Here is a 115,343-nt window from a genome sequence, read left to right on the forward strand (position 1 = left end):
AAACGGTCAACGATAAAGATATTTTTATGAATTTAGCATTGTCCTAAAAAGGGTAAGGCTTCACCTCTTCCGTAATTTCTTTCATTTTTTGTCATTTTAAATGTGCTACAATGGTAGATATAACAAACGTTGTTGTCCCAAAGGGCAACTATGTTTTGTTATATAATGTTACAAGCTTTTTTTAATTGTTCCAATCACCAATTAAAATTTTTGAATATTCGAAATTGGTTGTAATCAAGTTTGGTGTTTCAAATTCAGCTAAGGACGGATTATATTTTAATAAGAAAACATTATTAAAATTATCAATTGTCAATAAATCTGGATATTGATCTCCTGTGAAATCTCCAATGTAATAATCTTTGTATAAACTCCCATCGAAAACTTTAACAGGGTTTGATTTTCCATTAATTGTTTGACCATAAAAAGTGGTTCCATTGAATTTGTTGATAAAAATATCACCACTTAGATTTATCATAAGCAAATCGCTAATATTATCATTTGTCCAATCCGCTACAAAAAACGTAGAATACAATTCATTTATTCCGTTTGCAACAACTGGAAAGCTTTCATCATTAATTGTTTGACCATAAAAAGTACTCCCATTAAATTTAAGTGCACGCAATTCCCCTTGAGTATTTCTAACTATCAAATCAGATGTTCCATTTCCTGTCCAATTACCAACTAAATAATCTGTATAAGAGGTTTCCGAAAAACCGTGAGCGACAATTGGAAAGCTTTCACCATTAATAGTTTGACCATAAAAAGTACTCCCGTTAAATTTAAGTGCACGCAATTCCCCTTGAGTATTTCTAACTATCAAATCAGATGTTCCATTTCCTGTCCAATTACCAACTAAATAATCTGTATAAGAGGTTTCCGAAAAACCGTGAGCGACAATTGGAAAGCTTTCACCATTAATAGTTTGACCATAAAAAGTACTCCCGTTAAATTTAAGTGCACGCAATTCCCCTTGAGTATTTCTAACTATCAAATCAGATGTTCCATTTCCTGTCCAATTACCAACTAAATAGTCAGAATAAATAGCCAGATAAAAACCATTTCCAACAAGAATCCCATCACCTTTTAAGTCATCTAGAGTAGGATAATTAATTAAGTCTCCATTTTCTCTAATAACTATTAAGTTTTTGATTACCCTAGCAGATGGTTCATTATTTGCCGTATTTGCTTCTACAATAATATTTTTGAATTGATTATTAGAACAATTTGTAATTATTAATGAATTATCTCCAGATGATTGTTTCAGGTTATCAAATCCATTACCATTTGGAAAAATATTATTTCTAACATATGAGCACTCTCTTGGAATTCCCCTTATAGAAATGATTTTGTTATTGTTTGAGGTGAAGTTTCTATTATTATAAAAGACATTGTCTTCAATTATAAATGTCCCGGTAGATCCACCTTGTCCACCGTTCCCTGTACCGTGAGCATCAAAATGATGAGTTGTTTTTAAATTATCCAGTGATATATTTTGATCAATATATTGTTTGATAATAGGATCATTGTCATATTCAGCCAAAACAATATTACCTCTTGCTTCATAATGTGAATTAGATGTTATATTTGAAGAAGCAATGGCGTGTCTATTAAATAAAAAACGGTTATTTATAATTTCAACATTTCCACCATCAGCAACAGAAACACCATATCCATAGCCAATTACAGAACCTACTCCAAAATTATGATGAATGTAACAATTTTGTACTTTAATGTTGAAAGCATTTTTCACAAAAATTCCAACTTGATTAAATCCCTGAATTTTGCAATTTTGTATTAAAATATTTTGCAAGGGGTTTTGATTGTTTCCAATAATTTGTATTCCTCTTTGAAAAGCTGTGCTAGATAGTGGAGCTATAAAAGTAATGCCATCGATAGTTATGTCATTGTTTTCTATAATGGAAAAAGAAAAACTATTCTCTTTAAAAAAAGAAACGAATCTAGCACCATTACTTTTTATAGTAACACCTTGAGGAATGTTAAAAAATTCTCCTGATACTATGTCATTTTGATCAAATACAATTTCAACATCATTGGCAATACAAATAATTTTTGAAGTCATATCTCCTTGAACTCTTGCTTGCTCTATTTCATCAAGATAACTTAGAAAGATATTTTTCGAATCAGCCCCATTTGAAACTAAATAGTCACCAGTACAATTTGAATTAGAGGATTTATTACTTAGAAAACTATTTGAGTTTTTTTCAATTAGTTCAAAATCTTTTTCGCAGGAAGCTAAAAAAGCAAACATAATAATTAGCGTGCCTAGAATTGTTTTTTTCATTAAATATTTTAGTTATTAGTATTGCTTGTAACGGTCTCGGCTATGGGCAGTTACGCCCGCCTTGCCGCGAGGCAGGTGGTTTAGTATTTAACTTTGCAAGCCTGCCTGCCGGTAGGCAGATACGCACCGAGTTGGAAATTCCTGAGGAATTTCCAAAGTAGGCGAGAACGGCGCCATTACTTATAGCCATTGTTGTACACAGTTATTTTTATTCAATTGATTCTATTTTTACTTTAATTCGTTCAAGAAATGTTGGCATATCAACATTAAACCAATTTGGTCTAATAAATTTATCCCAAACAATAGCTTTGTCATATTCAGTTGCATTTTCACCAGTCATTAAATCAAATGATTCAGGATATTTTTCAATCCATCTAATTGCTAAACTTATTTCGTTATCAACATTATAAGAAGCTCGTTCTATAATTTTTTTGTTTTTACCATTTTTACTGTTATGGTAATCAGTTCTAAAATTACAATAGCAATTGTTTAATATTTCGTAAAGCTTTTCCCAATCTCCTTTATTCATAAATTCAGCCTTTAATATTATTTTCTGAAAAGGTCTTACTGAAATCACGAACTCTTTTATTGTTATCCAAAGATTCTCTATTTTCATATTCCGCCCACCACATTACATCTCTTGGGTCGCCTTTTGCAGATTCCAAAAATGATTTAAAACTTTCAATTCCGTTATTAGCTAAAAAAATTACACAGCGAATAATTCTGTCCGAATTCAAATAGTCATATTTAGTCAAATAATCTGTCAAAATTTTATTTGCAGTATCGAGGTCCGAATCAAATCGGATTTTCATTTCTTCAACAATATCTTTTGATAATTCTTTCAATTTTTCTATTCAGCGAAATGCTCGTCTTTAATTGTGTACAACACCCAAATATAAGCATTGCGGTTATTCTTATTTTAATTATGGCGGTTATCTAAATACTACTAAACAGGTAAATCGTTGTAATTCAAATAGTTTAATTATATTTATTACAATAATTATTTTTGTAAAGCGAATGTTATGTCATTAACCAGAAAAATATTGCCTGAATTTCAACAAAAACTTTCTTTACAACGTTATGCCACATCTTCTATAAAATCATACACAAATGCTTTAGCAAAATTTTTAACAGCCTTTGAAAGATCTCACTTAGAAAAAGTAAAAGAAAAAAATATTGAAAATTTCCTGTCCCATCTGCAAAAAACAGAGAATATAAGTAGTGCCTATCAAAAGCAAATTCTAAGCGCTATTGCCAAATATTATGAGCTGTTCCATTCCAGAAAATTAGATCTCAACTATTTATACCCAAAACGGAAACAAAAACCTTTACCAAAATATTTAACAAGAAATGAAGTGGTGAGATTGATCGCTGTTTGCGAAAATATAAAACACCAATGCATTATAAAACTTCTATATGGTTGCGGATTACGGGTTGGAGAGTTACTGGAACTTAGAATAAGTGATATTAATTCAAATAAGATGCTCTTACATATTAACATGGCTAAAGGTAATAAAGACCGAACTGTAAAACTGCCTAAAACGGTTCTTGCTGATTTAAGGACGTATTACAAAAGGTACAGACCTAAAGACTTTTTGTTTGAAGGACAGAATAAACCCTTTTATTCTGCAAAAAGCATTCAAAATCTCATTAAAAAGTATGCCCTTAAAGCTAAAATAACAAAAACGGTTACCCCGCATATGCTTCGCCATAGTTATGCAACTCATTTGGTAGAAAGTGGTGTAGATATCCGTTTTGTAAAAGAATTACTCGGACATAACTCAATTAAAACAACGGAAATTTACACACATATTCCCCATATCGTTAAATCCAAATTTATGAGCCCTATAGAGCATTTGAATTTGTAATTCTTATGATAGGTTAAGTATTCGGGCTATAAAATGGCGCTCAATTCTAAATGTGATCTATCCCAACCAGCCTTCGCGGTCCAGACTCCGGTACTGAATAGCTTCGGCTATATGAGTTCCCTCTACGGTGGGAGAAGCATCCAGATCGGCTATGGTACGGGCTACTTTTAAAATACGATCATAGGCTCTTGCAGACAGATTAAGCTTTTCCATAGCATTTTTAAGGAGTAGTAAAGAAGCTTCTTGCAGGTGACAATAGGTACGTATTTGCCGGGTAGTCATCTGGGCATTATAATGCACATTGGCCAGGTGTTTAAAACGATCGGTTTGGAAAGCTCTGGCCCGTATGACGCGCTCCCGGATCACTTTACTGGGTTCTCCGTTTCGGGTATCGGAAAGTTTTTCAAAAGGAACGGGGGTTACTTCTATATGAATATCAATACGGTCTAGTAAGGGGCCTGAGATACGGCTTAAATACCGCTGCATCTCCTGGGGAGAATTGGTAACCGGAGCATCGGGATCATTAAAATACCCTCCGGGGCTGGGGTTCATACTGGCTACCAGCATAAAACTTGACGGATAGGTAATGGTAAACCGTGCCCGGCTTATAGTAACTTCCCGGTCTTCAAGAGGCTGCCGCATTACTTCCAGAACACTTCTCTTAAACTCCGGGAGCTCATCCAGAAAAAGCACGCCGTTGTGTGCCAGGGAGATCTCGCCGGGTTGCGGGTACGCCCCCCCTCCTACCAGCGCAACATCGGAAATGGTGTGATGCGGACTCCGAAAAGGCCGGGCACTCATGAGTCCGGTATGTTGAATACGCCCTGCCACACTGTGTATTTTGGTAGTTTCCAGTGCTTCCTGTAAGGTCATAGGGGGTAATATACTGGGCAGGCGCTTGGCCAGCATAGTCTTTCCTGCGCCCGGTGGGCCAATAAGAATAATGTTGTGTCCGCCGGCTGCCGCAATTTCCATACATCTCTTTATACTCTCCTGCCCTTTTACATCAGCAAAATCATGCTCAGGAAAATCCAGGCTTTTGGAAAACTCTTCCCGGGTATTAATTATGGTAGGAGTTAAAGAACTCTGCTCATTAAAATAGGCTATAACCTCTTTTATGGTTTCTACCCCATATACCTCCAGATCACTAACAATGGCTGCCTCCCTGGCATTGACTTTAGGTAATATGAACCCTTTGAAACCTTCTTCTCTGGCCTGAATGGCAATAGGTAAGGCGCCTTTTATAGGCTGTAACCCGCCATCCAGTGATAATTCTCCCATTATGATATAGCGATCCAGTTCTGGTGCCTGTATCTGCCCGGAAGCTGCCAGTATGCCTATAGCCACGGTAAGGTCATAAGCAGAACCCTCCTTACGCATATCGGCAGGGGCCATGTTAATAGTGATCTTTTTTCCGGGAATTTTAAAACCGTTATTCTGTAAAGCAGCAGCAATCCGGTAATTGCTTTCTTTTATAGCGTTATCAGGCAAACCTACCAGGTGGTAGCCAATGCCTTTATTAATATTTACTTCTACGGTAACCGTGGTAGCATCTATTCCAAAAACGGCACTCCCGTAAACTTTTGTAAGCATAGGTTGTTTTTTGACAAATGTACTAAAGCCATCATAATTAACAGGAAATATACTATTTTGAATAACGATTTTTAACATTTAAAATAGCAGTCGCTTTTGTTTAAAAACACTTGCTACTTATTACTACTATATATTGGTCACATTATACCAAATGCTTCAAAATGATGTTGCTGCAATCAAGATATATGGAAATTAAGACATGTCGTCCTGTTTATCACGTCATCACGAATACCTTGTATTTAGGTCTAGTTAAAGAGACAATTCCTATCTATGCTTATACCTTTTTTTATATTGGTTTCAAGGTAGTGTCTGTAAAACTTAATGATCACGAAAACAATTTTACTGCAATAGATTAACTCTCCGACAGTATCATATGCTTTCCTGCTAAAAGGGTTAACTTTGTTTTGTATATGAATTGATAAAGGGATCAAAAAACAAAGAAAAAAGGAAGCATTAGGAGTAGTAACCTGTCTTTAAGATATGGATCATACAAATACTAAGACAAAGAACCACTGTACATTGCTTCTCTGAATGTTTCTACAGAATTCTGTAGAAACATTTTTCTGCCTTACTTTTAGTAAAAGAGACTATAAGAGATTCTAATAGTTACCAGAAAATAATACAACAAAATATTAATGAGGATTGATGCAGAAAAATGCTAATACCAGTATTATTGTGCAACTTTAAAAAAACTTATCGGGTACAATGCGTTTAAAGGTTTTTTCAAGTGTCAGAATAATTACAACTATCAGGTTACATAATGGCTGGTAGCATTAAAAGAACTTATTTTTTTACTCAGCTCTTGGGTATAGCGTATTTTTATTCTACTTCAATTGAAAAATTATCAACAAACAATTCGATATTGCCGGCAGTAGGATTTGCTGTTGCTCCAATTTGTACGCGTTCGTAAAAAGTGGGCTCCTGTAAAGTAAAGTTAATCCCTTCATTTAGAAAGACATCTCTAAAAATATCGGCATTTGGCATATTCATACCAGGCTCATTCAAAACTTGGGTTCCGTTAATAAGTAATCTGTTTAATCCATTTTCATTAGCTGACATGGTCATTTCCCATTCAACTGAGACCCACTGCTTTCTTGGAAAAGAAAAATTGGTTTGTTGTAGTGTTGCTGCTGATATTTTCCCTCTTTCTATGGATAGATAATCATTACCTCCGGACATAATGAGCCTGACTCCCGGACATTGATTTTCAGAACCAAAATTATCGCCAACACCCGGGTCCCAGCAAGAACAGCACTCCAGGTCAATTAGTAAGAGGTTCTCTAATGATTCATTACTATTTATATAGAAATCAGCTTTTATTGTTACCTTATCTCCTTCTTTTATATTTAATCCGTTTTTCTCGATGTCTATTTTTGATAATTGAGAATCTGATCGGTATGCAAAAAAACGAATGGCATTTTGCCCTTCTGAAAATTCACTATTAATAATCGAAATTTCGTTAGTAGCGTTTGAAGGATTGGTTTGCTGTATGGTTGACCATCTTGAACCATTTGAAGGAAAAAGTTCATCTAAAAAATTATTTTCAGTTTCAAATCCGTCCTGAAATATGAAGTTTTCGGTCAATGTTCTTTCTGTATCATTTTCATCTTTATTACAAGACACCAAAGCGATAAGTATCAGAACAAAAAATGAATATTGATGTTTTTTCATAAACATTTAACGTCCAGATTTTTGTCATATTATAACAGTCCTGACAAATGAACCATAAGGGGCTTGTGTATAAGCAGTAGCGGTATAAATACAACTACTTTTTGATTTACAAGACACTTTATCTGAATTAAAAACGGTTCGAGTCAAAACACAAACCGCTTTTGCCTGTATGCCATGTTGACCACCGTTTTTTTAAATCTGTTTTATTTCCCTAAAGATCTTTCTTTTTGAGTTCTCAAATATTTCTCCACCAAATTCTTCATTGTCCAATGAAATGGTCAAAATATCTTTTATCCCCATAATTCCAAATATGAATTTCAAGTAGGTTGTCTGGAAATTCATATGCTCATTCTTTTCGTTTTCTCCATAGCCCGTATCTCCTCTACTTGAAAGTATGAACATTTTCTTGTTATTAAGAAGTCCCACATAATCTCCATCGGGCTCCCCTGAACGAAATTTCCAGGTTTCATTAATTCTCATGAGTTGATCAATATAAGATTTTAATCCACTGGGAATAGACCAATTGTACATAGGTGTTCCAATAACGTATATGTTATGTTCTTTAAACTCTTTGACCAATTGGTCACTAAATCTAACGCCTGATTGATTTTTTTTTGTTCTGTGTTCCGGTTTGATGAACGCACTTGCAATCCATTTTTGATCAATAGCCGGAATTTCTTCCAATCCAACTTCCCGGTACGTAAAAATGTCGTTTGGATGTTTGTTTTTCCAGGTTTCTTCAAAAAGTTGTGTTAGTTTTCGGCTGTACGATCTTTCATTTCTTACACTAGCGTTGATAATTAATACTTTGTTCATATTTTTTGATTTTTAATTATGAAACAAAGTTCTGAATCAGAAAAGTGTAAAAAATTGATGTAGTTTAAGGTTCTTCGTTTTTTTTTCGGATTCGGCTCAAGAATTCGGGAGTAATTCCTAAATATGAAGCAATTAGGTAATTGGGTACTTTGTCTGCAATACTTGAATAATTTTCCATAAAATCCAAATAACGCTGTTCGGCATCAAACACCTTGTTAGCTATTATTCTTCTTTGAAGGCTTCCCAGATAATTTTCAAGGATGATCCTAAAAAAATGTTCAAGCTTTGGGATTTGCCGTAGCATTTCTTGAAAATGATCGTAGTGTATCTGCAGTAATTCTGTCTTTTCAATTGCCTGAATATTGTAAATTGAAGGCTTCTGTTTTTGAAAGCTCTCAATATCTGTTGCCCACCAATTCTCAATTGCAAAATACAGGATCTCCTCTTTTCCTGTTTCCGAATTTATACAAAAAACCTTTAATGCTCCGTTAACTACAAAATTATCGGTTCGGCAAGTTTCTCCGTTTCTCAACAGATAATCTCCTTTTTCGAGTATTTTCTCAGTCCAAAACGTTTTAATTAAATTTTCTTCCTCTACATTTAATTGAAGGTGTTTTGAAATGGATTTGATCAAAGATGCTTTCATTTAAATGGTTACCAGCGGTTTGAAGAAGTTTTATTATTTATAACTTGTTGTATGGTATTCCATATCTGAAATATTGAATAATAACTGGTCATGTAAAGAAACATTTACATTTATCTTACCTGAAGTTTTTCTTTCTATTCCTGATTCTTCTTTATTGTCTATTGTGAAATGTCCTGAGACATCTAATAATTCCCAATCTTCTTCATTATATAACCCTGCTTGTGTGGCTAATAAACTTCCTTTATATTCTTTAAGGGTAACTTTATTAATGGAAGAGGTCATGTCAAAATTATAGGTTCCAATTGGCATTTCCCATAGATCATTCTCAGAAATTAAATTTAGAATATAGCCATTGTTCGATACAAACTGATAATCTGTCAATAAAGTCTCTGGATATTCCATTCGACTGGTATAAATTGAATTAAATTTAAAACTACTGCTATTATACTCTATACTCTGCAAGTACGTTAATGCGCAGTCTATTGATCTGAATGAATTTAATTCAATAAAACCGCTGATCTCTTTTGTCTTTGAGGTGTTAACTTCATTCTCTAAATATAAAGTACCCTCAAAACCAAAACGAATGTCATTAGTGGCCGGGGCATAAGAGAAGTTAGTAATTTCTACGGAGGATGCAGGTTTAAAATTGGGAGTTAGATATAATTTAAAGGGGGTTAAATTCTCGGATGCCTCCCAACATTCTACTTTTTTTAATTCACCATTTTTTAATAATTCAAAGCTTAATCTATATTCTTTTTCTTCGTTTTTTAAAAGTGTATGAATAAAGATCTTATTACAATTAGTATTTCCGGTTATTAAATGATCATCCTCACCCTCACCAATATAAAAGTCTGAAGTACCTACTCTTACATTTAGAGTTTCTTGAAATTCCTGAGTAGAAACATCATCGTCTGCCCCGCAATTAACAAGTAAAGTTGAAAAAAAAATAAAAAAAAGAGATCTAATATTTCTCATAAGTATTCGTGATCGTTACTATTTCTGTTAACTTATCTTTAAACGTATTTTATTGCATTTACTTTTCTTTCAAATATACTTTTTTTAAAGTACATCAAAAGAATTTTCAACCTGGCAAATTAAGAATAAAAGATATAGGTGTATGTATGTGTAATATAGGCTTGGTGTAGGAAAACGCACCTAAGGTTTTGTGTTGGCGCGGTTACATATTTGGCACATACCCGAAGTGTTATATGGTTTGTATCAAACCAAACCATACCCCGCCGGTGATCTCATTTTGGGAGCGCTGGCAGCTTTATCATTATTCATGGGCGGTATCGGGAATATTCTAAAGGAAATTGATAACCTGTCAAAAAAATGGTATGAATACCGGTTATTACGTATTAGCATGTTAAATTCTTACAAAAAATAACAGGAAATAAAAATATTGCTTAAATTTTTTTATCTTACAAAAAATATAAGGTAAAGCTGAAGACCTTTTTAACTGTAGGCAATGAACTATTAATAAAAGCTTATGAAAAAAGCATGTCTTAACAAAAAACTAGCCCTTAAAAAAGATGTAGTATCCCATCTTGATGTTGAAACGATAAAAGGCGGGCAATTTCCCGATACTCTTTTTTGTCCTACTAACGGAGCTTTAAATTCGTGTCCTCCTCCCGGAGTTGCATGTCTGTAATGCAGGGAGCGTTAATTTCCTATTAAAATCACAATGTTAAAGATCATGAAAAAACAAGATGTAAAATGTGCCCTTTCTTTGAAAAAAGTACAGGTATCAAAACTAAAAACCGATCATCTCTACGGAGGTAGTAATCGCTGGTCAGTTGAACGACCCTGTGATACTATTACCGGAGGACTGGTAGGTACCTGTGCACCTCCGGGGCAGGGTTGCTTCTAAAATATGTTTAAAAGCAGGTACGGGTACCTGCTTTTTTATTTTTTATACTATCTGGCGCCGTTAAAAATGAAGCTAAAGTCTGTTTTAATGGTGTCGTTTTGATAAATAACCCTGGCGCCGCGATGACATTCGATACAGGAAGAGGTTTTCTGAAAATAGGTTTCTGCTACCGTATTTCCCAGAAAGAAAGGGGCATCCGGAGCAGTGTAAGGCCCATCTACTTTGTTCCACTGACTCCCTATAAGCCGGTAGTTGGCAAAAACAGAATTCATTTCCATAAGCTTTGCCCTCCATACCTCATTCACCTGTTCGGTACAAAAGTATATGGGATACGTGCGCATTACCTGGGTGCCAAAATCACTTCCTTTTTCGCCGGGTACTGATTGTAAATACCTTGAGGCGTAAGGAGCACTGTCACTCCAGCGATACATGACTTTGCCGTTTACGGTATCTCCTGCCACATGAGTGGGAGGCGTATTGGGTTTACAGTTCAGGCAATCTGGGTTATAAAAGGACCATTGGGTTTCCTGATCTGTCTGGGCTTGTTGTACATTATCGGGTACATTATCTATATGCTCAAATGTGCTCCAGATCCATTCGTCAAACTGACTTATTTTTCTAATTATATGTATCCCTACTAGCCCCAGGGTAGCTTCTACGGTAAATGCTTTTCCTGTAGCGCTGTTATCTGCCGAAACATAGATAATTGATTTTTGGTGATAATATCGCGAAAGGTCATCACCCCTGGCCGTGTCTAGTATTCGCCAGGTAGCTTTTATCTCCATAGCACCCGGTGTGCTATCTGAACTTATGGGCATTTGAAAAGAGCGGTCATTAGCATCGTAATAGGCTTTGATACCTGCTTTGGTAGTCAACCCGTTACCGGTAATAAATGCTTCTTCTTCGGGATTGATCCTTTGCTCAAAAACGGCAAAGTTCCCGTTTCTGTCTATGATCGGGTGCCCGTCTGCCTCTAAAAAATCGGAGGCCCCGCTTGCTACGTTGGGAGCTTTAGAGTCTAGGTAGAAAAAACGGGCACTATCGCCATTGGCTTTATCTGCGGCGGCTCTTAGAGCCTCTGTATTGGATTCAAAGATGCTGTTCACATCGGTGTAATGTTCCCAAACGCGAAGTGCTCCGGGCGTATCTGTAAAAGAACCAACGGGAGCCCCTCCGGCATCTGCCGGCCAGTTAAGCGCTACAAAACTCTGCCATGAGAACATATCAAACGAAGGCTGGAACTCAGGGCTCAAAACGGATGTATAACCATTCATAAAATTGCCGTCTTCACTGTTAATATTGAAAACGCTGTTCGGGAGTTGCGGACAAAAAGTATTGGTCTGATCAGGACAAAAGTGTATTTTATCAGGAGCAAAACAGGGAGGCGCCGCATGATTTACGGCCAGATAGGCTTCTTCTTTTTTACCTTTGCAGGCTATTACACAAGCTGCAATAACAATGATAATTATTCTTTTCATTTTAAGTAGGTTTTAGACTACTATAAAATAAAGAATATTTGTTTTAATATACTAGGGTAGAAATACGTGTTTTCTAAATCTTAAAATATATTAGATACCGGGGAAAAAGTCTTGCTCATCTGCATTAATGCTTATGAGCTTGTTCTGTATCCCGTAAATCACAAGGCCCGCCGTATTTTTAGACTCTGTTTTAAGAAGTAAATTGTTTCGATGTCCCTCTACCGTTCTGGGACTAATAAAGAGTTTTTCAGCAATTTCGCCGGTGGTATATTGTTTACAGATAAGTGATAGTACTTCCTTTTCGCGCTTGGTAAGCGAATTTTTTTCCATATCACCTTTAAACGATCTTTCTTCGTTTAACAGGTCTTCATGAATGATACGCATTACATGCTCGTCGTAGTGAAATCCTTTTTTCACAACCTCATTAATGGTATGTACCACTTCTTTAGGGGTCGCATTTTTTATAAGATAGGAAGAGGCCCCTACTTTTATCATATTGGCGATAAAGGTTTTGGTATTGTAACTGGTAAGCGCAATTATATTGATCTCCGGAAATTCTTTTCTAATGATCTTTGTGGCCTCAACGCCGTTAAGTGCCGGCATTTTCAGGTCCATCAAAATAACATCGGGTTTCATTGATGCTTGTTCCAGGTGTTGTATGAGTTCTTCTCCATCACCCGCTTCAAAAACTATTTGGAAATTGGGTTCTCTTTGCAAAAGAAATGAAATTCCTTTACGAAAAAGTATTTCATCATCTGCCAATGCTATTTTAACTTCAGGTTCATTCATAATTTATACATAGATCCATGCCTTCATTCCTTTTCCTAAACTGCTATCAAATTTAATGGTTCCTTTTAACAATTCTGCACGACTTTCCATATTTTTAAGACCTAACCCCTTTTTGAGGCCTTCATTTTCAATGGTAAACCCTACCCCGTTATCTGCATATTCAAAGCATAATTTCCCAGCTTCTGTGGTTGCGAAAATCTTTATCTGGGTAGCATTTCCATGCTTTAACGAGTTGTTTATCAATTCCTGCAGAATTCTGAAAACATGTAGCTGTTCGCGTTTATCAAGCTTTTCAAAACTACATTTTATTTTCTTTTGAACTCTCATATTTTTTAACGATGCCACCTCAACACACAATTCCTGAATAGCAGCTTCCAGTCCAAACTTTTCCAAAACGGGTGGCAGTAGATCGTGCGCAATTCTTCTGGAGCACTCCAGCGCTTTTCCTGTCATTTCTATAATTCCTTCTGCTATTTCTTTTTGTTCTTCTTTGGTGAGTTTATCAGTATCATACAATAAGTGAGAATTTAGCGAGACCACATTCAATTTGGCACTAATATCATCGTGAAGGTCCCTGGCAATACGCTTCCTTTCTTTTTCCTGTGTGAGTATGGTAGCGTGTAATAAAGCCTTTTGATGGCTTATTTCCATATCGCGTTTTTCCAGTTCTTTGAGAATGATCTTTTTTCTTGAGAAATAAAAAAAAACGATGACAAGGGCCGACATAAAAAGCAACAACACCACCACCAGTAAAATAGTTGTGGTAATCAGTCTTTCTTCATTGAAAAATTCCTGCGCCATTCGATAAATATTAATAACTGATATATCAGATACAAAACACTGTTAAGTATCCATATGAGTTTGTTCTGAGATCTGTCCAGCAAATTTGTAAGGTTGGCAGTAACAAAAATTAAGGTACTACTCACCAAATACAATAAAATACCTGCATTCACCAGTAAAAACTTTTTTCTGCCATCCAGTAATTTATAAAAATAAGCTACGGAATAGGCAATAAGTACAATAGAGGTAGAAAGCATACCCGGTGCATTAAACCGGTTCAGTATATCTTCTGTAAATATATATTGTAAGATTAGTAAACACAAAGCAAGGATACAGAACCATGCAATGATCTGTTTAAACAAATGAGAGACAAACAACTCTCTAAAGAAAAAGCTCAACAACACAAATTGCGATACAAAATACACGTGTGAAAGGAACAGGTTATTTGCCCCGGAACGTGCCAGATAAATAGCGGTTATTTGGATACAAAAAATAACCAGTAAATAAAAACTGTATATTTTAAAAGCTTTCCCTCTTGCGGAAAAGCTTTTAAAATACAGTATGATATTAATTAACAACAGTATATTGGCTGCTGAAGATATCCATTGATTTACTGACATTAATAATGTAATTCAGGATCTTTTTAGTTAAGAGGACTGGTCTTATCGCATTCCGGCGGACAAGGCTCGGTAAAATCAAAAATACCATCATCTATAACATCGCCATTACCATCACCATGTAGGGGTTTTTGATAGATAATATCGGTGCCATCTTTCCTTACTCCCACCAGTAAAAGTTTTTCTACGGGTTTTTTAGGATCGTCATCATCTACGGCAAGATAGGCTCTTACATTAGCTACACCCGGTTCTTCCATAATAGCCTTCAGATCACCCATAGGAATTAAAAAGGCTCTTATTTTATGATGTTTATTGAATGTACCCTGTACTTTTCTCCAACATTTGGTCCATTTAATGGCTGTTTTTAAGGGAATTGTTTTTGGTCGTTTTTTCATACTTATTAGCTTTAAAATTTTATGATGATTATTGTGTAAAATGTGAAAACAAAAGTGTGTACTCTTAGAAATGATTTCTAAACTTCTTCAAATTTAATATAAAAAAACAGAGATATAAAACTGTAAAAACGTAAAGATACTTTCTTATAAAACGATTTTTAAGTACGGGTACTTAGTACAATTGATTATTTATAAGTAGCACAAAAAAAAATTATATGAAATATTATTATTTATATAAAAAAGCCGTTTTTCAAAATTGAAAAACGGCTTTTTTAATCAATTTATACGAATCTTCCCGAAAATATGTTTTTTGTTATTCCATAACAGTAAACTCAATAAGAGAAGTATTATACACCCTGTGGGTTTGTTTTTTAAAATCTTCTTCTTTGGCTTTAAATATGTTTTCTACAAAGGTTTGCGGATTTCTGTCAATTAAAGGAAACCAGGTACTCTGTATCTGTATTTGTATTTTGTGACCTTTTTTAAAAGTGTGGAAAACATCTTGTAACTTAATATTTACAGGCGTTATTTTTCCCGGTACAAAAGGCTCCGGCTTTTCAAAACTATTCCTGAAACGTCCTCTCATCACTTCACTTCTTACCATCATATGGTAATTGCTCATTTTAAGATACTTTTGGGTTTCTTCATAATCGGGAGCATCAGGAGGGAACACATCGATCACTTTTACGATCCAGTCTGCATCTGTTCCGGTTGTGGCTACCTGCAGTTTGGTCATTATTTCCCCGGCCATAGTTATGTCTTCTTCCAGTACAGGCGTTTCAAACACTAATACATCGGGTCTCCGCGCTGCAAAACGTTGATCATCTGTCATGTACTTACGGGGTGTGAATACCATTTTTACATCTTCTGAATAAGGTACCGGTTTCGCCGGATCGCTCACAAACTCCTGAAATGACAGTTCACGAGTAGCTACCTGACCCAAGCGCTGCCCTTGTTGAAGAGAATAGGTTTGTTTTTTGGTGTTTTCCGGAGGCCATTGTGCAAATTGTTTCCACTCATTTTTTCCGGTATCAAAAACATAGGCTTCCGGCAGGCCCGTATCCTCACTGGCATTACCTTTCAGGAAATGATTAAAAAAACGGGTCTCTATATCTTCCTGATAAAACTTTGATATATCATCTCCAAAATATACATTACCAATAGCTTGCCTCTTTTTGGTTCTGGCCCAATCGCCATGACTCCACGGCCCCATAACCAGAGTATTGTAGTTTTTACTTCTGTTCTCAATACTCTTATACGTTTCAAGTGGCCCGTAAAGATCTTCTGCATCAAACCATCCCCCAACTACCATTACTGCGGGCTTGATGTTTTCCAGGTGCTGAATAATACCTCTGGATTTCCAGAATTCATCATAATTAGGGTGATTTTTAAGTTGTTGCCAGAAAACATTGTCTTCTTTATAATATTGATCAAGATTACTCAAAGGCCCGGCATCCAGAAAAAACTGATATTGATCTTTCGTGCCTAATTCCGGAAATTCATACCAGGATTGTGTTACCGGCTCGTTTTTCTCATAACCAAAAACGGCGGTAGCACGCCAATAACTTAACAAATAGGCACCGTTGTGGTGGAAATCGTCAAAGAAAAAATCGCCTATACAGGCCTGAGGCGACACTGCTTTGAGTGCAGGGTGCGCATCTAACAATGAATAGGTAGCATAAAAACCGGGATATGAAATACCCCATACACCTACATTTCCATTGTTATTAGATACATTTTTTACGAGCCAGTCAATAGTATCATAGGTATCTGAAGCTTCATCTACCTCTTTACGCTTTTTACGCGGTATATATGCCCGCATATTATCATAAACCCCTTCACTGTTCCAGCGCCCTCTAACATCCTGATAGACTATGATATTTCCTTCTTTCATAAGTGTACTGTTAGGACCTATTTGGGAACGAAAAGCATCCGGGCCATAGGGGCGGCTGCTGTAAGGAGTACGCTGTAAAAGTATAGGGTATTCTCGTGAGGTATCTTTAGGACTGTAAATAGTGGTGTGTAGCCTAATACCATCTCTCATGGTAATAGAAACTTCTTTTTTAGTATAATGGTCTTGAACATTATAATCTGCCTGAGCATATACGAAAACCACACAAAAAAAAGAAAAGAGTGTAAAGATCTTTCTCATAATTAAAATTTGAATTAGTGCTCTAAATATAGTGTTTACCTGTGGATAGGCCGTTAGTTTTAAAAATTACTTAACACTATTTTAAGAAAACTGATGCGCGAGCCATTTGAAAATTATCGAGTCCTGTTTCCAACCATTTAACATATGTTTGTTTATCGGTATATTGTTCAGGAGTATTTAGAAGTCGAAGCTCCGGACTTAATAAGACATAATACGGCTGTGAAGCGGTTTGAAAGTTCAACGCCTGAAAAGTAGCCCATTTATCACCAATAGTCTCTATGGTTTTTATTCTGCCGTTGGGCAATTTAAAATTAAATTGTTTTTCTTCTTCAAGTGGTTTCCGGTCATCTACATACAATGAAATAAGCACAAACTTTTCTTTGAGAAGGTTATAGACCTTAGGGTCGCTCCATACGTTCTCTTCCATTTTTCTACAGTTTACACAGGCCCAGCCTGTGAAATCTAATATTATGGGTTTATTTTGAACACGAGCTGCTTCGAGGCCTTTTTCAAAATCTTTGTAACAATCCAATCCTAAAGGGCAGTCACTTTCCTGTTCAAAAACACTATAAAATTCTGGAGGAGGAAAACCACTGAGTAAACGTAGAGAGCTTACTTTGGTAAGGCCGGCAACCAGATACACTACAAAGACCACGGTTACCAGGGCCATGATCACTCGTCCTTTGCTGAGTTTACTTTTAGGACCGTCGTGCGGGAACCGGATCTTACCAAACAGATACAGGGCCATAAAGATGAATATGACTACCCAGAGGCCTATAAACACCTCATGTTTCAGCAATCCCCAGTGCGAAACCAGATCGGCATTGGAGAGAAATTTAAACGCAAGGGCCAGTTCCAGAAAACCTAATACTACTTTTACTGTATTAAGCCATCCTCCTGATTTTGGAAGGTTATTGAGCCAGTTTGGGAACAATGCAAACAGGGCGAACGGAAGTGCCAGTGCTAAACCAAAACCGGTCATACCCATTGAAAGGTTGGCAGCAACATCACCCTGAGAGAGTGCCGTGCTCCCTAACAACCCTCCTAAAATGGGCCCTGTGCATGAGAACGAAACAATAGCCAGTGTTATTGCCATAAAAAAGATACCTAAAAAACCTCCCACATTGGAAGCCGAATCCATTTTATTTCCCCATGACGTTGGCAAGGTAAGCTCGTAATACCCAAAAAAGGAAAAGGCAAAAAACACAAAAATGACAAAGAAAAAAATGTTCATCCACACATTGGTGGAAATATTATTCAGTATTTCGGGTTGAATACTATCCAGAAAATGAAACGGAAGACTTAAGAGAAAATAGATTAATACAATAAAAGAACCATATAAAGCAGCGTTGCGTATTCCTTTGGTACGGTTGGCATTTTGTTTGGTAAAGAATGATACGGTAAGAGGTATCATGGGAAAAACACAGGGCGTTAATAAAGCCAGGAGCCCTCCTAAAAACCCAAGGGCAAAGATCCCGAGCATCCCACCGCTGTTAGTGGTGTTTACCTGGGTGCTCGATAATAACTCTGTATTTTGAAGGGGGAGCTTGAGACCCGCTGCCAATTGCTCGCTTTTTTCATCTACGGTTTTGTCAGAAATCGCAACTGCATCCCCTTCTAAATTAAAGGCAAAATCGTAATCATTAAAAATACATAGCTCATCATCACAGGCCTGATATTCAACAAATGCCTTTATCACATTTACTGAAGGGTCCAGCAGTTTTATGCGTTGGGTAAAGGTGGCCTGTATATCAAAAAAAGAAAGTTCAATTTCAAAAACATTGTCATATTTGGTAATGGGTGTACTTTCTACCACCCCTCCTATCAGCTCTAATTTGCCATCACTGGTATCAAAAGTAAACTGAGTGGGAATGGGGCCCATATCTGGCGGCTCTTGTATGGAGTACAAGTGCCATCCTTCTTTTATTGATGCGGTAATAATGACATCATATTCTTTTTCAGATATTTTCTTAACTGAGGTACTCCAGGATACCGGATCTTGCTGAGACCATGCAACTATGCTAAAAAACGTAAAAAGGAACCCTATGATTTTTTTCATTTTTGCAATTGTATTTTGAGTATTTCCCTGGTTTCTTCAGTAATCCGAAATCGGTTATCTGCTCTTCTGCCAATTACCCACACAATGTCTTCTCCTGAACATAATAACCATTGTTTTTCCTTTGCAGGAAGGCTTAATTTTTCGTCTTTAAAAAACTTGCTAAGTTTCTTTTTTCCAGACATCCCGAAAGGGTAAAAATAGTCAGCTATTTGCCATTTCCTTACTACAAGCGGAAAATTTAACTTTTCTTTATCAACATAAATAATATCCCTGCTTTCGTTCTGAAGTTCTTTTACCGGCTTTAAAGTTATATTGATAGGTGCTGAAATGACCTTATCATTTTCCTGTATTAAATACTCTTGTTTATACTCATGGATCTCCAGGGCTTCTATCAATACAAAATCACGGTCTTTAACCATACGGTGTGTAGCAGAGAACACTTGTTTACCGCTTTGCGCATCAAGAAGATGGAAGACGTCTTTCCACTGTGTAAAGCCAAAGTCTTTAAAAAGTTCATATAAAAATGCTTCTCTGGGTTTTAATTTTCTGAGAGATGCCACCGGTACTTTGATCATACCTTCTTCTTTATGAAAAAGTACTGATCTGAACTCACTGATGTATAATTTAAGTATATCGGCACTCCCTCTTAAATAGCTTTGCGTTGTTTTGAAGTTTTCCAGAAATGAGGGTGCCAGCTCTTTAAGTCTGGGAACTACTTCATGCCGGATTTGGTTCCTTAAATATTTGGTTTCTTTATTACTGCCATCTTCCCTCCATGCTAATTTATGCTTTTGGGCATACGCCTCTATCTCTTTTTTGGAAAACGGCAACAAAGGACGCCGTATGCTCTCATTTCGGGCGGGTATGCCTGCCAGGCCCTCAAGCCCGGTACCGCGTGAAAGATTAATAAGAAACGTTTCCAGGTTATCATCGAGATGGTGCGCGGTAAGGAGTAAGTCATAGCCCTGTTCTGTCAACAGCTCTTGAAACCAATGGTAGCGAAGTTCGCGAGCAGCCATCTGAACTGACATTGACGCATGTACTGCTGCTTTGGTATCAAAACGTTTTACATGCAACGGTACCTGTAGGATCTCTCCCAACCTGCGAACAAAAGCTTCGTCATCATTGCTTTCCGATCCTCTTAATCGAAAGTTACAATGCGCTATGGAAAAACTGAGATCTGCCTGTTTACACAAATGTGCAAGTACCACACTATCTAACCCTCCGCTTACCGCTAACAGTAGTTTTGAAGTGATGATCTCCGGAAAGTGCTGTTCTATATGATCTATGAAATGTTGTTGCATTGGGTAAGTATCCAGTTTAGTACAGTATCAAGAACGTTTTCTTTCTCCAAATCATTATGCAGTTCATGAAATCCGTTTTCGAAAAGTGCCATTGTAACCTTTGGCGATGCCGATGCGAATGCTTTAGTGGCTTTGTGATCTATGATCCGGTCTTGGGTACCGTGAATTGCCAGTACGGGTACTTCCAGTAAATGAGCATTATGTAATGCCCATTCTCCTGCCTCCATAACCGGAAACGAAAAATTAGGGCTCACTCTGTTATGAACCAGTGGATCGTTTATATATTTATTTATTTCTTTGGGATCTCTGGACAACGCATTGGTATCCAGATCTAATGGCATGGTGATACCCGGTAATATATTTTTTAGTATTTTTCCTATAGAAATTTTCCAGGAAGGCGGTTGAAAGGCCAGTCTGAAAAACGGACTGGATAGTATGGCTCCTTTTACCGGAGGTGTTCTTTTTAAAAGGTAGTTAGCTACCACATTACCTCCCATACTATGACCATATAAAAATACGGGTAACTCAGGATAGACATCCCTCGCTTTTTGGAAAACGGTATCCACACTTTGTATTAGAGCATCATAATGAGGGCAGTGTCCTCGTTTTCCTTCGGTTTTTCCATGCCCAAAATGGTCAAATGCTATAACAGATGTGTCTGCGCTTAACAGCCTGGGAACTACATAAGAGGCATATCTGCCGGAATGTTCTCCCATTCCGTGAACCAGGATCACTACTCTTTTAGGTGTATTCCCAAACCAGTGAATACCATGAAAGCAGGTATTTTCAAGAATAAAAGTAAAAGCCTCCTGTTGCATATCACAAAGATACTATAGAATTTCCATGAAAAATATTCCTTGAAAATACATTGTTTTTTCTTTAACAAAGTTGTAACAGCTATGATTCCAGTACTTCTTTCATAGCCCGGGCTTTTACCAAACACTCTTCATATTCCTTTTCAGGAAGGGAAAGCGCGGTAATAGCACTCCCTACCGAAAAAGATACATATTGCTTTTCATGGTTGTAAAGAATACTTCGTATAACTACGTTAAAATCAAAATTGTTATCGGGTGTAAAATATCCCACCGCACCACTATACAGGCTTCTTTTGGTTACTTCTAACTCTTCAATAAGCTTCATTGCCGATATTTTGGGGGCTCCGGTCATGCTGCCCATAGGAAATGTGGTTTTTAACAGTTTTGATAAGGGTAAAGACTGGTTTACACGAGAAGTTACGGTAGATATCATTTGATGTACCTGTTTAAAGGTATATACCTTACAAAGTTCTTCTACCTTAACGCTCCCTTTACCGGCTGTTCGGGAAAGGTCATTGCGAACCAGATCAGTGATCATTATATTTTCTGATCGTTCTTTAGGGTCTTGTGCAAGCGTATCTTTAAGAAGTTTATCTTCAGTAGGGTCTGCAGAGCGGGCTGCCGTACCTTTTATAGGTTGTGAAACTACCCTGTTCCCTTCTTTTTTTAGATACCGCTCCGGTGATGCCGAGAGCAAATACAAATGTCCCAGTTTTAGGTACGTGGCAAACGGCGGGGTCGATATACTATTAAGATGTAAAAAGGTTTCCAAAGCATCTATCGTTGTATCTTCGGAATAAAATTCCTGACAAAAATTGGCTTCGTAAATATCTCCTCTGTAAATATGCTTTAGAAGCTCCCGAACCTTTTGCAGGTATTGATCTTTATGAAGTCGTCGTTTTATTATAACTCCGTTGTTTTTACGGGCACTCTCTTTTATTGTCGGGATATTTTGTATTTCCTCAAGATCTGAATCCATTTCATCTTCCACCATTCGCAAATACTGTAACTCCAGTTCTTTACCACGAAGTATAAACAGTTTCCTGGGCTGAAAGAAATACAGGTCTGGAAAATCAAGGCCGTCATAATTGGCAGAAGAAAGGGGTTCGGTATCGTTTTTAAGGTCATATGACAGGTATCCGAACAGCCAGTCTTTTGTGGTTTGCTGATATTCACTTAATTTATTAAATGCATTTTCACTATCGGTTTTTATAGCCGTAAATGCATCTACTGCCAATACGGCATCAAAGCTGCTGTACTGCTCTGTATAATCATTTGAATCCAGCCACAATACTTCCTCATGTTTCCGGGCCCAGTACAATAACCGGTGTTTTAACCCTTCTGTATCAAAAACAGGGAATCGTCTCGAAATACGCAAATTCAGGATGAAATTTTTGAAACAAATAAAGCAAGGGCCTCATTAAAAAGCTGTTCGTATTCTTCATTCACAATACGACTCTCTTCTGATGAAAAATTATGATTAAAAGAAGGTAATGAAAAAGTGCTCACTACTTCTCCTCCTGCATTCTCTAGTAAATGAGCAGCTATATCTCTGGATTTCTCAGCACCGCCCTTTCCGGGAGAAGTACTCATAAGAAATATTTTCTTGCCTTCCAGAAAATATCGGTCAAACCGCGACAACCAGTCGATAAGGTTCTTAAAATACGCCGAAGGGGTGTGATTATGCTCATTAACCGATATGATAAACGCTTTGGCTTTCTTAAAATCTCCATGCAATTCTACCAGTGAATTGGAAAACCCTTTTTGTTTTTCCAGATCCTGACTGTACAAAGGGAAAGGATAGTTTATCATGTTAAGGATTTGTATCTCTGCTTCATGTATCTGTTGACTTGCGTACTTAACCAAACGGAAGTTAATGGAAGTGGAGGAGTTGCTTCCCGCAAACGCTACAATGTTATCCATAGATCTTTACTGATTTTCTCTGTTAAATTAAGGTGAATAAAATCTTTTTTCAAAGATAACCCGTATGTATTTAAGATCAACTATGTAAAATATCACAAATTTATCTACTTTTGCAGCAGTTTAAAAATCAGCCACATATACCCATAAAAACAACATAAACTTGTGAAACCAAATCAGGAAAGATTGTATTTTATAGATGTCATGAGAGCCTGGGCTATTCTCATGATGCTTCAGGGTCATTTTGTAGATGGCCTGCTGGATCCGGTTTTTCGTGATGATAGTAATATGTTGTACTCCACCTGGAAGTTTTTCCGCGGAATTACGGCTCCTGTATTTTTTACGGTTTCCGGCTTTATTTTTACATACTTATTAATACGCGAGGAAAAAAACATCTCGCTTTCCATAAATCCCAGAATACGAAAGGGGTTTAAAAGAGGGCTCATGCTAATAGGAATTGGCTATTTATTACGATTAAATCTTTTTGGGCTTTTTAGCGGAGTGCTTTACGACAGCTTTTTTATGATAGATGTGCTTCAATGTATTGGACTTTCTATCATTTTCCTGACCGGTATCTATATGTATAGCCGTCAAAAAAGACCTAACCTGCTCCCCACCCTGCTGGCTGTTTCGGCTTTGGGTATTTTTTTATTCGAGCCTGCCTATAAAAGCCTGACATTTTCTTTTTTACCCGATATGATCGCCAATTACTTCACCAAAGTAAATGGCTCTGTTTTTACTATTTTTCCCTGGTTTGGCTATGCTGCTATTGGCGGGTTCATGGCAGTGATCTTTAGAAGAAGCCTTACCACCAGGCATCTATACACCAAAGCCATTATAGGGTGTTCTGCTGCCGGGATTATGCTTACCTTCTTTTCCTCTCTATTTTTCTTATATCTGTTTAAAATTACCCAGTTACAACTTTTTGCAGATATTTTCAATAATAATTACCTGTTCATACGGTTAGGTAACGTACTTATTGTTTTTGCCGTTTTTATGATCCTTCGGAATCTGATAACTTCCAAACTTACGTTAGATATTGGCAAAAGCACTCTCTATATTTACGTAATCCATTTTGTTGTTTTATACGGCAGCTTTACCGGCCTGGGGCTTTATAAATTCTTTCACCATTCTGTAAACCCCTGGGTTACCGTTATTGGCGCCTTATTGTTTATGATAGTAGTTACCTATTTATCCTTACAATACGGCCGTAATAAAGTCTTTATTCTTTCTCAGATATCTACCTGGTCAAAACAAGCCGGTATCTCTACCGTAAACTCCATGAGAGGGCTTCCTGTTCTGTTCCTGCGTTTAAAGGAGAGAATACAAAACCGCTAAATACCTTTAAAACAAAATACCGGTTTACAATTGTTATTACTATTAATGCGTACTTTCGTTATTAAGAAAGATTGATTTTTGAAATGAGTAAAAAGAAAGTAAGTATAGGCAGAGCATTCCGCACTATTATCTGGCCCAGACGTAAAATTGTTCTTTTCGGACTTTTTCTTATAGTTATTAGCAGGCTAGCCAGTCTGGTACTGCCGGTATCTTCTAAATACCTTATTGATGAGGTTATTGTAAATAAAGATTTTGAAATGCTGAAATGGCTTATGATCGCCGTTGCGACTGCGATTGCCCTACAGGCTATCACTTCATTTTTACTTACCCGTATCCTGAGCGTAGAAGCACAAAGGTTTATTGCTGTTTTAAGAGCTCAGGTACAAAAAAAAGTTCTCTCCCTTCCTATCAGTTTTTTTGACAACACCAAGGCAGGAGAACTGGTGTCACGCATTATGACCGATGTGGAAGGCATACGAAACCTTATTGGTACCGGCCTGGTGCAACTGGTTGGGGGTACCATAACCGCCATCATATCACTCGTTTTGCTTTTAAGGATCAGTCCCTCCATGACGGCCTTTGTCCTTATTCCTGTAATTATTTTTGCAATAGTAGCTTTAAAAGCTTTTCAATATATACGTCCTATTTTCAGGACCCGGGGAGTCATCAATGCCGAAGTAACCGGCCGGCTTACAGAAAGCCTCAATGGGGTTAGGGTTATAAAAGGGTTTAATGCTGAGAAGCAGGAAGGGGTTACTTTTGAAGCAGGTGTGGAAAAGCTTTTTCTCAACATAAAAAAAAGTCTCACCGCTACCGCTTTTATAACCAGTTCTTCCACCTTTTTATTGGGCCTGGCTTCTGTTGGTATTATGGGAATTGGCGGGTATTATATTATTCATGATAAACTGACTATAGGCGAGTTCCTGGAGTTTACGCTGCTTCTGGGATATATGATCGCTCCTATTGTACAAATGAGCAATATAGGAAGCCAGATGACCGAGGCACTGGCCGGTCTGGACCGTACCGAAGAATTAATGAACCTGGACCCGGAAGAAGATCCCGAACAAAGAAATAATGTCCTGGGGGCATTACAAGGTCATCTTATTTTTGAAAATGTATCTTTTGCGTATGAAGACGGTAAACCGGTTCTTCACGATATAAGCTTTAAGGCTCCTAATGGCAGCATTACTGCTTTAGTAGGGTCATCCGGTTCAGGGAAATCTACGATCGCCGGTCTGGCCGCTTCTTTTTTACAGCCTCTGTCCGGAAGGGTATTGGTAGATGGAAAAGACCTCAGCCATGTGAAACTGGAAAGTTATCGCAAACACCTGGGGGTAGTGTTGCAGGATGAGTTTCTCTTTGAAGGCTCCATACGTGAAAATATACTCTTTCCCCGGCCTCAGGCTACAGAAGAAGAACTTGAACAAGCCGTAAATGCGGCCTACGTGCACGAGTTTACCAATCGTTTTGAAAATGGCCTGGATACGCTCATAGGAGAACGTGGGGTGAAGCTGTCTGGCGGACAACGGCAACGAATTGCCATAGCAAGGGCCCTGCTGGCCAACCCCCGAATTATTATTCTTGATGAAGCCACTTCCAATCTTGATACGGAAAGTGAGACCCTTATACAAAAAAGTCTTTCACAATTAATGAAAGGACGAACTACTCTGGTAATTGCCCACCGTTTAAGCACCATACGAAAAGCAGATCAAATTCTGGTAATAGAAAGAGGGAAGATAGCTGAGCGGGGAACCCATGAAACCCTAATGGCATTGCAAGGGCGTTATCATGATCTCTATACGTATCAGGCCCGTATTTAAAAACGGATCCCGGTTTTTAACCGGGATCTTGATTCTTTAGGTATTTAAAAAACTAGATGTGTAGTGCCCTGTTTTCAGTAGCAGCCAGTGCCGCTTCTTTTACTGCTTCGGCATAGGTAGGATGCGCATGGCTCATTCGGGCAATATCTTCGGCAGATGCCCTGAATTCCATAGCGGTAACTCCTTCGGCAATAAGGTCTGCCACTCTTGCTCCTATCATATGTACCCCTAAAACTTCATCAGTTTCAGCATCGGCAAGTATTTTTACAAATCCGTCTGTATCCATACTCGCTCTTGATCTTCCAAGTGCCCTCATGGGGAACTGACCTGTTTTATATTGAACACCCGCTTCTTTTAATTCTTCTTCTGTTTTTCCAACAGCAGCTACTTCCGGCCAGGTATATACCACTCCCGGAATAAGATTATAATCAATATGTGGTTTTTGTCCCGCAAGTATCTCAGCTACCATTACACCTTCTTCTTCTGCTTTATGGGCCAGCATGGCCCCCCGTACCACATCGCCAATAGCATAAATATTAGATGCTGTGGTTTGCAAGTGCTCATTAACTTCTACCTGACCACGTTCATTTATGGTAACTCCTGCCGCTTCAGCATTTAATCCGTCTGTATATGGTCTTCTTCCTACAGATACCAGACAATAATCGCCTTCAAAATTCACCTCTTCTCCTTTGGCATTATCTGCTTTTACTGTTATTGTATTTTTATTTCGATCTACTGACTTCACTTTATGGGAAGTAAAGAACTTCATGCCCTGCTTTTTTAGCACTTTGGTAAGCTCTTTGCTAAGAGAGTGATCCATACCCGGAATAATACGATCCATAAATTCTACCACAGAAACCTTTGCTCCCAGCCTGAGGTAAACCTGCCCCAGTTCAAGGCCAATGACACCTCCTCCTATAATAATAAGGTGTTCGGGTACTTCGGTAAGTTTTAATGCCTCTGTTGAGGTAATAACCCGTTCTTTATCCAGTGTTATGAATGGGAGATTGGAAGGCTTGGAACCCGTGGCAATGATGGTATTCTTCGCCTCGATCTTTTCCTGAGAACCATCGTTTTTAGTAATTTTGATATGTGTATTATCTTCAAAACTACCTATCCCTTCATAAACATCTATTTTGTTTTTATCCATTAAGAACTTTACCCCGTTACAGGTTTGGTCAACCACACTCTGTTTGCGCTTTATCATTTGTTCAAGATTGACCTTTACTTCACCGGGAATATCAATTCCATGCTCTTCAAAGTGCTTGACAGCATCTTCGTAGTGGTGAGAAGAATCGAGTAAGGCTTTGGATGGAATACACCCTACATTTAGGCATGTCCCGCCCAGAGTAGCATATTTTTCAATAATGGCTGTTTTCATCCCGAGTTGTGCACAGCGTATAGCAGCTACATACCCGCCAGGGCCAGAGCCTATAATGGCTACATCGTATTGGTTCATAGTATTATTTTCTGAATGGTTTTGATCTTTAAGAAGTCTTTACTAATACATTACAAAAGTACAAATGTATTAGGCGTTAAACAATAGTATTAGCGATACATTAAGATAAAGAGAGGTATTACAGTGATATAGCCGTGGAATTCTTTAACTCTCCTATCACAAAATTACTATGAGTACTGCCAATATAGTCGAGTGCCGTAAGTTTCGTGATGATAAACTCGCGATAGGCTTTCATGTTCTCAACATATACTTTTATAATGTAATCATAATCCCCGCTCACGTGATAACATTCTGAAACCTCACTGAACTTAAATATTTCAGATTCAAACCGGGTAACGTACTCTTTAGAATGTTTAACAAGTTTTATGTGGCAAAGAGCCATAAAAGACTTCTGTATTTTATGCTTATCAAGTAACGCTACATACCCTTTGATGACTCCTTCTCTTTCCAGTTTTTTAATACGCTCATATACAGCTGTCACTGATAGCCCCAGGCGATTGGAAATCTCTTTGTTGGTACGCTTGGCATCTTCCTGCAGCAGCATAAGTATTTGCCTATCCATAGTATCCAGCTTGTACGACTTCATAACACTTATATTTTCTTTAAAAGAACCGTATCACAAAAATAACAGAAAAAAAAACTACTATAGTAACAAAAAAAGGGTTGTTTTTCTAATACACTGTAATAGTATTGTTTTTTAAACTATGTATCTGGTACTTTGCAACAATTAAAAGAATGTACCTTATGAGCTTTCATCCCGCAAATAATATTCAGGATCTTCAGTACTTTGGAGAGTTTGGAGGAGTAAACCCCTCTGTTTCAGATTCATCAACCTATACGTTTCTCTCTGCAAAAACCATGTTTGATACGTTTGAAGGAAATACCGAAGGGTGTTATCTGTATTCACGTCACTCTTCACCTTCCAACTTATATTTAGGCGAGGCGCTCGCTGCTCTGGAGGGTACTGAAACAGCTACAGTTACCGCTTCGGGTATGGGAGCCATTACGGCAGTTATTCTTCAGTATTGTGATGCCGGTTCTCATATCGTTTCAAGCCGTACTATTTATGGGGGCACCTATGCTTTTATGAAAAACTTTCTCCCAAAACTCAATATTGAAACTTCTTTTGTAGATATTACACAACCCGAACTGGTAGAAGCAGCAATAACCCCCGAAACTAAGATGCTGTATTGTGAAGCAGTTAGCAACCCATTGCTGGAAATAGCAGATATTCATGCATTATCTAAAATTGCCAAAAAATACAATATTCCTTTGGTCGTTGACAATACGTTCTCTCCTCTTTCCATTGCACCTTCAACTCTTGGAGCCGACGTAGTGATACACAGTCTTACCAAGTTCATTAATGGTAGCAGCGATTGCGTTGGCGGTGTGATATGCGGTACCAAAGACCTTATTATAGCACTTAAAGATGTTAATGACGGAGCCTGCATGCTACTGGGAAGCACTATGGACAGCTTTCGTGCAGCTTCTATACTCAAAAACCTGAGAACATTGCATATACGTGTAAAAAAGCATAGCGAAAATGCAATGTTCCTGGCGCAAAAATTTGAAAAAGACGGACTCAAAGTATCCTATCCCGGGCTGGTATCTCACCCCGGACACAAAACCATAAAACGTTTAATGAACCATGATTACGGGTATGGCGGCATGTTATCGGTAAATGTAGGTTCTCTGGAAAAAGCCAATGAACTCATGGAGCTAATGCAAAACCGAAATCTGGGATATCTTGCAGTAAGTCTGGGCTTTTATAAAACCCTGTTTAGCGCTCCGGGCACGTCCACTTCTTCTGAAATACCTTTAGAAGAGCAAAAAGAAATGGGATTAAGCGATGGACTAATACGCTTTTCAATAGGGCTGGATCACGATATTGAACGTACATACCAACTTATGAGAGTATGTATGCAGGAACTCCAGATTTTATCCTGAACCTTTTAGCAAACCCTTACAGGAGAAGGTTTAAATGATTTGCAAAACGGATGTTAAAATCGTATTATTACAGCAGTAAAAGTGAAACGATTTTATGGAAAGTCAGCAAACACCACCCTCCCAAACTGAAAATCAATCTATTGTAAATAATAAAGAACTAACTATCTGGGAAGCACTTATTCCCGTTTTTGCACTTATTGCCATGCTGGCTTACAATGTATTTGTTTACGGCGACAGTGCTTTAGACGGTAGTAACCAGTTTATTCTCCTTATGGGAGCCGCAGTAGCCGCCATAGTAGGCTTTTTTAATAAAGTATCATATAACCAGATGCTGGAAGAAGTATCTTCCAATATCAAATCTACCGTAGGGGCCATTCTCATTTTACTCATGGTTGGCGCCCTGGCCGGTACGTGGTTGGTAAGCGGTATTATCCCCGCCATGATCTACTACGGTCTTCAAATATTAAATCCTTCTGTTTTTCTGGCTGCAAGTGTTATAATTTGTGCGATTATTTCCATAGCCACCGGAAGTAGCTGGACGACCTCTGCCACTGTGGGAATAGCACTTATTGGTATAGGGGGGGCGCTGGATATTGCTCCCGGAATGACGGCAGGAGCCGTACTGTCCGGTGCTTATTTTGGAGATAAAATGTCTCCTTTAAGTGATACTACCAACCTCGCTCCTGCTATGGCCGGCGGCGAATTGTTTTCGCATATCCGGTACATGGCATTAACCACCATTCCTACCATTCTTATAGCACTCATTGTTTTTATTATAATTGGTTTTTCAATGGACACCTCAGGTATGGCCGATACCTCAGCTTTACTTCAGGACCTGAAAGCCAGCTTTACTATTTCTCCCTGGCTGTTTTTAGTACCCATAGCAGTAATTGTACTTATTGTAAAAAAAACACCTCCATTAGCGGCTCTTTTTGCAGGAGTTTTACTTGCAGCTCTTTTTGCCGTGATCTTTCAACCGGATATTCTGGTCCTTATAAGTGGTATGGATCAATTTAGCTTTGTTGCCGCTTATAAAGGTGTTATGAATGCCATTACAGTAAAAACCATGATCCCTACTGAAAATGAAACCCTTCAGGGACTTTTTGAAGCAAAAGGAATGGCAGGTATGCTTGGAACCATCTGGCTTATTGTATGCGCTATGGTATTTGGAGGCGTTATGGATGCCATTGGGGCTTTATCCAAAATAAGTAAAGCCCTCCTTAAAATGGCAACCAGTACTTTCAAACTCTTCGCCAGTACAGTTGCCAGTTGTCTCGCTCTTAACATTACGGCTTCAGATCAGTATCTGGCACTGGTAATTCCTGGTAAAATGTTTTCAAAGGCCTATAAAGATCGTGGATTGGCTCCTGAAAACCTAAGTCGTACTTTAGAAGATTCCGGTACGGTAACTTCTGTACTTGTTCCCTGGAACACCTGTGGTGCCTACCAGTCAGGAGTATTAAATGTAGGGGTAGGTGAGTATTTCCTGTTTGCTATTTTTAACTGGTTGAGTCCCTTTATGACTCTTATTTTTGCTGCTTTCAATATCAAGATCAAACAACTCACCAAAAAGTTATAAAAAAAGCACCCTATACATTACGATTCCTCTAAACTTTTATACTATTTTTTAGAGCATTCACAGGAAAAACACATTTTTCCTGAACTCATTTATAACCCCTATCGATGCATAGAATTTTCAAATATAAATAGATTATGAAAGTACTGTAAGACCTCGTAATTTTGCAATATAATTTCTATATCAATTATCAATCTAAATCATAAGAACAATGTCATTTGTCGGAAAAAAATTCCCTAATCTGAGTGTAAACGCCATGGATGAAATGGGCGATACTTTTAAATTAAATATTTTAGAAGAAGCGGTAAGCAAAGGAAAAAAGATACTTCTTTTCTGGTATCCAAAAGACTTCACCTTTGTGTGCCCTACAGAATTACATGCATTTCAGGAAGCTCTTCCTGAGTTTGAAAAAAGAAATACTCTGGTTATTGGTGCCTCCTGCGACACGGCAGAAGTACACTTTGCATGGCTTAACACAAGTAAAAATAACGGTGGTATAGAGGGAGTTTCATATCCTATTTTAGCAGATAGCAATCGAAATTTGGCCAATATTCTTGGTATTCTGGATGTACAATCTGAAAATTACAACGAAGAAACTGATACTGTTCTTTATGAAGGTGACATGGTTACCTATCGTGCTACTTACCTCATAGATGAGCAGGGTATCGTTTTTCACGAAGGTATTAATCACATGCCTGTAGGGCGAAACGTAAATGAATACCTGAGAATTATTGATGCATACAGCCACGTACAAAAACACGGTGAAGTATGTCCGGCTAATTGGGAAGAAGGTAAGGAAGCCATGAAAGCTACCCGAGACGGAGTATCTGAGTATCTGGCACACGCATAATTAATAATTATTATTTGATATGGTTAAAGAACTTGAACAGGACAATTTAAACGAAATATTGTCTGCCAATAAAAAAGTAGTGGTACAATATTCGGCCGGATGGTGCGGTAACTGCCGTATCATGAAACCTAAGTTTAAAAAACTGGCTTCAGAACATGAGGACGCTATTTTTATGATTGTAGATGCTGAAAAATATCCTGAATCCAGAAAGTTTGCTAAAGTAGATAACCTTCCTACTTTTGCCGCTTTTAACAATGGTGATTTTGTAAAGCAGGTACAAACTAATAAAATGGATGTACTATCCGCCTTTATCGATGAAGTTACCCATAATTAAACAGCTTACTTCTTTTATTGAAGAGAATGATGAAGATTTTGTAGTAGAAACTATTCAAACACTCGAATCATTATCAGAAGTACCTTCTTTAAAAGATGAAGAATTAGATGTTATAGGGGAGCTCATATCCAATTTATACGGCTCGCTGGAGGTTCATAAAATGATCCGTGCAGGAAAAGACAAAAAAGAGGCACTAAACCTTTTTATGTCAAGGGTTATGGGTTCTATTGATTCCTGATTCAAAAATACCGTCTTATTAAGAAATGAAATACATCCTCTACTTGTACGGTAGAGGATTTTCTTTTAGTAACTTTGAAAACAAAACAAAAAAATTTACTATGGCAACAATTACATTAAAAGGGAATGAAATACATACCAATGGTAACCTTCCCGCAAAAGGAAATAAGGCTCCTGATTTTTCAATGATAAAAACAGACCTTTCTGAAATGCATTTGGGAGAATTGCAGGGTTCTAAAGTGGTTTTGAATATTTTTCCCAGTATAGATACGCCCACCTGTGCAAGCTCAGTACGTGAATTTAACAGAGAAGCGGCAGAACTGGAAAACACAAAAGTACTTTGCATTTCAAGAGACCTTCCCTTTGCTCAATCCCGATTTTGTGGAGCAGAAGGTATTGAGAATGTTATCAACCTGTCTGATTTCAGAACGGGTGATTTTGGAAAGAGTTACGGGCTGGAGATCACAGACGGTCCTCTCAAAGGCCTCCATTCCAGAGCAGTAGTAGTACTGGATACCCAGGGGAACGTAGTATATACCGAGCAGGTTAGTGAAATTGCAGATGAGCCCAATTATAAAGCCGCACTCGAGGCACTTCAAGATGCTTGATTTTATTATTAAAAGAATTAAAAGTGTGAGGTATGCCTTTAAAGGGGCTTTGCTCCTTATAGCTACCGAAGCCAGTATTAAAGTACAAATATTTATAGCGGTCTGTGTAACCGTGGCCGGTTTTTATTTCGATATTTCAAGAACCGAATGGATGATCCAGATCATAACCATAGCATTGGTAATGGGGGTTGAAGGCGTAAATACCGGTATTGAAAAACTGGCTGATTTTATTCATCCTGACTTTAATGATAAGATTGGTTCTATTAAAGATATTGCTGCAGGAGCTGTTTTCATAACAGCTTTTGCAGCCGTTATTGTGGGATGCCTTATTTATGTACCTAAACTTTTTTAAAAATATAAATAAACCGGAAACGTTAGTAATTTGTATTTTTGTTGCAAACCTAACGCTTGCTGATGGCCAAAAAAAAGAAAGATAAAACTAAGGCTTCTACTAAATTTAAACTACCAACCTTCTCATTCCCAAAACAATACCAGATTGTTCTGGGAAGTTTGCTAATACTGTTCAGTATTGCTCTTTTTATTGCCTTTATCTCGTATTTCTTCACCTGGCAGACCGATCAAAGTAGCCTGGCAGAACTGAGCAACCGAAAAATTGAAGCGCAAAACCTGCTTCGAAAATTTGGAGCCCTTATGAGTGATTTCTTTATTTACAAAGGCTTTGGGATCGCTGCATTTATACTTACCTTTTTATTATTCATAACCGGGCTTTATTTCTTTTTCAGCATGAATAGGGTAAAGCTATTAAATAGATGGTTCTGGGGACTTCTGGTAATGACATGGCTGTCGGTACTTTTAGGTTTTGTAGGTAAAAAAGAACCTTTACTGGGTGGTACGGTAGGTTTTGAGTTAAACGATTTACTTCAGGCATACATAGGTAAAATAGGGCTTGTTCTGCTACTTACTTTTATCCTTATTATCTATCTCTCCATACGTTTAAAACTTACTCCCGAGCATATTATGAGCTTTGTTTCCGCCAGAAGAGAGCAATTGAGAAAAGAATATGGCAAAAGTAAATCTGCAACAACTACGGCAGGTACAGTTTATGAACAACCCCCTAAAACAGCCGGAAATACAGAAAGTGATGAAACCAAAAATCAGGAGTCTGTATTTGAATTATCTTTAAAAAAACAAGAACCTACCATTTCCAGGTACTCTACTATTGATAACCTCTCTGATGTAGATATCGAAAATTCTTTTGAAGTAAAAGTTGCGGAGGAAGAACGTGTGGAGGAAAAACCAATTGTACATTCTCTTACTTCAGATGAACCGGAAACACCCGAAATTACCATAGAAGTAGAAAAAGTAAAAGAAGAAAAAGAAGTTACCGATCTAAAAGCAGAAATGCTGGTGCGTGACTTTGGGGAATTTGATCCTACGCTGGAACTAAGTAATTATAAGTTTCCCACACTGGAACTCCTTAAAAATTACGGAGCAGGTAGTATTACCATCAATCAGGAAGAACTGGAAGAAAACAAGAACCGCATAGTTGAGACCCTCAAAAACTACAAAATTGATATTTCGCAGATAAAAGCTACTATTGGCCCTACCGTTACGCTTTACGAAATTATACCGGCAGCAGGGGTACGAATATCCAAGATCAAAAATCTGGAAGATGATATCGCACTTTCACTCTCTGCTTTGGGTATAAGGATCATTGCACCTATTCCCGGTAAAGGTACCATAGGCATCGAAGTACCCAACAAAAATCCGTCTATAGTTTCTATGCGTTCAGTGATCGCATCTTCTCGGTTTCAAAAAGCCGAAATGGAACTACCACTGGCACTTGGAAAGACTATAAGTAATGAAACCTTTGTGGTAGATCTCGCCAAGATGCCACACCTATTAATGGCCGGAGCTACCGGGCAGGGTAAATCGGTAGGTCTTAATGCCATACTTACCTCATTACTTTACAAAAAACATCCTTCAGAGGTTAAATTCGTTCTAGTAGATCCCAAAAAGGTAGAACTTACTCTGTTTAATAAAATAGAACGTCATTTCCTGGCCAAATTACCTGACTCTGAAGAAGCTATTATTACTGATAATACAAAGGTGATCAATACTCTTAATTCCCTTTGTATTGAAATGGATAATCGCTATGAGCTACTTAAGAATGCTATGGTAAGGAACATAAAAGAGTACAATGCCAAATTCAGGGCCCGAAAGTTAAATCCGAATGACGGCCATAAATTTCTCCCTTACATTGTATTGGTTGTTGACGAATTTGCAGATCTCATCATGACCGCCGGAAAAGAAGTAGAAACCCCTATAGCACGACTGGCACAATTGGCGAGGGCCATAGGAATACACCTTATTATTGCTACACAAAGGCCTTCGGTAAACGTAATAACGGGGATCATAAAGGCAAACTTTCCAGCCCGGGTTGCTTTTCGGGTAACTTCAAAAATTGACTCCAGAACTATTCTGGACAGCCAGGGAGCAGACCAGCTTATAGGGCGTGGAGATATGTTATATACACAGGGAAATGACCTGGTACGGTTACAATGTGCTTTTGTAGATACCCCGGAAGTTGCACAAATTACCGAATATATAGGGGGGCAACGTGCCTATCCTCAGCCTCATTTATTACCCGAATACTCCGGTGAAGACTCTGGCACAAGTCTTGATGTAGATATTGCTGATAGAGACCCGCTTTTTGCCGATGCGGCCGAAGTGATCGTAAACGCACAACAGGGTTCAGCCTCTCTTTTGCAACGCAAGCTAAAACTGGGGTACAATCGTGCAGGAAGGCTTATTGATCAATTGGAAGCAGCAGGCATTGTTGGCCCTTTTGAAGGAAGCAAAGCCCGTTCAGTTCTTGTACCCGACATTTTGGCACTGGAAGAATTATTAAAAAATGAAAAAAACAATATGTAATTACTATGAAAAATAAGAAGATTACGTTTTTAATGATGATGGTATTTGCTGTTTTTGCCATAAACGCACAAAACAGCGCAAAAGCCAAAGCACTGCTGGATGAAGTTTATGAAAAAGTCACCGGATATGAAAATATAGTTATTGATTTTAAATATTCTCTTAACAACCCCTCAGAGAATGTAAAACAAGATACCCGCGGTAACGTTACTCTTAAAGAAGATAAATATCTTCTTAATTACCTGGGGGCCACGGTTATGTTTGACGGCAAAAAGGTACACACTATAGTACCTGAAAACGAAGAGGTTACCATAGACGCCCAGGACACCGACAGTGAAGGCACCATTACTCCTTCAAAAATGCTCACTTTTTACAAAGAAGGTTATAAATATGAATGGGATATACTTCAAAACGTAAAAGGCAGAAAAATACAATATGTAAAACTCATTCCTATTGATACCAATGCAGAGTTAAAACATATACTTCTGGGGATAGATGCACAAACCAAACACATCTATAAACTTATTCAAACCGATACCAGCGGAACCCAGGTTACCATAACTGTTAATTCTTTTAAAACCAATCAGCCCATCTCAAAAACCTTATTTACTTTTGACGAGAATAAGTATATAGATGAAGGCTACTATATAACCAGAAATTAGGCAGTTGAAAATACTAGACAGGTATATTTTATCACGTTTCCTCTTCAATTTCACGAGCTCCTTCGTGATCCTGATGTTTATTTTCATTTTTCAGGCGATCTGGTTCTTTATTGAAGAGTTTGCCGGAAAGGGCCTCGATCTGGTTATTATTGCTAAATTCCTGTTTTACTACTCGCCCACACTGGTTAATAAAGTACTGCCTTTAACAGTTTTACTGGCATCGATCATGACCTTTGGCAGCCTTGCCGAAAATTATGAATTTGCGGCCATGAAAGCTTCCGGTATCTCTCTGCAACGGGCTATGAGAGGCCTTATTGTTTTCATGTTCTTTTTGGGAGTTGGCACCTTTTATTTTGCCAACCACGTAATCCCTAAAGCTGAGAACAAATCGTACAACTTACGAAAGAACATTGCTAAATTAAAGCCGGCACTGGCCATTAACGAAGGGATCTTCAATGATATTGGAGATGAGATCAATATCAAAGTAGATGAAAAGTATGGAGAGAATGATAACTTTCTAAAAAATGTGATCATACACAAAAAAAATAAATTTGAAGAGAACCGGGTAGTCATTAAAGCCAAACAGGGTGAACTTAAAAGCAGTGAAGATTCTGATGTACTACAACTGGTATTAAAAGACGGACATTATTACGAAGATATAAAAAGCAAATCGCCTTCTGCAGGACTCAAGTTACCCCATGCCAAGGCAAAATTTGAGTTCTATACTATTAATATGGATCTACGGGGACTCAACGATGTAGATCTTAGTGAAGAAAAGTCCAACAGGCTTTATAAAATGCTCAATGTAAATGAACTTACTTACTTTATAGATTCCATTGGGGATGACAACCGTAAGGTTACCAATAATTTTGGTGAAAATGTGTACCGCAGAAGTGGTATTCTGGCCTTCAGCAGTCAAAAAGAGACAAAAGAGGATATTGTTATTGAAAAAGGGGTTGTTGTGAACGATACGGCTACAGTAGCAAAAGACACACTTACACTTCCCACCAATCCGGAAGAAGTACTTGACCTGTTTAAAGAATGGCAACGTGAACAATTACTGGATGTGGCCATCAACAATACCACCAACCTCATTGCCACCGTACAGGGTCGAAAAAGTGATCACCTAAGAAGGGAAAAGCTCCTGAATCATCATATCATCTCGCTTCACGAAAAATATGCACTCGCTTTTACATGCGTGATCCTTTTCTTTATTGGCGCCCCCCTGGGAGCCATAGTGCGAAAAGGAGGTCTCGGGTTGCCTATGGTTTTGGCTATTGCACTGTTCCTAACCTATTACTTTCTGGATATCTTTGCTAAAAACTATGCAGAAGACGGGAGTATCTCTCCGGTTATAGGGTCCTGGCTTGCTACAGTGGTTATGTTGCCCCTGGGTATATCGCTTACCCGTAGAGCAACGGCAGACAAAGGTGTTTTCGATGCTTCGGGCTTTATGTCGGGAATTGGGAACTTTTTTAAAAATCCCTTCGGACTTAGAAAAAAAGCACATAAAAAATAGACGTATCTTTGCAAAAAACAGGCCATGGAAACCAGAGTAAAAACCACTTCCATTAAATTAAATACCATTGAAGAAGCCATAAATGACATTCGAAAAGGGAAAGTTATTATTGTAGTTGATGATGAGGATAGGGAGAACGAAGGAGATTTTGTAGCTGCTGCAGAAAAAGTTACCCCGGAAATGATTAATTTCATGGCTACCTATGGAAAAGGCCTTATTTGCACACCTCTCACCGAAAATAGATGTAAAGAACTTGAACTGGATATGATGGTAGGTAATAATACCGATGCCATGGAAACTGCATTTACCGTTTCCGTGGACCTCCGGGGAAAAGGCGTGACCACAGGCATATCGGCAGCAGACCGTTCTAAGACCGTACAGGCACTTATTGACGAAAACACCCGGCCTTTTGAGTTAGGCAGACCCGGACACATATTTCCGCTGGTTGCCAAAGAAGGAGGTGTTTTAAGACGAACAGGCCATACCGAAGCAGCTATAGACTTTGCAAGGCTCGCCGGGTTAAAACCTGCCGGTGTTATTGTTGAGATCATGAACGAAGACGGTACCATGGCACGTTTACCACAACTCTCCAAAGTAGCCAAAAAGTTTGATCTCAAACTGGTATCTATCGAAGATCTCGTTGCCTATCGTATGAAACACGACAGTCTCATACAGAAAAAAATGGATTTTCAGATCAAAACCCGTTTTGGAGATTTTAGAATACGTGCCTACGAGCAAACTACTAATCAGGTAGTACATATTGCACTTACCAAAGGAAGCTGGAAAAAAGAAGAGCATGTACTCACCCGGATTAACTCAACAGCAGTAAGTAATGATATTTTAAGTACCCTTACCCATAATACAGATCAGAAGCTACAGAATATGTTCAGACTTATCAATGAAGAAGGAAAAGGGGCCATTGTATTTATTAATCAGGAAAATAAAAATGCCAGCCTGCTTCACAGACTCGAAGAACTGAAAGAAATGCAGCATAGCGGAGAATTAAGAGCTCCAAAAATACCTATGGATTCTAAGGATTATGGAATAGGTGCCCAGATACTGCACGATCTGGATATTTTTAAAATACGCCTAGTTTCCAACAGCAAACAGACCAAAAGAGTAGGTATGATAGGATATGGTCTCGAAATTGTAGAATACGTTAATTATTAAACTACAGGCTAAATTTGCCTGTAGCCAATAAAGCTTTCTACACTTTCCAGTACGTCTTTTACATACTTTTTAAATTCAGGGTATGCATCAGGAGCAATAATCTCCTTGGAAGGATATCCTTCCAAAGATACTTTTAGTTCGTGATCTGATATCTGTTGATACGTAATCTTAAACCGATGTTCTCCAAAAGTGAGTTCTTTGTTTTCAGGGATTTCAGTGAATCTTTCACCCGATTTTAGGCGTACGGTATAGTTTACTTTGTAAATATCGGTATTTTCATATTTAGCATAATCAATACCAAAATTACGCTTATCAAGGCTTATAATGGCGTTGGTATAGGTCCTGGCCAGATCGGGCAGTTGAAAAAAGTATATCTGTCCCATTTTGTTCACTTTTTCATTAATGGTGATAAAGCTCTTAAAACTTACCTCTCCGGTTATCTTTTCATTTTTTAACACATGTAGGGAATCTAAACTAAAATCACCATGTATTCTTCCTGAAAGATCTTCTTTAAGCCTTTGTTTCATAACTTCCGGATTAGGTTCTTCCAGCCTGCTGCTGTAATATGAACTTATATGTCCCTGTGTGCTAATAGTCATTTCAAGATGCTGTATATCTTCTTTTACCACGAGATCGGCTTCTACTTCAAAAACGGCTTTTGTGCGTTGCGGGTCATTTATTTTAAACAGATCATAGGTTCCTCCGTCTTCAGAAAACGGGATCTCTAAGGCATTTGCCCCATGTAAGCTTGTGGGTAAAGATCTAAACGGTAAATGTTTATCTGTTAATTCCAGAAACTGATCACTACCATCCAGATCTACTTTTACGATACAATGGTTAAAGTCCTGACTGGGCAGTATAAGGGCGTTAGAACCGTGATCTGAGGTGAGCACGAGTACCAAACTGGCATCCAGGCCTGCTTTACGCGCCAGTGTCACAAATAAGGTAGAAAAATCTTTACAATCGCCCAACCCCGTGTTAATGGTCTTATAGGGTTTTTGGGGTACAAAACCACTTTGCCTGAAATCTACATAACTGTAATTCATATTATTTGCGATGTACGCATAAATACGCCTGGCCTTTTCTTCATCTGTGTACATAGAAGCACCATTTTCAAACAGCGTATCATACACATCCTGTACTACCTTATTGGGCCTTAGAGAAGAGCGTACCAGGTCTGAATACCACGTAGATATTTCACTCCATGAGTCCAGGGTACTGAGATGAAGGTATCGGGACTCATCTACCACACTGGGCATATAATCTTCACTAGGGGCAAATCCGGGATTGTCACGAAGGCTCCACCGGTACAGAGTGTAATCGCCCATTTTCTCTTTTTCAAAATCCAGCGCACCGTTAACCACTTTATGGTTTAGCGTTATTTCGTTTGGCACTAATATTTTATAACTGGTTTCAAAAGAAGGCCCGAAATAATCAAACTGGTAATAATCTACATAATCCTTGTAAAACCTCCCGGATCCGGTTCCATAGGAGATATAATCAAAATGTACCACATCTCCTACTGCAAGACCATTAAAAACAAAACTGGACCGGTTACTCTCTGCCGGCACTACACTCCCATCAGGCTTTATGATCTCTGATTTATTAATGGTATAATTTCCCGAAAGTCCCAGATCGTATTCTTTAAAAGTGTCAATAGCACTTTCAGATGTAATTTCATAAGCAAGTGTGATATGCGTTTTAGAGCCTCCTTCGGGATACAGCACCACATTGTTATCATCTATAAGAAAATTATACCCGTAATTGTTATCCTTTAAAGTACCTCGCCTTTCTTTTACAAGCTCGTAGATATTTTTAGTGATTAGTGCGTCTAACGGATCCTTTTTTCCTTCTATGGCTCTTATTTTATCTCGTAAATCAGTATCACCGGGGTTATGCACCAGCGATTTTCTATACATTTCCAGGGCTTCCTTCTTAGCGCCTGTTCGCAATAAGGCATCTCCCTTTAACTTCATAAGAACAAATGAATACGGGAAATTATCAAGTCCCTTTTTCAATACAGGTAAAGATTCTTCAAAACGCTCGTATGTATGCAACTGATTTATAAAATCTTTTAAAATTTGGTTTTCTTCGCCGAAAAGCCTGGTTACTTGCTGATATGACTCAATTACTTTTTCCTTCTTTCCCAACTTGTCATAGTAATACAAAAGTCTTTTTAAGGCGGCATAATCCAGTCTTTTTTTATTGATATACTCCAGCAACTCAATGGTCTTTTCTTCTGCATTGAACAAATTGTTGTACAAAGGCGCATAAATATGTATCAGATTAAAATTACCCATGCGAACAGCTTCATCGATAATATCATCCAGATCACCCCTGCAAGCTTCCAGATCAGACGCTCTGGCATTTCGCATAAAATTGGAAGTGAGTTGAAAAAGTTTAAGATCGGTAGCTTGGGAAAACCGGGAAAGGAAATCGTTAAACTCTTCAATATCCATTTCAAATATACGGTCCCACTCCTTGAGTTTGGCAATTATGGGAATATAATAATCAGGATCATCCAGTTCCATATTTTCGTTCAATTCATTGAGCGAGGTCTGGTCGCCTTCAATACTGTAACAATAAATCAACTGTTTCCTAAGGAATGAACTTTTAGGATATACATCGAGCATTGGAGCAAGCAGTTCCATAGCTTTTTCGTAGCGTTGATTTCTCAGATAGGTTTTGATAAGGCAGTACTTGTAGAAAAGATCATCCGGAAACTGTTCCAGCTTCTCTTTAAAATACGCTTCAATAGGGTGTTCTATTAACTGAGGGGCTATTTGATCCCAGGTACTGGTTTGGTAGGTTTCTTCATAGGCACTTGCTGTAATGCCCTCAAGGGAATTCCCTTTTTCATCAGTAATACGTGCTATCAAATAAGGTACGGTATTTCCGGTAGCCAGTTTTACCAGTAAACGATTGGTTCCCCGAGGCAGATTTACTTTTATGTGATACGCATCCAGATCAGTGGTGAGTTCCTTTTCCTGTTGATGTATCAAAACCCCGTTAAGCCATACCTTAAAAGCTCCGCTAAATCCCATGCGCAATACTACTTCCCTGGCCTGCTCATTCCTGATAAACGTTTGTGCATAGTTAACACCTGCACCGTATTCCATATGATTTGAAAAAAACTGATACGCCTCTTTTTGATAAGCATAGGGTGTGTACCAGTTCACATATCCGTTACTATTGGCATTAAAGGGTTCTTTCGCTGCTGCATCGGTTTCCGGCGGATACACATGGTCGAGGCCACTGTTATTAAGGTTTTCAAATGTTCCGCAAAACTGCCAAGATTTTATAAAATTCATTTCATCCTGCAAGGATGTATAGGTGTCTGTGGCCCATTCATTTCTGTAAACTACGGAGTTTAAATACCGGAGACTCTCTTTTACCAGAGGAAGCGAAATATCCTTTTCAAACATGGTTTTTATGCCATACTCGATCTTTGCATTAAAACCGGAATCTAAATAATCATTAAAAACAAAAAAATTGTTCCACAAAGCATACAGAAAGTATTCATAATCGGGATAGGATGCCAGTTTTTCATAAAAGGGAGCTTCAGGGTTTTCAAAATTCAGGTGTCCGTTCTCCACTTTCAGTATCTCATGCATTAAAAGCGACCTAAGATCATTTACTTCATGGTTCTCCTCAAAAAGCCTTAGGGCTTCTTCACGATCGTTCTGCAAAAGTGCTTTCCAGACTTCTGCGTGTTGTATATTTTGAGAAAGTAAACTGTTAAGAGAGAATAACAGAAAGGCACAGAATAAAGTTAATCTCATTATTAAAATGTGGTTAGTGTAAGGAAATGGTTATTGTATAAATTAAGACATGAACTTAATCATTTTTTCTGATATCTCATCAAAAATAACCCACAGAAGGGGGTGTGTCGGGTATAAGTTAGCATTTTAAAAGGGACACTTTAGTTTTTTAATGCCTTAAGCACGCTATCCTTCAGGCCTGCTGCTCTTCGTGCTACTTCTTCCTCACTCCAGCTTAGTTTTATGAGTACTGATATGTTTCGTTCCATCCAATAGTCTGAAGGGCCAAAATTATTTGAAAAAGAATGAAAGAAGCGCTCTTTAAGTTCCCGGGGTAATGCTCCTAAGGCGGTAAGCTTTTGCAAATGTTCCCATTTACGAACATAATGCCAGTTATTAGAGAACCAGTAAAAACAACCGTCAACCTTGTTTGCCGCCAGAAATTTAACAGCCTGTCTGGCAGAGTGCGCGTCGGGCATAAAAAAATTGAGAAAGGCATAACTTTCTTCTCCGCCTTCGGGCACTTCTCTAAAAACCACGGCTTCTACAGACTGTAGTGCTGACTTCAGGATGTAATAGTTTTTTTTCTGTAGCTCAAGAAAAGAATCCAGTCTCTGTAACTGGGCAAGTCCCACAGCTGCATTTAACTCTGATATCCTGAAATTATACCCGAGAAAAGGATGTTGTTCTGCACCCCTGTCTGAACCTATATGATCATGACCGTGGTCTGAAAACATATGTGCTTTTTCATAAATTTCTTTATGATTGGTAATCAAAGCGCCGCCTTCCCCGCAGGTCACGGTCTTTACATAGTCGAACGAAAAACATCCTGCATCTCCATAAGAGCCTAAAGGTTTTCCCTGGTAAGTACCGCCTATTGCCTGGCAGGCATCTTCCAGTAAAAAGAGATCATGTTCTTTACACAAAGCCTGTAACTCATTGAGCCGGGCCATAGAACCACACATGTGTACTGGCATGACAACTTTTGTTCTTGGAGTAATGGCATTTTTCACTGCCTGGGGGTCCAGGGTAAGGGTCTTATCTATGTTGGTAATGACAGGAACTGCTCCCAGTGCTATAACTGCTTCAAAGCTGGCTACAAATGTGAAAGAGGGCACGATCACTTCATCACCGGCCCCTACTCCCATTGAAGCCAGGGCAACGGTAAGGGCAGCGGTGCCGCTACTTACCACATGTGCGTGATCTACCTGCATTTTATGCGCCAGTAACGTCTCCAGTTCTCTGGCTTTCCAGTGGTCATTGCGCATACTATCAAATCCGTAACGCATTAACACTCCGCTATCCAGTACATCGTTTACATGTTTGCGCTCAAGGTCGCCAAAAAGCTCAAATCCGGGCATTTATTAACTATTTAGAGATTAAAAATTTCTATAACTCAATTATGCTGTCTTCCAGTTGTTTCCTCACTTTCTTAAAACCGGCAAACATGTCATCATCGGCACGATACCCTACGGGCATTACCAGTACAGAACGTAACTGTTTCTCTTTCAGATTTAATACCTCGTCATATTTTTCGGGAATAAAACCTTCCATAGGGCAGGCATCTATTTCGATCAGAGGACATACGGTTAATAAATTTCCCATAGCGAGATAGGCCTGTTTGGATGCCCATGCGTGAATATCTTCCGCACTCATACCCGAAAAGCTTTTAATGAGATTCTGCCGAAAAGGGCTCAATACCTGGTCGGGTGTACCACGCTCTTCTTTAACTCTTTCAAAGTATCGGGATATATAGTTTTCATCTACCTGGGTTTCCACACAAAAAACGAATACATGTGACGCCTGTATCACTTGTTTCTGATTCCAGGAATGCGGTAAAAGTTTTTCTTTGGTAACCGCATCTGATACGATAAGTAACTTTACCGGTTGTAATCCGTAAGAGGTAGCCGTAAGGTTAAAGGCCTCTTTAAGTATAGCCAGTTTTTCTTCGGGTACTTTTTTGTCGGGGTTAAACTTTTTGGTTGCATAGCGCCATTGCAAGGTGTCCAGTACGTTCATATCACTATCTGTAAAAATAATAGATCACGGTCGTTCTCTCAGTACCGCGTACTCAAAATTCTTTTTAATCACTTTAAAAGGTACGGAACATTGCTCTTTTCAGCCGGGTCACAAGGCTGTTTATAAGTATGTACCTCCTGCCTTTTTTGGTCAGGTAAAAGTAGTATTTTTAAGTCTTTGTTAAAAGTTAATCCCATATAAATGGATAAAAGCCTAAAAAACCGTATTGAACAATCGGAAACCCGTATTTTCAAAGCCGTTTTTCCCAACACTACGAACCATTACGACACTCTTTTTGGTGGTACGGCCCTGCAACTTATGGATGAAGTATCTTTCATTTGTGCCACTCGTTTTAGCCGGAAAAAGGTAGTAACGGTCTCTACCGATAAAATAGACTTTGGAAAACCCATTCCCCAGGGTACCTTGGTTGAACTCATAGCACGCATAGTAAAAGTAGGAAATACGAGCTGTAAGGTACAGGTAGATATCTATATGGAAAAAATGTATCAAGAAAGCAGAGAAAAAGTGGTTTCGGGCACTTTTACTTTTGTAGCGATAGGGGATGATTTGCAACCGGTATCTATTACCGATTAAAAAAACCAGAGTTTTATAGCCATACCTATAACCATTATTACCAGAAAAAGCTTTACGGTAGTATCACTTTTGTTTACAGACCAACGGCTGCTCCACCAGGCACCTATGGCATTTCCGGCAGCCATATAAAGCCCGTAGGCCCAGTGAATATCTACATGTATAATAAAAAGGGTAAGGGCCCCTATGGTGAGAATAAGAATGATCACTGCTTTTATTACATTAGCCCTTACCAGAGCTATATGATTTACGGTTGAAAGTGTAAGTAAAATGAATATTCCGGTTCCTGCCTGTATGAAGCCGGCATAAATGCCTATAAAAAAGAACAGAATAAAGCTTGTCCAAAAATATTTTCCCTTGAGCCGCTCAGTAATAAGCCCCATACTATTTCGGGGCTTAAATGCCATAAAACCAACTACCACTACCATAAGTATGGCAAGTATTCTGTTAAACAGCTCACCTTTTATATCAATAGCGATATGCGCACCCAACAGGGCACCTCCTAAAGCCATAACGCTAAGGTACCACGCAAAAGGACGCACTTTTAACCCTTTACTGCGATATCCGGCCAGAGATGCTATACTCTGAATAAGAATAGGAATTCGGTTGGTACCATTAGCCACATCGGCCGGAAGCCCCAGAAAAATAAGTACCGGCAAGGTTACCAGAGAACCGCCGCCTGCTATCGTATTAATAAAACCGGTTCCGAAGCCTACAGCAAACAGTAATAAAAATTCCCATATAGGGTTCATACGGATAATTTGATGTCGAAAATACTATATTTTTATATGTTATGAGGTTTGTAATATCAAAAATTACCTCTTATCCTCCCTGCCTGGCACAAAAGGGTTTTCAGGTTTTAGTTTATATCATGAATACCTTATTATTTAAGATACACTTTGTTTTTCATATCAAAAACCTATCATTTTTTTTTCAGGAAACTAAAAAGCTTTCTATATTTGCACCCGCCAACGCAGAAAGAGTTCTTGTTTTTGGCATTTTATGGGAGGAATGGCAGAGTGGTCGAATGCGGCGGTCTTGAAAACCGTTGAGGGTCGCACCTCCGGGGGTTCGAATCCCTCTTCCTCCGCTTAGAGCAAAGCTCGATTTTCAGGGAAAATCGGGCTTTTCTTTTTAGGAGTGTCAAGAACTGAGTTCTTGTAAGCGGATAAAAAATAAAGACCAAAAATTGTTCTGGCAATTTTGAGCTTTATTGTCAGATGCGAAAAACAAGGGATATTGGAACAAAATCCCTCTTCCTCCGCTGAGAGACATCATCTCAAAACAAAAAGAAGCCGTCTCATTAACCAAATGAGACGGCTTCAATTTTCTAACACTAAACTAGTCTAATTTCAACTATTGATTTTCCACTACTCTTCGATTGAATAAGATATTTATCTCTTCATGATTTAATATTCTATTGTAAAACCTAATTTCATCTATCGCACCTGTATAATAGTTGGAAGTTGTAATGCCTGATTTTAGTCCAACTACAAATGATATTCCTGACTCAACGAATGTATCGCATGAATTATTCCCAGCTGAATAATCTGCTATATCGCTCCTTACGCCATCAACATAAATTTTAAACCCATTGGCCGATTTATAGTCACCATCCCATAAGACTAAGACATTTTGCTAAACGTCTTCTCTTATTTTGTTAATCGCTGTTTTTCTTCCAGCATAGTTATCATCATTGCTAGCGTAATAGAACCTCAGCGAATTGTCAGGCGTAACATCTATGGTAAATCCAACCCCAAACCAACAGGGTTCTAAATCACCATCACTACCCTTATAGTTAGATAATATTGTCGCTGTTCCACTGTTGTCACCGAAGTTTATCCAAATCGATATGGATGCACCATCGCTCATGTGTTCATCTATCTCCATTGATAATGACAGATATTGTGCATTAAAAGCATTGACGTTGCTATCGTTTTGAAGCAAAAATGATGTTCCAGACGGCTTAATCGCATCTTCAAAAATCCCTGGATTTTGCCATGCAACTCCATCTAGATCGTCTAGTTTCATAGGACTATAACCAAGAACATCGTTATCCAAAGGATAATAAGCTACTAATCAATCTTCTAAAGTGTCAGTATTTGGTTGATTCTGTTCATCATCAGTGCATGAAACTAAAACTGAGAGCGAACATATAGCTAAAAATATTATCTTTTTCATCATTATATATTATTATCATCCTTGCGCTGCGAGAACAATACATCTATTTCACTTGAATTCAATACTCTTTTGTAAATACGAACTTCATCGATTGCGCCTTTAAACGGTGAACAAGGGCCAGTTACGCACGTACCTAATCCAATTTGGAAAGATTGCTCTGATTGTATGTATTTATCGCAAAAGGAGGTTTCTTGACCAGCCTGAAAATTCTCATTATCCCTTCTTTTACCGTCGATATATATTTTGAATCCAGAAGATTTTCGAGTTCCGTCCCATGTTGTTAATACATGGTGCCACTTACCTCTCTCAATGGATTCTTCCGCAGTAATGCGTCCATAATACAGTGGTGAACTTGTGGCATAAAATATATTGATTGCTCCAAGATCTGTAACGCCAAAAACAAAACCAACTCTTCTGTTACAATTGGCTTCACTAGAATCATTGCCATTGAAATTTGATAAGATCCGTCCTGTAAATGGTGCCGCATTCTCATCAACATAAATCCACGCAGAAAATGTGGCGCTCTTGCCCAAGTCATTATCAATTTGATTACTTGTGGTTATAACGTGATTATTACTATCAAAATAGTATGAGTTTCCACTACCGTTTATGGCATTTTCAAAAAGCTCTGGATTACCTTGGACATTCCCATTAAAATTGTTGTCGCTTACATAATCAGCATTACCATTTAATGGATAGTAAGCTACCAATCCCCTTGTTCCAAATTAACGGAATCATTAGAGCTATTGTTGTCATCGTCTGAGCAAGAAATCATTGGAGCTAAAACGAGAATTGTAAATAATAATAATAAACAATTTTTCATAAAGATTATTTGAGATTTAACTGAGCGACAAAACTATTTTGAATGACCAATTTCTGCTTGTCAAAAAGTCCTCATTTTGATTTTTAAAAAGTCCTAAGAAATAATGATTTTTTGACAAACAAAAATCATTAAATGCCTGTATGTTTGAAGCTTTGTTTAATCTAAAACAAAAGCAATGAGTGGTGCATTGGTAGATATAAGTATCGAAAAATTCTACAATAAGGCTTCGGAAGAGACTAGGTTAGATAGTGGTATGGGTGTGTTTGAGTTTGAACGTATCAAACAGCTTATATCCCAACATATAACTAAAGAACATGCCATTATAATCGATGTTGGCGGTGGCACGGGCAAATACTCAGAATGGTTAGGTAGCTTAGGTCATAAGGTAGTTTTGATAGAGCCCGTTGAGAAGCATATCAAGCAAGCAGAAAGTCGCTCTAAAAAAGCAGAAAAGCCTTTTACGATTATTAAAGGAAATGCCCAAAAGCTTGAATATCCTTCAAACTTTGCAGACCTTGTTATTTTACATGGTCCATTATATCATCTACAATCTGCCACCGAAAGGAAACTTGCCATTCAGGAAGCCTATCGTGTTCTCAAAACAAATGGTATTTGTTTAGCTTTTGGCATTAATTATACAGCGTCCACTATGGCAGGCTTAATGAACGGACAAATACACAACCGTGAGTTTTTTGAAATGTGCAGGCGAGAATTGTCAAGTAGTTTACATAATCCCCCAAATTCATTGCCGTGGCTTTTAGCCAAAGGATACTACCACAAACCAGAAGATTTGAGAGCTGAATTATTAAATGCTGCTGATTTTAAATATCAGACTAGCAAAGCTGTTGAGGGAATTATATGGTTGGATAGCTCATATTTTACTAGTATGGAGATACCACAGAAAAGAGAAACTTTAGAAGAGTTGCTTAAAATCACAGAACAAGATGAAAACCTAATAGCGCTAAGTCCACATTTTATGGTAAGCGTAAAAAAATAAATAAAATTAAAGAATGTACCATCCTAGATTATACGGGAATTACTACGATATGGGTTACAAATATGGCAGCTTACTTTATGAGAAAGCAGCTTTTAGACTACCTGCTATATCATCCGAAAAAAAAATATTTGGTTTAGCATGTATCCCTGAGCTAAAACATTTCTATACAGAAATTTACCAAGAAATAATTGGTTTTGCAGATGGTATAAAAGATAGTCCAGATAATGTAGCTGCTTTTTTACTAAGTCTTGTCGCTTTTGATTTTAACGGACAGTGCAGTGTGTTTGCATTTAGAAATGATGATTCAACAATTATTGGACGTAATTACGATATGCCTTTTGCGCTCAAAAAATTTACCGAAAGTAGCTTGATTGCCCCTATGGGCAAGTATAGTTATATTTCCCAATCTGATGTGTTTATAGGCAGGTCAGACGGTATAAATGAGAAAGGATTGTCTATAGCTATGTCTTTTGTAAATGGTAAAACACGCCAGCCAGGCGTAAGTTTTCATTTTATAGTGCGAAAAGTCCTTGAGGAAGCTGCTACGACAGATGAGGCTATAACTGTAGTAAAACAAGCTAAAGTTTCAACTTCTAATAATTTTTTGATTGCAGATGCCAAAGGTAAAATTGCAATTGTAGAATCTGCGCCAGAAAAAACTATGGTTATCCATCCAAATGAAAGCCAGCGCTTTCTTCATATCACCAACCAGTTTGTTTCAGATGATATGAGGGCATTTGATAAAGGTGGCGTAGCATGGTCTAAAAGTGTCGAGCGCTATAAGGGTGTTGAAAAAAGCTTAAAACAATTATTGCACTTAGATTTAGAAACTGCAAAAGTGATTTTATCTGACCCGTGTGTGTGTTTGAATTTGAAAAAAGAAAAATTCGGTACTATCTGGTCGGTAGCTGCCAACCTTAACACCTTAGAAATTGAGAGAGCAGAAACCAGGCCAAGAACAACAAATTATAAAACAGAAACGCGGTTAGACTGGTGGCTTAAAAAACGAAATAAAAATAGGTCGTGATACATTTGATAGTTGGTAATACAGGTGCAGGAAAAACCACCTGCACACTAGATTTAAAGCAAAAGCAAAAAGCCGTTCTCTTTTCCTTAGATGAATGGAATAACACTGTATCTGATGGACATACCGACTACCGATAGCCCCGGTTAGATACTGCAACATATAGCGAGATGTGAACAGCAAATGATGAGCCAAATAAAACAGTTGGAAACTTTACAAGTAGATAGCATTTTGGATATGGGCTTTGCAAAATTTGAACAGCAGGAACGTTTCAGGCAATTTGCATCAGACCATTTTTTTGAATATCAAATACACTATTTAAATGTTGATTCTACAGTTAGACGGAAAGGTTTTATAGAACGAAATATTAAAAAGGTGAGACCTTTCAATTTAACGTTACGCAAGCCGATTTCGATTTTATGGACCTGGCTTGAAAATCCAAAAGAGGATGAGCTCGATAATCCTGTGGTGATTAAATGAAATAAATTTAAAAAAAGTGAGAAGTATATCAAAAATAGTACTAATAGCTATTCTAATTAATATTACCAATTGTAATCAAAAACCCAAATATTACCATCAAGATATTGAACCCTACGTTGGTTTTATAAAAGAACAAAACACAAGAGCGAAGGATTATATACTAGACCTTTTTGACGACCACGATATCGTAATTATAGGCGAACGCTTTCATCCGGAATTAACCCAATATGAGCTCATTTTGGAAATTGCCAAAGACCCAAGGTTCATTGACTCTGTAGGTAACATTTTTATAGAAGTCTGTTCAAGAAATCAAGAATCTAACGTACACGAGTATTTGACATCCAAACACCTGAATGAAAAGCAAGCTGACAGTCTATTGCTTCACATCAACAGAAATAATAGTGTACATCCAATTACTATCAGGTATAATTTTCCGTTTTTTTTTAAAGGTTTGAGAACTCTCAATAACGAATTAGAGAATAACAATAAAATTAGACTTTATCCAAGCGATGTGCCTATTCATTGGTCACAGATAACTGCTGAAAAATATAGAACCTTTTGGGATAATACCATTAGCAAGCGCGATAGTTTGATGGCCGATTATACCATACGGAAATTCGATAGTATAGAGAATAGTTCTGGCACACGTAAAAAAGCATTAGTGATACAGAATTACAGACACGCCTTTGGACATCAATTTATGTATCCCAACAACGAGAAGCCTGATAATGTAGGTCGGTTTTTGTTTGAAGCCTATCCTGGTCGTGTAGCGAATGTACTTCTAAATACGATTACATGGGATGAAAACGAAAATTATACCCCGGTGTCAGACGGTAAATGGGATGCCGCATTTAAGGTTACTGGTGTTGACAATATTGGATTTGATTTTAGAGGTTCGCCTTTTGGTGCCGATTATTTCGATTTATGGCCATGGGAGAAGCACAATTTTAACTACACAGATGTATTTAATGGCTACGTGCAATACAAGCAGGTTGAAGATTTTAAAATGGTTAATGGTATTGAGAACCTGATTGATTCTACTTTTCTAGCGGAAGTAAGACGACGTAAGGAACTCGTTAAAACCGCGAGAAACTTGAATGGTATTATAACAGACTCTTTGATATGGGATTATAATAATGTAAAAGTTAGTCCTGTTTCAGACTCTATAGAAATAAAAATTAATAAATGGATAAAATAAACAACACCATGAAATTTATAGTATATATATTTTTATTTTTCTCTTTGTGGTGTTCTGAAGAAAAGGATTCTGAGAAGAAGGAAGATTCAAAGGCAATTGAAGACCCTCATTCACCAGATGAGTTTATTGGAAAGCATAAAGCAAAGGTGACTGTTCTGGGCACCTTTCATTTTGACAATCCAGGATTGGATAGCTACAAGCACCAATTTCCCTTTGATATTTTATCTGATAAGCGACAGAAAGAATTAAATGAATTATTAGATGCTTTAGAAAAATTTCAACCCACTAAAATAATGGTTGAGGTACAACGCATTAAAGGTGACAGCATCTTTAATAGCAGATATAAAGACTATTTGAACAGTACATTTGATATTTCTGAAAAGCGCAGTGAAACCTATCAAATTGCATTTAGGTTGGCTAAACGTCTAGGGCATCGTAGGATTTATGCCACAGACACTAAAAAACTCAAATGGTTTGGCGCTGATGTTAGCGATGACTACGACGTAGATGCTTATCTTAAATCTTTGGGACAATGGGAAAAATACAACCGATACGACTATCAAAGTGCTTCAAGATATCAGGATTCTCTAAAATCTGTGCTATCTCTAAGGAAGCATTTACATTTTCTCAATACACCTTCTAACAGACTCAAAAATCATCAAGGATATTTAACAGAATGGGCTTTAGAAGGCGCAGGCGATTTATACATTGGTGCTGATGCTACTGCTAGATGGTATCAACGTAACCTTAGAATTTATGCAAACACTTACGATTTTGTGGATTTAGATAAAGAGGAACGTGTGTTGCTTATTTATGGCTCTGGTCATGTTTATACGCTAAAAAAGTTCTTTCAGGATTCCCCAGATTTTGAATACATAGAAATCAATAACTATTTAAAGTAAAATATCAATGAAAAAAATACATTTAACCGCTAATACCATTCTTTTATTAGGCATTATCACCTACTTAATTTACCAGCATATAAAACCTCAAGACATATCTAAAGAAATCAAAGCAGAGCGGTTAAGTATTGTTGGACCTGACGGAAATCTGTATGTTTCTATAAGCAATCCTGAACAGCAAGCTCTGGCCACAACTCATGGCGTACCTCACAATCCAGATTCAAAACGAGATTTACCAGGGCTTATTTTCTTTAATCGTGTAGGTGACGAAGTTGGTGGTATTTATTATGACGGTAACGATGATGAAAGTTTTGCAGGCATCACCTTTGACCAACAAAAAAACGACCAAATCCTAGCCATAATGAAAGATGAATACAAGGATGGTGATAAATGGAAACGCTGGTACGGTATGTTTTTAAGAGAACGTTCAGATTCTATTAGAGTTGAAAAACTATTTGAACAATTAAAAGAAAACATCAAAGGTCTCAGCAAAGAGGAAAAGCAGAAAGCGTATAACGAATTCAAAACATATATTGACTCAGAAATCAACGTGTATCGTATGTTTTTGGGTAGGGAAGAAAATGAAAACGTAGGCTTATTTCTCTATGATTCTAAAGGTCGCGAACGTATCAAAGTATATGTTGATACTTTAGATATTCCACGAATTACACTAATAGACTCTTTGGGTAAACCAAAGAATTTAGAACAAGTATTATTAAAATAATTACGCTCTCTTACTTCGACGTTACTCAGTTTAAATTTCGCTTTCGCCAAAGCGAAATACCAAATCAATTAAATAGTATAGCTATGAAATCTTCAAACCTAATTTTAAGACTTTTATTCTTTATCGGGCTTATACCCTTTAGTCATACCATGGTTGCCCAAAATGTATCAAAAACCGCATTACTAAAATCCTGGAAGCTAGAGAAATACTATGAAGAAGGTGAATATTATGAGCCAGAAGTCAATGAGGTCAATGACTATATTGACTTTAAGGAAGACATGACATTTAGCGCCATGATGGAAGGTGAGTTGTACTCTGGCACCTGGATGCTTAATACCAATGGTGCCTACATAGAACTAAAATACACAACCCAAGAGATTGATAAACTAAGAATTAAATGGTTAGGCACATATAGTTTGGTCGTGATTTTTGATGCTGACTACTATCGCTATACAGAGGTTCATTATAATTCATGCGAAAAATAGTCTTGGCCATGAAACAGTTCGTTCTTTTATTTATGCTCATATCCACTATTGCAAGTGCTCAAGACTTTGTTGAATTAAAAACAGTAGTGTTTGACACAGACAACAGTTCTTTTTATGTTGAAGAGGTTATTGATAATCGTAAGGTTAAAAATCTAGGTATTCATAATACTCTTAATGGGGAAAAGGCAATACTTCAATTACAACCCAATGCTGCAGTTGCCGTAAAGACATTTATAGAAGCATCATTAAAAAAGGAATTCGATAAAAAAGCCATTTACATTAAGATTAACGAGTTGAACATTCAGGAAACCCGTCGCAATACAGAAGAAGTCGTTTCTAGAGCTGCTGTTGACCTTTCGTTCTATGAAATGAAACGTGGTAAGCTTAAAGAATTGTATCGTATTAAGCGTAACGAAGACCAAATTTTTGCTGCTCACATCTTTGATTTTGCCAAGACCATAGAGGATGTGTTTTTGAGCCACGAACAACGCATAAGAGCCGCTTTAGAGTATGGCATGTTAGCGTTTATTGAACATCAAAGTATCTCAAAAGAAAGCGATATGGTACATTTTGAAGCTTCAAATTTTGATGATGAAGACAATACCCTTAATAATTGGTACAACATCATTGAGTACCGGCAGATTTTAACCAGCACCTATCATAATGGATGGGCAGTAGGTTATACGGGCTTTATGGATAGCGATAAGTCTTTCATTATTCCTTATGAAATCAATTTAGAATTTTATGATGTTAAAGAAGACTTTGCAGGCAGGGAAGGCTTTGAATATGTTGAGGCCACAATGTTACGTCCAGGTATATTTGGGTATAAAAAGATTTTCCCCGGTGTTTATGGTGCTGTAGGTGTGAACCTCCCAATTGGTGTTGAGGTTAAAAGAAGACTCAATACAGATACTGATATCTATAAATTTCTAATTGGCGTAGGTGCCAGCCAAGGTGTAAAGATTATTCCCTGGAAAGATTATGGGCTGGTCTTGGGTGTTGAGTTTTTTCAACAGATTCAAAATTCTGAAATCTATACTCGCGATATCGGTCTTGAAGTTTCAGTTGGATTTAATTTTTAAAACAAATCATTATAAATGACTTCGAAAACGAACTTTATTGGCATCATAGGTATATTATTTTTTACCTTAAATATAACTTTTGCACAAGCACAAATACTATTAGATAAGAAATTACTAGAGGAAGATTTAGATATACTCTATAATAACTTAAAAACGCTTCATGGCGGATTATTTGCCTATACATCAGAACAGGATGTTGAGCAATGGTTTCTTAATACCCAAGCTAAATTGAATGACAACATCGATGTTTTTGAATTTTATAAACACATCGCACCGCTTAATAGCATTATCAAGAACGGTCATACCCAGGTTAAGTATCCTGCTTTATCGCAAAAGTTTAAAATGCTGCCTATACAGGTCTATTGCCATGATGGTAATTATTTTATTAAGCATCAATTTAACAATTCCAATGGTGACTTGATTGGTTTAAAGATTAAGCAAATTGATGGCAAATCTATTGAAGATATATTTTCTAGGCTTTTAACACACCAAACTAGAGATGGCAACAATCTGACCTTTCCTATTGAAAATCTATCTTCACTTTTTGGTTTTGAGTATAGCTTTGTTTACGGACAAAAAGACGAATATCTTCTTACAGTAGTTGATAATGATGGTGCAGAAAACACTATTACTTTGAGCACTGTTTCACTAAATAGTGAGATTGTTGAAAGGCTTAATAATTCGCTAATAGGTGCTTTGAATTTCAAAATTATTGGTGACACTGCTATAATTACATTTCCCACTTTTGATACTAAATCTTTAAGGAAACGAGCGTATAAAAAATTTCTAGCAAAGTCCTTCAGTGCAATACGTAAAATGAACATTACAAAGCTCATTATAGATGTTAGAAATAACGCTGGTGGTGACCCTAAACCTACCCAAGAATTATTATCATATCTATTAGAGAATGACTTTATTTTATATGAAGATGTTTATACCATAACCAACAGGATTGAAGATGCAGCGTATTATAAAAACCAAGGTGTTTTTTGGTTGAACACCTTTAGTTGGCTCAAAGTAAAAAAGGTCGAAAATCAACGTTTTGAAAGATTCAATAAGGAAGGTTTAAAAATTTATAGGTCGAAAAGGGACTATTATAAAGGCGACCTCACTGTACTTATCAACGGCAACTCATTCTCTGCTACTGGCGAGTTTGCTTCTTTTCTGAAGCATTATAGATCAAGCATTTTCATTGGCGAGGAAGTTGGCGGAAATGGACTGCAAAGTACTGCTGGTGTTACATATACCTTGACTTTACCTCATTCAAAAATTAATATTGATATACCGCTAGTGGTGTTTAAATTAAATGTTCCAGTTGAAAATCCAACTCACGGCGTTATACCGGATTACCAAGTTAGGAATACCATTACTCAAGAGCTTAATGGTGAAGACGCTGTGATGGACTTTGCGCTCAAACTTAACAGTAAAAAGAAATGACCTTTAGAACTAAATTCTTGAATATAGCTTACCTCAAAATAGGTAATGCGAGACAGCAACTTGCCTATGAGGAAATTAAGGATTTGGATGTTTTTTGCATCTTACGAGAATTCAATCCTGTATTAACTGGAACAATACCTATTGCTATAGATTTGCCTGAAAGTGACCTTGATATCATTTGTGAAGCAAAAAATCTATCTGATTTTGAAGTTTTATTGCGTAAACATTATGGCGATAAAAAATGCTTTAAACAGTACCGCAATTGTATTGATGGCATTGAGAGTTCCATCACATCTTTTAAAGGTAATCATTTTACTGTTGAAGTATTTTGTCAGGACTTTCCCGTACAACAACAAATAGCCTACCGCCATCTTGTTATTGAGGATAAGATATTAAGGCAGAAAGGCGAAGCGTTTAAAGAGGAAATCATATCGTTAAAGAAAAGTGGACTTAAGACTGAGAAAGCCTTTGCTCAGCTTTTGGGGCTAAAGGGTAATCCTTTCAAAGTTTTACTTGAATTATAAATTGAATAAAACCGTCAACAACAAACAAAGACCGATACCTATGAAAAAAGTAATCTATGGCCTTCTAATCTTACTAATAACTTCCTGTGTTGATAAGACAGAGGCTGAATTCTCAATGTCCGGAAAAACAAACGGACTTGAAAATGGGACAATGATTTATTTGGATAATGCAGACAGCCAAACTATTGACCTTATCGATTCTACCCAAGTCAAAAACAACACATTTGTATTCAACACAAAATTATCAACCTCGCCATTGCAGGTCGTTATCAGAACCAGTGATAACTCTAATTATAGATTTTTGTGGTTAGAGAATAATCCAATGATTTTTGATGCCTCACAAAATAATTTTGAAAATGCAATTGTTACTGGTTCAAAAGAAGAAATATTGGCTCAACCGTTACGAATAGAGCTTGCCAACTTAACAGAAGAAAATCAGAGAAAAAAAGAGATAGAATTCATAAAGGCCCATCCGAATAGTATTGTAAGTGCAGAGATACTCTCATTGTATTCAACAACGTATGGAAAAGATGAAACAAAAGCGCTTTTTGACCTATTATCCGAAAAAAACAAGTCTTCAAAATATGGCAAGATGATTTCAGACTATATTCATATAAATAAACAGCCAAAAATAGGTGAGCAATTTGTGGACTTTGAAATGATTGACCAAAATGGTAATCCTAAAAAGTTATCGCATTTGAGAGGCAAAACCATTTTATTGGATTTTTGGGCATCTTGGTGTGCACCTTGCAGAAAAGAAAATCCAAACCTTGTAAAAACTTACGAAAAATTTAAACCTAAGGGATTTGAAATATTTGCTGTTTCATTGGATGAAAACAAGGATAAATGGCTCAAAGCTATTGAAAAAGACAAATTGAATTGGTATCATGTAAACGATTTAAAAGGGAATGGAAACAACGCGGCAATGATTTACGGCGTTGAGAGAATACCAGACAGTTTTTTAATTGATGAAAATGGAATTATTGTTGCCAGAGATTTGCGAGGAAAAGAATTAGACAAAAAGTTGGAAGAAATATTAAATTAATGTCAGTTGCTAACCTTGGCTATAAGTCTTGTAGGTTTTTGCTTTTAGCAAGTTCTATAGCAACTTGCTTAAGAAAAATTTCACCGTAAAACGTCGCAATTTGCAGGTAAATATCCTACTTGAATTTCGTGCCAATCTGAACCAGTAAAAAGTTTTAATGCTAATATTGGACAAACGCTTCCATCTTTTTAAAACCGAAAGAGTTATCACGTACCCAAAAAGCGTAAAAAAGATAACAACGCCATAGAAACCGCTCCAAAATAACAGTTTAAAAATCTCCCCCGGTAATGCCTTTTTTATAAACGTTTTTTGAGAGTCCAAAATGAATATTTAAGTGCAATAGTATCACAAATAGAATACATACTATCCTTATCATATCTATATTTTTATTTCTTTTGATGATCAAGTTTGCTGACACTGGTATAATATTTAATTACTTTAAAGTCGCAATATTTATTGTGCTTAGCTTTTTTCAATTGTTAGATTGTTCGATTTGTCAAAAAATATCTTTTCTACACATTGATGATATATACTTTGATAGAAAAGAAAAAAATCATCTGGATATGATATGTGATTAAAAATTAATGGAGTAGCTTTTAGGAATTAAAAAAAGCCCAAACTTTTGAGTTTGAGCCTTTATACTGAAACAACTTCGACTATTAGAAAAAGAAACCAACATAAACTTGGAATACGCCATTTCTATTCTTATCGTTTAATTCATCTATATCATTGATATTTGATAAACCCAAATTATACCTAGCTCCAAAATTAAGACCATTTTCAAGCTTATAGCCTAAACCGAAATTAACACCGAAATCGATACGGTTAAAATTGTCATCAACATCATTATCTTCTTGTTTTGCAGATAATAAATAACCCAATTGTGGACCTGCTTCCATACTTAATCCTTTGGCTACATAATACTTCCCCATTAAAGGAATATTTAGATATTTTAATGAAACTAAATCGTCGTTAGTATCAAAGCCTTGAACGGAATACATGAATTCAGGTTGAAAAGAGAATTTTTCTGATAGCGGGATTTCGGCAACAAAACCAAAACTTTGGAACTCTGTGATGGACTCTATATCCGAGGTATTATCTCCTGTAACCGTTGCAAAGTTAATTCCTGCTTTTACTCCGAGTTCAACTTTTTGGGCGTTAACATTTATTAGACCAAAAACTACTGTAAATACTGTTAAAATTGTGATTCTCATTATCGTTATTTTAAAGATTAAATTAAGCCCCTAAAATAGTATTGTGCCTTCTTCCCTGTTTGTCAAATAGTCTTGATTTGGTAGATTTTAACACTGAGCTATTGCTCTTAGGGTTTTATTTTGAATTATGCAATCAGTTTTGCTAAGAATAGCAGATTTCAACTTACGGGATAGAATTAATAGCCTATACTTGGGACAATTTGTAATAAAAACAAAAGCTATTTGGCCAAGAAAATAGAGTTTTTGACAAACATGGATAACAATACCTTCTATAGTTTTGGAGGTAAGTTAACTGAAAATACTAAAACCTACTTATGAAAAAGTCATTATTTTTTGCATTTATCTTAATATTAGGTCTAATAGCTTGTGACAATGATGATGAAGCTGATTTAAGTACTGAAAAAAAAATTATTTCATTTTCTTTACGCTCAAGTGAAAATAGTAATCTTTCAAAAGATATAATAGGAGTCATAGATGAGGATAAAAAAACCATCCTTTTAGAATCAACTGAACACATTCCCCTCTCTAACTTAAAACCCACCATACGTGTCTCTGAAGATGCTACCATAGAGCCAAATGACACCCTAAAGAAAGATTTTTTTACTCCAGTCACCTATACCGTAAAGGCAGAAGATGAAGCACCAATCTCCTATATCGTTACCATAAAGATTACGGATACATCAATAACGGACAGAGATGTACTGATAGATTGGTACAACTTAAATCCTAACAATACTTTAGATTGGGATTTTTCTGAAAATATGGAAAAATGGAGTGGAATCAAGGTTACAAACGGTAGAGTAACACAAATTGAGATCGACGATGAGAACCTATCATTGACAACACCATTAATAAGCAATTTGGATGAGCTTAACTCTCTGATAATCAGAGACAACAATATTACCATGCTACCTGTGGAAATTGGAAAGTTACAGAAGCTACGTACCTTAAATCTAACCGATAACGAATTGAAGCAATTACCTCAGGAAATTGCAACCCTTTCCGAATTGAATTTTTTGATATTAAGCAACAATAACTTAAACACATTGACCAGTCATATTGGTAATTTGAGCAATTTGATTCAACTGGAACTTTCATTTAACGACTTAAACAATTTGCCAAAAGAAATTGGGCAAATCAAAAGTCTTCAAAATCTAAGGCTTTACGGAAATAGACGATTAACATCTTTACCGATTGAGATAGGCAATCTTACGCAACTGGTGAATTTGGATATTGGGTGGTGCAATCTTTCCATCCTACCACAGGAAATTGGAAATTTAATAAACCTTATAGATTTGCGAATGGATGAAAACAATCTTGTAGAGATCCCAAGTACAATAGGAAATTTAATAAATCTTAAAACCCTTCAGCTTCAGAAGAACCGTATCTTAGAATTGCCCCCTGAAATGGGTCAACTTAGCAGTCTATTGGTACTATTTGTTCAAGAGAATCAACTGACATCATTACCTAATGAACTGTGCAATCTTATAGATAGTAATAATATCTCTTTCAACAAAGATGTAGGCGTTTCATGCCCTTAATTGAATCATTTGAATTAGGATCGTTTCCTTTAAGAGCTAAACGCAACTCCTAATAAAAGGCACAACCGGTGTTAGGAAAGGAATGACTTAATTATGGAAAAAAATGAATTCTGCAATAATTCAATTGTTTGAAAATAGAATGAAGCAGTTACTGTTTTTCTTGATTGGTGTTTTGTTATCTAACACTACGTCTGCGTAGCAAAAACAGATAGAAAAATCTATATTGGGCATTAGAACCCCCGCCAACCGGCTATTTCAATATAATGCAAATCTTCCATTAGGGGTAAATGGAGAACAATACACAGCAAGTATTGCGGATATTCCAATAGTGAAAGATGTTGCAGTTCGTTTAGAAAGTTCTTATACCAAATTTGGCGATCAAGAGTAATTTAATACCGGACTGGCAATGAAATACTTTATAAGCGAAAAGCTTTATCTAATCAATGGCACGGAAATTCAGTTTGATGTAAATGATAAAACCGGTACACCACAAAGAGAATTGATGCGTGTAAGCTTTAGTATGGGATATAGGGTAGATTCAGATCTTTTAATTGAATTAGGGTATAAACCAAGGATAGGTAGTCCAAATTTGTCTGTATCGGAAAGTATACTCAGTATTAGGGAAAGTACTTTTTTCTTAAAAGCATGATTCTAATTCGCATATCCAAGATGTTCTAGATAATATCAAAATGTCGTCCGCCAGATTTCTAAAAACTTTGCGTTAGCATGAAAGTATATTTGAATAGATAACCCCTGGTTTATTCGCTTGTTTAAAAGAACGATTTTTTGGAATTCCTTAATAATATCATGTCCATACTGCTTTGATTTGCTATCTAAGTATAGCAAAAAAACATAGAATTGTTAAAATTAGGTAAAAAGGGTATCCCTTTCGGTGTCACTTAGACTTTCACCTTTATAAATGTGAAAACTTAACGGGTTTTATGCCTGCTACTTAGCTGGTTTTGGAATATGCGATTCCTATTTCCCTGTAAAGACCCTCCATCTTAAAAAAAGTATCCTGTAAACAATTTGTTTTAAAGGTTTTTTAGTAAGTTATGTTTTCTGGAAAAATATCTACTTTATAATCCATTTAGTACCTACCTGTAAAATTATTAATGTCTTCATCGAGAAAAAACATTAATAAAGTAAGTAGGGTATTTTAAAACTTAACTGTTAACATATAGAAGTCGAAACCGGGGATACCTGTATCCCATTATAATTAAACCCCTTATTTATGAAAACAAAATTGATTTTTGGTTTACTATTCATGACTCTTATTTTTGTAAGTTGTTCAAATAGTGATGAAACAACAAATACTGAAACTACCGGCAGGTTAAAGGTTCAGTTAACAGATGCTCCCTTTCCTTATAATTTCCTGGCCGAGGCTAATGTAACCGTTTTTAAGGTTGAGGCTCGACGGGTGGAAGATGAAAATTCAGATGATGACGCTAAAGAGAATAGCGAAGGTTATCCTTTCATAACTTTAATGGAAGAGGAAATAGAAGTCAATTTGCTTGAACTTACCAACGGCATCACACAACAGTTAGCTGATTTGGAAGTGCCCGCAGGTACTTACAATTTAATCAGGATCTATGTTAAAGGAGTTAATGTAGTATTAACAGACGGAAGTACTTATAATTTAAAAGTCCACAGTGGAGAACAAACAGGGATTAAAGTTTTTATTAAACCGGGACTTACCGTATCAGGAGGAATTTCATCTGATTTGCTTTTGGATTTTGATGTAAGCCGTTCTTTTGTTGTACAGGGAAATATAGATACTCCGGCAGGAATAAATGGTTTTATTTTTAAACCCGTCATCAAAGCAAGTAACCTGTCCACTTCAGGTACTCTTTTTGGTAATGTAAGCACTCTAAACCAGGAAACAGCTATTCCTTTAGAGGGAACACAGATTTCTGTTTTTGCAGCAGATACATTAAACACAACAGGCTTTACCGATGCCAATGGCGATTATACCATTATGGGACTTAAAGCAGGTACTTACAAAGTACTGGCCGAATTAGAGGGGTATATTGCCAGTGATTATCTTGACATACAAATAGACGCCGGAAATAAAACCCTACAGGATTTTATTCTTGAAGCCAACACCGCCTCGGGGGGTAGTGAATAAAATAGGTTCATTTAAAAAAAAACAGGGCTTTGCCCTGTTTTTTTTAATATACTTTTCTGGTTGCGCTATATCCTAGCATACAACCTCATTTGCTTTTTGAGCTGTACCCCCTTGATCAACTGCTTGTAAAAGCTCATTGAAGCCAGAACCCTTAATAAGGGGCTCAATCTATTCTCTCATAAAAAAACATCTTTCTTCTCAAAACATCACTAATTAAGTCAATTGTAAGGGTTTCTTTTTTTGAATGGACAGAATCATTCAAAATAATGGTATCATGACGTAAAGATGTTTCCGTTTATACACCAAAAAACAGGCAATTTCTTATCTTTATCCTTCTGTCCTTTCAACCTGAAAGTTCCCGTACAGATCATTTCATTCGCATTTTTTTAAGGAAAGAATTATGACCCAAGCCAAGCCCATAGATGTTATTGAATTAGTGCCCGCACGGGACCAAAAATTTATCACACTTTTAGAAGGACTTTCACTCTGGCAACTTTATAGCTATACAGATTTGGAACCTACCTGTGAGGTAACCATTCTGAATAAATACGCCTGGCAAATATTTACAAAAGGAATCGATTAAAATATAGTAATCTAACGATCAACAGTCTCCGGAAAACAGGAACCGGATATGAAAATTTTTGATATGATAGCCGTTATGGCATAAAACACTAAAAATGAAAACACACCACCTCTATCGCATTGCTCTTACACTACTTATATCTCTTCTATACAGTTGTAAAAAGGAAGTTAAAAGCACTCAAAACGCAGCATATGAGGAAGATTCAAAAATATATTCGGAAGGATTAAAGATCGTAAGCGAAAACTGTATAACGTGCCACTCGCCTGATGCCACCCGAAAGAACCGTATCGCACCTCCCCTGGTCGCAGTAAAGCAGCATTATCTGGATACCACTAAAACAGAAGAAGAGTTTATTAGCGAAATGAGCTCATTTTTGATATCTCCAGATATCAAAAAATCTAAAATGCCCAATGCGGTAACACGATTTGGCGTTATGCCCAATCTGGGATACTCCACGGATAGTTATAAGGCGGTAGCCACCTATCTTTACCGGGCAGAAATTGAAAAACCAGATTGGTTTGATACCCACTATCAGGAAGAAAAAGAACAGCTCTTAAAAAATTCTGAGCAGAGAACTGACAATTATCTTGAGAAAGGCCGAAACATGGCACTGGCCACCAAGTCGGTATTGGGAAAAACACTATTGGGGGCTATTCAGTCCAAAGGCACCGAAGGTGCGGTTACATTTTGTAATGAAAGGGCATTGCGTATAACCGATAGTATGGCTGTTCACCTGAAAGCAAGCATAAAAAGAGTTTCTGATAAAAACCGGAATCCCAACAATGCAGCTAATGCACGCGAACTGGCCTATATAGAACAGGCAAAAACGGCTCTTAAAGAAAAAGGCAGTGCTGCCTCAAAAATTTTTGAAAAGAACAATAAAATAACAGGCTATTACCCCATTGTAACAAACAATATGTGCCTGCAATGTCACGGAACCCCTGCAAAAGATATAAACTCAAAGGCACTTAGTAAGATCAAAATACTCTATCCTAACGATAAAGCCACCGGGTATGCTGTGAATGAGTTACGTGGTATATGGGTTGTAGAGATGCAAAAATAGTATTGGAATCGGACTGTTTCCAATGCATTGCCAAATACAAGATCAAATGAATATCAAAAATAAGTCTGTCTATTTTATAAAAGTATCTCTTTCAAAAACTATATGTTAAACTCCTTATAATTCTATTTTTACTTCACAGCAAGCATAGGTTATTTCTTATTTTAGCTAATGTTATTTAAACCAGAGCTAAGAAATTTTTACTTAATAGTTTTTAATAAAATAGATTTACCTTAACATTTCTGCACAAAAATACTTGGTTTATATACCACAACGATTTCTGATAAATCAGAAACAGAACATTCAAAAAATAAAGCTCGAAGTTCTTTTAATTCATTGAATTACGAGCCTAAACCCTGTTGGCTCCAAATGTTCAGGGTATAATTAATTTTACTAGTCTTCAAAATGAAAAAATTAAACTTAAAAAAATTGAATTTAACAGAAGCCCATTTACTTAAAAAAGAGCAGTTAAGGTCTATTCTTGGGGCGGTTGATGGCTTTTACTGCGCTTATGCCTATCGACACTGCGATAACCGATTTCCAAGCAGAGAACAAGATGATTTTTTACGATAATACCTCTATTCAAATTCTTAAAATTCAACCGAATGAAAATAATTTTTTTTCTGGCTTTATTTTTCTCAGTTTATTCTTATTCCCAGGAATATGAAGGAAAAGTTACGTATAAAGTTACATCAAACAGTGATGCCTTTATTAAACGGCTAAATGACTCCATCCTTTCAGAACAGATCAAAAACGATCAGATACGGACTTTTTCTAATGGGACTCCGATAGTTTTTCATTTGTTTATTAATGCGAAGGAAGCATTATACAAGAAAAGTCATGATGATAAGACAAACACAAGCTCGGGATATGTTATGAATGTGACCGCCATCATGGCAGGTGAACATAATGTCTATTATACAAATTTAGAAACAGAAGAAAAGTTTTTTAAAAATAGTTCTATCGATGATATACTCGTTAATGTAGCAGATGTTACCTGGGAGTTGACCAGTGAGAAAAAAGAAATTGGTGAATACACCTGTTATAAAGCCATAGGGAATTTCACTTCCGATCGTCATGGTTTAAAAATTCTGGAACCCATTGTTGCCTGGTACACCCCTGAGGTCCCGGTATCCTTTGGTATTGGTCCCTTTGGAGGGCTACCGGGATTAACCTTGGAATTAATGGTAAATTATAATTTCGGAAAGGTATCCTATAAAGCTATCCAGGTGAATTTTGAGCCTAAAGAAGCTATCATAATAGAAAAACCTACAGGGCAAAAGAGAATGTCAGAAAAAGAATATGTTGAATACCGTTATAATCAATCACGTTACAGATAATGATAAATGATAAGTGCCCTTAAGTGAATAGTTCGCCTTTAAAATTCATTACCTGTTATAGGGGCGTTCCTGTATCCATTTAAATTTTCGCTGATTTAGTAAAAAATCTTCCTTCCCGTAACGTTGTGTCTTTAATTCTATGGTGTCTTTTTTATGTAACCCTTTAAAGGTATATAAAGAATCATTAACAATGACCGAAAGTGTATATACATCGGTACTGTCCTGATAGTTTACCAGTGAAAGTTTGCGGGTAATACTATCTCTTGACATACGATAATAGGTTTTATTCTTTTTCATATCAAACAAAGTAGCAAACGTACTTCGGTCAATGGCAATATACCGCAGTCGGGTAGAATCTGTAAGTAAAGGCGGGACCCGATCACCATTGCGCAGATACTCATTAACTTCATACAGGCCATACAGTTCTGGCTTAGGCGCCAAAAGACCATATGTTTGCATACTTCCATAGGTGGTATATACACTATATACCACAAATGTAATAACCGCTACCCATTTAATAATTCGCGTGGCAGGATACCATTTCCGGGTTTCAAAAGGACGTTGTATGACCCTGGCAGTTGTGCTACCAAAACCAAAAATAACTTTAGCCAGAGATCTCATATCGGGAAGCATAATAAGCAATGCTATCAAAAAATAACGAACCGAATATAACTTTACGGGAATATCATAGAAAAAATTCAGCGCCATGATATTACCCATAACCAATAAAACTAAGGAAGCACCCAGCAGCGTTGTTCGTCTGTGCAGTAACAAAAGTCCTCCTATTACTTCAAGTGCCCCCGAAAAAATAGTATATGCTTTTGACTGCCCCATAAAAGACCAGACTACTCCCATAGGAGAGAAATCACCAAAATTGGTAATGAGCCTCACAAAACCCGGTTCCTGAAACTGCAATACAAATACTTTGGCGAATCCGTACCCCAGCATTACAACGGCCAGATAATATCTCAGGTAAATTAAAAACCAATAATTGATCTTTTCTTTTTTGTTTTCAAAAGCACTGCCTCTTTGAAAAAATATCCATAAAAAAGTACCCAGTACTGCTATTAGAACTACGCACAGTAAACGTACATAATCATATAATTTATCTCCGCTTCCCGTTGTCACAGAGTTAACTTCATTAGATAGGGAGAGAACGTCATTACCAAACCATAATACCAGAGTTGTAATACCTTTTTCAATAAACTGCGCCACAACATCCAGATAGGGAATACTTCCCAAAGGAAAAGGAAAAAGCCATAACACAAACCAAAGGACAATAAATCGAAAGAGAAGATTGTTTCTGATCATTATTTTTTGCTTACAAAATACTACAATTTAGCAAAATAGCTTCTCTTAAAAATGGTTTCCTGAGACCTGTTATTTTATAAGGTTTAATGAAATTTTGTTCAATGCCGTTCAAAAAAAAAGCTTCTTATATGGCTTTCCTGTTAAACTCTGGTAAACCCAGCTTTTTTTTATAATGTTTTTATAATTTTACTATTATACTAATAGCTTCATTTTTTACTAAAAACAAAATAATAGATTATTATCTACCTATGAAAAAAGAGATTTTTTTTGGAATATGTTTATTACTTTTTAATTTTTGTAACGCACAATATAGCTGGACCGAAGGCGAGCTATTTTTAAAAGACGGTACCATTTTAAAAGGGCAGATAAAGATCCCTACTCCCGGTAATGTGGATGTAATCGCATTAATAACCAAAGAGCGTGTAAAATTCAGGAAAGAGAAAAAGAGTGACAAAATAAAATACGGGGAAGAACAGGTAGAAAAAATTGTTTTTAAGGATCTGGATTCGATGCATGGGCACTTTGAATACCAACTGGTTTCAAAAAAAAAGAAAAAAATAGTACGAGTATTACATCGCGGAAAAATTAACGTCTTTAGTAAAAGAGTAGTTATAACAGGCGGTTCTTCTAATATGCAGACAGCAATACCTTCTGTACCTTTTAACACTAATTCTGATGAATTTTATGTAAGTCGCGAAGGGGATGCTTATGTAACTCTCATTAAATCCCGTAAGCCCTTGAGTCGGTCTTTCAAAAAAAATGCCATGCGTTTTTTTAAGGATTGCCCTTCTCTGGTACTAAAACTAAAAAATAAAGAATACACAGAACAAGACATTCTACAAATAGTGAAAGAATACGAAAACTGCTCTCAAACCTAACACTATTCTCCCCACCATATCTTAACAAGTATTGGTTTCTTCCTGTTCCATATTAATGAAATAAGGTGTTAAATGCGCTTAACCACCTCCACCTCTGCGATACAAAAATAAATAATCATACTGGTTATGAACAGCATAGATTAACATAGTAAAACATAGGCTTTGTAGGGTTTTTAAGTATTTTTACATAAATTAAAATTAAAAACCGATCAAATACTATGCAAATTAGATTCTTTAAACACTTCGTATATCTCCTTTTCTTTCTTGTGGTATTACCTGTAAATGCGCAAAGATCTAAAGGAAAACAAACACTCCTCCCCTCTCCTTCAGATACTATTTTTAAGGGGTTTGAATTTCGTAACATTGGTCCGGCCTTTATGTCGGGACGTATTGCCGATGTTGCCATTCATCCGCATAATGAAAGTATCTGGTACGTTGCAGTCGGCTCGGGTGGCGTATGGAAAACTATTAATGCCGGTACTACGTGGCAACCTATTTTTGATGAAGAGACCTCTTACTCTACAGGTTGTGTGACTATTGATCCTAATAACACGAATATTATATGGGTAGGTACCGGTGAAAATGTGGGAGGGCGCCATGTAGGATATGGCGATGGTATATATCGCAGTAAAGATGGGGGTAACTCCTGGGAAAACATGGGGCTTACGAAGTCTGAACATATTTCTAAGATCATTGTGCATCCGGAAAACTCAGATATGATATGGGTAGCTGTACAGGGCCCGCTTTGGAAATCAGGAGGTGATCGCGGATTGTATAAATCTGCAGATGGTGGGAAAACCTGGAACAAAACACTGGGCGATGATACCTGGACAGGAGTTACCGATGTCGTGATAGATCCTCGTGATCCTAACCGGTTGTATGCAGCTACCTGGCAACGACACCGAACGGTGGCCGCTTATATGGGCGGTGGCCCCGGTTCCGGTATATATAAAAGTGAGGACGGCGGCGACACCTGGGAAGCCTTAAAAGAGGGCCTTCCCAAGTCGTGGATGGGAAAAATAGGGCTTGCTATTTCTCCCCAACAACCTGATATATTGTATGCCGCCATTGAACTGGATCGCAGAACCGGAGCTGTGTATCGCTCTGCTAATCGGGGAGCCACCTGGGAAAAACGCTCAGATGCCGTATCCGGTGCAACCGGTCCGCATTATTATCAGGAACTTTATGCTTCTCCTCACCATTTTGAACGCCTTTATCTGGTAGATGTACGCATGCAAATATCAAATGACGGTGGAAAAACCTTTACCCCAATGCAGGAAGCTCACAAACACTCTGATAACCACGCTATTGCTTTCAAGAAAAACGACCCCAACTATCTACTGGTAGGAACAGATGGCGGACTCTATGAAACTTTTGATCTTACTAAAAACTGGCGTTACATTGAAAACCTGCCCGTGACGCAGTTTTATAAACTGGCAGTAGATGATGCCGAACCTTTTTACAATATTTACGGAGGTACGCAGGATAACAGTACTCAGGGAGGCCCCTCCCGTACAGATAATGTACAGGGTATTCAGAGTTCAGACTGGAAAATTGTATTGAACTGGGATGGCCATCAACCTGCTACCGAACCCGGAAATCCGGATATTATGTATGCAGAAAGACAGGAAGGAGCCCTCTCCCGGATAGACCTTACCACTGGAGAAGTAGTAGATATTCAACCTCAGGCGGGAGCCAACGAACCACCCGAGCGTTTTAACTGGGATTCCCCTATTTTAGTGAGTCCGCATGCTTCTACCCGTATTTATTTTGCCTCACAGCGCGTTTGGCGTTCTGATAATCGAGGAGATAAGTGGACAGCCATTTCCGGAGACCTTACCCGAAATGAAGAGCGTATAGAGCTGCCCATTATGGGTAAAAAACAATCGTGGGACGCTCCCTGGGATTTTCTAGCTATGTCTAATTACAATACCATTACCTCCCTTGCAGAGTCTCCAAAACAGGAAGGGCTCATTTATGCAGGCACTGATGACGGTATGATACAGGTTACTGAAGATGGCGGGGCCAACTGGCGAAAAATAGAAGTAGGAAACCTGCCCGGTGTGCCGCCTACTGCTTTTGTAAACGACATTAAAGCAGACCTTTTTGATGCCAATACCGTTTACGTAACACTCGATAATCACAAATACGGAGATCTTGCTCCTTATTTACTTAAAAGTACAGATAAGGGTCGTACATGGAGATCTATAAGAGGAAATTTGCCAGACCGCACCCTGGTATGGCGAATTGTACAAGATCATGTAAAACCCGAACTCTTGTTTGCAGCTACTGAATTTGGTATCTATACCTCTCTTAATGGTGGCCTGAAGTGGATTAAACTAGATGGAGGTGTTCCTACAATCTCTTTTAGAGATCTGGCTATACAAAAAAGAGAGAACGATCTGGTGGGCGCTTCCTTTGGTCGTGGTTTTTTTGTACTGGATGATTATTCTCCCTTACGTGACATTACAGATACTCAACTCAAAGAAGAAGCACAATTGTTTACCCCTCGTGATGCCTGGTGGTATGTACCAAGACCCGATATTAGTTTTGATGAAGAAAAAGGAAGTCTGGGAGCCTCGCATTACGTAGCACCCAACCCGCCTTTTGGAGCGGTTTTCACCTATTATCTTAAAGACGAACTCAAAACCACACAACAAAAAAGACGTGCTTTAGAAAAAAATAATAAAAACAAAGACATTATTTTCCCCGGGTGGGAAGCCGTAGATGCCGAACGTACGGAACACAAACCTAAAATACTTATTACGGTTACTAATGCTGAGGGGAAAGTAGTAAGAAAAATAGAAGGGCCGGTAAAGGCAGGATTTCATCGTATTTCTTGGGATCTGCGCTATCCTGCTCCCGAAGCGATCTCTCTTAAAAACACATCAGGAGAAAATCTGGAAGGGTTTTTGGCGCCTCCGGGAAAATATTCTGCTTCCCTTTCAAAAATAGTCAACGGGCAGGTAACTTCTCTTTCACGCCCTGTATCATTTACAGTTAAACCCCTTAGGGAGGGAGCCATACAAGGGGCTCCTATCTCAGAAGTTGCTGCCTTTTGGAGAAATTATGAAAACCAAAGCGCCCGTGCCTCACTTCTGTCTATAGATATGCAGAAAGCACTTAAAAGAGTTACAGCCATGCAAAAAGCAGTCTCCCGGGCACACAGTGCTCCCGGTAACCTGGATGCAAGGCTTTATGACCTGCATCAGGAACTTGAAGCTATTAACATAACACTCAACGGAAACCCTTCAAGACAACAAGTAGGTGAAAAAAATGTGGCCACTGTAAGTGACCGTATGTTTTCTATATATCTAGGGATTGGAAACGCTACTTACGGCCCTACGGAAACACATAAAGAGAGCATGCGTATTATAGAAGATCAACTTGCAGCCATCTCTCAAAAACTGTCTCAGGCTACAAGTAGGCTTGATACACTTTACAAAGCACTCATAGATGCCGGTGCTCCTTTTGTAGAAGATTAAAACTATACATAAAAAAACCGGCCTGAGATTTTCAGGCCGGTTTTTCATTGATTACTTATTCCAGTACGCTAAATTGTTTCAGTGCCTGTTTTGTTATCTCGTTATCTGTTTAAAGTGAGATTAAAACAATGCCAACCTTCTCAGGTATGGAATGATAAAAATCATTAGTAAGCATCTATGCTCTTTTAACATAAAGCCTGGAAAGAAAAACTTATACGCTGCTAACCAACTGCTTCTTGTTGGTTTAAAATTGAAGAAACGTATGCACCTGTTTTGCTATTTCCAGTTCTTCATTAGTAGGTATCACCAATATCCTGACTTTGGAGTTGGCAGCACTAATATCACAAATACCTTCTTCTTTTGATTTGTTTTTAACAGAGTCTATCTCCATTCCCAAATAGTCCATATTCTGGCATATCATGCTCCTGAGCAATGAAGAGTTTTCTCCGATACCTGCAGTAAAAATGACCGCATTCAATCCATTCATCGCTGCTGTGTATGCACCTATGTACTTTTTAATGCGATACGCATTCATCTCAAGTGCCAGGAGACAGGCCCTGTCACCATTTGTAGCTGCCTTTTCGATATCTCTTAAGTCATTGAAACCTGTTAAACCCAGCATACCACTTTTTCGGGTTAACAGGGTATTCACCTCGTCAAGTGTATATCCAAGAGAGTTCACGAGATAGAAAACGATGGCGTGATCTATATCACCGCTTCGCGATCCCATAATGAGTCCGGTAGATGTTGAAAAACCAAGGCTGTGATCTATACTTTTTCCATCTTTAACCGCTGTCATACTGCACCCGTTTCCCAGATGCACAGAAATAAGTTTTCCGGATGAACCCTTTTCAAGGAACGCAACGGCTTTCTCTGTAACGTATTTATGGCTAATGCCATGAAAGCCGTACATCTGGATTCCGTGTTCTTTAAAAAGAGTTTCCGGGATCGCATACTTACGAGATAGTAAGGGTATGGTATTATGAAAGGCGGTATCAAAAACAGCTACCTGACTCGCTGCCGGAAAAAACTGTTGGGATTGCTCAATACCCTCCAGGTTGTGGGGATTATGAAGTGGTGCCAGGGGAAAAAACTCCCGGATTTTCTGTTTTACGATTTCATTTATAAGTGTTGCCTCTTCAAAAGCACTGCCTCCGTGAACTACCCTGTGCCCAACGGCTTCTATTTCTTCAACATTCTGTAAAACTCCCGTGTCAGGATGTGTTAATAAGGCAGTTATTTTTTCAATAGCGGTCTTATGATCAGGCAGGACCTCCATTTTCTGCTCAGAGCCTCTTGTGGTTTTGTGATGTAAAACCGCTTCCGGGCTACCTATGCGTTCGGCCATTCCCTTGCATAAAATATGTTCCCCGGGCATTTCTATGATCTGATATTTAACAGATGAACTTCCTGAGTTAATAACGAGTATTTTCATTAGTTTCTTTTTTAAAGACCCTGTGCCTGAATAGCGGTAATCACTACGGTATTAAAGATATCATCGGCTGTACAACCTCTGCTAAGGTCATTAACGGGTTTATTAAGCCCCTGTAGCATAGGGCCTATGGCCAGGGCTCCCGTTTCTCTTTGTACTGCTTTATAAGTGTTGTTACCTGTGTTGAGATCGGGAAAAATAAACACACTGGCCCGGCCGGCTACTTCCGAATCGGGAAGTTTGCTTTTGCCTACTTCCATATCTACGGCAGCATCGTACTGAATGGGCCCTTCTATTTTGATTTCAGGACGCTTTTCTTTAACTATTCTTGTAGCTTCACGTACTTTATCCACATCTTCTCCCATACCGGAACTACCTGATGAGTAGGACAACATGGCCACTCGGGGTTCTATGCCAAAAGCCTTACTGCTATCGGCAGAAGCTATGGCGATCTCTGCCAGTTGCACCGCTGTGGGATTAGGGTTGATCGCGCAATCTCCAAAAACGGTAACCCGGTCATCCAGACACATAAAAAATACAGAGGACACCAAAGATACCCCAGGTCTTGTTTTGATAAATTGTAAGGCCGGCCGTATGGTATGTTGGGTGGTATGCACTGCTCCGGAAACCATACCGTCTGCATGTCCTTTATATACCATCATACTTCCAAAATACGATACATCTTCCATAAGGTCACGCGCCATAGCAGCATTCACATTTTTGTGCTTGCGCAATTCATACAAGGTTTGTGCGTATGCATTGAAGTTCTCTGATTTTCTGGGGTCTATGATCGAGACTTTGTCGAGGTCTAATTTGATATCATGCCTTTGGATACGGTTTTCTATTTCATTGCGATCTCCCAGTAAAGTGATCTGTGCAGCCTTAAGAGCCAGTAACCTGGCCGTAGCTCTGAGTATACGCTCATCGGTCCCTTCGGGCAAGACAATGTGTTTTACATCATTTTGTGCCTTTTTCAATAAATGGTACTGAAACATACGGGGTGTAACTCCGGCTGCTTCGAAAATATTGAATTTTTCTTCCAGTTCTGTAACGGGTACATACGTTTCAAAATCTCTGATGGAAGCAGTGATCTTTTGGATATTTTCAGCATATATACGGGGCTTTATCTGCCCTATTCGATTGGTAAGGGCAAACGTACCTTCTTTAGCAGATATTACCGGGAATACATCGGTCAATCCGTCTATAAGCTTCATTACCGGTGCTTCGGGAATAAGTCCTCCCGTAAGGACAATACCAGATATGGAAGGATAGTTTACAGACTGATGGGCCTGTAAAGCCCCAAGAATAATATCTGCTCTGTCTCCGGGGGTAATGACCAAACTGTCTTTTTTAAGATGTGTTAGGTAATTACGTAACTGCATGGCCCCAACACTATAACATCCTGCCTGATTATTTATATGCTCTTCTCCAAAAAGCACTTCTCCTTCTACTTCGTCAAGTATCTCTTTTATGGTAGGTTGTGACAGTTTGACATTTTGAGGGATAACACTCACTAAAACCTTTTCAGGCAGGCTTTTTCTCAACTCTGCATACAAGGTTTCCCTGATATCCGAAGATACTTTATTTGCTACCACCAGTAACACCTCGGCTCCTTTTTCCATAAAAGAGTCATACGCAATACGCATATGGCTCACCAATTCATTAGGGGTCTTGTGGGCTCCGTTTGCAATAATGATAGAAGGGATCCCCAGGTTTTTGGCAATAAGTGCATTCATGTCCCATTCAAAAATGGCACCTTCTCTTGAAAAATCGGTACCTTCTACCAAAACGAAATCAAACCGCTCTTCCATCGCTTTGAATTTGGAAATGATACCATCCATAATACCACTTTCATCTTCATGTTGCTTTTTTTCCACAATTTCACGATGCCTGAATGCAAAAGCTTCTTCAAACTTTTGATCCAGATTAAAATAGGAGGTAATGGTATTTATATGATTATCTTTTTGCGGATATTTCATGTCATCAATAACCGGCCTGAAATACCCTACTTTTGGCGTTTTCCCTAATAAAAGTTCCATTAGACCGAGAGACATAATAGATTTTCCACTATTGGGCCCGGTAGTGGCGATGTAGATGGCTTTATTCATGTGTTGCCTTTAATGTTTATACGATTGATGATTTTACAGATATTGCAGGTTTTGTATAGAAATATACAGTTAGTATATCTAAAACCGGTACTATATACTCTTCTCTTCGCAAAGATAGGAAGGTCTTTATATCTGTAAAAATGACAACTATCAGTAAACAGAAGCCATACAAAGATTTCACGATTTATTTACAAAGGCATTAGGTCTTGTAAATTTACGAAACCTGACATTGTGTTTGCCCGGCTTGTTCTATAGATATAACCCCACCCCACAAACAGTTAAGTGAGCAGGTATCATTTAACGAAGGTATATTGCCAATGAGTACATCGGTAGTACCGGGTACCCAGGGGGTAACCGTAGCCGGAATGCAGGGCATTGGTGTGAGTACTCCCAGGGCTGCAGTAGTTGCGGCTGCAACGGTGGGGTTAGCGAGAGAAGAACACATCCCAAAAGGCGGAATATTGACAATAGGTATATTGTCCATTATGGTTGCTGCCGGCATATTGCTGGTCATAACCCGATTGGTTGGTAACACTATTAACGAAGACGGAGCCGCTCCAAAAGAACAGGTCATAGTGGCTCCCATGCAAACTTGTAATGGCATAATTATAAGGTTTTATTCGATTTTCGGTACTCTCTTCGAATACCGGTTACAATATCTGTTAGTTTTAAAATTTTCTCATTTCTTTTGGCAGCTTCCAGAGCACAATACCGCAACACATTGATCATTTCACCACCACTAAGTTCATATTTTTCCGAAAGCATTTGTATATCTACATTTTCTTCCATCTCAAAAGTATCTGTAAACAGGTTTTTCCATAAGAGGGCACGTTGTTCTACTCCGGGTTTCGGAAAATAGATCATACTTTGAAATCTTCTCGAAAAAGCTTCATCTATATTAGTATGTATATTGGTGGCCAAAATCACTAACCCTGAAAAATCTTCTATGCGCTGCAAGAGATAGGCTATTTCCTGATTGGCATAGCGGTCATTAGCCCCTCTGGTTTGTGTTCTCTTCCCAAAAAGGGCGTCTGCTTCATCAAAAAAGAGTATCCACTCTTTATTTTCTGCTTCATCAAACAGTTGCCCGAGGTTTTTCTCGGTTTCCCCAATGTATTTTGATACCAATTGTGACAAATCTACTCTAAAAACAGGCCGGCCGGTCTCTTTTCCCAGTAAAGTGGCTGCCAGCGTTTTCCCCGTTCCCGGAGGCCCATAAAAAAGGGCCCTGAATCCTGATTTAAGATTCTTTCGTAAATGCCAGTGGTCAAGTATGGTCTCACTGTGAATAAGCCATTCTTTGATCTCTTTAAGATCTTCCATTACATGATCATCTACAACAAGGGATTCCCACTCCAGTTCGGTCATTATTTTCTTTGCCGGAAACCTGGCACTATATTCGGGGAGATGTTTTTTGCCGGTAGTAAAAAGACCCATGTATTCATGAGAGATCACTAAACGACTCTGTAAGCTGGTCTCCTGTTCAGTATCGCGAACCAGAATACCTTTCCTGAAAAACATATGATTGGGGTGAAACTGTTTCATAAAAGCAAAACGTTTATCCAGATCGTCCCCACATACTATAAAACAAGCCGTTTCCATAGTGGGAAAAAAACCTGCTTTTGCCGTATCACGAATACCTCCAAATTCTGAAAACTCACTGTTTAAGTTCTGATTTCTTATCAGAAAAACATCGAGGCTTTGTGGTTTTATATGGGGCAACAAGGCTAAAACTAATACCAGGCGCTCTGTAAAATCAAGTGTTCTGTTCTTTACAAACCCTGCATATGGGCATACCTGCCCGTCAAACTGTGGGGGAGCGTGCTCAAAAACGCAAGCATGGTCACTCTCATTTTTAAAATATAATGTGAGACGGGTATCTACCACCTTTTCAAACCAACGGATCTCTTCCCCTAAAACTTTTGCTGTATTTTTTGTAGTTACCTCCATTCGGTTTTTAATGCTTTTGTCATCCAACTGAGTTTTATTGTGCCAATGCTCCAGGGGAGCTGATCTAACAACATATCAAAAGGTTTCTGTTCCACGCGAAGGTAGAACATCTCCTCTCCGGGTTCCAGCTTACCGTCTCTTTGTAAAAAGGTTTCTCGTAAACCCGCTACAGATGTATTTTTAAGTACAGACCATTGTTTAATAACCGCTTCCAGAAGACTTTCTGCTATCTCTTTGTGTTGTTCTTCCAGAAGAATCACTCTTTTAACAGGTTCACTCACCGGAAAACCACACAGCACTTTACTCATGGGCAGATGATATTCTTCGGCACCTGTATTTCCGGTTGCTGTGTAATGCAGTAAATGTATTGCCTTGTATATAGCCTCTGTATTTATAAATGTACTGTTCTCCATGAATCCGCATTTTGTAAAAAGCATCCCCAGAAAAGGTGAAATGATCACCAAACCGGCAGTGTTCACAAAAATGGGGTTTTTCAACTCGCGGGGTTCTTCTTCTCCCAGTTTTCTATAATCCTGATCTTCAGGTATTTTGCTGCGCCGTACTCTATTTGAAGTATCTGTAAAAAGAGTTTTCTGAAAAAGATAAGATATTACCTGTGCATCTTTCATTTCCTCAGAGTTATACCTAAGCATTTGTTTCTCATACATATTACCAAATACCTTAACGGCCTTATATTTGCCCAGAACCTGCAAAATAACTGAGTACAAAAGTTCTCCCCAGTTTTTATGGCCCCAGGTATTCATCCCCCCGGAACCGATCTTAAGAAGTACCAGTTGAAAAAAGGCCTTTTTTAGGGCTTTAGATTCCTGAGTAGAAATAAATACTTCCAGTTTTCCAAAAACAGTAATTGCTTCATCCAGATAAGCTTCCTGTACCGGGTTTATTTGCATTCGAATTACCCTAACCACCCGGGTGGGTTCAAGATAGTTGACTAACCCTTCACGAAAGGCATGGGTGGTCATCCACTCTCTTAACTGATTGGGGTAATTGTTCCCTACCCACTCCAATTGTGAAATAAGGGAGTTTTTTTGATCCTGATCTGTAAATTGCCTGTATCGTATTCGCTTAAAAAAAACATGTAATTGTGAGGTAATGGAAATAGTTTTCTTTTCCGGGTACGCATATAAATGGAGTTTCTTTAACAAATTGGATACTGCCTTTTGAACGGTCGTATCTCCAGAATGAGCATTTATTTTCTGTAATGAGGTTGCTAACAACTCTGATAGCCCCGGATTTTTAAGCCAGTCAGTTTGTGATATCCATTTTTCAAAAAGCGGTTCAAACCTACCCCCAGAGGTATTTTTTTCTGTTAAGGTCCATTCCAGCAGGTCACTTTTAAAAATTGCCAGTTGTTGGTGTGATAATAACCCTAAGGGAAGTAACTGCTTTTCAAATACCGCCAGAAGGGTACTGGAGAGGTTGCTAAATGTTTTTTGCGAAGAAGTGTCATACTTATTAAGTATCCACTGATAATTTTCTTCATTAAGAAAGGCATGCCAACGCTGTTGCTTTGCATGCTCCCGTATCGTTTTCAAAAGAGCCTTTTCATGAGTTGTGTTTAGTGCAAGAACTTTAAAAAAGGCATTAAAATCATGATAAGAAAACGGTAGGGCCCACCATGGAAATACGCCTTCTCTTACAGTATAAAAAACTACATTCTTTTTATACTCCACACTTTTTTGCAAGTGTGCCCTTTGGAGAATGCCTCGCAGTTCTTCTGAGGCTTCCAGTTTTAGAAGGCGCTGGTATAAAAGGTTTTCTTCTTCTGACAGTTTGGAGGAATCAAACCACTTAATAAGTGCTGTCAGGAACTGATCTATTGAGATGCCATACCGGTGCCCGTACATTTTCATTTCTTTAATAGCCTCACGCTTCCAGGCTGCATATCCGGACGTTTGCTTAAGCAACCGCGAAAAGTGTTTTTGTAAACGGTGTAACATCCAGTTATTTACTCGAGTGGTTTTGTCTGCAGGAGTAGAAGAATGTATTTCTTCTCTGTAAAAGGAGGATGTTTTGAGTTCCAGAAGTTTTCTTTGCAAAAGGCCGGTCACACTTTTTGATAAATGTTTCAGTAAACGATCTAACAACAAATCTACCGGTACATTGATTTTGTCTGACTGTAAACGCAACAGGGTGACTACTTTTTCACTCCATACAGAAAAATTGGGGTGATAAGCTATGACTGATGCTATTTTATCTTCAAGAGTAATAAGTATATGCGGGTCTATACTGCTTTCTTTACTACTTTCATTTGTGCTTTGAATGCTTTTGTTTTCTTTGTCTGCTCCTACCTGACCGGAAATTTTGTTGTTGGCATCAGTCGCAGTCTCTTTTTCCTGATATTCATAAGGATTATGCAATACAAGAGATATTTGTGTATCTACAAATGTCAATGCTTCGGGAGAGGAAAAGCTTATTTCGAACTGCCTGCGAAGTACTCTGAGTAATGAAAATGCGTCCAGGGAAGTTTCTCTGGACCAATGCGGAAGTTTTTCACGAAACCACGCATCCCATAAATGTCTGGGTTGATTTTGTACAAAGTGTAAAATTTTATCTCGCAGCACAGCTATTCCTCGTACGGGGTACAGGACAGAAGTACCGGCAAGCTCTTCTGGTTCTTTCTTTTTCTGTTTCAAAAAAACACTCAGTGCTTCGGAAACATAAACCGGCACCTCTTTATGTGTTTTTATATTCTGCCAAAGGTGGTAGAGGGATTCTTTCTGAGTATCAAACTCAGCATGAATGGCTTCTAATATAGCGATAATAATGTTTGTTTTATCCCTGCTTACCAGATGATAGGCCTCTAAAATAAGGAACTCTTTTTTCTGCCACAGATCACGTACTGATTTTTCTGCTATTGAATTTTCTGTAGTTTTAAGGGTTCGCAAGGTTTCAAAAAAACCAATGGCTATGGTAAGGTATTCTTTTTGAACTAAACCTAAAAAGAGACTTAAAAGCTCTTTATCTGCTATAGCCAGTAAACGTGCTTTGGATAAAGGTTCTGAAAACCATTTCTCTACATAATTTTTATACTGGCGATCTTTACTTTTTAACAGCTTTTTAAAATACCACAGCAACTCTTCTTTTGAACGAACACTCGTTTCGGAAGTGAAAATCCCTGTCTTTACATATTCATCAATATGTGTAATTAACTGCTTTGTGGAATCGCCAGATATTGACGTGGAAATATCTTCGAGGTGACTACCGGTAAAATGATCTTCAGTGAGTTCTTTTAAGATCTTTCTAAACTCATACTCCGGTTCGTTTGTCGGCGTGCTCACAATGCCCTGAGACAACAACTGTAACAGAAATGTATAGGTGAGCCTGTACTTTTCTGCTGTTTTTTGCAACAGATACTGTAAAAAGCTTTTTTTGTTATAATAGCTGCGGGATTCTACGAAAAGATAGGCTAGTATAATCTCCCATAAAACGTTTTTGAAATTGAGAGATGAAACTTTTATTATCTGGTTTTTTTCCTGCTCTTTGTACAGGCTTTCTTTGTAAGGAAGTATATAACGGCTCTCTTCAGGTTTAACGGCTTGTACTATTTGCGTCAATGCTTCAACCTGCAGTTGCAGAACCATGCGTTTTCTTACCACTTCTTTTTTACCAATAACCTTTAGCATGGCTGTAAGATCATCTTTGGCTTCGTACACTAATTCTTTGACCAGTGAGGTAGGTGATTTACTGCCGGTATTCCAGTTAAAATAGCCTTTTTGCAAAAAGTATCTGAGTGCTTCCAGTTTACCTGTGGATATACTGGTTTTTTGCCCCTGGTGTGGCGTTTTACCGGATAAGTTGTACCTTAAAAAATTAATGAGTGCTTCTTCTATACGATCTGCCAGTTCGTTTTCATAGTTATCTATAGAAAGAACTCCCAGGTCCAGCTCTACTAATTGAAAATTATAAATATGGGTTTCCTCATCAAACTCTGTCAATATTCTATCAATGAGTTGCGCTATTTGGGACTCCTGTAACAAGCTTATCGCAGACTGTATTTTTTGGGCCTTTTCTTCATTCTGAAGTGTTATTTCATAAGCCTGCTCACGAATGGTATGGTGTCCTGATATTTTCAATTTGCTGTTTTTGATGTATATCCCTGAATCAATGTTATAAGCTGATATGCCAGATCCATCTGTTCTTCTGTGAGTGTATTTGAATATATAATTTCCAGCCACTGAAAATATACATTCTCAAATGTGATCATTTCTTCGAGATCTATCCAACAGGACTCACAGGCTATGTGTACGGGAGCCTGTTCACCAACAATATTGTCAAATTTGGTCCTGAAATTATCGTCCTGAAAGCGTACGGGCCAGGCCGGGAGAATAAAGCTCATTTGAAATGAAAAAAAGCTTTCTTCCACTTTGTTTTCCCCATAATACGCTGTATAAACAACTTCAGGGTCGAATTGCCATTGCTGGAAGGAACGTAGTTTTTCAACAATCTCTTTAATCTCTCCCAATGCATCGTGCACTGTATCAAAACGTTCAACACTTGTAGCCAGTTGTTCTCCTTTTGAATCAAAAATCTGGATGGAATATGTTTCTCCCATTTTAATGGGTCTTAATTGTAGTGTTCCATCCCTATACAGGTTAGCTACAATTTCATTAACATATATATTTCTTTCATAATTGGAACTGAGATAAGCCTGCTCGAAGGTAATGGTTTTGTTTTCTCCGTAAGACAGACAAAAAGAAAAACCAAAAAAGTTTCCATGATAAGGAGGAGCGAGCAGAATATGTTCTATCATGTAAATACCTTCGGTAGCTTCGTTGAGCTCAACCAGAAAATTTATACAATAGGCTACTGCTTGTTTTGCCTCTTCATTTGTATTGGCTATATGTACAATACTCGCTTTTTCTCCTTTTGTTTGGAAAAGTACATAATACGCTTTGTTTATATTGCCCGCAGTAGATTTTATATGGTAGTTTTCTTCCAGAACACCTTCTCTAAGGACATCTTTTAAGATGGTGCCTGTATTTCCCATGAAATAGAAAGAATTTCTCAGGTTATCAACATTTTCATCAATGATCACAATATCATCAGGGGCTATTATTTGATCTTTATCTTTCGCATATACTACTTCCAGTTTCTCACTAATACTATCTAAACCGCCTTTTCTTTGGTAGATCTTGATCCCTGATTTTTCAACGATATCTGTTAATGAACGGATCATTACTTCTCGTATTCCGGTTAATATGGCTATTTTTTGAATAAGTCCCGGGATAAGCCTGTTCTCTTTGTCTTCTATCTTGTTATCACGGGTAATTTTAACCATACGTGTATAATCGTATGCTTTGGCCCGGTTATAACTAAGTTGTGCATAATTGGCCACTAATTTTCGTTTCCATGATAATAGTTTGTGTTCAAAAAGCTCATCGGTCAATTTTTTTCCATAACAATTGGTATTTATTTTTCTGAGAGCATATGTGGAAAACTGTTCACTAAATCGAGCCAGAAGATTATCTGCTACATCATTAAGCCTTTTCACTGCATTATTGTCAAATAGTGCATTGAGATCATTTAAAGTACGCTCCCATTGTTCTAAAGCTTCTTTTTGGTCTTCATCTTCATTTTCTTTAATGAGTTCTGCCAGTCCATTTATATCATTCAATGTCTGAGAAAAATAGGACTGTACTGTATCATCATTTACATCATACAAATTATATACATGTGTGAGTTGAGCCAGGAAATTGGTCATTAACTGGTCAAAAGGCAATAAGTAAGCTTTTAACTGGTTTGCCTGGGCATAACGTTTGGCAGGCAGGCCCTTCTGTAACCCGAATGCTCCTATGCCATACACCCTGGGAAATTGGTTTTGGATAGAGTAATAGGACGCGAGATCCATAAACTTTCCTTTGGGTATCTCTATTTCATTTACTGATTGTGATACGGAACGGAAATTACCATAATTCATAGCTTCCATATAGGAGAGCTTTTTTTCAACCTCTTCCAGATCGGGGAAAAACCGTATCCCATTATTTTCAAATACCAGGTTTTTATTAGTTTTGGGAAACTCTAAACTGGGGGTACAATTCTCGGGAATGGCTATTTTTTCCTGTTGAATGAATTTTAAGCGACCCTCTTCCGGGTCTAAGGTATCGTGATACGCTAACTGAAATTTATCAACACTTACCACACCTTCTATTCGGGCAATAAGTTTCACTAGGTCTGAAGGTACAATAAAACGAAGTCTTTTTTTTAAATGGGTACTCTTAATAAAACCATTTTTAAGTAAGGGGCCGTTAAATATTGCATCTACATCTTCATGGGCTGCTTTTAACTCCCATAGCGAAAAAAACTTGGGGTCATGTGAGAGGTAATCATTTATTTTATAAAAAATATTGGCAAATACTTCTTCTCCATTGGCTTCAACGTCAAGTGTAAGGTTTAAATGTAAATAGAGTTTAAATTGTTCGAGTAGAGTAACATCGTAGATATCTTCACAAAGATTTCTGTGAGCATGGTACAATTCTTTCACCTCATTAACAATACGATTCTCTTCCTGTTTAAGATCGACTTTATTAGAAGAGTAGTCATGTAATTCTACATAAATGTGATATAACCCTTTAAGGTTACTTTGCGGGTTTTTTGAAGCATCTGCACTAGAAGGTGCATTTTGAGGCCGTATCCAAACATTTTTCACATTTTCTATCTCATCAATGAAGATCTTTCGAAGATCTGTAATGGTAACAGGATTGGTAGTAAGGATTACAGAAGGTATAAAGAAACCATTATCTCCTGATTGGAGATGGCTTCCTTTAGACTCTGTGAGGATGTCCTGTATAGGAGTATCTGTTTTATAGGCAAGATCGGTTAGGGTATATGCTAAGTTTTCGAGTATAGTTACCCCGGGATCATGCTCATTATAATCCGTCCATATTGCTCCCGAAAGCTGTTGCAGTATTTGAACACCTTCCAGGTACATATCCTCATACTTACCGGAATCACGTTCTGATTTCTCAATATACCCTTTATTTGAATCGGTTGCCATGAAGCGTATAAAATTTATTTATTAAAAAGCGACATAATATCGTTATCCCACAACTTGGTTACATAAAACTTAATATGCTCGTCTGCTCCGTAATTTGAACGGGTTCGTAATTGTAGAGAATAGTTAAAGGTGCTGCCTCTCCATCGCAGGGAAAGTTTGTTCCACCACCAGCCATAATGTGCCTGTACGGTTCGTATTTTACTACGTGAACGTCCAAAGGTGCTCAAAGCATTTGCCTGTAATAATGCATACTTTCCTTTTTTTTCTTTTCCTACCTGAGCTACAATTTCAAAAGCATTACAGCCATCAAGATTGGTGACTATATCGTGCCATTGGCCATCTGCAGGAATGGTATCCATTTTGTAGGTTCCCACGCGACTGCTGGCACCCAGTATCCCGTTTACCTCGAGGGTTGTAGCTGGTTTGGTAGTATTTACGCCTACGTTCCCCCCTTTTTGAAAAAAAAGACGTGTAGGGGTTTCCTCTTCAGAAACAGGTTCTATAATACCTAATCCCTGACCTTCCTGTTGCACCAGCTCTATACTCCATCGAGGCAGGTTATCCTGAATTTTTTCATAAAAGCTTACCAGACGGTCTGACTCTTTCCCTTCGGGAGATAGTATCAGTCCGTCTTCCAGGTTCTTTGATATCCCATCATCTACCTTGTTGATCATAGAATCAATAAGACTCGCAAAATTATTGGCATCGGGCCTGCTGCCATTACTAAAGATCGATTTTAGCGTATCTCTGTTTAAGGGTTTCTCATTCATTTTTCTATGATTTAGCTTTAAATACAAAAATTGCGTTGTAGGGCTTTTTATCCCGTTTTTTCTTATCTATTTCACTATCTTCAGGAATTTCAGGTGTAGTATCCCGGGCTGTGTGCTCAGGTGCCTTATCTTCCAAAATAAGATCCAAACCTATTTCCATATTGCCAATACCCGCCCGGAGATCACTTTCCTCAGAGTTACTGGCATTGAAACTGAGAATCTGATGCTGATTTACCGGTGCGAGAATAGACCAGGGCGTGGTCGTTTTTATTTCTTCACTATCCCTGTACACCCCTAATAAATAGTTGTTGGTACCTTTTTGTACAATATGTTCTATTACCAGTTTTTTTACATTTTTAATGTAGGACAGGTTTTCCATATAACTTACCAGCATGGTAGGAACTACGGTACCTCCTATGCCCCCCACCCCATTTTCCAGTTTTGATATGGGGGAAAGAAAGTTTGAAATATCTGTATTGAGCAGGTTCATATAAAACCCGCCCTGATCTTTGGGTTCCAGGGTAATTATGCATTTCACCAATAAATATTCTACTACCGGATTAACTACCTGAATGTTTACAAAAGGTCCTGTTAAATTCATAAGAAAGGCCTTCATACGTTCTAAAACATCACTGTTATAAAAAAACGGGGCCGTGTGTGACCACTGATTACTGAGAACGATCACTTTTACTTCACCGGGTACCGATCTAAAGTCTTTATTGAGATTAGTACATTTTACTACCCGTACCGAATCGAAGTTTTCAAGAATTAACCTTTCGTAATCCCAAATGGAAATGGCTCTGTCTTTATGTCGTAACCGTTCACTTACCCGGTTATAGAACTGGGTTTCTGTTTCTACTTTTCGTCCGCCGAAAGAAATTGTGGGTTGTTTAACGCTTTTTATATCAGGGTGCTTTCCTTCTAGTTTAACAATACTGCCGGCAGGAATATCACGTCCCGTTATTTCGGGATTATCACTTATACAAACTGTACTTACAGCATTCATATATATACCCCTGATAACCGGATAATACGACGCATTTTTAAAAGCTGAGATGCGTATCCAATAGGTATTATCTTCCTGCTCATCAAACATCTGTTTGGTATAGGGAAGCGTAAGCTCAATGATCCCAGATTTTATAAATCCGTTGGTATCATCAAAAATAATATTTCCGTCTTCAAAAGGCACCCATTGGTTAAGGCGGTAATATTCCCATGAGAGCTTATCTTTTCTGAGAGCGTTAAATACAGTAGCGCTGGAAAGTTCAAAATATACAGAAATAGTGGTACTGGCTGTAACTCCGCTTAACCCAAGAAAAAGATATCCTTCAGCTTCAAAATCGGGCAATAAAGTGTTTTTATACACAATCTGATCTGTGATAACGGGTTCCGGGCCAAACGGTGTAATATGTGAAAAGGTGCCGGTATTCTCTCCGCTTACTGTATTTTTAGAAAGTTCTTCGTTAAAGATCAGGGTATCAGATGCTTCATAATTTAATGAAATCCCACTTACTTTGGGTACAAATGGTTTATTGGGATACGGGATCTGGGTTTTGTTTTTGGCATTGAAAGTGGCAATTTCTGTAAATTCTTTTTGGTACTGGTTATTGCCAAAACCATCTTCCGGTGCAGTAAGGGTAAGTTTAAAAAAACCACTTCGTGAATTCACGGTATATACTAAGGGTTCTTTCAACCTGAAATCCTGTTCACTTACCAACTTACCAAAACTGTCAAGATTAAGGTTACTCGTATTATTTAACTGCTCGCTCTCATAACCCTCGGGAGTAAGAGCTTTATGTGTTTGAAAAAGGGGTGCCTCTAAAGAGGGGTCGTGATTAAGGGGTAGCCAGTACCCATTAGATAATACTGATAAATGTACTTTAAATGAGCTGTTGGTTATATTTCCCGGATATCCATCATAATAGGTGGTAAACCCGCCATAATCTGCGGGTAATGAATCCCAGTTAAAACCAATGGTCATTGTATTGATCTGCTTTTGAAAGAGTTCACTTTTACCTATCATTACATACGACCCCACTTCCGGCAAAGGGCCAAATAGCTCAAAGACTTTTCCCAAAGGCATTTTACCAATTTGGTTATACAGAGATACATCTTTCATACGTTCAACACTTACCCTAATATGTATGGTATCTATAATAACACCCTTCAGGAAAGAATATACAAAAACGGGAGCGTAATCATTAAGTGACACTTTTATAGATGGCCATTGCAATGCACCCGCTGCTTTTTCCGAATATACCAGGGCGGGCGCACCACTGTCAAGTATTACCTGTAAGGTTAATGTATTCAGGGTTTCATCATACAGTATTTCATAGTTTTCAAAAAGGGCCCATCCTTTTTCAGAACTATACGCTATATTGAAAGCATTATTGAAAACGCTGGCAAAAGCGATATCCATACCTACTTTACGATTTTCTTTGATCTCTTTGAGTAATTTCCAAAGTGTATTTTGAGATGATTCTTGTTCCAGGCTGAAAACAATATCTATCTGGCGGTAGCCTTCGCTTAAGATAAGTACAGGAGAACCTATAATAAAACCAAGTGATGCGGCCTCTCCTTCATTTACTCTGGCATTTTTGAGGTACTTATAGTTAGAGCCAAAAAGATACCAGTTACTACGGTCGCTGGAGTCTAACCCATTGGTGACAAGATCTTTTTTAGTTACCGATGATATTAAAGGGAACTCGGTGCCCACTTTAATATAGGGATTGGAATTAAAAGCGAGCGTCTGTAGTTCTGTGATTTTGATTTGATTGGCAACGAGCGGACTTTTTGTTTCAAAAAGGATATCGGTTTTGCTTCCAAATAACTTTCCCGCAGAGAGGCGTGTTCCTTTTTCAATAAGTGCGTAAGGAATTGTAGGAAGCAGATCAAAAGATACAATGGTCTGGGTAGGGGTGCCATTATTAATAGTTTGTTGAAGAATATCTTTGTAATAAAAGTCCAGGTGTCTTCCCGAAAGAGTGTTAATATCTGCCTGTACTTTTTTAAACAGCAAGGCAAAGGCTATATACAACGCGTTATTGGGAAGGTGTTTATCTCTGCCAAAAAAATTCTTCTCCAGATATACTTTTGTAAACTGCTGGATATGAACAATGATACGATGAAACGTGTGAATTGCTTTGCTAATATCTATTGGTTTTCCAGTCGCGAAATTAGGCGGTGGCGGCATAAAACCGCCTACAGTAACGGGGTCTTCAGCTTCAGGCTCTTTTTTAACCACATCTTTTATAGCCGAAAGTTGGGTTTCATACTGGTCCAGATCCCTTTTTACATACATTAGAACATCCGAAAGTATATTCTTGATCTTATAGGCAAGCTTTTTTTCATTCAGGTCGTAGAGTTTTTGGTACCAGAAATTTATTTTACGGTACCACGCGATTAAGACTTTTACAGTGTTTAAATTCTCTGATCGTGATACTTCTGTACTTCTGTGGTTCCTTATAAGTTTATCAAGTTCATTTAACGGTTCATTAATAATGATACACATAAAAATTAAAGGGTCATTCTCTACAAAAACTCTCCAGTTACCTTCTTTCTCATTTTCAAGATTGTAATAATTAATATATTCCAGATAAGATGCAACATAGCCCATAACATCCCAAAAAGTACGTTGATCAATTCTAAACGAACTATCGGTGAGGTCTTTGTTAAACCTGTTATCACGTATGGTACCGTTTCTTCTATGGGTCATTCTTATTCCTGTTCGTGTGACGTGGTTTGTGTTACTTTTTCCTGATACAACTGAGGAATATCGGTTCCCTCTACTTTATAATATGGGAATACCAGATTAAACCTGGTATTGGTGGTTTCTATGGTATAATCAAGCTCAATACGTATAATACCTTCCTGGTAATCTGAATAATCAATTAGTACCTCGTTAAGATCAATACGAGGTTCGTAATTTATAATGGCAGTCCTGACGAGTTCTTTGAGAAAATGTACTTTTGAATTGGATATGGTATCAAACAGATAGCTCTGCAGGTCACAACCATATTCCGGTAGCATGGTACGTTCTCCCAGACTGGTACTTAAAAGTATTTCCAGAGATTGCCTTATATCTTCTTCATTGGCTACCATTATGATACCCCTGTTACCATTATTGCTGAAAGTAGGCGGAAAACTCCAACCCTGTCCCAAAAATGATTTATCTTCATCCATAATCTTAATTTATCATTACCGTTAAACCTTTTACACTCATTTGTCCGTCACTGGAAATAGAACATTGAGTACTTCCGGTAATACTGGCAGACTGATTTCCTGAAACAGATACAGTGGTACCACCGCTTAGCTCTGCAGACTGGTCTGCCGATATAGTTATGGAAGCTCCCTGTATTTTTACTTCATTTGAAGCCTTTAAAGTGAGGGCAGACTGACTTTCAACAACAATCCCACTGTCGTTCATTTGCATTTTATTACTATTCTGGTCTGTAATCGTGATCCCTTTGTCCTCATCACTAAATACCATAGTGTTCCCTCCCGGGGTAAGTATGGTTATCACTTTGTTCTCATCATCAAACTTAATCTGGAGTTTGCTTTGCGTGACTATGGTCTTAATAGTGTTTTTTTCATCGGGAGTTTCAGGTGCAGGGATGGAGCTGCTATACAAACTTCCCAAAATAACCGGGTAACGCGGATCATCATTCATAAAACCAAGAACTACCTCATCATTTACTTCTGGCATGAAAAAAGCACCAATACTGTTCCCTGCATAAAATGTAGATAAGCGGGCCCACACCATTTTACCCTCTGTACCCAGAATGGGAATTTCTACCTGTACCCTGAATTCATTATCAGGATCTTCATAAATTTTTTTAACAATACCGGTCTGCAATCCTTTTACTCCCGGTAATAATCCGGAAGCTATTGGTCCGGAAACGTTTGGACTCTCTGAAAACCATTCGGGTGAAAGCCCAATTCTGGTTTCGGTGATCCATTGCCCATTATCAATGGTATGAATAACTCCTGAAATAAAGGCGTTCCCGTCAAAACGGTTACTAAGCCCAATAAGTTTGATCGTACTGTTTACTTTTGCGAGAGCAGATCCCTGAAAAGTGGCATACCCTTTAAACCGGGAAAGTCGTGACTTAAGCAATGTAGCATCGGCCCATGTTTGAACATCATCCTGTGATAAGGGAACTGATGATCTGAGATTATTGGTTCCTGTACTTAATACTTCTGCCAGTGTATCTCCTGTAATATCTCCCTGTGTATTTACAGACGGGCTTTCTGCACTGGCGGTAATTACACTTTGTGAAGACATATCCCAGGCATTACCGTCAACACCGGAATATTGATAGGTAGCATCCAGTTCACCGTCAAATTCAATAACATCATACCCAAAACGCAATTGCAAAGCAGGGGTATCTGATACGGAAGGTTTTGCTACGGTAAGTTTTCCGCTATCGGTAGTTACGATCATTCCGTTTACTTCGGCTCTGCTTACAATAAAATCCCAATCGGTAGTATAATACTGTACTACTTCTTTATGTTCTACACTGGTAGCTGTTACACTGGGACTTAAACTGTAAGTACCTGCTATTTGCTCTATAATAGCACTGTCTTTACTATCAGTATAAATACCATTTTTCCTGGTTACTGTCATTTTTAATGCCTCATCTTTGCAAATTACCTGAAGCCTCGATCCACTGTGTTCATTTACCCTTATTATTTGTTTTACCACAATTCCTTTAAAAACACTGTCGTCTTTATTGTTATAGCCCAGTTTTATTTCAATTTTAGTACCTGGCTTAAATGTATCTGAGTTGGTAATCTCAAAGTCCTGCTGTGCCGTGCTACCGTCACGAAGTTCTATTTCTGCTTCGGCTATACGGTTTACATGACTCTCTACTCTTATAGACAACACTTCATACGTGCCGGGAATTTCACTACCATTTGACAAAATGGCAAAAGAGACAAGATTGGATCCTTCAACTATGGGAGAGCTTGGCATGAGGGTCTATTTTATAGGTGGCATGTATAGTTTTGTACCTGGTTTAATATTTCTGAAGTTTGGCAGGTTATTAAATTTAGCTACCTGAATGTAATAACTACAATCGCCATATACATCATAGCATATAAGTGGTAATGTATCTCCTTCTTTTACAATGACCATGTGAGTAAGGTCTGGAGATTTATTATTAGCTTCTCTTGCTATGAGATTGGCATCTATAGCCTCCTCAAACTTTACATTGACTTTTGCTCTTAAAGGGGTACCGTCTTTTTTAAAAAGCGTATAGTTTACGTCTAAGGAAGTGAGCTTGCATTTAAAAACCAAAGAGCCCCAGGAAACTATCAGGTAATTGGGTTCGTGAATACTCCCGTTATACACAAAACATACTTTCTTGAATTGGTCTAATTGTGTTTTTACCGGCACTGTATTATTTTCAATTGCTCCGGTGGCATCAAAATAGGCCTCAAATGAAATGGTTTCCGGTGGAATTCCTTTAAACTTAAGCGTAGTTCCCGGTGCACCCTGAGGTATAGAATTATCGTATCGCACCTGGTAATTATGGGTGTACGATGCCGGGTTGATCTTAATGGTACATTTGCTTTTTCCCTTGCCACTATACTTATTATTGGGATAGGCAATTATGGTCATTTTATTTTTTGCCATACTACCGCTCTTTAGTCCTGTTCAACTGTCTTTTTATTTCATTTCTGCATTCCCTGAGAATACTTTGCCGCAAACGGTCAAATTCTTCTTGATCGGATTCTTTTCTTTGAGAATCCTCAATTTTCACTTTAATCAACAGTTCTCTGATCTCAATAGGCATATCTATCGTATTTGAAAATAACTATAGGCAAATTCTAATGTTTCTATAGCGATCTCATTATTCATGGAGTTAAAATCGGAAATGGCCCATTTTACCGGCCACGCATTCACAAAGCTCCATGATTTCAGAGGGCTATTATTCTCATCGAGAAGGCTTACTATAATGTTTTTAGTTTCAATGGTTTCTTCCAGTCCACCTTCTAAGGTATCAATGCACCAGCGGGCGACATCTGAGTTTTTAGGTACAAACCCGCGTTTTAGCACCAAATTAGAATACTTTACAGTGGTGGGAACACGGTGTTTATAGCCGTTGATCCCACCTTCTGTAATTTCTTCTATTCCCATCTCCATCGAAATTCCGGATACTTCCTTGAATGAAGTATCTACCTTTCCTGAAGAACCAGAAAAAGACAATTGAAAATAAAATGAAACGGGTGGATATATAGGATCCATTATTTATTATCCGTTACTAATAGTTAAGCCTTCATGAACGAGTTCTAAGGTTTCTACTGCTACCTCATTGGCATCTGACTTTAAATCGGTGCCGGTGATCTTGGTAGGCCACGCATTTGCGAGTGTCCAGGTCATGGTAGGGCTGCCTTTTTCATCGAGCAACTGGATGGTAACGGTTTCTCTTTTAATGGTATTCATTTTAATGTTGTTATACCATTTCCAGAAATTATTGTCTTTGACAAAAATTCCTTTTTTGAGGGTAACATTACCGGTTTTAGCAATTCCAGGCATTTTAATGGTTGAAAATTGCTTACTGTCTCCATGCCTGTATTCTATGGCCTGAGTTTCGGTTTCTAATCCGGATACTTCCTGAAAAGAAACTGTGCTGTCCTGAGAGCCCAGATTTACTTTGAAATAAAATTTCGGTAAGGGCCAAATATTATCTTGGGTTGAACCGTCTGACATAATTGTAGTTTTTAATTGTTAGAAAATATTTTTTTTATCCTTTTTGCATTTCCTGCTGGAAGGTGATCTCAATGAATTCGGCAGGGTGAGATACGGCTACCTTTACGGCTACCCGCATGATTCCTTCAAGAATGTCCTGTCCTGTCATAGTACTTCCCAAACCTACACTTACTGAAAATGCATCGGTTGCTTTGGGACCAACCAAACCTCCCTGATTCCAGAGCCCGGTTAAAAAGTTACTTATCATACTTTGCACGGCTACCCATGTACTGGCATCGTTGGGTGCAAATACATACGCTTTGGCTGCTTCCTGAACTGATTGTTCAATGTAAATAAGTGTTCTTCTTACATTAATGTATCTCCAGTCATTAGAGTTACCATCCAGTGTACGTGCTCCCCATACCAGATTTCCTCTTCCTGCAAAAGCTCTAATGGCACTTACTGATTTTCCGTCTATAGGAACGTTAAGGTTTTCCTGCATTTCATTATCTATTTTTATGGCGGGTGCAACGGTACTTTGTATGCCTACATTGGCAGGAGCTACCCAGACCCCTTCGTTGTTATCTACGGAAGTGTAGATACCTGCCATGGCGGCACTGGGCGCCATTAGGTTCATATTTGCCATAATAGCTCCGGTAAGAAGCTGATATGATTTACTGAGGTTTTGTAAAATAGTATCTGCTTTTTCAAGAGGAACCTGAGGAGGGTTATTGGTATCTGTACTAAAGGCTGTTATAATTTTAGCCATATTAGGATCTAATACGCCTTTATTGTTAGTAAACTCAATAGTGAGCATCTGGGTTACCTCATTATAAGACTTCTTGTCTATGTTATTATAAGAGATTTCTGATGTTTGATATACAGTGGTATGTAACCAGGGATAATATACGGCTGCATAACTGTTAAACTTAGGATCCAGAGGCTCTACACTGTTTCTAAATTGTTCTATGCTTGTAGTACCTACCAGAGGCTCGGTATATCCTCCGGGAATATCTAAAATGGCTACTCTGCTCATCATTTCTCCACAGTGATTGATCATCTCGTTTTGAAGTGAATAGGCGTTTGCATATTTAGCCTGAAGATAGGTTGCAGAAGAGGGGTCTGCGGTTGGGTCCATGATCTCTACAACATCTGGTATCACCAGCATGGTAGGCTCTGACTCTTTTTTAAGTAATGTGATAGCATTCATGAAGTCAGTGGTATCGGTAATAGCCTTTTTGCTGTAATCGTACCCTCCTATACTCATTATATAACAGGTACCCCCCCCGTTTTCATAGAAAAACTTGATGGCACTGTACAAACGGTAGTTAATGGTAGTGGGCGTATTGTTATACGCATACCCGCCTGTGGAAAAGTCTGCATTGTTTATAATCTTATCAAATACGGCCTGTGCTTCTTTAACGGCTTTTTCCAGATCTGCTGCTTTGGTCGGGTCTTCGTTTTTTGCCAAAGCATCCTGTGCGGCAAGTAACGCTTTGATGTTAGGATCTGCCTGCGCATCGGTAAGTGCTTTGTTTGCAGCATCGTTAGCAGTTTTCGCATCGGCAGCAGCTGTTTTTTGCTCGGGAGTAGCATTGTCTCCTGCTTTTTTCACTACTTCGTTAGCAGCATCTAACGCAGCTTTGGTTGTAGCTACCTCTGCTTCGAGTGCTGTGAGACGATCCGGAAGAATACTGGATGTTATCTCATACTGTACCTGGGGTGCCGTGTTACCAAAAATGGTAAAGAATTCCATTAAGGAAGTCACACGCACCGCTTTGTTCAATAAACTTTTTCCGTTGAATGATGTTTGCCCTGTGTACCCAATAAATGCCGGTACGGCAGTGGGTACGGGAACAACGGAATTCCCAAAGGCATCCAGTTCCTGGATGTAAACTCCGGGGGTTTTCATGGTTGTTGACATAGATTTATGAAATTTGAATTAAACATATATAATAGTTGTTGTTAATAAAGATGTTTTTCCCTCTTCTTCCATTTGAATAAGGTCTTCTGTTTCCGGATTGGGGAGTTTGATCTCCAATCGGTTTTTTCTTTTTGAGAAATCATTGGTATAGGCAATTTCCAATTGAGGAGATTGTCTGGGAGCTTTAAAAAGGGGTAAGGGTTGAGGAGATGTAAACACCTGAGCGTTTTGTCCGCCTACAATAGAACGAGATACAGGGCCGTTAAATACAGTTTTATCGACCCCGGTAACTTTTATATCCTGTACCTGTATCTTTCGCATATCTGAAACCACTACCTGATATTGCCAAAGCACAGAACGCGTCTTAAAATCTAAAGAAAAGGTTTGACTTTCGGGATTAGCTTCCAGCAGAATATCTGTATCCACACACAAAATACCCAAACAATTTTCCGGTAATTCTTGGGTACAGAGCACGGTTTCGTTTAGCTCTCCATCCAGCCATATTTCATAAACCCCTGTTCCAAAAACTTTGAGATCAACGGGGAGTTGTGAAACCCGGGTTCCGTCCCACTTGTTTTGTATAAGTACATCTCCGGATGTGTTTTTAATTTCTACTTCTATTTCCTTTTTAGGAACTAAAACGGTAAAATTCCATGACTTTACAGGTAACACATCTGCTTTTGAAACAAAATCTTCTTTCTGAAGAAATCCTGTGTTATTTTTATTAATACCATTTTGGAAATAAAAAACCTCCTGTTCTCCCAGGGACGGGATCTGGGTATAATTAAAAAAATGGGGATCCTGCATGGTTACCTGAAAGAATACCGATTCCAATCCTTTCAGGGCCTCCATAAGCTCTAAAGTTTTGGAAGGGTCGTACCCCAGATACATAGAGAATACAGCACCGCTTTTTTTAGTTAGAATATTGAAATTTTTTAGCCTGGTACGGGTGCCTGATAATGGTTGAATATCGAGAACCGGACAGATACTATCCGGAAAGTAGGTGTGGGTAATACGGGCTTCAAACCACTTTTGATAACTGATATTCATGACTCATCGTTTTTAGTGGAAGGAGTACCATGCGTGCCTGAAACTCCCGGTAGTTCTTTTGTGATCATTCCTTCATAGATGGCGATCATACGTACTTTATAAAGAATGGAAGGCACATATTTTGCCCCAATACCATTCCAGATATGACTGAGTTCATTAATGGGTAAATTGAATATTTCAAATGTGAGTTTCTCAAGAGGTGGTTCCATTTCAGGATTCTTCTGTCTTGTGAAATAGGTATTGGCCTGAAATACACCAATTACTGATGATAACATTTTAAGGGCCTCCAGGTAATTACCGGAATCGTAGTTCGCAGCAATAAGTAAGTAGAGATTCAGGTAAACGGGGGGAGCGGTCTTTCCAAAATTATCATTGCTACCACCCATATAATTATTGAGTGATTTGACTGTGGTTTCATGCTCCAGATTGATCAGGGAAATAATGATCTTGTTCTCTATATTATCGGTTACTGTGCCATCGGGATTAATAAGGCTACTCACGAGTACCCTGTCCTCATCAATACCGAAGGCTAACTTAATTTGCCTGTTTAGGAATCCGGATATAAAAGTAAGTGCCTGTGCTATCATACTATTTAGCTTTTTTTTGCGGTTATGGTTAACATGGCATTTACCACCAAACGGGTAAAATAAATACCTGCGGCTGCTACCGCATAGCACCCTACAAAAAGTGATATCTTGCCATTAAGCAATTCTGTTATCACTTTTTTATCTTCGTCACTGGCAAATGTTTTAAACACATACTCCATAATAAGAGCAAGGGGTACTGCAAAAAGCAGTACAAACAATATCCAGAGAAATTCTTTGGCAAAAAACTTCTTGACTACGGCTAAAAGCTTTTGCAATTTGCTCATATCGCCTGCCAGTGCTGCCTTTTCTTTAGCCAGTGAGGTACTCATGGTTGATTGCTTTTTATTTGTTGTAAAATCTTATTTATTACATATACAGCCACCCCTCCGCCAATAAAGGCGAGAATGGCTATTACAAGATGGTCATCAAGAATGTGTGTCCAACGAAGAATAACAATTAGCAAAATGAGCACTACAGCGGTATAATAAATGGTCATGGCGGTATTACTAAAAAAATACACACGGGTATCGGGCGAGAACATCCCTATCACAAAGCCAATACCTCCAAAGAAAACAGCCAGTACCATTACATACAGTAAAATGGTTTTGTAATTGGTAATTTGTTGTAGAAGGGCTTCTATTCGGTTTAATTCTTCTGTAAGTTGGTCAGGTTTTTCTTCTCCGCCTCCAGACGCTTCCTGACCGCCGGATGTACCTCCTCCGGTTTCACTACCGGAACCTCCTGAGCTCTGTGAACCACCACCGCTATGTTCACCTGGGTCTCCTCCTCCGCCTGAACCTGAATCTCCGCCGGAAGAACTACTCCCTCCTGATGAACCACTTCCTGTGTTAACACCCTGTCCCGCTTTACCGGGAACGGTACTTGTTGACGTATTGGTGAGCTCGGTAGCTATTACCTGCCATAAATCATTATAGCCTTTATCATAGCCTAAGGCCCATATACCCATACCTGCAAGTTTTTTAGACTTCAAATAATTGAGCTTTATACCCAGGGTAGAATCATTATCAAACCAACATTGTCTAAAGGAAGAGCTGCCATCCTTCACAGTGTACACAATCCAGGCACTCTGACTTACAGAATCATATTGAACGGGCATTCCGTCCAGAGAACTCCTTATATAGTCATATGTTCTGGAACCTAAACTTTTTACTACTTTGGCAGATCTATTACCACTTTCGGTGTCCCAAAGGTTTCCGTAAAACGGGAGTGCCAGCACCATTTTGGAGGATGGCACCTGGTTTGCGAGATAATAATCAACTGAAGTAGATATGTTAAAAGGTTCCCACGTTTTGCCACTGTTTAACGGATCCACCGGGCCTGCTACTTTACTGGTAGGCCCATAATAATTATAACCCATTACTACAAAACGATCTACCACGGGAATGAGTGTTTCAAAATCTATGGATTTTTCCCAGTCCACACTGGGAACCGACACATACAGTAAATTGTCTTTATTTACTTTTTTAAGTTCCTGCGACAACAAAAGTAGGAACCGGGCATATCGTTGTTTGTCTTCTTTATCAACGCCTTCAAAATCTACACAAACACCATTTCCATTTCGTTTTTGTACCAGACTTACTAAATTTTCTACCAGTCGTGAAACCGATTTTTGGTCTCGTAGCAAGCGGCGATTATCTGATTTTCCAAAATTGGTTACTGTTAACAATACTTTTTTACCTCGGGCCTGGAGTGAATCTATTAACGGTGTAGTTTCCCAATCATGTACAGATTTTGGTTTACCATTACGGGGGTTTACCTCATATGAAAAATAGGCTACTGTGGTTATAAGAGAATAATTGAGTGTTTTATAAAGATCTTTTTCCCAATAAGGATACCAACCAAATACTTCATATTTGAGATCAAAAATGGAATCAGGTTCAAATGATTTTACTTCCAGCCCCTTCGTTTCATGTAAAACTACGTATGGATAATTATCTTTTTTACGTTCAAGTTTATGCTGTTCATGAATATATTGCCTCGCCAGTTTTACTGAATCATCGTGGTGAAAGAAGTTTTTAAAGGATAAGGTTTTTTCAATTTTTTTGAGGTCTGCTTTAAATTTCCCGGCTTTTGCAAGTTCCTTAGTAGCCTGTTTTTTTTCTGTTTCTGCTTTTGTGGAAGTAGTATCCTGACCAAACGCCGTATTCCCATACGGGTTACAAAAACAAAACATGAAAACCATAGAAAGTATTATTGGTTTTAAGCTCTTCATAGTTGGTTATTAACAAAAAACAGCCGTATTTTAAAAAAAACACTTGCTTTTACAGGGGCCTGAATCACCTTAAAAAAAAAGGTAAGCATGGCTAATATACATAAAATACTTACTTCTAAACAAATACTTAAAACACAAAAAATACAATAAAATACAATGAAAATTGTAAGTTAAATATTTTTAAACTTACAACTCCTTTAGTATTAACGTTTAAAATGAGGTACTTCAAAAATAGAATAAGAGTTTTGAAAATATAAGCGTAGAAACATTTGCTTTTAAAAACAGGTATTTATACCTGTATGTTGATATTGGTATAAATACGGTTCTATAAAGCAGAAAAGAGTTATTTATCTGGGAGGCGTACCCTTATTTACTCGCAAATTACGGTTTGGACATCAAAAAGTGTAGGTACTTCACCAGACCAGTTAAACTTTTCACCTACTGCTTCCAATAACGCTTCTGCCCCGCTGTGTTCGCCATGAACGGTGTAAATGACTTCAGGACGATTTTTGATAGCTGAGAGCCACCATAAGAGCTCATCTTTATCAGCGTGAGCCGATAATGAATGTACCTGTACTATACGGGCATTAACGGGATAATCTTTACCAAAAAAGCGTAACGTTTCAGCACCTTCCTGTAATTTCCTGCCTCGGGTACCTTCTGCCTGAAATCCTGCCAAAAGTACTGTTGTAGATTCTTCATCAATGAGTTGTTTAAGGTAGGTAAGTACTCTTCCGCCGGTTATCATACCACTTCCTGCTATGATAACTTTAGGTTGCGGGTTGTCTATTATTTCCCAGGTTTCCCGATATGACGTTACTAAAGTCATTCGATTCATCATTGCCCGGCATTCGTTGTCGGAGAGTTGATGCCAGTTCATATAGGCCCTGAACACATCTAATACTTCCATTCCCATAGGACTGTCTATAATTACGGGAATGTTAGGAATACGATTTTTTTCATAGAGTTTCCAAAAAGTATAAATTAGACGCTGTGCCCTTTCTACTGCAAAACTGGGAATAATAAGGTTACCTCTTTTGTAAATAGCATCCATAACCAGTTCTGTAAGTATGGTGTCCAGATCTTCTTCGGGATGCAAGCGGTCTCCATAGGTACTTTCTATAAAAAGAAAATCGGCTTTTTCAGGTCTTTCCGGGGGAAACAGCAAGGGGTCTTTTATGCGTCCTATATCTCCTGAAAAAACAAATCTTTTTCCATAAATATCCAGCTCTATAAAGGTGGCTCCCAGAATATGCCCGTTGTACCGAAAGCGGCATTTTACATTTTCTGAAAGATAGATCCAGGTGCTTTTAGGTTCGGGTTGCATAAATGCCAGGGTCTCTTCCACATCTTCCTGGGTATATAAAGGAAGTGCAGGGTCATGCTTACTGTACCCTTCTTCATTGGCACGTTCTGCTTCTTCTTCCTGTATTTTGGCACTGTCTGCCAATATGATTCTGGTAATGGCCAAAGTGGGCAAAGTACCCATTATTTTACCTTGAAACCCTTCTTTTACAAGCCTGGGCAGGTATCCTACATGATCTAAATGGCCATGCGTAAGCAATATTATATCAATTTTACCGGCCTCATACGGAAAAGGCTGCCAGTTTAATTGTCGTAATTCTTTTAGCCCCTGAAAAAGGCCACAATCTACCATAATGGTAAGTTCGGGCGTTTCTAGCAGAAATTTAGAGCCCGTTACGGTACCGGAAGCACCTAGAAAATGTATTTTTACGGGAGTACTCATTTAAGCATTTTCGCAAAGTGCCTTTGCTTCATTTATGATTCGATTTTTTCGTTTTTCAGAAATTCCCAGATAATCCATAAAAAAAGATTGTTCTACCAGTTCTCTGCAAAGCACTACGCCCCTGTCAAGTAAAAACTGTTTTTCTCTCTTACTTAATAAAACAGAAGAGGTAATGGGATGTAACCCTAAACGATCAATACGTTCTTTTAAACTATTTTGTTTGGGATGATCCCAACTCAACAGATAAAGTCCGGCACATTTACCGTACTCAAGTGCCTGTGAAGTAAACCGGGTATTGGTGGCTACCCACGCATCTGTAAGAGGTGAATGCGAAGAGGGCGTATTCCATTTTTTTTGAATATCACTAAACCTGCTAACTATGTATAGCGGTATTTTTACGTCACATTTTCTGCCGGCATCTGCATGAAACTTACACTCCACCATCATGAAAGATCCATTTTTTCCGGCAATTACATCTACTTCATGTTTCACACATTCCCCCTGTACAATTTCGCCTATCTGGATACTGTATCCGGAATATTTTAATACGGCCCCTACAAAGCGTTCGAAAGGAAAACCGGTAGGCCCCAATTCATAAATAGCTTTTTTTAGTTTGTACTTTGACGCAAAAAGGGAATGCTTTTTCTTGAGAAGGGCAAAGGCTCTATTGTAGATCTCTTTGGTTGAAATTCCCGGATATAACTCTTCGGTAACCAATTGAATAATTTCGTCTATATCGACCTCTCTGGCTCCGCTCTTTTTTAAAGAAGAACGAAGCTTCCCGACAGAGAACAAGGTTCTCTCTCCGGAAGCTTTGATTATTTCGATACCTTTTTCATTCATGTACCTACAAGCAATTAACGTGTCTAACCAAAATACGTTCGTATCATGGCTTTCATCTGGTTTTCGGTCATACTGTCTGACCGTTGTACCAGTGTGACCTTCTCTCCTATTGCTTTAAAATTTGATTTGAGTTCTTCGTCAAATTTAAGACGGGTATCCGCAGGTCCATAAATTGCAATCTCGTCAGTATCTTTTAAATGAGATGCTATTTCTTTGAAATAATTTTTAAGCTGATGCTTTTCCCGTTCGGTAAATTTGCTGTCCTGTACCACATCCTGAGGACCCCATCGGGTTTTAGATCTCGCACCTCCTACAGCTTTATAATTCTCAACTTCTGAGAAAATAGTGTGCAAATGCTCCTCATTTTCTGTTATAGTAAATAAAAAGGCTTTTTCTCTATCTATCCAGATACCTGTTTTTTTCATGTTATATCTATTTAATTAAATGATTAAGAACGGTGCATTACCAGAAGTGGTACACGAGTATGGTACCCCACACCTTTAATGACCGGTTTTTTGAAAATTGAACTAAGGAATCCCTGTTTTTTATGCACCATAGCAATCATGTCAATATCCCTGCTTTCCACAAAACATCGAATGGCTGTTTCCGGCTCTATATTGGTAAGTGTATGACTGGAAGTTGAAATATCTTTTAACCCTTCTAACAGTGCTTTTTTATTAGACAACTGTTCTGAAGTCAGCTCGTCATGTTGCGACACATGCATTACGCGCACTACACATCCAAGTTTGGAAGCCAGTTGAAGAAAAACATCGAGTTCTTTGGATTTAAAAGGAAACTTAAGCGATGTTGGGAACACAATTTCTCTGGGAAGTTTGATCTCTGCGGTTTCGGGAACTGCCAGCACGGGACAACCTTCAAGGTTTTCCATCACACTCACAGCATTGCTGCCAAACCATACTTCTTTGGCGCCAGTGGCGCCTTTGGTTCCCATGATCACCATATAGATGTCTTTTTGTACAATAATATCTTTGATAGCTTCGGTTAGAAAATTGTACGTTGAAACCGTCTCAAAAGAATGATTTTCGTTTCTTTTATCAGCTTCCAGCTCCTCTGTAAGCTCTTTGAGCGCTTCAAGTGATTCATTATACGCTTTGTCAAATGCAGGGTTACCCGCTTCAAGCACCATTAGGTTTGAAGTGGTATAACTATCGGCCCCAAAAGTGTTTAACAAAATAAATACGCAAGGTTCATCACGAAACAACTGTGTGGCATATTCCACAGCTCTTTTTGCATTTGTTGAAAAATCGGTTGGCACTAAAATTTGTTTCATACTATTTTTTTTAATGTACTTCTGGCATTACCAGAAAAGGTTTACCCGCTTTAAAAGCTACTCTTTTAATTACTCTTTCGTTTAAAAGCTTCTCTAGGAAACTGTGTTGGTTATTCACCATTGCAAGCATACCTATAGATGTATTTTGAGAATACTCATTAATGATCTCTGCTATACTACTTTTGTGCTGATTAATTTCTTCTTCGGCTATGGTAAGGCCTGAAAGTAGCTTTTTAAGTTCTTCTTTATTGTTGTGTTGCTCTTCAGTAAAAGTGGAGTCTTCCTGAATATGAAGAACCCGTACGGTTGAACTCCACAATGATGCTAATTCTTTAAGTGGTTTTATTTCCTGTTCTTCAAATACGCGTTTATAATCTGTTGGGAAAAGGATCTGCTCGGGGATATCATAAGAATAGTCTCCCGGTACAGCAATTACAGGGCAAAAGTCTATGTTTTTTATTATACTTACTGTACTGCTCCCCATAAAGATCTCTTTTGCCGCTGTAGAGCCTTTGGTTCCCATAAAAATATAAGAAATGTTTTTGGAAATAGCAGTTTTACCTACGGCATTCACTAGAGAATCTGAAACCAGTACACTCTTAATAGTGTGTTTGGCATTGTTGTGTGAGTCCTGAATGCGCTTCATAAAATCTTCCATTTCATATTCAGCACTGCGCCTTAAAGCATCGTGAAGACGGGTACCTCTTGCGCGGTTTATACGGCTACTCAATTCTGAAGGGCTCGCCTGATAAGAATTAAGTATATAAAAAGTGCTTTCTTCATTTTCAAAAAGGTACAGGGCATATTTTACCGCATTCCAGGAATCTGAAGAAAAATCAACAGGTAAAAGTATATGTTTCATTTGTTGTTTTTTTAAGTCAAAGATACGATTAATGCGAGGTATCACGCATTACCAGAAAAGGGATATCGATATGAAACCCAATATCATCTACATTTTGACGCAGAAGTAAACGTTCAAAAAATGAGTGCTTGCGATTCATCATGGCCAGCATATCAAATTTGTTGATCTCAAGATATTCATAAATAGCTTTAGGCATTACCTGCCCTTCAAGTTCTTTGAAAGTATGCTCAATCCCTTGCATACATTCTTCTATGAACTCTCTGTTTTTTTCCTGTTTTTCTGATATGTCCCCTTCTTCCAGAACGTGCAGCACTGTAATAGATGCATTGAAATTCTTTGCTATTTCACAAACGGCTTTAAGCTCACGACGTTTGTACATAGTAAGATAATCTGAAGGAAAAAGAATTTTTTCTACAGGAGTAAAATGACAATTTTCAGGAATAGCCAGTACCGGAACTGTTGCTTTTCGCAATACAAAAACGGTATTGCTTCCTAAAAATATTTCTTTGGCACCGGTAGCTCCCTGGGTACCCATAACTACCATATCGATATCTTCACGCTCTACTACTTCTTTTATTTCATCACTTAAAATATTAAAAGCAGAAAGGGTTTCGTAAGTGTGTTTGGGGTTAGGGTAGTTTTCTTTGGCTTTCACTACGGTATTCTCCAAACCGGAGAGGGACACCTCTATCATAGGATCCGGAAGTCCGCTAAAAGCAGGCCCTCCCATCATATAATCCATACGATAAAAGGCAGGCACATACGTATGCAAAAAGTAAAAGGTACAATCCTCATCTTTAAACAATTGTAAAGCATACGCTATTGCATTCCAGGCATTATTTGAAAAATCAGTTGGTAATACTATTCTTTTCATTACGGCAAATTTTAACTCTCAACAAATCTAATTACCGCTTTTTGGCCATACCATGATATTTGTCAGCATACAGCAAGGATTCATATTTGTCTTTGTTATACTATCTCAAAACTTTAATGATGTTTTAACAGTGTAAGCTTTTAATATTTAGTATTTTGTAATAAAAAAACAAATGAAAGGACTTTCCGTTTTTTTCTGGGTTTTTCTGGCCACTTTTCTATTGATACTGGTAACTGTTATGGCCTCAATGGATTTTTCATTCGGCTGGGTATTTTATGTAATGCTTGCCGGCCAGGGGGTAACATTGATAATGGTTTATAAGGTATTAACCGATCGTTACTCTACGCAAAAAACGTTTAAAGATTTTTATGAAGATCACCCTATTGGAAACAATCCGGAATACTAACTGATAATTATCATGGTTTAAATTCCCCGGCTTACGCAAATTTGCTGTTAATATTTGAGCAAATTAGTGTTTTATGTCAAGTTGTTATCATTGTGGTGACGAATGTAATGCCTCTCCCATCGTATTTGAGGAAAAGGAATTTTGTTGTAATGGGTGTAAAACTGTTTATGAGATCCTTTCTTCTAACGACCTCTCCTGTTATTATGACCTTGAAAAAGCACCGGGGGCTTCTCCTCAGGAAGCCAAAAACCGTTATGATTTTTTAAGCAATCCTGATATTGCAGAAAGACTTTTAGAATTTAGCGATGGCAATATACAGGTTGTCAATTTGTATATACCACACATTCATTGCAGCTCGTGTATTTGGATACTCGAAAATCTTAACCGTTTGCAGCCTGCAGTGGTAAGTTCTCAGGTAAACTTTCCTAAAAAAACAGTGCGAATTACTTTTAACAGCGACCAGGTCTCTTTAAAGGAACTTATTATTCTGTTGGCATCTGTTGGGTATGAACCGTATATTTCCCTCAATGACTATGACTCCGGAAAAAAGAATATTAACCGAAGTCTTATCATAAAATTAGGGGTTGCCGGTTTTGCTTTTGGCAATGTTATGTTTTTGTCTTTCCCTGAATATTTTGAAGTTGGGGAATACTGGCTGGAGCAATATAAACATCTTTTCCGGTGGATCATGTTTGCTTTTTCAGTACCGGTAGTCTTTTATTCGGGTAGTGATTACTTTGTGGCGGCTGTAAAAGGGCTTCGCAAGGGTCTTTTGAATATTGATGTGCCCATTGCACTGGGGATACTGGTCCTTTTTGTACGTAGCACAACTGAGATTATTTTTGATCTGGGTTCCGGCTTTTTTGACAGCCTTACAGGGCTTGTTTTTTTCCTTTTACTGGGCCGGTTTTTTCAGCAAAAAACCTATAGCTTTCTTTCTTTTGAGCGGGATTATAAATCATACTTCCCCATTGCAGTAACACGAATAAAAACTGATAAAACCGAAGAAAACATTCAGGTGTACGATATTGAGCCGGGAGACCGGTTGCTTATACGAAACCTGGAACTCATTCCGGTAGATGGTATTTTGTGTAAGGGTGACGCCCGTATTGATTATAGTTTCGTTACCGGTGAGTCCAGAGCGGTGCGAAAAGAATCAGGTGACAAACTGTATGCCGGAGGTAAACAGCTATCTGGTGTTATTGAAATGGAAGCCATAAAATCGGTACAGCAAAGTTACCTTACACAATTGTGGAGTAACTCTGTATTTCAAAGAGATAAATCAGACACCTTTCAAACACTTACCAATGCCATAAGCAAAAGATTTACATATATAGTTCTTTCTATAGCCATCATATCTTCTGTATTCTGGTTATTTTATTATCCTCCAAAAGCACTTAACGTGTTTACCGCAGTACTTATTATTGCCTGCCCCTGTGCTATTGCGCTCGCTGCACCTTTCACAATGGGAAACCTTCTGCGTATTTTTGGGAAACGCAGGTTTTATCTCAAAAACGCTACTGTAATTGAGCAGATAGCCAAAACCAATGCCATTGTATTTGATAAGACCGGTACTATTACCACCCATAAAGAACAATCGGTTCAGTATAACGGCACACCTCTTAATGGTGAAGAAGAAAAGCTGTTAAAAAATACTCTCAGAGCTTCGAGCCATCCGCTAAGCCGGCAACTTTACGAATTACTGGATGCCCATCAAATCACTACACTGGACAACTATAACGAATATATTGGCAAGGGCCTGGAGGCCTCACTCGAAGGAAGAAGTATAAAAGTTGGGTCGGCCTCATACGTAGGCTCTCCTACCCAAATATCTGAACTTAATACATCTGTACATATTAGCACGGATAATACTTATAAAGGCCATTACGTTTTTTACAATCAATACCGGGAAGGTATGACCGATGTTTTTGAAGAGCTTTCTAAAACTCACAGCATAAGCATTCTATCTGGAGACAATGCAGGTGAAAAATCGCGGTTACAAGAATTGCTCCCCGAAGGCGTATCATACCATTTCAATCAAAAACCAGATCTTAAACTGGAATACATCCAGTCTTTACAAGAAACCGGTTTTGAAGTGATCATGATAGGTGATGGACTCAATGATGCGGGAGCCCTGGCCCAAAGCAATGTGGGAATAGCCGTTTCAGAAAACGTAAATGTTTTTTCCCCGGCCTGCGATGCAATTATGGATGCTTCAGTCTTTCATAAGTTACCAGACTTTTTAAAGGCTTCTAAACGAGCGGTCTCTATAGTTAAGTGGAGTTTTGTACTCTCTTTGCTTTACAATATTACCGGACTCTATTTTGCGGTTACGGGACAACTGGAACCTGTGATAGCAGCCATTTTGATGCCATTAAGCTCGATAAGTATTGTTGTCTTTACAACAATTGCTACAAACTTTTTAGGACGAAGGTTAAAATGATCCTTAAAGCTGACATTCGTCATTTTTTAAGAAGTCATTCACAAATACTTTTACGCAATAATTCATTTTAGATTATGAGTGTCATCTATGTTTTACTTACCATCAGCATTATCGTAGCCATTTTTTTCTTCGTGATCTTCATCTTTTCCGTAAAAAGCGGTCAGTTTGATGATGTATATACCCCATCAGTACGTATGCTGTTTGAAGACGAAATTATCAAACAAACAACAACAAATAAAAAGCAAACAACCCATTCAGAAAAACAAGAATAAGTTATGGAAGTACAACAGTTCTATTACGATAATAAAATCGTTAAAAAGTTCATCTATGCGACACTCTTCTGGGGTGTCATTGGGATGACCGTGGGCCTATTGCTGGCCTTTATGTTTTTATTCCCAAATATTACGGATGGCATCTCATGGCTGAGTTTCGGCCGACTGCGTCCGCTGCACACAAATGCAGTGATTTTCGCATTTGTAGGGAACGCCATTTTTGCAGGTGTTTACTACTCGCTGCAGCGACTGCTCAAAGCACGTATGTTCAGTGATGCTTTAAGTAACATCAATTTTTGGGGATGGCAATTAATCATAGTTGCTGCTGCCCTTACGCTTCCTCTCGGTTATACTACTTCAAAAGAGTACGCTGAGCTGGAATGGCCAATCGATATTGCCATAGCCGTAGTTTGGGTTGTCTTTGGCTGGAATATGATTGGCACCATTCTAAAAAGAAGACAGCGCCACCTGTACGTAGCTATTTGGTTTTACCTTGCTACATTCGTTACCGTAGCGGTGCTTCATATTTTTAACAGTCTTGAACTGCCGGTAAATGCGCTTAAAAGTTACTCTGTTTACGCAGGTGTACAGGACGCACTGGTACAGTGGTGGTACGGTCACAATGCGGTGGCATTCTTTCTTACCACTCCTTTCCTGGGGCTTATGTACTATTTTGTACCTAAAGCTGCCAATCGTCCGGTATATTCTTACCGACTCTCTATTGTTCACTTCTGGTCACTCATTTTTATATACATCTGGGCCGGTCCTCACCACCTTCTGTACTCTGCACTGCCAGACTGGGCACAAAACCTGGGGGTTACCTTCTCAGTAATGCTTATTGCGCCTTCATGGGGTGGTATGATAAACGGTTTATTAACCCTGAGAGGTGCATGGGATCGTGTACGAACAGATCCTGTACTTAAATTTATGGTGGTAGCTATTACCGGTTACGGTATGGCCACTTTTGAGGGGCCTATGCTTTCACTTAAAAACGTAAATGCCATTGCGCACTTTAGTGACTGGATCATAGCACACGTACACGTAGGAGCTCTTGCATGGAACGGATTCTTAGCATTTGGTATGGCCTACTGGCTGGTACCTCGCCTGTTTAAAACCAAATTATGGTCAACCGGGCTTGCCAATGTTCACTTCTGGGTAGGTACACTCGGTATTATCATGTATGCACTACCAATGTACGTTTCAGGATTTACCCAGGCTTCTATGTGGAAACAATTTAACCCTGACGGTACCCTGGTTTACGGTAACTTCTTAGAAACTGTTACCCAGATCATACCTATGTACTGGATGCGTGCTATTGGAGGTACATTATATTTAACAGGTATGCTCATTATGTTATACAACATAATTAAAACGGTAAGAAACGGGAGCGCCGTTACCGATGAGCTTGCAGAAGCTGCACCTCTTAACAGAGTTACCAAAAAACGTGTTGCCGGAGAAGGATATCATACCTGGTTAGAAAGAAGACCTGTAAAACTTACCATTTTCGCTACAATCGCCATTCTTATTGGTGGTATTGTTCAAATTGTACCCACTATTATGGTTAAATCCAATATTCCAACCATTACCAGTGTAAAACCATATACACCTCTTGAGCTGGAAGGAAGAGATTTATACATACGTGAAGGCTGCGTTTCATGCCACTCACAGCTTATTCGTCCGTTTAGGAGTGAAACCGAACGTTACGGAGAATACTCCAAAGCCGGAGAGTATGTGTACGACCATCCTTTCTTATGGGGTAGTAAGCGTACTGGGCCTGATTTAATGCGAATAGGTGGAAAGTACTCAGATAACTGGCACCTCAATCACTTCTATGATCCGCAGACCACTTCTTCCGGTTCTATTATGCCGTCTTATAAATGGCTTATACGCAACAAACACGACAGAAGTGAGATTCAGGATAAAATGAAGACCATGGTAACTCTGGGAGTTCCCTACACTGAAGAAGATATCGCAAATGCGCAGGAGTCTATGAATGCACAGGCCATGCAAATTGAACAAAACCTTTACAGTGATCCTGATTTTGCAGAAACCTATGAAGCAGATAAAAAATATGCACGGGATAACGGGCTGGACTTTGTAGAGATGAAAGATCGGGAAGTAGTAGCGCTTATTGCCTATCTGCAACGACTGGGAACCGATATTAAAGTGAAAAATGCCGATGACAACTTAACGGCAGAAAATAAATAGTGATCTTAATTATAGAAAACAAAATATAGCATTATGTTGAAATTTGTTAAACATCATATGGCCAGCATAGAGGGAATAGAAATATTCCCCATTATTTCACTGCTTATCTTCTTTATTTTCTTCACCGTACTCTACTGGTGGGTGTTTAGTGCAAAAAAAGAATATATCAAAAAGGTGAGTGAAATTCCATTAGAAAACAACCAAAACAACCAGACATTATGAAAACCATTGCATCTTATTTAAGAATACTGGGCTTTTTGCTCGCCACCTTTATCCTCATGGAGCTTACTCTGGATACGGGAGAGCAATGGGCTATTGAGAAATACCCTGTAATCTGGGCTGTTTTGGGAATAGTTTTCCTCTTTATTTCAGCTATTGAAGTATGTATAGAGGCTTTTAAATCAGTTCTTTTCCGCAGCCTTAGTGCTGATGCTCAGGAACGGTATCTCGAGGCAGATGCGCTAAGAAAAGACAATCAGTTTGTCTGGATCAAGCGTATGTACAAAAAACTGGCCGGAGGGAAAGCCATTGAAGAAGAACATGAGATTATTCTCGACCATAATTATGACGGTATTAAAGAGCTTGATAACAGCCTTCCGCCCTGGTGGGTATATGGCTTTTACATTACCATAGTATTTGCTGTTATTTACCTGGCACGATATCATATTTTTGAAGGTCCTGATCAAACCATGGAATATGAAAGAGAAGTAGCTGCCGCAGAAGCTGCTATCGAAGAGTATAAAAAAACCGCTAAAGATCTGGTTGATGTAAATACGGTGGTAGTACTAACTGACGCTTCTGATCTGGCTGCAGGTAAAAATATCTTTCAGGTAAATTGTGTAGCCTGCCATAAAGAAGACGGTGGCGGAGGTATAGGTCCTAACCTTACTGATGAATACTGGATACTGGGAGGCGGTATTAAAAATGTATTCCGTACCATCTCTGAAGGAGGGCGTGACGGTAAAGGTATGGTGGCCTGGAAACAAAGCCTTAAACCTGCTGAGATTGCTCAGGTTGCCAGTTATTTACTTACGTTTCAGGGAACAACACCCGCAGAACCCAAAGACCCTGAAGGTGAGATCTGGGTAGATCCGGATGCTCCTGCAGAAACAGAGCCTACCAGTACCGAAGAAGAGCTTTTAGAGAAAGTAACGGATTCGGTAACGGTAAGTATGAATTAAAAAAACCGAAAACAAAATAATGGAAGCCACAGAAGAAAAGTTCAGAGACTCAATTGGAACTATTGACTCAGAAGGTAAACGCTCATGGGTATTTCCCAAAAAGCCAGTGGGAAAGTATTATGAATACAGAAAACTGGTAAGTTACTTTCTTTTGGCATTCCTTTTTGCTGCTCCCTTTATTAAAATTAACGGGAATCAGTTTTTAATGTTCAATGTGTTAGAAAGGCGCTTCAATATTTTTGGAGCTCCTTTCTGGCCACAGGACTTTCACCTATTTGTGATCATGATGATCATTGGAGTGGTCTTTGTTGTATTTTTTACAGTAGCCTATGGACGTATTTTCTGTGGTTGGATCTGCCCGCAAACCATATTTATGGAAATGGTTTTCAGGCGTATTGAATATTGGATTGAAGGCGATCGTGGTAAACAAATACGCTTGTCCAAACAGCCCTGGAACGGAGAAAAAATACGTAAAAAGGTTGTGAAATGGAGTATTTTTGCCATTATCTCATTTCTAATAGCAAATGTATTCCTCGCCTACCTTATAGGAAGTGACAGCCTGATAAGATATATCTCTGAAGGACCAACAGCCCATATGAGCACTTTTATTTCACTATCCATTTTTACCGCTGTTTTTTACTTCATTTTTTCATGGTTTCGTGAGCAGGTATGTATCATAGCATGTCCTTACGGAAGGCTGCAGGGGGTACTGCTGGACAATAAATCTATAGTAGTTGCGTACGATTACATAAGAGGAGAAAAAGAGGTAGGGCGTGCCAAATTCAAAAAGAACGAAGATCGTGTTGCTTCTGGTAAAGGTGACTGTATTGATTGTTTTCAGTGTGTACATGTTTGCCCAACCGGAATAGACATTAGAAACGGTACGCAGTTAGAATGTGTTAACTGTACTGCCTGTATTGATGCCTGTGACAGTATCATGGAAAGTGTTAATCTTCCCAAAGGCCTCATTAGATACGCAAGTATTGATAATATAGAAAAGAAAGCAAAGTTCAAATTCTCTACCCGTTTAAAAGGGTACACCGCCGTATTGGGTATTTTGATCGCCGTATTCACGGGAATGCTTTTCCTCAGGAACGATCTGGAAGCCAATATTCTTAGGCTGCCCGGGCAATTGTACGAGCACAAAGGAGATAACATGATAAGTAATGTGTACACCTACAAACTGGTCAATAAGACCACAAATGAAATTGAGGATGTCCACTTTAAGTTACTATCTCATAACGGTACCATTGAGTTGGTAACCCATAAAAACTTTACAGTTCCTGCCCAGGATCTTGCAGAAGGTACACTCTTTATTGAAATTAACCAGGCAGCCCTTAAAGGAGACAAAGACCGGTTAGAAATAGGAGTGTATAGTGGTGACGAACTCATTGAAACCACCACTACCGCTTTCCTGGGGCCCAGAAGTTACAATTAGAAAAATAAGTTTACTAACAAAAAAGATACGTATTATGAAAATAAACTGGGGAACAAGTATTGTTATAGCATTCGTTCTTTTTATTGGGTTTATCATGTATTTCGTCATTCCTATGATGACCAGCGAAGAATACAGTCATGACCTGGTAACTGAACAATACTATAAAAAAGAGCTCGACTTCCAAAAAGAAGTGGATGCTGAAAAAAAAGCTATTGCAGATAACAAGACCATACAGGTAAAAAAAGTATCTGAAGGGTTATACGTATCTTTTCCTTCAGATCTCTCTCCTGGTAAGATATCAGGAAATATATTCCTATACAGGCCATCCGACAAAAAAATGGATTTTAAAGTTCCTCTGGTTTTGTCTGATACTAATTTGCTCATACCTGGCAAAAACCTCGCGGATGGCCGTTGGAATATTACCATTCAATGGGAATACATGGGCGAATCATACATGCTAAAAAAACAGATTACTTATTAACTATTCATGTTATATACGGCTATTATATTAGGGCTTTTAGGAAGTTTTCACTGCATAGGCATGTGTGGCCCCATAGCTTTTATGCTGCCGTTACGAAATACAGGGAAATCCAGTAAAATAGTAAAAATACTATTGTATCATACGGGCAGGCTTATGGCTTACGGGCTGCTGGGGCTTATTTTTGGTGTTCTTGGAAAAGGCTTGTATCTGTTTGGTATGCAACAGCGTTTATCACTTTTAATTGGCATTTTAATGATTATTGTCGTATTGCTACCTATACAAATTTTTAATAAGTATAATTTTTCAAAGCCTGCTTTCAGATTAGTAACACGTATCAAATCTGGCCTGGGTAATGCTCTGAAAAAACAAACCGCAGATACCTTTCTCACTATAGGGCTCTTGAATGGCTTATTACCCTGCGGACTTGTATATATGGCAATTTTTGGAGCCATTGCCACCGGAGATGCCGCGCAGGGGGTGTTGTATATGGTGCTCTTTGGTGCGGGAACCATGCCTCTTATGACACTTGCCGTTTATGCAGGCAACTTTTTATCTGGAGCAGCAAGAAAGCGCATTACCAAAGCAATTCCTTATATTATTATAATTATTGGTATTTTATTTATAATTCGAGGACTGGGACTCGGTATTCCTTACCTGTCTCCACAACCTGCTGTTGAAACAGCTTCCTCCTCTATAGAATGCCATTAATATTACAGTAGCTATTATGAAAAACAATTTCCAAAAAATCATACAATCTGAAACACCCGTGCTCGTAGATTTTTATGCAGACTGGTGTGGTCCCTGTAAGATGTTAGCTCCCATTCTTGAAGAGGTAAAACAGGATTTGGGAGATGCTGTAAAAATCATAAAGATTGATGTGGATAAAAATCCAAAGGTAGCGGCCGCTTACCAGATACGCGGCGTACCTACCATGATTCTTTTTAAAAATGGCAACCCTTTATGGCGACAATCCGGAGTACTTCAAAAAAACCATATTGTTCAAGTCATTAAGTCGCATAGTCAATAATTTTTTCCGTAATTTACAAGGCCGTAGTCTTCATTTTTTGTAATCAATAAATTTCTCAATGAGTGTACATATAGAAGCGAAACCGGGAGCTATTGCCGATGCTGTTCTATTACCTGGTGACCCCCTGCGCGCGCAATGGATAGCCGAAAACTTCCTTTCCAACCCCATATGCTATAATCGCATACGTGGTATGTGGGGATATACTGGCACCTATAAAGGTAAGCAGATCTCTGTTCAGGGAAGTGGTATGGGTATCCCCTCTGCTATGATCTATTATCATGAGCTTATTGTTAACTATGGCATAAAAAAACTCATTAGAGTAGGCACTGCAGGTTCTTACCAAAAACATGTGAACGTAAGAGACATTGTACTGGCAATGTCTGCTTCAACCAACTCTTCTATCAATAAAGCAAGGTTTAACCAGGCAGATTATGCACCTACCGCCCATTTTGATTTGTTTCTAAAAGCATGCAATTATGCTTCCCAACAGGGGATCTCTGTGAAAGGAGGACCTATTCTAACATCTGATGAATTTTATACAGATGATCCGGAGTATTTCAAAAAATGGGCTGCCTATGGAATACTGTGTGTAGAAATGGAAACAGCCGGGCTATACACCATAGCAGCCAAACACAAAGTACAGGCACTTTCTATACTCACTATTTCAGATTCTTTGGTAACTAAAGAAGAAACCTCTGCTGCTGAAAGGGAAACTACTTTTAAAGAAATGATCGATATTGCATTGAACATCGCGATATGACCAACCCGGCTTTTTGATTAATCAAAATGCTTAAACGGTCATAGAAAAAAGGCGGGTTTCCGGTTTCTTTCGCTGTAATCTCAAATCGAAAGCCATACACACATTTCGCACATAAGGTCTTCCTACTTCTGTTACTTCTATATAATTTGAGCCTATTTCTACCAAACCGTCATTTTCCATTTCCTTCAATTGTATAAGTGCTTCAGGCAGTTCGGGAAAAATACCTTCTTCTGTGTTCCAAGAGGTTTTGAACCTGCACATTATATTTAAAATATGCTTTCTAATAATAAGGTCTTCTTCATTGAGCAAATGACCTCTATATACAGGAATGATATTTTTTTCTAAAAGAGACTGATATTCCTCTACACCTTTCACATTTTGTGCAAAACCGTACCAGCTATCACTTATGGCAGAAACTCCCAGTCCTATCATCAACTGGGTTTTA

Annotated in this window: 102 protein-coding genes, 1 tRNA gene and 1 pseudogene (1 of these 104 running past the window's edge); 48 read left to right on the forward strand and 56 right to left on the reverse strand. The window is 38.2% G+C overall.

Annotated elements, in window-relative coordinates; genetic code table 11:
* Window positions 1-181: 181 nt before the first annotated feature.
* From WAO84_RS10935 to WAO84_RS10945, 3 genes are all read right to left on the reverse strand, one after another.
* Window positions 182-2,302: a right-handed parallel beta-helix repeat-containing protein gene (locus WAO84_RS10935; RefSeq protein ID WP_340065757.1), complete on the reverse strand. Its 2,121-nt coding sequence runs from the start codon at window positions 2,300-2,302 to the stop codon at window positions 182-184.
* A gap of 208 nt (window positions 2,303-2,510) precedes the next feature.
* Window positions 2,511-2,831, reverse strand: a complete 321-nt coding sequence (locus WAO84_RS10940) for a hypothetical protein (protein ID WP_340065758.1) — start codon at window positions 2,829-2,831, stop codon at window positions 2,511-2,513.
* Window positions 2,832-2,835: 4 nt separating this feature from the next.
* Window positions 2,836-3,147, reverse strand: coding sequence for a hypothetical protein (locus WAO84_RS10945; RefSeq protein WP_340065759.1), 312 nt, complete (start codon window positions 3,145-3,147; stop codon window positions 2,836-2,838).
* Window positions 3,148-3,324: 177 nt separating this feature from the next.
* On the opposite strand from WAO84_RS10945, the gene xerA reads away from it, so the two are divergent.
* Entirely contained in the window at window positions 3,325-4,170 is an 846-nt protein-coding gene (gene xerA, locus WAO84_RS10950) for a site-specific tyrosine recombinase/integron integrase (protein WP_340065760.1), read from the forward strand.
* Window positions 4,171-4,227: 57 nt separating this feature from the next.
* Here the strand turns inward: xerA and WAO84_RS10955 are convergent, their stop codons facing one another.
* The 5 genes from WAO84_RS10955 to WAO84_RS10975 all read right to left on the reverse strand — a co-directional run bounded on the left by WAO84_RS10955 (window position 4,228) and on the right by WAO84_RS10975 (window position 9,871).
* Complete coding sequence (locus tag WAO84_RS10955) at window positions 4,228-5,763, reverse strand: YifB family Mg chelatase-like AAA ATPase (RefSeq protein ID WP_340065761.1); 1,536 nt, start codon at window positions 5,761-5,763, stop codon at window positions 4,228-4,230.
* Window positions 5,764-6,582: 819 nt separating this feature from the next.
* Window positions 6,583-7,434, reverse strand: coding sequence for a hypothetical protein (locus WAO84_RS10960; RefSeq protein WP_340065763.1), 852 nt, complete (start codon window positions 7,432-7,434; stop codon window positions 6,583-6,585).
* A gap of 192 nt (window positions 7,435-7,626) precedes the next feature.
* Window positions 7,627-8,250, reverse strand: coding sequence for an FMN-dependent NADH-azoreductase (locus WAO84_RS10965; protein WP_340065765.1), 624 nt, complete (start codon window positions 8,248-8,250; stop codon window positions 7,627-7,629).
* Between the two features lie 64 nt (window positions 8,251-8,314).
* Window positions 8,315-8,896 carry a Crp/Fnr family transcriptional regulator gene (locus tag WAO84_RS10970; protein WP_340065767.1) on the reverse strand — a complete coding sequence of 194 codons (582 nt, stop codon included), beginning with the start codon at window positions 8,894-8,896 and terminating at the stop codon, window positions 8,315-8,317.
* Window positions 8,897-8,929: 33 nt separating this feature from the next.
* Window positions 8,930-9,871 (reverse strand): hypothetical protein, encoded by a 942-nt coding sequence (locus WAO84_RS10975; protein ID WP_340065768.1) that lies wholly within the window; start codon window positions 9,869-9,871, stop codon window positions 8,930-8,932.
* 514 nt (window positions 9,872-10,385) lie between these two features.
* Between WAO84_RS10975 and WAO84_RS10980 the strand changes: the two genes are divergently transcribed.
* Window positions 10,386-10,547, forward strand: a complete 162-nt coding sequence (locus WAO84_RS10980) for a hypothetical protein (protein ID WP_340065769.1) — start codon at window positions 10,386-10,388, stop codon at window positions 10,545-10,547.
* 45 nt (window positions 10,548-10,592) lie between these two features.
* Window positions 10,593-10,766, forward strand: coding sequence for a hypothetical protein (locus WAO84_RS10985; RefSeq protein WP_340065770.1), 174 nt, complete (start codon window positions 10,593-10,595; stop codon window positions 10,764-10,766).
* Window positions 10,767-10,813: 47 nt separating this feature from the next.
* Here the strand turns inward: WAO84_RS10985 and WAO84_RS10990 are convergent, their stop codons facing one another.
* The 11 genes from WAO84_RS10990 to WAO84_RS11040 form a co-directional block, all read right to left on the reverse strand.
* Window positions 10,814-12,244 (reverse strand): hypothetical protein, encoded by a 1,431-nt coding sequence (locus WAO84_RS10990; protein ID WP_340065771.1) that lies wholly within the window; start codon window positions 12,242-12,244, stop codon window positions 10,814-10,816.
* A gap of 90 nt (window positions 12,245-12,334) precedes the next feature.
* Entirely contained in the window at window positions 12,335-13,033 is a 699-nt protein-coding gene (locus tag WAO84_RS10995; protein ID WP_340065772.1) for a response regulator transcription factor, read from the reverse strand.
* Window positions 13,034-13,036: 3 nt separating this feature from the next.
* Window positions 13,037-13,834, reverse strand: coding sequence for a sensor histidine kinase (locus WAO84_RS11000; RefSeq protein ID WP_340065773.1), 798 nt, complete (start codon window positions 13,832-13,834; stop codon window positions 13,037-13,039).
* Entirely contained in the window at window positions 13,801-14,433 is a 633-nt protein-coding gene (locus WAO84_RS11005; protein WP_340065774.1) for a hypothetical protein, read from the reverse strand. The genes WAO84_RS11000 and WAO84_RS11005 overlap by 34 nt, the downstream gene beginning before the upstream one ends.
* 23 nt (window positions 14,434-14,456) lie before the next feature.
* Window positions 14,457-14,825 carry a hypothetical protein gene (locus WAO84_RS11010; protein ID WP_340065776.1) on the reverse strand — a complete coding sequence of 123 codons (369 nt, stop codon included), beginning with the start codon at window positions 14,823-14,825 and terminating at the stop codon, window positions 14,457-14,459.
* 313 nt (window positions 14,826-15,138) lie between these two features.
* A complete protein-coding gene (locus tag WAO84_RS11015) occupies window positions 15,139-16,977 on the reverse strand; it encodes a CocE/NonD family hydrolase (RefSeq protein WP_340065778.1) in 1,839 nt (612 codons plus the stop codon).
* A 76-nt stretch (window positions 16,978-17,053) separates the two neighbouring features.
* The gene (locus tag WAO84_RS11020; protein ID WP_340065780.1) at window positions 17,054-19,036 is read right to left on the reverse strand and encodes a protein-disulfide reductase DsbD family protein; all 1,983 of its coding nucleotides are present in this window, start codon (window positions 19,034-19,036) and stop codon (window positions 17,054-17,056) included.
* Entirely contained in the window at window positions 19,033-20,340 is a 1,308-nt protein-coding gene (gene tilS, locus WAO84_RS11025) for a tRNA lysidine(34) synthetase TilS (RefSeq protein ID WP_340065783.1), read from the reverse strand. The genes WAO84_RS11020 and tilS overlap by 4 nt, the downstream gene beginning before the upstream one ends.
* Window positions 20,322-21,158 (reverse strand): alpha/beta hydrolase, encoded by an 837-nt coding sequence (locus WAO84_RS11030; protein WP_340065784.1) that lies wholly within the window; start codon window positions 21,156-21,158, stop codon window positions 20,322-20,324. Before WAO84_RS11030 ends, tilS begins: the two co-directional genes overlap by 19 nt.
* Window positions 21,159-21,237: 79 nt before the next feature.
* Window positions 21,238-22,533 (reverse strand): anthranilate synthase component I family protein, encoded by a 1,296-nt coding sequence (locus tag WAO84_RS11035; RefSeq protein WP_340065785.1) that lies wholly within the window; start codon window positions 22,531-22,533, stop codon window positions 21,238-21,240.
* A gap of 2 nt (window positions 22,534-22,535) precedes the next feature.
* The gene (locus tag WAO84_RS11040) at window positions 22,536-23,078 is read right to left on the reverse strand and encodes an NADPH-dependent FMN reductase (protein ID WP_340065786.1); all 543 of its coding nucleotides are present in this window, start codon (window positions 23,076-23,078) and stop codon (window positions 22,536-22,538) included.
* Window positions 23,079-23,240: 162 nt separating this feature from the next.
* Between WAO84_RS11040 and WAO84_RS11045 the strand changes: the two genes are divergently transcribed.
* Complete coding sequence (locus WAO84_RS11045) at window positions 23,241-24,413, forward strand: heparan-alpha-glucosaminide N-acetyltransferase domain-containing protein (protein WP_340065787.1); 1,173 nt, start codon at window positions 23,241-23,243, stop codon at window positions 24,411-24,413.
* Between the two features lie 83 nt (window positions 24,414-24,496).
* Entirely contained in the window at window positions 24,497-26,233 is a 1,737-nt protein-coding gene (locus WAO84_RS11050) for an ABC transporter ATP-binding protein (protein WP_340065788.1), read from the forward strand.
* A 52-nt stretch (window positions 26,234-26,285) separates the two neighbouring features.
* On the opposite strand, the gene lpdA is transcribed toward WAO84_RS11050, so the two are convergent.
* Window positions 26,286-27,692, reverse strand: a complete 1,407-nt coding sequence (gene lpdA, locus WAO84_RS11055) for a dihydrolipoyl dehydrogenase (RefSeq protein ID WP_340065789.1) — start codon at window positions 27,690-27,692, stop codon at window positions 26,286-26,288.
* A gap of 118 nt (window positions 27,693-27,810) precedes the next feature.
* On the reverse strand, window positions 27,811-28,278 hold the full coding sequence (locus WAO84_RS11060; RefSeq protein WP_340065792.1) for an Lrp/AsnC family transcriptional regulator: 468 nt from the start codon (window positions 28,276-28,278) through the stop codon (window positions 27,811-27,813).
* Window positions 28,279-28,436: 158 nt separating this feature from the next.
* On the opposite strand from WAO84_RS11060, the gene WAO84_RS11065 reads away from it, so the two are divergent.
* From WAO84_RS11065 to ribB, 11 genes are all read left to right on the forward strand, one after another.
* Window positions 28,437-29,639: an aminotransferase class I/II-fold pyridoxal phosphate-dependent enzyme gene (locus WAO84_RS11065; RefSeq protein WP_340065794.1), complete on the forward strand. Its 1,203-nt coding sequence runs from the start codon at window positions 28,437-28,439 to the stop codon at window positions 29,637-29,639.
* A 94-nt stretch (window positions 29,640-29,733) separates the two neighbouring features.
* Entirely contained in the window at window positions 29,734-31,218 is a 1,485-nt protein-coding gene (gene nhaC, locus WAO84_RS11070; RefSeq protein WP_340065796.1) for a Na+/H+ antiporter NhaC, read from the forward strand.
* 208 nt (window positions 31,219-31,426) lie between these two features.
* Window positions 31,427-32,065 carry a peroxiredoxin gene (locus WAO84_RS11075; protein ID WP_340065797.1) on the forward strand — a complete coding sequence of 213 codons (639 nt, stop codon included), beginning with the start codon at window positions 31,427-31,429 and terminating at the stop codon, window positions 32,063-32,065.
* A 19-nt stretch (window positions 32,066-32,084) separates the two neighbouring features.
* Complete coding sequence (locus tag WAO84_RS11080) at window positions 32,085-32,399, forward strand: thioredoxin family protein (RefSeq protein WP_340065799.1); 315 nt, start codon at window positions 32,085-32,087, stop codon at window positions 32,397-32,399.
* Window positions 32,380-32,637 carry a DUF6952 family protein gene (locus WAO84_RS11085; RefSeq protein WP_340065801.1) on the forward strand — a complete coding sequence of 86 codons (258 nt, stop codon included), beginning with the start codon at window positions 32,380-32,382 and terminating at the stop codon, window positions 32,635-32,637. Before WAO84_RS11080 ends, WAO84_RS11085 begins: the two co-directional genes overlap by 20 nt.
* Before the next feature lie 100 nt (window positions 32,638-32,737).
* Entirely contained in the window at window positions 32,738-33,244 is a 507-nt protein-coding gene (gene tpx, locus WAO84_RS11090) for a thiol peroxidase (protein ID WP_340065803.1), read from the forward strand.
* Window positions 33,237-33,596 carry a diacylglycerol kinase gene (locus WAO84_RS11095; protein WP_340065804.1) on the forward strand — a complete coding sequence of 120 codons (360 nt, stop codon included), beginning with the start codon at window positions 33,237-33,239 and terminating at the stop codon, window positions 33,594-33,596. The genes tpx and WAO84_RS11095 overlap by 8 nt, the downstream gene beginning before the upstream one ends.
* 62 nt (window positions 33,597-33,658) lie before the next feature.
* The gene (locus WAO84_RS11100) at window positions 33,659-36,139 is read left to right on the forward strand and encodes an FtsK/SpoIIIE family DNA translocase (RefSeq protein WP_340065805.1); all 2,481 of its coding nucleotides are present in this window, start codon (window positions 33,659-33,661) and stop codon (window positions 36,137-36,139) included.
* Window positions 36,140-36,144: 5 nt separating this feature from the next.
* Window positions 36,145-36,798: an outer membrane lipoprotein periplasmic chaperone LolA1 gene (gene lolA1 / locus WAO84_RS11105; protein WP_340065807.1), complete on the forward strand. Its 654-nt coding sequence runs from the start codon at window positions 36,145-36,147 to the stop codon at window positions 36,796-36,798.
* Between the two features lie 4 nt (window positions 36,799-36,802).
* Window positions 36,803-38,317 carry an LptF/LptG family permease gene (locus WAO84_RS11110; protein WP_340065809.1) on the forward strand — a complete coding sequence of 505 codons (1,515 nt, stop codon included), beginning with the start codon at window positions 36,803-36,805 and terminating at the stop codon, window positions 38,315-38,317.
* 24 nt (window positions 38,318-38,341) lie between these two features.
* Window positions 38,342-39,487, forward strand: coding sequence for a 3,4-dihydroxy-2-butanone-4-phosphate synthase (ribB, locus tag WAO84_RS11115; RefSeq protein ID WP_340065810.1), 1,146 nt, complete (start codon window positions 38,342-38,344; stop codon window positions 39,485-39,487).
* Between the two features lie 8 nt (window positions 39,488-39,495).
* On the opposite strand, the gene WAO84_RS11120 is transcribed toward ribB, so the two are convergent.
* The 3 genes from WAO84_RS11120 to WAO84_RS11130 all read right to left on the reverse strand — a co-directional run bounded on the left by WAO84_RS11120 (window position 39,496) and on the right by WAO84_RS11130 (window position 45,267).
* Window positions 39,496-43,269 (reverse strand): transglutaminase domain-containing protein, encoded by a 3,774-nt coding sequence (locus WAO84_RS11120; RefSeq protein WP_340065812.1) that lies wholly within the window; start codon window positions 43,267-43,269, stop codon window positions 39,496-39,498.
* A 140-nt stretch (window positions 43,270-43,409) separates the two neighbouring features.
* Window positions 43,410-44,609 (reverse strand): DegT/DnrJ/EryC1/StrS family aminotransferase, encoded by a 1,200-nt coding sequence (locus tag WAO84_RS11125; RefSeq protein WP_340065814.1) that lies wholly within the window; start codon window positions 44,607-44,609, stop codon window positions 43,410-43,412.
* A gap of 28 nt (window positions 44,610-44,637) precedes the next feature.
* Window positions 44,638-45,267: an NAD(P)H-dependent oxidoreductase gene (locus WAO84_RS11130; protein ID WP_340065816.1), complete on the reverse strand. Its 630-nt coding sequence runs from the start codon at window positions 45,265-45,267 to the stop codon at window positions 44,638-44,640.
* A gap of 201 nt (window positions 45,268-45,468) precedes the next feature.
* Between WAO84_RS11130 and WAO84_RS11135 the strand changes: the two genes are divergently transcribed.
* Window positions 45,469-45,861 (forward strand): acyl-CoA thioesterase, encoded by a 393-nt coding sequence (locus WAO84_RS11135; RefSeq protein ID WP_340065817.1) that lies wholly within the window; start codon window positions 45,469-45,471, stop codon window positions 45,859-45,861.
* On the opposite strand, the gene WAO84_RS11140 is transcribed toward WAO84_RS11135, so the two are convergent.
* The gene (locus WAO84_RS11140) at window positions 45,858-46,610 is read right to left on the reverse strand and encodes a sulfite exporter TauE/SafE family protein (RefSeq protein ID WP_340065819.1); all 753 of its coding nucleotides are present in this window, start codon (window positions 46,608-46,610) and stop codon (window positions 45,858-45,860) included. The genes WAO84_RS11135 and WAO84_RS11140 overlap by 4 nt on opposite strands.
* Before the next feature lie 253 nt (window positions 46,611-46,863).
* On the opposite strand from WAO84_RS11140, the gene WAO84_RS11145 reads away from it, so the two are divergent.
* Window positions 46,864-46,948 (forward strand) — tRNA-Ser (locus WAO84_RS11145).
* A 266-nt stretch (window positions 46,949-47,214) separates the two neighbouring features.
* On the opposite strand, the pseudogene WAO84_RS17220 reads toward WAO84_RS11145, so the two are convergent.
* From WAO84_RS17220 to WAO84_RS11155, 3 genes and pseudogenes are all read right to left on the reverse strand, one after another.
* A pseudogene (locus WAO84_RS17220) lies at window positions 47,215-47,478 on the reverse strand (LamG-like jellyroll fold domain-containing protein); the annotation flags it as partial.
* Between the two features lie 18 nt (window positions 47,479-47,496).
* Window positions 47,497-47,889 (reverse strand): hypothetical protein, encoded by a 393-nt coding sequence (locus tag WAO84_RS11150; protein ID WP_340065820.1) that lies wholly within the window; start codon window positions 47,887-47,889, stop codon window positions 47,497-47,499.
* A 152-nt stretch (window positions 47,890-48,041) separates the two neighbouring features.
* Window positions 48,042-48,749, reverse strand: a complete 708-nt coding sequence (locus WAO84_RS11155) for a LamG domain-containing protein (protein ID WP_340065821.1) — start codon at window positions 48,747-48,749, stop codon at window positions 48,042-48,044.
* Window positions 48,750-49,037: 288 nt separating this feature from the next.
* Between WAO84_RS11155 and WAO84_RS11160 the strand changes: the two genes are divergently transcribed.
* The 11 genes from WAO84_RS11160 to WAO84_RS11210 all read left to right on the forward strand — a co-directional run bounded on the left by WAO84_RS11160 (window position 49,038) and on the right by WAO84_RS11210 (window position 58,760).
* Window positions 49,038-49,859: a methyltransferase domain-containing protein gene (locus WAO84_RS11160; protein WP_340065822.1), complete on the forward strand. Its 822-nt coding sequence runs from the start codon at window positions 49,038-49,040 to the stop codon at window positions 49,857-49,859.
* A gap of 13 nt (window positions 49,860-49,872) precedes the next feature.
* Window positions 49,873-50,886, forward strand: a complete 1,014-nt coding sequence (locus WAO84_RS11165; protein ID WP_340065823.1) for a C45 family autoproteolytic acyltransferase/hydrolase — start codon at window positions 49,873-49,875, stop codon at window positions 50,884-50,886.
* A 180-nt stretch (window positions 50,887-51,066) separates the two neighbouring features.
* A complete protein-coding gene (locus WAO84_RS11170; RefSeq protein WP_340065825.1) occupies window positions 51,067-51,363 on the forward strand; it encodes a P-loop nucleotide/nucleoside kinase family protein in 297 nt (98 codons plus the stop codon).
* 16 nt (window positions 51,364-51,379) lie between these two features.
* Entirely contained in the window at window positions 51,380-52,561 is a 1,182-nt protein-coding gene (locus tag WAO84_RS11175; RefSeq protein ID WP_340065826.1) for a hypothetical protein, read from the forward strand.
* Entirely contained in the window at window positions 52,549-53,463 is a 915-nt protein-coding gene (locus tag WAO84_RS11180) for a DUF5694 domain-containing protein (protein WP_340065828.1), read from the forward strand. The genes WAO84_RS11175 and WAO84_RS11180 overlap by 13 nt, the downstream gene beginning before the upstream one ends.
* Window positions 53,464-53,470: 7 nt before the next feature.
* Window positions 53,471-54,187, forward strand: coding sequence for a hypothetical protein (locus WAO84_RS11185; protein WP_340065829.1), 717 nt, complete (start codon window positions 53,471-53,473; stop codon window positions 54,185-54,187).
* A gap of 83 nt (window positions 54,188-54,270) precedes the next feature.
* Window positions 54,271-54,672, forward strand: a complete 402-nt coding sequence (locus WAO84_RS11190) for a hypothetical protein (RefSeq protein WP_340065830.1) — start codon at window positions 54,271-54,273, stop codon at window positions 54,670-54,672.
* 8 nt (window positions 54,673-54,680) lie between these two features.
* The gene (locus WAO84_RS11195) at window positions 54,681-55,754 is read left to right on the forward strand and encodes a hypothetical protein (RefSeq protein WP_340065831.1); all 1,074 of its coding nucleotides are present in this window, start codon (window positions 54,681-54,683) and stop codon (window positions 55,752-55,754) included.
* Window positions 55,755-55,769: 15 nt separating this feature from the next.
* On the forward strand, window positions 55,770-57,191 hold the full coding sequence (locus WAO84_RS11200; protein ID WP_340065833.1) for a S41 family peptidase: 1,422 nt from the start codon (window positions 55,770-55,772) through the stop codon (window positions 57,189-57,191).
* A complete protein-coding gene (locus WAO84_RS11205) occupies window positions 57,188-57,715 on the forward strand; it encodes a DUF4269 domain-containing protein (RefSeq protein WP_340065834.1) in 528 nt (175 codons plus the stop codon). The genes WAO84_RS11200 and WAO84_RS11205 overlap by 4 nt, the downstream gene beginning before the upstream one ends.
* Before the next feature lie 40 nt (window positions 57,716-57,755).
* Entirely contained in the window at window positions 57,756-58,760 is a 1,005-nt protein-coding gene (locus tag WAO84_RS11210; RefSeq protein WP_340065836.1) for a redoxin domain-containing protein, read from the forward strand.
* A gap of 659 nt (window positions 58,761-59,419) precedes the next feature.
* Here WAO84_RS11210 and WAO84_RS11215 read toward each other — a convergent pair.
* A complete protein-coding gene (locus WAO84_RS11215) occupies window positions 59,420-59,974 on the reverse strand; it encodes a porin family protein (RefSeq protein WP_340065838.1) in 555 nt (184 codons plus the stop codon).
* Between the two features lie 314 nt (window positions 59,975-60,288).
* Between WAO84_RS11215 and WAO84_RS11220 the strand changes: the two genes are divergently transcribed.
* The 6 genes from WAO84_RS11220 (at window position 60,289) to WAO84_RS11245 (ending at window position 66,626) form a co-directional block, all read left to right on the forward strand.
* A complete protein-coding gene (locus WAO84_RS11220) occupies window positions 60,289-61,515 on the forward strand; it encodes a leucine-rich repeat domain-containing protein (protein ID WP_340065840.1) in 1,227 nt (408 codons plus the stop codon).
* Window positions 61,516-61,921: 406 nt separating this feature from the next.
* Window positions 61,922-62,164, forward strand: coding sequence for a hypothetical protein (locus WAO84_RS11225; protein ID WP_340065841.1), 243 nt, complete (start codon window positions 61,922-61,924; stop codon window positions 62,162-62,164).
* A gap of 585 nt (window positions 62,165-62,749) precedes the next feature.
* Entirely contained in the window at window positions 62,750-63,643 is an 894-nt protein-coding gene (locus WAO84_RS11230; protein WP_340065843.1) for a DUF4382 domain-containing protein, read from the forward strand.
* A gap of 400 nt (window positions 63,644-64,043) precedes the next feature.
* A complete protein-coding gene (locus WAO84_RS11235; RefSeq protein ID WP_340065845.1) occupies window positions 64,044-64,226 on the forward strand; it encodes a hypothetical protein in 183 nt (60 codons plus the stop codon).
* Window positions 64,227-64,320: 94 nt separating this feature from the next.
* On the forward strand, window positions 64,321-65,289 hold the full coding sequence (locus WAO84_RS11240) for a c-type heme family protein (protein ID WP_340065847.1): 969 nt from the start codon (window positions 64,321-64,323) through the stop codon (window positions 65,287-65,289).
* A 602-nt stretch (window positions 65,290-65,891) separates the two neighbouring features.
* Window positions 65,892-66,626, forward strand: a complete 735-nt coding sequence (locus tag WAO84_RS11245; RefSeq protein WP_340065848.1) for a GLPGLI family protein — start codon at window positions 65,892-65,894, stop codon at window positions 66,624-66,626.
* 48 nt (window positions 66,627-66,674) lie between these two features.
* Here the strand turns inward: WAO84_RS11245 and WAO84_RS11250 are convergent, their stop codons facing one another.
* Window positions 66,675-67,937 carry a hypothetical protein gene (locus tag WAO84_RS11250; protein WP_340065849.1) on the reverse strand — a complete coding sequence of 421 codons (1,263 nt, stop codon included), beginning with the start codon at window positions 67,935-67,937 and terminating at the stop codon, window positions 66,675-66,677.
* Window positions 67,938-68,185: 248 nt separating this feature from the next.
* On the opposite strand from WAO84_RS11250, the gene WAO84_RS11255 reads away from it, so the two are divergent.
* Window positions 68,186-68,815 (forward strand): hypothetical protein, encoded by a 630-nt coding sequence (locus tag WAO84_RS11255; RefSeq protein ID WP_340065851.1) that lies wholly within the window; start codon window positions 68,186-68,188, stop codon window positions 68,813-68,815.
* Between the two features lie 218 nt (window positions 68,816-69,033).
* Window positions 69,034-72,300: a VPS10 domain-containing protein gene (locus tag WAO84_RS11260; RefSeq protein ID WP_340065853.1), complete on the forward strand. Its 3,267-nt coding sequence runs from the start codon at window positions 69,034-69,036 to the stop codon at window positions 72,298-72,300.
* 244 nt (window positions 72,301-72,544) lie between these two features.
* Here WAO84_RS11260 and WAO84_RS11265 read toward each other — a convergent pair whose 3' ends face one another.
* The 25 genes from WAO84_RS11265 to WAO84_RS11385 all read right to left on the reverse strand — a co-directional run bounded on the left by WAO84_RS11265 (window position 72,545) and on the right by WAO84_RS11385 (window position 104,682).
* Window positions 72,545-73,735 carry an acetate/propionate family kinase gene (locus tag WAO84_RS11265; protein WP_340065855.1) on the reverse strand — a complete coding sequence of 397 codons (1,191 nt, stop codon included), beginning with the start codon at window positions 73,733-73,735 and terminating at the stop codon, window positions 72,545-72,547.
* An 11-nt stretch (window positions 73,736-73,746) separates the two neighbouring features.
* Entirely contained in the window at window positions 73,747-75,840 is a 2,094-nt protein-coding gene (gene pta, locus WAO84_RS11270; RefSeq protein ID WP_340065856.1) for a phosphate acetyltransferase, read from the reverse strand.
* Window positions 75,841-76,054: 214 nt separating this feature from the next.
* Complete coding sequence (locus WAO84_RS11275; protein WP_340065857.1) at window positions 76,055-76,444, reverse strand: DUF4280 domain-containing protein; 390 nt, start codon at window positions 76,442-76,444, stop codon at window positions 76,055-76,057.
* A gap of 2 nt (window positions 76,445-76,446) precedes the next feature.
* Window positions 76,447-77,790 (reverse strand): ATP-binding protein, encoded by a 1,344-nt coding sequence (locus WAO84_RS11280; RefSeq protein WP_340065858.1) that lies wholly within the window; start codon window positions 77,788-77,790, stop codon window positions 76,447-76,449.
* Window positions 77,781-81,887, reverse strand: a complete 4,107-nt coding sequence (locus WAO84_RS11285; protein WP_340065859.1) for a contractile injection system tape measure protein — start codon at window positions 81,885-81,887, stop codon at window positions 77,781-77,783. Before WAO84_RS11285 ends, WAO84_RS11280 begins: the two co-directional genes overlap by 10 nt.
* Window positions 81,884-84,808 carry a hypothetical protein gene (locus tag WAO84_RS11290; protein ID WP_340065860.1) on the reverse strand — a complete coding sequence of 975 codons (2,925 nt, stop codon included), beginning with the start codon at window positions 84,806-84,808 and terminating at the stop codon, window positions 81,884-81,886. The genes WAO84_RS11285 and WAO84_RS11290 overlap by 4 nt, the downstream gene beginning before the upstream one ends.
* A gap of 14 nt (window positions 84,809-84,822) precedes the next feature.
* Window positions 84,823-85,578, reverse strand: coding sequence for a hypothetical protein (locus WAO84_RS11295; protein ID WP_340065861.1), 756 nt, complete (start codon window positions 85,576-85,578; stop codon window positions 84,823-84,825).
* A 4-nt stretch (window positions 85,579-85,582) separates the two neighbouring features.
* Window positions 85,583-89,293, reverse strand: coding sequence for a baseplate J/gp47 family protein (locus WAO84_RS11300; RefSeq protein ID WP_340065863.1), 3,711 nt, complete (start codon window positions 89,291-89,293; stop codon window positions 85,583-85,585).
* Between the two features lie 2 nt (window positions 89,294-89,295).
* Window positions 89,296-89,760: a GPW/gp25 family protein gene (locus WAO84_RS11305; protein WP_340065865.1), complete on the reverse strand. Its 465-nt coding sequence runs from the start codon at window positions 89,758-89,760 to the stop codon at window positions 89,296-89,298.
* Between the two features lie 4 nt (window positions 89,761-89,764).
* A complete protein-coding gene (gene vgrG / locus WAO84_RS11310) occupies window positions 89,765-91,552 on the reverse strand; it encodes a type VI secretion system tip protein VgrG (protein ID WP_340065866.1) in 1,788 nt (595 codons plus the stop codon).
* Window positions 91,553-91,558: 6 nt separating this feature from the next.
* Window positions 91,559-92,215: a CIS tube protein gene (locus WAO84_RS11315; RefSeq protein ID WP_340065868.1), complete on the reverse strand. Its 657-nt coding sequence runs from the start codon at window positions 92,213-92,215 to the stop codon at window positions 91,559-91,561.
* Window position 92,216: 1 nt separating this feature from the next.
* Window positions 92,217-92,375, reverse strand: a complete 159-nt coding sequence (locus WAO84_RS11320; RefSeq protein WP_340065870.1) for a DUF5908 family protein — start codon at window positions 92,373-92,375, stop codon at window positions 92,217-92,219.
* A 2-nt stretch (window positions 92,376-92,377) separates the two neighbouring features.
* Window positions 92,378-92,827, reverse strand: a complete 450-nt coding sequence (locus WAO84_RS11325; protein WP_340065872.1) for a phage tail protein — start codon at window positions 92,825-92,827, stop codon at window positions 92,378-92,380.
* A 6-nt stretch (window positions 92,828-92,833) separates the two neighbouring features.
* Window positions 92,834-93,292: a phage tail protein gene (locus WAO84_RS11330; protein WP_340065874.1), complete on the reverse strand. Its 459-nt coding sequence runs from the start codon at window positions 93,290-93,292 to the stop codon at window positions 92,834-92,836.
* Window positions 93,293-93,326: 34 nt separating this feature from the next.
* Entirely contained in the window at window positions 93,327-95,195 is a 1,869-nt protein-coding gene (locus tag WAO84_RS11335; protein ID WP_340065876.1) for a phage tail sheath family protein, read from the reverse strand.
* 18 nt (window positions 95,196-95,213) lie between these two features.
* On the reverse strand, window positions 95,214-96,245 hold the full coding sequence (locus WAO84_RS11340; protein ID WP_340065877.1) for a hypothetical protein: 1,032 nt from the start codon (window positions 96,243-96,245) through the stop codon (window positions 95,214-95,216).
* Window positions 96,242-96,832, reverse strand: a complete 591-nt coding sequence (locus WAO84_RS11345) for a Pvc16 family protein (RefSeq protein WP_340065878.1) — start codon at window positions 96,830-96,832, stop codon at window positions 96,242-96,244. The genes WAO84_RS11340 and WAO84_RS11345 overlap by 4 nt, the downstream gene beginning before the upstream one ends.
* Window positions 96,833-96,837: 5 nt before the next feature.
* Window positions 96,838-97,161, reverse strand: a complete 324-nt coding sequence (locus tag WAO84_RS11350; protein WP_340065880.1) for a hypothetical protein — start codon at window positions 97,159-97,161, stop codon at window positions 96,838-96,840.
* The gene (locus WAO84_RS11355; RefSeq protein WP_340065881.1) at window positions 97,158-99,065 is read right to left on the reverse strand and encodes a glycosyl hydrolase family 18 protein; all 1,908 of its coding nucleotides are present in this window, start codon (window positions 99,063-99,065) and stop codon (window positions 97,158-97,160) included. The genes WAO84_RS11350 and WAO84_RS11355 overlap by 4 nt, the downstream gene beginning before the upstream one ends.
* Before the next feature lie 370 nt (window positions 99,066-99,435).
* Window positions 99,436-100,812, reverse strand: a complete 1,377-nt coding sequence (locus tag WAO84_RS11360; RefSeq protein ID WP_340065882.1) for an MBL fold metallo-hydrolase RNA specificity domain-containing protein — start codon at window positions 100,810-100,812, stop codon at window positions 99,436-99,438.
* Window positions 100,813-101,655, reverse strand: coding sequence for an ATPase (locus WAO84_RS11365; protein WP_340065883.1), 843 nt, complete (start codon window positions 101,653-101,655; stop codon window positions 100,813-100,815).
* Between the two features lie 23 nt (window positions 101,656-101,678).
* Window positions 101,679-102,080 (reverse strand): hypothetical protein, encoded by a 402-nt coding sequence (locus tag WAO84_RS11370; RefSeq protein ID WP_340065885.1) that lies wholly within the window; start codon window positions 102,078-102,080, stop codon window positions 101,679-101,681.
* Between the two features lie 23 nt (window positions 102,081-102,103).
* A complete protein-coding gene (locus WAO84_RS11375) occupies window positions 102,104-102,946 on the reverse strand; it encodes a universal stress protein (RefSeq protein ID WP_340065886.1) in 843 nt (280 codons plus the stop codon).
* 10 nt (window positions 102,947-102,956) lie between these two features.
* A complete protein-coding gene (locus WAO84_RS11380) occupies window positions 102,957-103,808 on the reverse strand; it encodes a universal stress protein (protein ID WP_340065888.1) in 852 nt (283 codons plus the stop codon).
* A gap of 28 nt (window positions 103,809-103,836) precedes the next feature.
* On the reverse strand, window positions 103,837-104,682 hold the full coding sequence (locus WAO84_RS11385) for a universal stress protein (protein ID WP_340065889.1): 846 nt from the start codon (window positions 104,680-104,682) through the stop codon (window positions 103,837-103,839).
* A 172-nt stretch (window positions 104,683-104,854) separates the two neighbouring features.
* Between WAO84_RS11385 and WAO84_RS11390 the strand changes: the two genes are divergently transcribed.
* The 11 genes from WAO84_RS11390 to deoD all read left to right on the forward strand — a co-directional run bounded on the left by WAO84_RS11390 (window position 104,855) and on the right by deoD (window position 114,898).
* Window positions 104,855-105,088, forward strand: a complete 234-nt coding sequence (locus WAO84_RS11390; protein ID WP_340065891.1) for a hypothetical protein — start codon at window positions 104,855-104,857, stop codon at window positions 105,086-105,088.
* Window positions 105,089-105,161: 73 nt separating this feature from the next.
* Window positions 105,162-107,531, forward strand: a complete 2,370-nt coding sequence (locus WAO84_RS11395; RefSeq protein ID WP_340065892.1) for a heavy metal translocating P-type ATPase — start codon at window positions 105,162-105,164, stop codon at window positions 107,529-107,531.
* 74 nt (window positions 107,532-107,605) lie between these two features.
* Window positions 107,606-107,803: a cbb3-type cytochrome oxidase assembly protein CcoS gene (gene ccoS, locus WAO84_RS11400; protein ID WP_340065893.1), complete on the forward strand. Its 198-nt coding sequence runs from the start codon at window positions 107,606-107,608 to the stop codon at window positions 107,801-107,803.
* Between the two features lie 3 nt (window positions 107,804-107,806).
* Complete coding sequence (gene ccoN, locus WAO84_RS11405) at window positions 107,807-110,011, forward strand: cytochrome-c oxidase, cbb3-type subunit I (RefSeq protein ID WP_340065895.1); 2,205 nt, start codon at window positions 107,807-107,809, stop codon at window positions 110,009-110,011.
* 33 nt (window positions 110,012-110,044) lie between these two features.
* Entirely contained in the window at window positions 110,045-110,233 is a 189-nt protein-coding gene (locus WAO84_RS11410) for a CcoQ/FixQ family Cbb3-type cytochrome c oxidase assembly chaperone (protein ID WP_340065896.1), read from the forward strand.
* Window positions 110,230-111,192, forward strand: coding sequence for a cbb3-type cytochrome c oxidase N-terminal domain-containing protein (locus WAO84_RS11415; RefSeq protein WP_340065897.1), 963 nt, complete (start codon window positions 110,230-110,232; stop codon window positions 111,190-111,192). The genes WAO84_RS11410 and WAO84_RS11415 overlap by 4 nt, the downstream gene beginning before the upstream one ends.
* Window positions 111,193-111,211: 19 nt before the next feature.
* Complete coding sequence (ccoG, locus tag WAO84_RS11420) at window positions 111,212-112,630, forward strand: cytochrome c oxidase accessory protein CcoG (RefSeq protein WP_340065899.1); 1,419 nt, start codon at window positions 111,212-111,214, stop codon at window positions 112,628-112,630.
* A 34-nt stretch (window positions 112,631-112,664) separates the two neighbouring features.
* Window positions 112,665-113,111, forward strand: coding sequence for a FixH family protein (locus WAO84_RS11425; RefSeq protein WP_340065901.1), 447 nt, complete (start codon window positions 112,665-112,667; stop codon window positions 113,109-113,111).
* Between the two features lie 6 nt (window positions 113,112-113,117).
* Window positions 113,118-113,819: a sulfite exporter TauE/SafE family protein gene (locus WAO84_RS11430; RefSeq protein WP_340065903.1), complete on the forward strand. Its 702-nt coding sequence runs from the start codon at window positions 113,118-113,120 to the stop codon at window positions 113,817-113,819.
* A 16-nt stretch (window positions 113,820-113,835) separates the two neighbouring features.
* Window positions 113,836-114,138: a thioredoxin gene (gene trxA, locus WAO84_RS11435; protein ID WP_340065905.1), complete on the forward strand. Its 303-nt coding sequence runs from the start codon at window positions 113,836-113,838 to the stop codon at window positions 114,136-114,138.
* 58 nt (window positions 114,139-114,196) lie between these two features.
* Window positions 114,197-114,898 carry a purine-nucleoside phosphorylase gene (gene deoD / locus WAO84_RS11440; RefSeq protein WP_340065906.1) on the forward strand — a complete coding sequence of 234 codons (702 nt, stop codon included), beginning with the start codon at window positions 114,197-114,199 and terminating at the stop codon, window positions 114,896-114,898.
* A 30-nt stretch (window positions 114,899-114,928) separates the two neighbouring features.
* On the opposite strand, the gene hemN is transcribed toward deoD, so the two are convergent.
* Window positions 114,929-115,343, reverse strand: partial view of an oxygen-independent coproporphyrinogen III oxidase gene (gene hemN, locus WAO84_RS11445; protein WP_340065908.1) — the 3' end only. Its footprint extends 953 nt past the window's final position; the window shows 415 of its 1,368 coding nt (coding positions 954-1,368); its start codon lies beyond the right edge, outside the window; it ends in the stop codon at window positions 114,929-114,931.

Origin of the sequence: Ascidiimonas aurantiaca, assembly GCF_037646345.1 — a bacterium.
GTDB lineage: Bacteria > Bacteroidota > Bacteroidia > Flavobacteriales > Flavobacteriaceae > Ascidiimonas > Ascidiimonas aurantiaca.

Excerpts from the sequence above, each read along its gene's own strand:
- lolA1 (WP_340065807.1), top strand. The coding sequence starts at position 36,145 with ATGAAAAATAAGAAGATTACGTTTTTAATGATGATGGTATTTGCTGTT.
- WAO84_RS11060 (WP_340065792.1), bottom strand. The coding sequence starts at position 28,278 with ATGAAGTCGTACAAGCTGGATACTATGGATAGGCAAATACTTATGCTG.
- xerA (WP_340065760.1), top strand. The coding sequence starts at position 3,325 with ATGTCATTAACCAGAAAAATATTGCCTGAATTTCAACAAAAACTTTCT.
- WAO84_RS11010 (WP_340065776.1), bottom strand. The coding sequence starts at position 14,825 with ATGAAAAAACGACCAAAAACAATTCCCTTAAAAACAGCCATTAAATGG.
- trxA (WP_340065905.1), top strand. The coding sequence starts at position 113,836 with ATGAAAAACAATTTCCAAAAAATCATACAATCTGAAACACCCGTGCTC.
- WAO84_RS11050 (WP_340065788.1), top strand. The coding sequence starts at position 24,497 with ATGAGTAAAAAGAAAGTAAGTATAGGCAGAGCATTCCGCACTATTATC.
- WAO84_RS11185 (WP_340065829.1), top strand. The coding sequence starts at position 53,471 with ATGAAAAAAATACATTTAACCGCTAATACCATTCTTTTATTAGGCATT.
- lpdA (WP_340065789.1), bottom strand. The coding sequence starts at position 27,692 with ATGAACCAATACGATGTAGCCATTATAGGCTCTGGCCCTGGCGGGTAT.
- WAO84_RS11150 (WP_340065820.1), bottom strand. The coding sequence starts at position 47,889 with ATGAAACTAGACGATCTAGATGGAGTTGCATGGCAAAATCCAGGGATT.
- pta (WP_340065856.1), bottom strand. The coding sequence starts at position 75,840 with ATGAATAAAGCCATCTACATCGCCACTACCGGGCCCAATAGTGGAAAA.
- WAO84_RS11335 (WP_340065876.1), bottom strand. The coding sequence starts at position 95,195 with ATGTCAACAACCATGAAAACCCCCGGAGTTTACATCCAGGAACTGGAT.
- WAO84_RS11180 (WP_340065828.1), top strand. The coding sequence starts at position 52,549 with ATGGATAAAATAAACAACACCATGAAATTTATAGTATATATATTTTTA.
- deoD (WP_340065906.1), top strand. The coding sequence starts at position 114,197 with ATGAGTGTACATATAGAAGCGAAACCGGGAGCTATTGCCGATGCTGTT.
- WAO84_RS11370 (WP_340065885.1), bottom strand. The coding sequence starts at position 102,080 with ATGAAAAAAACAGGTATCTGGATAGATAGAGAAAAAGCCTTTTTATTT.
- WAO84_RS11275 (WP_340065857.1), bottom strand. The coding sequence starts at position 76,444 with ATGCCATTACAAGTTTGCATGGGAGCCACTATGACCTGTTCTTTTGGA.
- WAO84_RS10940 (WP_340065758.1), bottom strand. The coding sequence starts at position 2,831 with ATGAATAAAGGAGATTGGGAAAAGCTTTACGAAATATTAAACAATTGC.
- WAO84_RS11350 (WP_340065880.1), bottom strand. The coding sequence starts at position 97,161 with ATGAGTACCTCACTGGCTAAAGAAAAGGCAGCACTGGCAGGCGATATG.
- WAO84_RS10955 (WP_340065761.1), bottom strand. The coding sequence starts at position 5,763 with ATGCTTACAAAAGTTTACGGGAGTGCCGTTTTTGGAATAGATGCTACC.
- WAO84_RS11225 (WP_340065841.1), top strand. The coding sequence starts at position 61,922 with ATGAAATACTTTATAAGCGAAAAGCTTTATCTAATCAATGGCACGGAA.
- WAO84_RS11160 (WP_340065822.1), top strand. The coding sequence starts at position 49,038 with ATGAGTGGTGCATTGGTAGATATAAGTATCGAAAAATTCTACAATAAG.
- WAO84_RS11075 (WP_340065797.1), top strand. The coding sequence starts at position 31,427 with ATGTCATTTGTCGGAAAAAAATTCCCTAATCTGAGTGTAAACGCCATG.
- WAO84_RS11260 (WP_340065853.1), top strand. The coding sequence starts at position 69,034 with ATGCAAATTAGATTCTTTAAACACTTCGTATATCTCCTTTTCTTTCTT.
- WAO84_RS11065 (WP_340065794.1), top strand. The coding sequence starts at position 28,437 with ATGAGCTTTCATCCCGCAAATAATATTCAGGATCTTCAGTACTTTGGA.
- WAO84_RS11000 (WP_340065773.1), bottom strand. The coding sequence starts at position 13,834 with ATGGCGCAGGAATTTTTCAATGAAGAAAGACTGATTACCACAACTATT.
- WAO84_RS11245 (WP_340065848.1), top strand. The coding sequence starts at position 65,892 with ATGAAAATAATTTTTTTTCTGGCTTTATTTTTCTCAGTTTATTCTTAT.
- WAO84_RS11340 (WP_340065877.1), bottom strand. The coding sequence starts at position 96,245 with ATGAATATCAGTTATCAAAAGTGGTTTGAAGCCCGTATTACCCACACC.
- WAO84_RS11355 (WP_340065881.1), bottom strand. The coding sequence starts at position 99,065 with ATGAAGAGCTTAAAACCAATAATACTTTCTATGGTTTTCATGTTTTGT.
- WAO84_RS11140 (WP_340065819.1), bottom strand. The coding sequence starts at position 46,610 with ATGAACCCTATATGGGAATTTTTATTACTGTTTGCTGTAGGCTTCGGA.
- WAO84_RS11395 (WP_340065892.1), top strand. The coding sequence starts at position 105,162 with ATGTCAAGTTGTTATCATTGTGGTGACGAATGTAATGCCTCTCCCATC.
- WAO84_RS11195 (WP_340065831.1), top strand. The coding sequence starts at position 54,681 with ATGAAACAGTTCGTTCTTTTATTTATGCTCATATCCACTATTGCAAGT.
- WAO84_RS11410 (WP_340065896.1), top strand. The coding sequence starts at position 110,045 with ATGTTGAAATTTGTTAAACATCATATGGCCAGCATAGAGGGAATAGAA.
- WAO84_RS11085 (WP_340065801.1), top strand. The coding sequence starts at position 32,380 with ATGAAGTTACCCATAATTAAACAGCTTACTTCTTTTATTGAAGAGAAT.
- WAO84_RS10935 (WP_340065757.1), bottom strand. The coding sequence starts at position 2,302 with ATGAAAAAAACAATTCTAGGCACGCTAATTATTATGTTTGCTTTTTTA.
- ccoG (WP_340065899.1), top strand. The coding sequence starts at position 111,212 with ATGGAAGCCACAGAAGAAAAGTTCAGAGACTCAATTGGAACTATTGAC.
- WAO84_RS11205 (WP_340065834.1), top strand. The coding sequence starts at position 57,188 with ATGACCTTTAGAACTAAATTCTTGAATATAGCTTACCTCAAAATAGGT.
- WAO84_RS11255 (WP_340065851.1), top strand. The coding sequence starts at position 68,186 with ATGAAAAAAGAGATTTTTTTTGGAATATGTTTATTACTTTTTAATTTT.
- WAO84_RS11005 (WP_340065774.1), bottom strand. The coding sequence starts at position 14,433 with ATGTCAGTAAATCAATGGATATCTTCAGCAGCCAATATACTGTTGTTA.
- WAO84_RS11375 (WP_340065886.1), bottom strand. The coding sequence starts at position 102,946 with ATGAAACAAATTTTAGTGCCAACCGATTTTTCAACAAATGCAAAAAGA.
- WAO84_RS11265 (WP_340065855.1), bottom strand. The coding sequence starts at position 73,735 with ATGAAAATACTCGTTATTAACTCAGGAAGTTCATCTGTTAAATATCAG.
- WAO84_RS11080 (WP_340065799.1), top strand. The coding sequence starts at position 32,085 with ATGGTTAAAGAACTTGAACAGGACAATTTAAACGAAATATTGTCTGCC.
- WAO84_RS11425 (WP_340065901.1), top strand. The coding sequence starts at position 112,665 with ATGAAAATAAACTGGGGAACAAGTATTGTTATAGCATTCGTTCTTTTT.
- WAO84_RS11125 (WP_340065814.1), bottom strand. The coding sequence starts at position 44,609 with ATGCCCGGATTTGAGCTTTTTGGCGACCTTGAGCGCAAACATGTAAAC.
- WAO84_RS11030 (WP_340065784.1), bottom strand. The coding sequence starts at position 21,158 with ATGCAACAGGAGGCTTTTACTTTTATTCTTGAAAATACCTGCTTTCAT.
- WAO84_RS11200 (WP_340065833.1), top strand. The coding sequence starts at position 55,770 with ATGACTTCGAAAACGAACTTTATTGGCATCATAGGTATATTATTTTTT.
- WAO84_RS11320 (WP_340065870.1), bottom strand. The coding sequence starts at position 92,375 with ATGCCTATTGAGATCAGAGAACTGTTGATTAAAGTGAAAATTGAGGAT.
- WAO84_RS11315 (WP_340065868.1), bottom strand. The coding sequence starts at position 92,215 with ATGGCAAAAAATAAAATGACCATAATTGCCTATCCCAATAATAAGTAT.
- WAO84_RS11170 (WP_340065825.1), top strand. The coding sequence starts at position 51,067 with ATGATGAGCCAAATAAAACAGTTGGAAACTTTACAAGTAGATAGCATT.
- WAO84_RS11230 (WP_340065843.1), top strand. The coding sequence starts at position 62,750 with ATGAAAACAAAATTGATTTTTGGTTTACTATTCATGACTCTTATTTTT.
- WAO84_RS10980 (WP_340065769.1), top strand. The coding sequence starts at position 10,386 with ATGAAAAAAGCATGTCTTAACAAAAAACTAGCCCTTAAAAAAGATGTA.
- WAO84_RS11215 (WP_340065838.1), bottom strand. The coding sequence starts at position 59,974 with ATGAGAATCACAATTTTAACAGTATTTACAGTAGTTTTTGGTCTAATA.
- ccoN (WP_340065895.1), top strand. The coding sequence starts at position 107,807 with ATGGAAGTACAACAGTTCTATTACGATAATAAAATCGTTAAAAAGTTC.
- WAO84_RS10970 (WP_340065767.1), bottom strand. The coding sequence starts at position 8,896 with ATGAAAGCATCTTTGATCAAATCCATTTCAAAACACCTTCAATTAAAT.
- nhaC (WP_340065796.1), top strand. The coding sequence starts at position 29,734 with ATGGAAAGTCAGCAAACACCACCCTCCCAAACTGAAAATCAATCTATT.
- WAO84_RS10960 (WP_340065763.1), bottom strand. The coding sequence starts at position 7,434 with ATGAAAAAACATCAATATTCATTTTTTGTTCTGATACTTATCGCTTTG.
- WAO84_RS11100 (WP_340065805.1), top strand. The coding sequence starts at position 33,659 with ATGGCCAAAAAAAAGAAAGATAAAACTAAGGCTTCTACTAAATTTAAA.
- WAO84_RS11015 (WP_340065778.1), bottom strand. The coding sequence starts at position 16,977 with ATGAGAAAGATCTTTACACTCTTTTCTTTTTTTTGTGTGGTTTTCGTA.
- WAO84_RS11095 (WP_340065804.1), top strand. The coding sequence starts at position 33,237 with ATGCTTGATTTTATTATTAAAAGAATTAAAAGTGTGAGGTATGCCTTT.
- WAO84_RS11365 (WP_340065883.1), bottom strand. The coding sequence starts at position 101,655 with ATGAATGAAAAAGGTATCGAAATAATCAAAGCTTCCGGAGAGAGAACC.
- WAO84_RS11250 (WP_340065849.1), bottom strand. The coding sequence starts at position 67,937 with ATGATCAGAAACAATCTTCTCTTTCGATTTATTGTCCTTTGGTTTGTG.
- WAO84_RS11385 (WP_340065889.1), bottom strand. The coding sequence starts at position 104,682 with ATGAAAAGAATAGTATTACCAACTGATTTTTCAAATAATGCCTGGAAT.
- WAO84_RS11190 (WP_340065830.1), top strand. The coding sequence starts at position 54,271 with ATGAAATCTTCAAACCTAATTTTAAGACTTTTATTCTTTATCGGGCTT.
- WAO84_RS11330 (WP_340065874.1), bottom strand. The coding sequence starts at position 93,292 with ATGTCAGACGGTTCAACCCAAGATAATATTTGGCCCTTACCGAAATTT.
- WAO84_RS11165 (WP_340065823.1), top strand. The coding sequence starts at position 49,873 with ATGTACCATCCTAGATTATACGGGAATTACTACGATATGGGTTACAAA.
- WAO84_RS10975 (WP_340065768.1), bottom strand. The coding sequence starts at position 9,871 with ATGAGAAATATTAGATCTCTTTTTTTTATTTTTTTTTCAACTTTACTT.
- WAO84_RS11360 (WP_340065882.1), bottom strand. The coding sequence starts at position 100,812 with ATGAGTACTCCCGTAAAAATACATTTTCTAGGTGCTTCCGGTACCGTA.
- WAO84_RS11135 (WP_340065817.1), top strand. The coding sequence starts at position 45,469 with ATGGATAAAAGCCTAAAAAACCGTATTGAACAATCGGAAACCCGTATT.
- WAO84_RS11430 (WP_340065903.1), top strand. The coding sequence starts at position 113,118 with ATGTTATATACGGCTATTATATTAGGGCTTTTAGGAAGTTTTCACTGC.
- ccoS (WP_340065893.1), top strand. The coding sequence starts at position 107,606 with ATGAGTGTCATCTATGTTTTACTTACCATCAGCATTATCGTAGCCATT.
- WAO84_RS11220 (WP_340065840.1), top strand. The coding sequence starts at position 60,289 with ATGAAAAAGTCATTATTTTTTGCATTTATCTTAATATTAGGTCTAATA.
- WAO84_RS11345 (WP_340065878.1), bottom strand. The coding sequence starts at position 96,832 with ATGATAGCACAGGCACTTACTTTTATATCCGGATTCCTAAACAGGCAA.
- WAO84_RS11210 (WP_340065836.1), top strand. The coding sequence starts at position 57,756 with ATGAAAAAAGTAATCTATGGCCTTCTAATCTTACTAATAACTTCCTGT.
- tilS (WP_340065783.1), bottom strand. The coding sequence starts at position 20,340 with ATGCAACAACATTTCATAGATCATATAGAACAGCACTTTCCGGAGATC.
- vgrG (WP_340065866.1), bottom strand. The coding sequence starts at position 91,552 with ATGCCAAGCTCTCCCATAGTTGAAGGATCCAATCTTGTCTCTTTTGCC.
- WAO84_RS11415 (WP_340065897.1), top strand. The coding sequence starts at position 110,230 with ATGAAAACCATTGCATCTTATTTAAGAATACTGGGCTTTTTGCTCGCC.
- WAO84_RS11290 (WP_340065860.1), bottom strand. The coding sequence starts at position 84,808 with ATGGCAACCGATTCAAATAAAGGGTATATTGAGAAATCAGAACGTGAT.
- WAO84_RS11040 (WP_340065786.1), bottom strand. The coding sequence starts at position 23,078 with ATGGATAACATTGTAGCGTTTGCGGGAAGCAACTCCTCCACTTCCATT.
- WAO84_RS11390 (WP_340065891.1), top strand. The coding sequence starts at position 104,855 with ATGAAAGGACTTTCCGTTTTTTTCTGGGTTTTTCTGGCCACTTTTCTA.
- WAO84_RS10985 (WP_340065770.1), top strand. The coding sequence starts at position 10,593 with ATGAAAAAACAAGATGTAAAATGTGCCCTTTCTTTGAAAAAAGTACAG.
- WAO84_RS11300 (WP_340065863.1), bottom strand. The coding sequence starts at position 89,293 with ATGACCCATAGAAGAAACGGTACCATACGTGATAACAGGTTTAACAAA.
- WAO84_RS11325 (WP_340065872.1), bottom strand. The coding sequence starts at position 92,827 with ATGGATCCTATATATCCACCCGTTTCATTTTATTTTCAATTGTCTTTT.
- WAO84_RS11020 (WP_340065780.1), bottom strand. The coding sequence starts at position 19,036 with ATGAAAAAAATCATAGGGTTCCTTTTTACGTTTTTTAGCATAGTTGCA.
- WAO84_RS11380 (WP_340065888.1), bottom strand. The coding sequence starts at position 103,808 with ATGAAACATATACTTTTACCTGTTGATTTTTCTTCAGATTCCTGGAAT.
- WAO84_RS10995 (WP_340065772.1), bottom strand. The coding sequence starts at position 13,033 with ATGAATGAACCTGAAGTTAAAATAGCATTGGCAGATGATGAAATACTT.
- WAO84_RS11240 (WP_340065847.1), top strand. The coding sequence starts at position 64,321 with ATGAAAACACACCACCTCTATCGCATTGCTCTTACACTACTTATATCT.
- WAO84_RS11235 (WP_340065845.1), top strand. The coding sequence starts at position 64,044 with ATGACCCAAGCCAAGCCCATAGATGTTATTGAATTAGTGCCCGCACGG.
- tpx (WP_340065803.1), top strand. The coding sequence starts at position 32,738 with ATGGCAACAATTACATTAAAAGGGAATGAAATACATACCAATGGTAAC.
- WAO84_RS11295 (WP_340065861.1), bottom strand. The coding sequence starts at position 85,578 with ATGAATGAGAAACCCTTAAACAGAGATACGCTAAAATCGATCTTTAGT.
- WAO84_RS10965 (WP_340065765.1), bottom strand. The coding sequence starts at position 8,250 with ATGAACAAAGTATTAATTATCAACGCTAGTGTAAGAAATGAAAGATCG.
- WAO84_RS11120 (WP_340065812.1), bottom strand. The coding sequence starts at position 43,269 with ATGAGATTAACTTTATTCTGTGCCTTTCTGTTATTCTCTCTTAACAGT.
- WAO84_RS11130 (WP_340065816.1), bottom strand. The coding sequence starts at position 45,267 with ATGAACGTACTGGACACCTTGCAATGGCGCTATGCAACCAAAAAGTTT.
- ribB (WP_340065810.1), top strand. The coding sequence starts at position 38,342 with ATGGAAACCAGAGTAAAAACCACTTCCATTAAATTAAATACCATTGAA.
- WAO84_RS11280 (WP_340065858.1), bottom strand. The coding sequence starts at position 77,790 with ATGGAGGTAACTACAAAAAATACAGCAAAAGTTTTAGGGGAAGAGATC.
- WAO84_RS10990 (WP_340065771.1), bottom strand. The coding sequence starts at position 12,244 with ATGAAAAGAATAATTATCATTGTTATTGCAGCTTGTGTAATAGCCTGC.
- WAO84_RS11305 (WP_340065865.1), bottom strand. The coding sequence starts at position 89,760 with ATGGATGAAGATAAATCATTTTTGGGACAGGGTTGGAGTTTTCCGCCT.